The sequence below is a fragment of the Novosphingobium panipatense genome (assembly GCF_900182875.1).
Lineage (GTDB): Bacteria > Pseudomonadota > Alphaproteobacteria > Sphingomonadales > Sphingomonadaceae > Novosphingobium > Novosphingobium panipatense.
This window is the reverse complement of the sequence record NZ_FXUI01000004.1, coordinates 173,015-282,621: the sequence shown is the minus strand read 5'-3', so window position 1 is coordinate 282,621 and position 109,607 is coordinate 173,015. Positions and strand designations below refer to the sequence as shown.

Annotated in this window: 112 protein-coding genes, 1 tRNA gene and 1 pseudogene (2 of these 114 running past the window's edge); 52 read left to right on the top strand and 62 right to left on the bottom strand. The window is 64.9% G+C overall.

Translation table 11 applies throughout. From position 1 onward, the window contains the following. On the top strand, positions 1–114 hold the final stretch of the coding sequence (xth, locus tag QOL62_RS08990; protein ID WP_103729241.1) for an exodeoxyribonuclease III. Its footprint begins 663 nt before the window's first position; the window shows 114 of its 777 coding nt (coding positions 664–777); the start codon falls outside the window, past its left edge; the stop codon is at positions 112–114. Between the two features lie 44 nt (positions 115–158). Here xth and QOL62_RS08985 read toward each other — a convergent pair whose 3' ends face one another. The 10 genes from QOL62_RS08985 to QOL62_RS08940 form a co-directional block, all read right to left on the bottom strand. Further along, on the bottom strand, positions 159–776 hold the full coding sequence (locus tag QOL62_RS08985; RefSeq protein ID WP_283405986.1) for a cell wall hydrolase: 618 nt from the start codon (positions 774–776) through the stop codon (positions 159–161). A gap of 182 nt (positions 777–958) precedes the next feature. Continuing rightward, positions 959–1,300 (bottom strand): DUF1491 family protein, encoded by a 342-nt coding sequence (locus tag QOL62_RS08980; protein ID WP_283405985.1) that lies wholly within the window; start codon positions 1,298–1,300, stop codon positions 959–961. A 10-nt stretch (positions 1,301–1,310) separates the two neighbouring features. Continuing rightward, positions 1,311–1,799, bottom strand: coding sequence for a PaaI family thioesterase (locus QOL62_RS08975; protein ID WP_283405984.1), 489 nt, complete (start codon positions 1,797–1,799; stop codon positions 1,311–1,313). Next, positions 1,789–2,250, bottom strand: a complete 462-nt coding sequence (locus QOL62_RS08970) for a PTS sugar transporter subunit IIA (protein WP_103729237.1) — start codon at positions 2,248–2,250, stop codon at positions 1,789–1,791. Before QOL62_RS08970 ends, QOL62_RS08975 begins: the two co-directional genes overlap by 11 nt. A gap of 110 nt (positions 2,251–2,360) precedes the next feature. After that, positions 2,361–2,933, bottom strand: coding sequence for a ribosome hibernation-promoting factor, HPF/YfiA family (gene hpf / locus QOL62_RS08965; RefSeq protein ID WP_103729236.1), 573 nt, complete (start codon positions 2,931–2,933; stop codon positions 2,361–2,363). A gap of 25 nt (positions 2,934–2,958) precedes the next feature. Beyond that, positions 2,959–3,642 (bottom strand): DNA polymerase III subunit epsilon, encoded by a 684-nt coding sequence (gene dnaQ, locus QOL62_RS08960; RefSeq protein ID WP_103729235.1) that lies wholly within the window; start codon positions 3,640–3,642, stop codon positions 2,959–2,961. 50 nt (positions 3,643–3,692) lie between these two features. Continuing rightward, complete coding sequence (gene coaE / locus QOL62_RS08955; protein WP_283405983.1) at positions 3,693–4,280, bottom strand: dephospho-CoA kinase; 588 nt, start codon at positions 4,278–4,280, stop codon at positions 3,693–3,695. Positions 4,281–4,290: 10 nt separating this feature from the next. Continuing rightward, the gene (gene aroE, locus QOL62_RS08950; protein WP_283405982.1) at positions 4,291–5,148 is read right to left on the bottom strand and encodes a shikimate dehydrogenase; all 858 of its coding nucleotides are present in this window, start codon (positions 5,146–5,148) and stop codon (positions 4,291–4,293) included. Continuing rightward, complete coding sequence (locus QOL62_RS08945) at positions 5,145–5,729, bottom strand: Maf family protein (RefSeq protein ID WP_283405981.1); 585 nt, start codon at positions 5,727–5,729, stop codon at positions 5,145–5,147. Before QOL62_RS08945 ends, aroE begins: the two co-directional genes overlap by 4 nt. 30 nt (positions 5,730–5,759) lie before the next feature. After that, on the bottom strand, positions 5,760–6,605 hold the full coding sequence (locus tag QOL62_RS08940) for a pyruvate, water dikinase regulatory protein (protein ID WP_283405980.1): 846 nt from the start codon (positions 6,603–6,605) through the stop codon (positions 5,760–5,762). A gap of 332 nt (positions 6,606–6,937) precedes the next feature. Between QOL62_RS08940 and hemE the strand changes: the two genes are divergently transcribed. The 4 genes from hemE to QOL62_RS08920 all read left to right on the top strand — a co-directional run bounded on the left by hemE (position 6,938) and on the right by QOL62_RS08920 (position 10,677). Next, positions 6,938–7,963, top strand: coding sequence for a uroporphyrinogen decarboxylase (hemE, locus tag QOL62_RS08935; RefSeq protein WP_103729230.1), 1,026 nt, complete (start codon positions 6,938–6,940; stop codon positions 7,961–7,963). Between the two features lie 31 nt (positions 7,964–7,994). After that, entirely contained in the window at positions 7,995–8,435 is a 441-nt protein-coding gene (locus tag QOL62_RS08930; protein WP_103729229.1) for a CopD family protein, read from the top strand. A gap of 243 nt (positions 8,436–8,678) precedes the next feature. Further along, a complete protein-coding gene (rho, locus tag QOL62_RS08925) occupies positions 8,679–9,935 on the top strand; it encodes a transcription termination factor Rho (protein WP_283405979.1) in 1,257 nt (418 codons plus the stop codon). A gap of 16 nt (positions 9,936–9,951) precedes the next feature. Then, positions 9,952–10,677, top strand: coding sequence for a TerC family protein (locus QOL62_RS08920; protein WP_103729227.1), 726 nt, complete (start codon positions 9,952–9,954; stop codon positions 10,675–10,677). 44 nt (positions 10,678–10,721) lie between these two features. On the opposite strand, the pseudogene QOL62_RS08915 reads toward QOL62_RS08920, so the two are convergent. Continuing rightward, positions 10,722–11,688, bottom strand: a pseudogene (locus tag QOL62_RS08915) (quinone oxidoreductase family protein). 11 nt (positions 11,689–11,699) lie between these two features. Next, on the bottom strand, positions 11,700–12,398 hold the full coding sequence (locus QOL62_RS08910) for a dienelactone hydrolase family protein (RefSeq protein WP_283405978.1): 699 nt from the start codon (positions 12,396–12,398) through the stop codon (positions 11,700–11,702). A gap of 112 nt (positions 12,399–12,510) precedes the next feature. Between QOL62_RS08910 and QOL62_RS08905 the strand changes: the two genes are divergently transcribed. From QOL62_RS08905 to QOL62_RS08880, 6 genes are all read left to right on the top strand, one after another. Next, entirely contained in the window at positions 12,511–12,777 is a 267-nt protein-coding gene (locus QOL62_RS08905; RefSeq protein ID WP_283406041.1) for a DUF6489 family protein, read from the top strand. 35 nt (positions 12,778–12,812) lie between these two features. Then, a complete protein-coding gene (gene mnmE / locus QOL62_RS08900; RefSeq protein WP_283405977.1) occupies positions 12,813–14,090 on the top strand; it encodes a tRNA uridine-5-carboxymethylaminomethyl(34) synthesis GTPase MnmE in 1,278 nt (425 codons plus the stop codon). A gap of 65 nt (positions 14,091–14,155) precedes the next feature. Next, positions 14,156–16,015 (top strand): tRNA uridine-5-carboxymethylaminomethyl(34) synthesis enzyme MnmG, encoded by a 1,860-nt coding sequence (gene mnmG / locus QOL62_RS08895; RefSeq protein ID WP_283405976.1) that lies wholly within the window; start codon positions 14,156–14,158, stop codon positions 16,013–16,015. Then, on the top strand, positions 16,012–16,653 hold the full coding sequence (gene rsmG / locus QOL62_RS08890) for a 16S rRNA (guanine(527)-N(7))-methyltransferase RsmG (RefSeq protein ID WP_283405975.1): 642 nt from the start codon (positions 16,012–16,014) through the stop codon (positions 16,651–16,653). Before mnmG ends, rsmG begins: the two co-directional genes overlap by 4 nt. Beyond that, positions 16,650–17,426 carry a ParA family protein gene (locus QOL62_RS08885; protein ID WP_283405974.1) on the top strand — a complete coding sequence of 259 codons (777 nt, stop codon included), beginning with the start codon at positions 16,650–16,652 and terminating at the stop codon, positions 17,424–17,426. Before rsmG ends, QOL62_RS08885 begins: the two co-directional genes overlap by 4 nt. Further along, positions 17,423–18,391 carry a ParB/RepB/Spo0J family partition protein gene (locus tag QOL62_RS08880; RefSeq protein WP_103729221.1) on the top strand — a complete coding sequence of 323 codons (969 nt, stop codon included), beginning with the start codon at positions 17,423–17,425 and terminating at the stop codon, positions 18,389–18,391. Before QOL62_RS08885 ends, QOL62_RS08880 begins: the two co-directional genes overlap by 4 nt. A 36-nt stretch (positions 18,392–18,427) precedes the next feature. On the opposite strand, the gene QOL62_RS08875 is transcribed toward QOL62_RS08880, so the two are convergent. Then, positions 18,428–18,910 (bottom strand): GAF domain-containing protein, encoded by a 483-nt coding sequence (locus tag QOL62_RS08875; RefSeq protein ID WP_283405973.1) that lies wholly within the window; start codon positions 18,908–18,910, stop codon positions 18,428–18,430. A gap of 60 nt (positions 18,911–18,970) precedes the next feature. Between QOL62_RS08875 and QOL62_RS08870 the strand changes: the two genes are divergently transcribed. After that, on the top strand, positions 18,971–20,455 hold the full coding sequence (locus tag QOL62_RS08870) for a PQQ-dependent sugar dehydrogenase (RefSeq protein WP_283405972.1): 1,485 nt from the start codon (positions 18,971–18,973) through the stop codon (positions 20,453–20,455). Between the two features lie 48 nt (positions 20,456–20,503). On the opposite strand, the gene QOL62_RS08865 is transcribed toward QOL62_RS08870, so the two are convergent. Continuing rightward, complete coding sequence (locus QOL62_RS08865; RefSeq protein WP_283405971.1) at positions 20,504–21,355, bottom strand: DUF815 domain-containing protein; 852 nt, start codon at positions 21,353–21,355, stop codon at positions 20,504–20,506. 45 nt (positions 21,356–21,400) lie between these two features. Between QOL62_RS08865 and QOL62_RS08860 the strand changes: the two genes are divergently transcribed. Then, positions 21,401–22,348: an L-threonylcarbamoyladenylate synthase gene (locus QOL62_RS08860; RefSeq protein WP_283405970.1), complete on the top strand. Its 948-nt coding sequence runs from the start codon at positions 21,401–21,403 to the stop codon at positions 22,346–22,348. A gap of 64 nt (positions 22,349–22,412) precedes the next feature. Here QOL62_RS08860 and QOL62_RS08855 read toward each other — a convergent pair whose 3' ends face one another. From QOL62_RS08855 to QOL62_RS08845, 3 genes are read right to left on the bottom strand one after another with little or no spacing between them, the layout of a single operon-like run. Beyond that, the gene (locus QOL62_RS08855; protein ID WP_103729216.1) at positions 22,413–23,123 is read right to left on the bottom strand and encodes a GIN domain-containing protein; all 711 of its coding nucleotides are present in this window, start codon (positions 23,121–23,123) and stop codon (positions 22,413–22,415) included. A gap of 27 nt (positions 23,124–23,150) precedes the next feature. Further along, on the bottom strand, positions 23,151–23,717 hold the full coding sequence (locus QOL62_RS08850; RefSeq protein WP_103729215.1) for a DUF1700 domain-containing protein: 567 nt from the start codon (positions 23,715–23,717) through the stop codon (positions 23,151–23,153). Further along, the gene (locus tag QOL62_RS08845; protein ID WP_103729214.1) at positions 23,707–24,087 is read right to left on the bottom strand and encodes a PadR family transcriptional regulator; all 381 of its coding nucleotides are present in this window, start codon (positions 24,085–24,087) and stop codon (positions 23,707–23,709) included. Before QOL62_RS08845 ends, QOL62_RS08850 begins: the two co-directional genes overlap by 11 nt. A gap of 151 nt (positions 24,088–24,238) precedes the next feature. Here QOL62_RS08845 and QOL62_RS08840 point away from each other — a divergent pair, with 151 nt between their 5' ends. Then, a complete protein-coding gene (locus QOL62_RS08840; RefSeq protein WP_103729213.1) occupies positions 24,239–24,472 on the top strand; it encodes a ribbon-helix-helix domain-containing protein in 234 nt (77 codons plus the stop codon). Between the two features lie 3 nt (positions 24,473–24,475). On the opposite strand, the gene QOL62_RS08835 is transcribed toward QOL62_RS08840, so the two are convergent. The 3 genes from QOL62_RS08835 to murA form a co-directional block, all read right to left on the bottom strand. After that, positions 24,476–24,973, bottom strand: a complete 498-nt coding sequence (locus QOL62_RS08835; RefSeq protein WP_283405969.1) for a metallophosphoesterase family protein — start codon at positions 24,971–24,973, stop codon at positions 24,476–24,478. A 181-nt stretch (positions 24,974–25,154) separates the two neighbouring features. Beyond that, a complete protein-coding gene (locus QOL62_RS08830) occupies positions 25,155–25,361 on the bottom strand; it encodes a hypothetical protein (protein WP_103729211.1) in 207 nt (68 codons plus the stop codon). A gap of 80 nt (positions 25,362–25,441) precedes the next feature. Then, the gene (murA, locus tag QOL62_RS08825) at positions 25,442–26,725 is read right to left on the bottom strand and encodes a UDP-N-acetylglucosamine 1-carboxyvinyltransferase (RefSeq protein ID WP_103729210.1); all 1,284 of its coding nucleotides are present in this window, start codon (positions 26,723–26,725) and stop codon (positions 25,442–25,444) included. Positions 26,726–26,890: 165 nt separating this feature from the next. On the opposite strand from murA, the gene galU reads away from it, so the two are divergent. Next, positions 26,891–27,772, top strand: a complete 882-nt coding sequence (gene galU, locus QOL62_RS08820; protein WP_283406040.1) for a UTP--glucose-1-phosphate uridylyltransferase GalU — start codon at positions 26,891–26,893, stop codon at positions 27,770–27,772. Between the two features lie 61 nt (positions 27,773–27,833). On the opposite strand, the gene QOL62_RS08815 is transcribed toward galU, so the two are convergent. From QOL62_RS08815 to QOL62_RS08800, 4 genes are all read right to left on the bottom strand, one after another. Beyond that, positions 27,834–28,448, bottom strand: coding sequence for a lytic transglycosylase domain-containing protein (locus QOL62_RS08815; protein ID WP_103729208.1), 615 nt, complete (start codon positions 28,446–28,448; stop codon positions 27,834–27,836). Between the two features lie 19 nt (positions 28,449–28,467). Continuing rightward, positions 28,468–29,580 carry a phytase gene (locus QOL62_RS08810; RefSeq protein WP_283405968.1) on the bottom strand — a complete coding sequence of 371 codons (1,113 nt, stop codon included), beginning with the start codon at positions 29,578–29,580 and terminating at the stop codon, positions 28,468–28,470. Then, a complete protein-coding gene (locus tag QOL62_RS08805; RefSeq protein WP_283405967.1) occupies positions 29,580–32,384 on the bottom strand; it encodes a TonB-dependent receptor in 2,805 nt (934 codons plus the stop codon). The genes QOL62_RS08810 and QOL62_RS08805 overlap by 1 nt, the downstream gene beginning before the upstream one ends. 168 nt (positions 32,385–32,552) lie before the next feature. Beyond that, positions 32,553–32,627: transfer RNA gene (locus QOL62_RS08800), tRNA-Thr, on the bottom strand. A 110-nt stretch (positions 32,628–32,737) separates the two neighbouring features. Between QOL62_RS08800 and QOL62_RS08795 the strand changes: the two genes are divergently transcribed. From QOL62_RS08795 to QOL62_RS08755, 9 genes are all read left to right on the top strand, one after another. Continuing rightward, entirely contained in the window at positions 32,738–32,917 is a 180-nt protein-coding gene (locus QOL62_RS08795) for a hypothetical protein (protein ID WP_283405966.1), read from the top strand. A gap of 45 nt (positions 32,918–32,962) precedes the next feature. Beyond that, positions 32,963–33,649, top strand: coding sequence for a 2,3-diphosphoglycerate-dependent phosphoglycerate mutase (gene gpmA, locus QOL62_RS08790; RefSeq protein WP_283405965.1), 687 nt, complete (start codon positions 32,963–32,965; stop codon positions 33,647–33,649). Between the two features lie 2 nt (positions 33,650–33,651). Next, a complete protein-coding gene (gene purE / locus QOL62_RS08785) occupies positions 33,652–34,143 on the top strand; it encodes a 5-(carboxyamino)imidazole ribonucleotide mutase (protein ID WP_103729204.1) in 492 nt (163 codons plus the stop codon). A 103-nt stretch (positions 34,144–34,246) separates the two neighbouring features. Beyond that, positions 34,247–35,305 carry a 5-(carboxyamino)imidazole ribonucleotide synthase gene (locus tag QOL62_RS08780; RefSeq protein ID WP_283405964.1) on the top strand — a complete coding sequence of 353 codons (1,059 nt, stop codon included), beginning with the start codon at positions 34,247–34,249 and terminating at the stop codon, positions 35,303–35,305. Then, the gene (locus QOL62_RS08775; RefSeq protein ID WP_283405963.1) at positions 35,305–35,790 is read left to right on the top strand and encodes a dihydrofolate reductase; all 486 of its coding nucleotides are present in this window, start codon (positions 35,305–35,307) and stop codon (positions 35,788–35,790) included. The genes QOL62_RS08780 and QOL62_RS08775 overlap by 1 nt, the downstream gene beginning before the upstream one ends. A gap of 11 nt (positions 35,791–35,801) precedes the next feature. Continuing rightward, positions 35,802–36,731: a bifunctional riboflavin kinase/FAD synthetase gene (locus tag QOL62_RS08770; protein ID WP_283405962.1), complete on the top strand. Its 930-nt coding sequence runs from the start codon at positions 35,802–35,804 to the stop codon at positions 36,729–36,731. Between the two features lie 53 nt (positions 36,732–36,784). Further along, positions 36,785–39,601 carry an isoleucine--tRNA ligase gene (gene ileS, locus QOL62_RS08765; RefSeq protein WP_283405961.1) on the top strand — a complete coding sequence of 939 codons (2,817 nt, stop codon included), beginning with the start codon at positions 36,785–36,787 and terminating at the stop codon, positions 39,599–39,601. After that, positions 39,598–40,113, top strand: coding sequence for a signal peptidase II (gene lspA, locus QOL62_RS08760; protein ID WP_283405960.1), 516 nt, complete (start codon positions 39,598–39,600; stop codon positions 40,111–40,113). The genes ileS and lspA overlap by 4 nt, the downstream gene beginning before the upstream one ends. 23 nt (positions 40,114–40,136) lie before the next feature. Next, positions 40,137–40,553 carry a DUF3035 domain-containing protein gene (locus QOL62_RS08755; RefSeq protein ID WP_283405959.1) on the top strand — a complete coding sequence of 139 codons (417 nt, stop codon included), beginning with the start codon at positions 40,137–40,139 and terminating at the stop codon, positions 40,551–40,553. Positions 40,554–40,630: 77 nt separating this feature from the next. On the opposite strand, the gene QOL62_RS08750 is transcribed toward QOL62_RS08755, so the two are convergent. Then, entirely contained in the window at positions 40,631–41,968 is a 1,338-nt protein-coding gene (locus tag QOL62_RS08750; RefSeq protein WP_283405958.1) for a hemolysin family protein, read from the bottom strand. Between the two features lie 192 nt (positions 41,969–42,160). On the opposite strand from QOL62_RS08750, the gene QOL62_RS08745 reads away from it, so the two are divergent. Together QOL62_RS08745 and QOL62_RS08740 are read left to right on the top strand one after the other, a co-directional pair. Then, the gene (locus QOL62_RS08745; RefSeq protein WP_103729197.1) at positions 42,161–42,835 is read left to right on the top strand and encodes a YiaD family glycine zipper/OmpA-like lipoprotein; all 675 of its coding nucleotides are present in this window, start codon (positions 42,161–42,163) and stop codon (positions 42,833–42,835) included. Positions 42,836–43,007: 172 nt separating this feature from the next. Then, on the top strand, positions 43,008–44,543 hold the full coding sequence (locus tag QOL62_RS08740) for a hypothetical protein (RefSeq protein WP_283405957.1): 1,536 nt from the start codon (positions 43,008–43,010) through the stop codon (positions 44,541–44,543). An 18-nt stretch (positions 44,544–44,561) separates the two neighbouring features. Here QOL62_RS08740 and QOL62_RS08735 read toward each other — a convergent pair whose 3' ends face one another. Continuing rightward, a complete protein-coding gene (locus tag QOL62_RS08735; protein WP_103729195.1) occupies positions 44,562–45,356 on the bottom strand; it encodes a 3'(2'),5'-bisphosphate nucleotidase CysQ in 795 nt (264 codons plus the stop codon). Positions 45,357–45,541: 185 nt separating this feature from the next. On the opposite strand from QOL62_RS08735, the gene sucC reads away from it, so the two are divergent. The 3 genes from sucC (at position 45,542) to QOL62_RS08720 (ending at position 48,668) form a co-directional block, all read left to right on the top strand. Next, positions 45,542–46,741 carry an ADP-forming succinate--CoA ligase subunit beta gene (gene sucC / locus QOL62_RS08730; protein ID WP_103729194.1) on the top strand — a complete coding sequence of 400 codons (1,200 nt, stop codon included), beginning with the start codon at positions 45,542–45,544 and terminating at the stop codon, positions 46,739–46,741. Between the two features lie 239 nt (positions 46,742–46,980). After that, positions 46,981–47,727 carry an electron transfer flavoprotein subunit beta/FixA family protein gene (locus QOL62_RS08725; RefSeq protein WP_103729193.1) on the top strand — a complete coding sequence of 249 codons (747 nt, stop codon included), beginning with the start codon at positions 46,981–46,983 and terminating at the stop codon, positions 47,725–47,727. Next, a complete protein-coding gene (locus tag QOL62_RS08720; protein ID WP_283405956.1) occupies positions 47,727–48,668 on the top strand; it encodes an electron transfer flavoprotein subunit alpha/FixB family protein in 942 nt (313 codons plus the stop codon). Before QOL62_RS08725 ends, QOL62_RS08720 begins: the two co-directional genes overlap by 1 nt. Before the next feature lie 102 nt (positions 48,669–48,770). Here the strand turns inward: QOL62_RS08720 and QOL62_RS08715 are convergent, their stop codons facing one another. The 5 genes from QOL62_RS08715 to sciP all read right to left on the bottom strand — a co-directional run bounded on the left by QOL62_RS08715 (position 48,771) and on the right by sciP (position 55,843). Further along, positions 48,771–49,313 carry a GNAT family N-acetyltransferase gene (locus QOL62_RS08715; protein WP_283405955.1) on the bottom strand — a complete coding sequence of 181 codons (543 nt, stop codon included), beginning with the start codon at positions 49,311–49,313 and terminating at the stop codon, positions 48,771–48,773. Continuing rightward, positions 49,310–50,518 carry a DUF445 domain-containing protein gene (locus QOL62_RS08710; protein ID WP_283406039.1) on the bottom strand — a complete coding sequence of 403 codons (1,209 nt, stop codon included), beginning with the start codon at positions 50,516–50,518 and terminating at the stop codon, positions 49,310–49,312. The genes QOL62_RS08715 and QOL62_RS08710 overlap by 4 nt, the downstream gene beginning before the upstream one ends. Before the next feature lie 78 nt (positions 50,519–50,596). Next, positions 50,597–54,028 carry an efflux RND transporter permease subunit gene (locus tag QOL62_RS08705; RefSeq protein WP_103729190.1) on the bottom strand — a complete coding sequence of 1,144 codons (3,432 nt, stop codon included), beginning with the start codon at positions 54,026–54,028 and terminating at the stop codon, positions 50,597–50,599. Between the two features lie 15 nt (positions 54,029–54,043). After that, entirely contained in the window at positions 54,044–55,258 is a 1,215-nt protein-coding gene (locus QOL62_RS08700) for an efflux RND transporter periplasmic adaptor subunit (protein WP_283405954.1), read from the bottom strand. 285 nt (positions 55,259–55,543) lie between these two features. Beyond that, on the bottom strand, positions 55,544–55,843 hold the full coding sequence (gene sciP / locus QOL62_RS08695) for a CtrA inhibitor SciP (protein WP_103729188.1): 300 nt from the start codon (positions 55,841–55,843) through the stop codon (positions 55,544–55,546). A 488-nt stretch (positions 55,844–56,331) separates the two neighbouring features. Here sciP and mnmA point away from each other — a divergent pair, with 488 nt between their 5' ends. After that, a complete protein-coding gene (gene mnmA / locus QOL62_RS08690; protein WP_103729322.1) occupies positions 56,332–57,486 on the top strand; it encodes a tRNA 2-thiouridine(34) synthase MnmA in 1,155 nt (384 codons plus the stop codon). A gap of 26 nt (positions 57,487–57,512) precedes the next feature. Here mnmA and QOL62_RS08685 read toward each other — a convergent pair whose 3' ends face one another. Then, entirely contained in the window at positions 57,513–57,911 is a 399-nt protein-coding gene (locus QOL62_RS08685; RefSeq protein WP_283405953.1) for a hypothetical protein, read from the bottom strand. Between the two features lie 31 nt (positions 57,912–57,942). Here QOL62_RS08685 and QOL62_RS08680 point away from each other — a divergent pair, with 31 nt between their 5' ends. Then, positions 57,943–59,085 (top strand): serine hydrolase domain-containing protein, encoded by a 1,143-nt coding sequence (locus QOL62_RS08680; protein WP_283405952.1) that lies wholly within the window; start codon positions 57,943–57,945, stop codon positions 59,083–59,085. Between the two features lie 28 nt (positions 59,086–59,113). Here the strand turns inward: QOL62_RS08680 and QOL62_RS08675 are convergent, their stop codons facing one another. The 8 genes from QOL62_RS08675 to QOL62_RS08640 form a co-directional block, all read right to left on the bottom strand. Next, a complete protein-coding gene (locus QOL62_RS08675; protein WP_103729185.1) occupies positions 59,114–59,479 on the bottom strand; it encodes a HesB/IscA family protein in 366 nt (121 codons plus the stop codon). Between the two features lie 99 nt (positions 59,480–59,578). After that, the gene (locus QOL62_RS08670; protein WP_103729184.1) at positions 59,579–60,058 is read right to left on the bottom strand and encodes an SUF system Fe-S cluster assembly protein; all 480 of its coding nucleotides are present in this window, start codon (positions 60,056–60,058) and stop codon (positions 59,579–59,581) included. Then, positions 60,055–61,254: an aminotransferase class V-fold PLP-dependent enzyme gene (locus tag QOL62_RS08665; protein ID WP_103729183.1), complete on the bottom strand. Its 1,200-nt coding sequence runs from the start codon at positions 61,252–61,254 to the stop codon at positions 60,055–60,057. Before QOL62_RS08665 ends, QOL62_RS08670 begins: the two co-directional genes overlap by 4 nt. Beyond that, complete coding sequence (locus QOL62_RS08660) at positions 61,251–61,988, bottom strand: SufD family Fe-S cluster assembly protein (RefSeq protein ID WP_283405951.1); 738 nt, start codon at positions 61,986–61,988, stop codon at positions 61,251–61,253. Before QOL62_RS08660 ends, QOL62_RS08665 begins: the two co-directional genes overlap by 4 nt. Beyond that, positions 61,985–62,737 carry a Fe-S cluster assembly ATPase SufC gene (sufC, locus tag QOL62_RS08655; RefSeq protein WP_283405950.1) on the bottom strand — a complete coding sequence of 251 codons (753 nt, stop codon included), beginning with the start codon at positions 62,735–62,737 and terminating at the stop codon, positions 61,985–61,987. The genes QOL62_RS08660 and sufC overlap by 4 nt, the downstream gene beginning before the upstream one ends. A gap of 3 nt (positions 62,738–62,740) precedes the next feature. After that, positions 62,741–63,256, bottom strand: a complete 516-nt coding sequence (locus QOL62_RS08650; RefSeq protein ID WP_233203915.1) for an endonuclease domain-containing protein — start codon at positions 63,254–63,256, stop codon at positions 62,741–62,743. A gap of 14 nt (positions 63,257–63,270) precedes the next feature. Continuing rightward, entirely contained in the window at positions 63,271–64,758 is a 1,488-nt protein-coding gene (gene sufB / locus QOL62_RS08645; RefSeq protein WP_103729180.1) for a Fe-S cluster assembly protein SufB, read from the bottom strand. 1 nt (position 64,759) lies between these two features. Beyond that, positions 64,760–65,200, bottom strand: coding sequence for an RrF2 family transcriptional regulator (locus QOL62_RS08640; protein ID WP_103729179.1), 441 nt, complete (start codon positions 65,198–65,200; stop codon positions 64,760–64,762). Between the two features lie 386 nt (positions 65,201–65,586). Between QOL62_RS08640 and QOL62_RS08635 the strand changes: the two genes are divergently transcribed. The 4 genes from QOL62_RS08635 (at position 65,587) to QOL62_RS08620 (ending at position 71,464) form a co-directional block, all read left to right on the top strand. After that, on the top strand, positions 65,587–66,633 hold the full coding sequence (locus tag QOL62_RS08635; protein ID WP_283405949.1) for a quinone-dependent dihydroorotate dehydrogenase: 1,047 nt from the start codon (positions 65,587–65,589) through the stop codon (positions 66,631–66,633). An 11-nt stretch (positions 66,634–66,644) separates the two neighbouring features. Further along, positions 66,645–68,378: a gamma-glutamyltransferase gene (ggt, locus tag QOL62_RS08630; protein WP_283405948.1), complete on the top strand. Its 1,734-nt coding sequence runs from the start codon at positions 66,645–66,647 to the stop codon at positions 68,376–68,378. Between the two features lie 78 nt (positions 68,379–68,456). After that, a complete protein-coding gene (locus tag QOL62_RS08625; RefSeq protein ID WP_283405947.1) occupies positions 68,457–70,286 on the top strand; it encodes an AMP-dependent synthetase/ligase in 1,830 nt (609 codons plus the stop codon). A 59-nt stretch (positions 70,287–70,345) separates the two neighbouring features. After that, positions 70,346–71,464 (top strand): zinc-binding metallopeptidase family protein, encoded by a 1,119-nt coding sequence (locus tag QOL62_RS08620; RefSeq protein ID WP_283405946.1) that lies wholly within the window; start codon positions 70,346–70,348, stop codon positions 71,462–71,464. Here QOL62_RS08620 and QOL62_RS08615 read toward each other — a convergent pair. From QOL62_RS08615 to QOL62_RS08605, 3 genes are read right to left on the bottom strand one after another with little or no spacing between them, the layout of a single operon-like run. Then, complete coding sequence (locus QOL62_RS08615; RefSeq protein ID WP_283405945.1) at positions 71,461–72,243, bottom strand: bifunctional sulfur carrier protein/thiazole synthase protein; 783 nt, start codon at positions 72,241–72,243, stop codon at positions 71,461–71,463. The two genes, QOL62_RS08620 and QOL62_RS08615, sit on opposite strands and share 4 nt — an antisense overlap. Positions 72,244–72,296: 53 nt before the next feature. Further along, complete coding sequence (gene thiS / locus QOL62_RS08610; RefSeq protein WP_283405944.1) at positions 72,297–72,509, bottom strand: sulfur carrier protein ThiS; 213 nt, start codon at positions 72,507–72,509, stop codon at positions 72,297–72,299. Positions 72,510–72,526: 17 nt separating this feature from the next. Next, on the bottom strand, positions 72,527–72,898 hold the full coding sequence (locus QOL62_RS08605; RefSeq protein WP_283405943.1) for a MerC domain-containing protein: 372 nt from the start codon (positions 72,896–72,898) through the stop codon (positions 72,527–72,529). Between QOL62_RS08605 and QOL62_RS08600 the strand changes: the two genes are divergently transcribed. The 5 genes from QOL62_RS08600 (at position 72,897) to rpsI (ending at position 75,548) form a co-directional block, all read left to right on the top strand. Then, complete coding sequence (locus QOL62_RS08600; protein ID WP_283405942.1) at positions 72,897–73,034, top strand: hypothetical protein; 138 nt, start codon at positions 72,897–72,899, stop codon at positions 73,032–73,034. The genes QOL62_RS08605 and QOL62_RS08600 overlap by 2 nt on opposite strands. Next, complete coding sequence (locus QOL62_RS08595; RefSeq protein WP_283405941.1) at positions 73,031–74,101, top strand: COX15/CtaA family protein; 1,071 nt, start codon at positions 73,031–73,033, stop codon at positions 74,099–74,101. The genes QOL62_RS08600 and QOL62_RS08595 overlap by 4 nt, the downstream gene beginning before the upstream one ends. Next, positions 74,098–74,418: a divalent-cation tolerance protein CutA gene (gene cutA, locus QOL62_RS08590; protein ID WP_283405940.1), complete on the top strand. Its 321-nt coding sequence runs from the start codon at positions 74,098–74,100 to the stop codon at positions 74,416–74,418. The genes QOL62_RS08595 and cutA overlap by 4 nt, the downstream gene beginning before the upstream one ends. 132 nt (positions 74,419–74,550) lie before the next feature. Next, positions 74,551–75,030, top strand: coding sequence for a 50S ribosomal protein L13 (rplM, locus tag QOL62_RS08585; RefSeq protein ID WP_103729170.1), 480 nt, complete (start codon positions 74,551–74,553; stop codon positions 75,028–75,030). Continuing rightward, positions 75,030–75,548, top strand: a complete 519-nt coding sequence (gene rpsI / locus QOL62_RS08580; protein ID WP_103729169.1) for a 30S ribosomal protein S9 — start codon at positions 75,030–75,032, stop codon at positions 75,546–75,548. Before rplM ends, rpsI begins: the two co-directional genes overlap by 1 nt. A 126-nt stretch (positions 75,549–75,674) precedes the next feature. Here the strand turns inward: rpsI and phbB are convergent, their stop codons facing one another. Beyond that, positions 75,675–76,397 carry an acetoacetyl-CoA reductase gene (gene phbB, locus QOL62_RS08575; RefSeq protein ID WP_103729168.1) on the bottom strand — a complete coding sequence of 241 codons (723 nt, stop codon included), beginning with the start codon at positions 76,395–76,397 and terminating at the stop codon, positions 75,675–75,677. Between the two features lie 128 nt (positions 76,398–76,525). Further along, positions 76,526–77,251 (bottom strand): hypothetical protein, encoded by a 726-nt coding sequence (locus tag QOL62_RS08570; protein WP_103729167.1) that lies wholly within the window; start codon positions 77,249–77,251, stop codon positions 76,526–76,528. 308 nt (positions 77,252–77,559) lie between these two features. Here QOL62_RS08570 and QOL62_RS08565 point away from each other — a divergent pair, with 308 nt between their 5' ends. The 5 genes from QOL62_RS08565 to QOL62_RS08545 all read left to right on the top strand — a co-directional run bounded on the left by QOL62_RS08565 (position 77,560) and on the right by QOL62_RS08545 (position 83,698). Continuing rightward, entirely contained in the window at positions 77,560–78,039 is a 480-nt protein-coding gene (locus QOL62_RS08565; RefSeq protein WP_283405939.1) for a DUF3576 domain-containing protein, read from the top strand. Between the two features lie 56 nt (positions 78,040–78,095). After that, positions 78,096–80,615, top strand: a complete 2,520-nt coding sequence (leuS, locus tag QOL62_RS08560; protein WP_283405938.1) for a leucine--tRNA ligase — start codon at positions 78,096–78,098, stop codon at positions 80,613–80,615. Then, entirely contained in the window at positions 80,612–81,112 is a 501-nt protein-coding gene (lptE, locus tag QOL62_RS08555) for an LPS assembly lipoprotein LptE (RefSeq protein WP_103729164.1), read from the top strand. The genes leuS and lptE overlap by 4 nt, the downstream gene beginning before the upstream one ends. 6 nt (positions 81,113–81,118) lie before the next feature. Beyond that, positions 81,119–82,153 (top strand): DNA polymerase III subunit delta, encoded by a 1,035-nt coding sequence (gene holA, locus QOL62_RS08550; protein ID WP_283405937.1) that lies wholly within the window; start codon positions 81,119–81,121, stop codon positions 82,151–82,153. Positions 82,154–82,297: 144 nt separating this feature from the next. Then, positions 82,298–83,698, top strand: a complete 1,401-nt coding sequence (locus tag QOL62_RS08545) for a sugar transferase (protein ID WP_283405936.1) — start codon at positions 82,298–82,300, stop codon at positions 83,696–83,698. Positions 83,699–83,725: 27 nt separating this feature from the next. On the opposite strand, the gene QOL62_RS08540 is transcribed toward QOL62_RS08545, so the two are convergent. From QOL62_RS08540 to QOL62_RS08530, 3 genes are read right to left on the bottom strand one after another with little or no spacing between them, the layout of a single operon-like run. Beyond that, positions 83,726–84,250, bottom strand: a complete 525-nt coding sequence (locus QOL62_RS08540) for an LptA/OstA family protein (RefSeq protein ID WP_103729161.1) — start codon at positions 84,248–84,250, stop codon at positions 83,726–83,728. Further along, positions 84,247–84,894 (bottom strand): LPS export ABC transporter periplasmic protein LptC, encoded by a 648-nt coding sequence (gene lptC / locus QOL62_RS08535; protein WP_103729160.1) that lies wholly within the window; start codon positions 84,892–84,894, stop codon positions 84,247–84,249. The genes QOL62_RS08540 and lptC overlap by 4 nt, the downstream gene beginning before the upstream one ends. 29 nt (positions 84,895–84,923) lie before the next feature. Then, positions 84,924–85,547, bottom strand: a complete 624-nt coding sequence (locus tag QOL62_RS08530; protein ID WP_283405935.1) for a ribonuclease D — start codon at positions 85,545–85,547, stop codon at positions 84,924–84,926. An 80-nt stretch (positions 85,548–85,627) separates the two neighbouring features. Here QOL62_RS08530 and ung point away from each other — a divergent pair, with 80 nt between their 5' ends. Further along, the gene (gene ung, locus QOL62_RS08525; RefSeq protein WP_283405934.1) at positions 85,628–86,359 is read left to right on the top strand and encodes a uracil-DNA glycosylase; all 732 of its coding nucleotides are present in this window, start codon (positions 85,628–85,630) and stop codon (positions 86,357–86,359) included. Here ung and QOL62_RS08520 read toward each other — a convergent pair. From QOL62_RS08520 to QOL62_RS08500, 5 genes are all read right to left on the bottom strand, one after another. Then, complete coding sequence (locus QOL62_RS08520) at positions 86,320–86,628, bottom strand: antibiotic biosynthesis monooxygenase family protein (protein ID WP_103729158.1); 309 nt, start codon at positions 86,626–86,628, stop codon at positions 86,320–86,322. The two genes, ung and QOL62_RS08520, sit on opposite strands and share 40 nt — an antisense overlap. Before the next feature lie 159 nt (positions 86,629–86,787). Beyond that, complete coding sequence (locus QOL62_RS08515; protein WP_103729157.1) at positions 86,788–88,221, bottom strand: glutamate synthase subunit beta; 1,434 nt, start codon at positions 88,219–88,221, stop codon at positions 86,788–86,790. Between the two features lie 19 nt (positions 88,222–88,240). Further along, positions 88,241–92,878, bottom strand: coding sequence for a glutamate synthase large subunit (gene gltB / locus QOL62_RS08510; RefSeq protein WP_283405933.1), 4,638 nt, complete (start codon positions 92,876–92,878; stop codon positions 88,241–88,243). Between the two features lie 262 nt (positions 92,879–93,140). Further along, positions 93,141–94,811: a hypothetical protein gene (locus tag QOL62_RS08505; protein WP_283405932.1), complete on the bottom strand. Its 1,671-nt coding sequence runs from the start codon at positions 94,809–94,811 to the stop codon at positions 93,141–93,143. A gap of 35 nt (positions 94,812–94,846) precedes the next feature. After that, entirely contained in the window at positions 94,847–96,082 is a 1,236-nt protein-coding gene (locus QOL62_RS08500) for a TIGR04063 family PEP-CTERM/XrtA system glycosyltransferase (RefSeq protein WP_283405931.1), read from the bottom strand. Positions 96,083–96,149: 67 nt separating this feature from the next. Here QOL62_RS08500 and QOL62_RS08495 point away from each other — a divergent pair, with 67 nt between their 5' ends. From QOL62_RS08495 to ctrA, 3 genes are all read left to right on the top strand, one after another. Beyond that, entirely contained in the window at positions 96,150–96,326 is a 177-nt protein-coding gene (locus tag QOL62_RS08495; RefSeq protein ID WP_283405930.1) for a hypothetical protein, read from the top strand. Next, on the top strand, positions 96,319–97,686 hold the full coding sequence (locus QOL62_RS08490) for a putative O-glycosylation ligase, exosortase A system-associated (RefSeq protein WP_283405929.1): 1,368 nt from the start codon (positions 96,319–96,321) through the stop codon (positions 97,684–97,686). The genes QOL62_RS08495 and QOL62_RS08490 overlap by 8 nt, the downstream gene beginning before the upstream one ends. Before the next feature lie 180 nt (positions 97,687–97,866). Then, positions 97,867–98,562 (top strand): response regulator transcription factor CtrA, encoded by a 696-nt coding sequence (gene ctrA / locus QOL62_RS08485; protein ID WP_007688003.1) that lies wholly within the window; start codon positions 97,867–97,869, stop codon positions 98,560–98,562. A gap of 68 nt (positions 98,563–98,630) precedes the next feature. Here the strand turns inward: ctrA and QOL62_RS08480 are convergent, their stop codons facing one another. Next, a complete protein-coding gene (locus QOL62_RS08480) occupies positions 98,631–99,329 on the bottom strand; it encodes an LrgB family protein (RefSeq protein ID WP_283405928.1) in 699 nt (232 codons plus the stop codon). Continuing rightward, entirely contained in the window at positions 99,326–99,682 is a 357-nt protein-coding gene (locus QOL62_RS08475) for a CidA/LrgA family protein (protein WP_283405927.1), read from the bottom strand. Before QOL62_RS08475 ends, QOL62_RS08480 begins: the two co-directional genes overlap by 4 nt. 128 nt (positions 99,683–99,810) lie before the next feature. Here QOL62_RS08475 and trmB point away from each other — a divergent pair, with 128 nt between their 5' ends. After that, the gene (gene trmB / locus QOL62_RS08470) at positions 99,811–100,527 is read left to right on the top strand and encodes a tRNA (guanine(46)-N(7))-methyltransferase TrmB (protein ID WP_283405926.1); all 717 of its coding nucleotides are present in this window, start codon (positions 99,811–99,813) and stop codon (positions 100,525–100,527) included. A 56-nt stretch (positions 100,528–100,583) separates the two neighbouring features. Here the strand turns inward: trmB and QOL62_RS08465 are convergent, their stop codons facing one another. Continuing rightward, positions 100,584–102,848 (bottom strand): NADP-dependent malic enzyme, encoded by a 2,265-nt coding sequence (locus tag QOL62_RS08465; RefSeq protein WP_283405925.1) that lies wholly within the window; start codon positions 102,846–102,848, stop codon positions 100,584–100,586. A gap of 116 nt (positions 102,849–102,964) precedes the next feature. Here QOL62_RS08465 and mutS point away from each other — a divergent pair, with 116 nt between their 5' ends. After that, on the top strand, positions 102,965–105,568 hold the full coding sequence (gene mutS, locus QOL62_RS08460) for a DNA mismatch repair protein MutS (protein ID WP_283405924.1): 2,604 nt from the start codon (positions 102,965–102,967) through the stop codon (positions 105,566–105,568). A 19-nt stretch (positions 105,569–105,587) separates the two neighbouring features. Here mutS and QOL62_RS08455 read toward each other — a convergent pair whose 3' ends face one another. The 5 genes from QOL62_RS08455 to gluQRS all read right to left on the bottom strand — a co-directional run bounded on the left by QOL62_RS08455 (position 105,588) and on the right by gluQRS (position 108,689). Further along, positions 105,588–105,905, bottom strand: a complete 318-nt coding sequence (locus QOL62_RS08455) for a hypothetical protein (RefSeq protein WP_283405923.1) — start codon at positions 105,903–105,905, stop codon at positions 105,588–105,590. Between the two features lie 88 nt (positions 105,906–105,993). Beyond that, on the bottom strand, positions 105,994–106,863 hold the full coding sequence (locus tag QOL62_RS08450) for a 3-hydroxyacyl-CoA dehydrogenase family protein (RefSeq protein WP_283405922.1): 870 nt from the start codon (positions 106,861–106,863) through the stop codon (positions 105,994–105,996). A 62-nt stretch (positions 106,864–106,925) separates the two neighbouring features. Beyond that, the gene (locus tag QOL62_RS08445; RefSeq protein ID WP_283405921.1) at positions 106,926–107,495 is read right to left on the bottom strand and encodes a cob(I)yrinic acid a,c-diamide adenosyltransferase; all 570 of its coding nucleotides are present in this window, start codon (positions 107,493–107,495) and stop codon (positions 106,926–106,928) included. A gap of 118 nt (positions 107,496–107,613) precedes the next feature. Continuing rightward, positions 107,614–107,847, bottom strand: a complete 234-nt coding sequence (locus QOL62_RS08440; protein WP_283405920.1) for an HIG1 domain-containing protein — start codon at positions 107,845–107,847, stop codon at positions 107,614–107,616. Further along, positions 107,844–108,689, bottom strand: a complete 846-nt coding sequence (gene gluQRS / locus QOL62_RS08435) for a tRNA glutamyl-Q(34) synthetase GluQRS (RefSeq protein WP_283405919.1) — start codon at positions 108,687–108,689, stop codon at positions 107,844–107,846. The genes QOL62_RS08440 and gluQRS overlap by 4 nt, the downstream gene beginning before the upstream one ends. Positions 108,690–108,846: 157 nt before the next feature. On the opposite strand from gluQRS, the gene QOL62_RS08430 reads away from it, so the two are divergent. Then, on the top strand, positions 108,847–109,455 hold the full coding sequence (locus QOL62_RS08430; RefSeq protein ID WP_103729142.1) for an HNH endonuclease: 609 nt from the start codon (positions 108,847–108,849) through the stop codon (positions 109,453–109,455). Positions 109,456–109,473: 18 nt separating this feature from the next. Here QOL62_RS08430 and QOL62_RS08425 read toward each other — a convergent pair whose 3' ends face one another. Beyond that, positions 109,474–109,607: the 3' end of a dicarboxylate/amino acid:cation symporter gene (locus QOL62_RS08425; RefSeq protein WP_283405918.1), read on the bottom strand. Its footprint extends 1,147 nt past the window's final position; the window shows 134 of its 1,281 coding nt (coding positions 1,148–1,281); its start codon lies off the right edge, out of view; its stop codon occupies positions 109,474–109,476.

Genomic DNA, 109,607 nt, shown 5'->3' with positions numbered 1-109,607 from the left:
CTGTCGCCGGAACTGGCCGACCGCCTCGTCGCCTGCGGCGTCGACAAGGTCCATCGTGGCCGCGAGAAGGCGAGCGATCACGCTCCGGTTTGGGTTGAACTGAAGCCTGCCTGAAGCGGCGGCACCCTCCCGCCGAATGCTGGCGGGAGGGTCTTGCCTCAACGATAGAAGATGTGATTGTCGACCTGCGCCAGCTTGGTTAGCCGCCAGTTCGGCGATACGCGCTTGGCATGGAAGAACAGCGCGCCGGGCGCCTCGCTCTTCCAGATTCCTTCGTCGGCGATCTGCGCGATCGCCACGGCCTCCTGCCAGTCCTGCGAGCCTTCCCGCACGGCCGGCATAGAGTGGCCCCGCACGAACGAGAACTGCGAAGGCTGCATCACCACGCCGCAATAGCTTGTGGGAAAGCGGCCCGACTTCGCCCGGTTCACGATAACGTGACCCACGGCCAGCTGGCCTTCGAGCGACTCGCCCCGGGCTTCGAAGTAGATCGCGCCGGCGAGGCAGCGCATGTCCCGCGACATGCCTTCCGGGGTCGCCTGCTGCGACACCAGATCTTTCAGAGAGTCTGCGGTCGAATTTTCCGCGTTCGGGGCCGGAGCGGCGGGGATCGCCTGCACAACCGGCTCGGAGACGAACTGCGGGGTGGGCTTCTCTTCTGTCAGCACCGGAATAAGGTCCGATGCCGCCGCGCCAGAACCCGAGGCGCCTAGGAGAGCGGTAAGAACCGTCGCGGCCAGCGCCGCTGCGCTCGCCCACTCAACTTTTGTTCGCATCTACTCGTGATCAAGTGCGGTGAACCAGTCCGACACAGGGTGGAACGAAACGCCACGTATGGCGTTTACTATCCGTTGAACCTGCCGACGATTCCCCGTCTGCGTGCTAGCCGGACTGCCGGAGTGCTGTCCATGCCGCTTTCGCGCTTGCGAAGGGGGCTTTAGGCTGTGCGTCGGGCAAGTCAACCCGCGTCCGGATCGGCACCGATGAAGCGTTCAGCGCCTGCGGCATCAAGTTCCACCACCCATATATCCGGGTCCTGCCGCTTGCGGCGATCGAGGTATTCCTGAAATTCGTATGGGTTTGCAGGATCTTGGCGGCGGGTGCAGACCCAGGCTCGGGCGCCGTCCAGTTGAGGTATCCGTTCGAAAAGCCGCGTATTCGAGCCGTTGTGCGTCAGGACTGCAAGGATCGTCCCGGCGTCCTGCTCGCCTTTGGAAAGAACGGTGGCGAAGCCGCCTTCGACGTTCACCCGCCGAATCAGGGCGGACACTTCGAGATGAGCAGGGAGGCGCCCGTCCACCGCGTCGCTTTCAGGCGTGGGGGGCGACGTAGCCGGGCAGGCTGGACAGGGCGATACGCGAGCGCATGAACGTCCCTGTCCCGCGGCCGCATTCGTCGCCTTCCTCATCGGTGAGCCAGGACTCGGCCACGAGCACGCGGCGCCGCCCACTCACCCACCGGCCTTCGGCCACGATGCGTCCGCCTTTGATAGGCTTGCTGAGGTGCATATTGAACGAGGTGGTCAGCAGGAAACGGTCAGTCACGTGCGTGTTGGCCGCGTAGAACGCCGCATCGTCCAGCATCTTGAAGTAGATCGTCCCATGCGCCGCCCCGGCGGCATGGAAGCAGCCCGGATCAACCTCGAAGGTGATCCTTGAATGCCCGTCGCCCACGATCTGCAGCCTCGACTCGAAGAGCTGGTTTATAGGTGCCGAGGCATAGAGCCCCTCAAGGGCACGCCAGTGCAGCTGGGCGCCTTCGGGATCGACAGAGCCTTCCGCCACGGCGTCAGGCGGCATCGCGATCGATGACGTTGCTGAGGAGGCTGTAGAGCGCTTCGGGGCTGGGGGCGGCCGTCAGCGCTTCGTGCATGCGTTCGTCGCGCATCATACGCGAGATTGCGGCCAACGCGTGAAGGTGCGTGGCCCCGGCGCCCTCGGGCGATAACAGACCGAACACGAGATCGACCGGCATGCCGTCCGCGGCGTCGAATTCGACAGGGGAGCTGAGCCGCATGAACGCGGCCGCCGGCCGCGTCAGTCCCGCCATACGGGCATGGGGAATCGCGATGCGCCGCCCGAATCCCGTGCTGCCAAGCCGCTCGCGCTCGACGATACGCGCCAGCACGGCCTGCTGGTCAAGGCCGTAGACGGTAGCAAACCGGCCCGCGAGCTGGTCCAGAATGATGTCTTTGCCGTCCGCGTCGGCCATGAATACGGCCTCGGGTAACAGCGTGAAAAGCGCGCTCATCGTGTTTCTAATACTAGACCGATTGCCAAAGTTGCATGCCCCTAAACCCCCGGCGAAAAACCGGGGGTTCTTGTTTTTCGTCTTGTACTAAGACGCGGTGCGCGAAAGCGTCAGTGCGGCTCGACCCAACCGATCGAGCCGTCGTCGCGGCGATAAACCATATTATGCCGGCCGGTACCAGCGTTTTTGAAAAGCAACGCAGTCGTGTTGCGCAGGTCCAGCATCATCACGGCGTCCGAAACCGTGGCTTCCGGAACGTCCACCCGGGTTTCCGCGATGACGACGGGAGCGTCCGTTTCTTCGGCTTCGTCCTGGTTACTTGCCTGCTGTTCCTCGAAGATGGTGTACGCCGCTTCTTCGACCGCACTGGCATAAGCGGTCTGCTCCGAACGATCCTTCAGGCGGCGCTTGTAACGGCGCAACTGCTTGTCGATCTTTTCGGCAGCCTGATCGCAGGCCACGTGAGCGTCCTGCGCGATGCTGCTGCCCTTGAGCACGAGGTTCTGCATGACGTGCATGATGACGTCGCACCGAAAGGCACCCGCCGGCGCGCGGCCGAAGGTGACCTGTGACGACAGCGCCCGGCTGAAATACTTCTCGGCGATCGCCGTGAGCTTCTCGCTGGCGTGAGCCTGCAGGGCCTCGCCAGTTTCAACCTGGTGACCGGAGACGCGGATATCCATGGGCGGTTTCTCCTTGTGCTAGAGTTCAGGCACCCCAGAGCGGGGTATCGACCGATTTGAGAAACTCCGCGTGCGCAGCAAGTTCCCCTGCGGTGGCCACGTGGGGACGTGGCTGACGAAATATACGGGTTCTTTGTGGTAGAACCTTGATTTCCGTCACGATCTCAATGTTTTCTGCAACCAGTTCCAAGCCGATCTGGCGGCCGCCTCGCAATTCCACATAGACGTGAGCCAGCAGTTCCGCGTCAAGCAGCGCCCCGTGCTTCGTGCGGTGGCTACGGTCGATCCCGTAACGGGTGCAGAGCGCATCAAGCGACAGCTTCGCGCCCGGATGACGGACCTTGGCCAGCGCCACGGTATCGACCATCCGGCTCAAACAAACGGGCGGGAAGTTGCACAGTCCCAGTTCGGCATTGATGAAGTTGAAATCGAACGTCGCGTTGTGCGCGATCATCGGGCTGTCGCCGATGAAGTCGAGGAAATCCTGCGCCAGGGCGGAAAAGAGCGGCTTGTCGGCAAGAAAAGCGTCGGACAGGCCATGCACCGCTTCGGCTTCGGCGGGCATGGAGCGCTGCGGGTTGAAGTAGGCATGGAAGCTTCGCCCGGTCATCACCCGGTTGATCATTTCGATGCAGCCGATTTCCACCATGCGATCCCCATTTCTGGGGTCAAAACCAGTCGTTTCCGTATCGAAGATGATCTCTCTCATCTCTCTCCATATCTGCCTCGGCGCGGTGGTGCGCAAGGGGCCGGAGAGGATTATTGCGCTCGTCTCAACGCCTCTACGATCCCGGCCACCTGTTTGCGGGTTTCCTCCAGCGAAGTGCCCGTATCGACGATGTGATCGGCACGCGCCCGTTTCTCGCTATCGGGCACCTGGAGAGCCAGGATCTGCTCGAACTTCTCTTCCGTCATTCCCGGCCGGGCGAGCACGCGCGCGCGCTGGACGGCCGGCGGCGCGGAAACGACGATGACGCAGTCGAGCCCGCGCGTGCCGGTCTTCTCGTAAAGAAGCGGGACATCGAAGACGACGAGGGCAGCCGCGGAATTGTCACGCAGGAAATCGCCGCGCAGCGCCGCCACAGCGGGATGAACGATGGCCTCGAGCATCGAGAGCCTGTCCTTGTTCCCGAACACCGCCGCCCCAAGCTTCTGCCGGTCTACTCCGCCAGGGCCGGTGGTGCCGGGAAAGGCCTGCTCGATGAGAGGCACCAGAGCGCCACGCGGCCCCTGCAGTTCGTGGACTGCGGCGTCGGCGTCGAACACCGGCACATCGAGCTCACGCAGCATGGCCGCAACAGTGGACTTGCCCATGCCGATGGAACCGGTGAGGCCGACAATCTTCATGGGCATCCCTTCAGCCGAGGATCAACTGCCGCAGCGCCTCATCCCGGCCGCGCGGCGGCCGCACGCCGAAGAAGTGCGTGAACGCGAGATCGGCCTGGCCGATCAGCATCGCCAGTCCGTCAATCGTCTCGAAACCCTGGGCACGCGCCCTCTGCAGGAAAGCCGTGTCGACGGGGCTGGTGACGATATCGTAGAACACGCTTCCGGGCGGGGCGTGGCTGATGTCGAAGGCGAGGGGGGGCTGGCCTGCCATCCCCAGCGGGCTGGCGTTGATGACAAGGTCCATGCAGCCTTCGCGATCGTCGAACGCGAAGTCGGTGACGTCTGCGAAATGATCGATGGCGATGGCGTGATGTTCGCCCTTGGGCGCGAGTTCATCAAGCATGGCTCGGGCCTTGCCGGGATCACGGCCGGCGAGGACGATCACAAAATGCTCTTTCGCCAGCGCTGTGACGATTGCCCGGGCGGCGCCGCCCGTGCCCAGTACACGTGCCATGCGGAACAGGTGAGTCTGTGCCAGATCGCCGCGCAGGGGCTCGAGGAATCCGGGAGCGTCGGTGTTGTACCCGGTAAGCGTCCCGTCGCTCTGCCGCACCACGGTGTTCACAGCTCCGATCGCTTCCGCGAGGGGATCGAGGCGGTCCAGCAAGGGCAATATCGCCAGCTTGTGCGGCATCGTGACATTGCACCCGCGCCAGTCGGGATCGGATCGGCGTTCAGCCAGATAACTTTTGAGATCATCGAGACGTACGAGGCAATGCTCGTACCGCCCGTCGAGTCCAAGTTCGTCCAGCCAGAAGCGGTGTATCGCCGGGGATTTCGATTGGGCGATCGGATCACCGATCACCTCGGCATAGGGTATGCTCATCGTGTCAGGACTCCGAGATTGCGCAGCGCCGCCTGCACCATCAGCAACGGCATGCCAAGGATGGTGAAGTAGTCTCCGCTGATCGCCTCGAACAGTTGCACGCCGCGCCCCTCGATGCGGAACACGCCGACACAGGCCGCCACCTCGGGCCATTCCTGGTCAAGGTAGCGCTGGATGAAGGGTTCGGACAGCTGGGCCACCTGAAGGTGCGCGACCGCGGTATCAGCCCACAGGACCTCCTCACCGCGCGTGAGCGCGGCGGCGCTGTGCAGTTCCATGACCTTGCCGGAGAAGTACCGCAGATGCGCGGCCGCCTCGTCCCGGCTGCCCGGCTTATCGAATCGGCGGGCGCCGCAGGAGACGAGGGAGTCGCTACCCAGCACGACAATATCGGGTGTTCCACGTGAAACATGAAGCGCCTTGGCCCTGGCCAGCGTGAGTGCAACCGCCTGCGGCTCGGCACCCTCCATTTCGCGCTCGATTGCCCGCTCGTCGACGGCGGCGGGTTGCGCACGGAAGGGAATGTCCGCGGCTTCAAGCATGGCGCGCCGGGAGGCGCTCTGCGAGGCAAGAATGATCATGACGGCTCGTTCTGTATCTGGCGTGTGGCTTCAGATCGGCTTGGGACCGACGGGTTCGCTGAAACCGGTGGCCTTACGCTCGTTGTAGAGGTTGATGACCGCCGCTGCCGTCTCCTCGATCGAACGCCGCGTAACGTCGATGACCGGCCAGGAATTGTCTGCGAACATGCGGCGAGCGTAGCGCAGTTCACTCTCCACCTTGTCGCTCGCCACATAGTCGGTGTCCGGCGACTGGCTGAGTGACAGCAGGCGATTACGGCGGATCTGGATGAGGCGATCGGGCGCAGTCGTGAGCCCCACCACGAGCGGGTGCTTGAGGCCGAACAGCAAAGGCGGGGGCGGGCTTTCGACGACAATCGGGATGTTCGCGACCTTGTACCCCCTGTTCGCGAGGTAGATCGAGGTCGGCGTCTTGCTGGTGCGCGATACGCCTGCAAGGACGATGTCCGCTTCCTCCCACTCTTCCCACAAGACCCCGTCATCATGCGCGATCGTGAACTGGATCGCATCCACGCGCGCGAAGTAGGCGTCGTCCAGCCGGTGCTGCCGGCCCGGGCGCCCCTTGGCTTCCTGCCCCAGCAGGGCTTCGAGAGCGTCGGTCACCCCATCCAGCACTGCAATCGCAGGCAGGCCGAGCGCCTGGCATCTCTCCTCGAGGCGGTGGCGCGTCTCTTCGTTCACCAGGGTGAAGAAGACCAGTCCCGGGTTCGAGGCGATCTCGCCCATGATACGGTCGAGGTGCTGCTGTGAGCGTACCATCGGCCAGAAGTGCCGCAGCACATCGCTGTCATCGAACTGCGCGAGTGCGGCCTTGGCGATCATCTCCAGCGTTTCGCCGGTGGAATCAGACAGGAGATGCAGGTGAAATCGCGCCATGCCGGCTTCAGGGCCTCCCGGGGAACGGCTGTGGACAGATTGCCGCATAAACCATGGGAGCGTTCCGGTGACAACTCGCATCGCCGTTTTCCTCCCCGTTTCCGGGATTCAACGAGTCATGTTCTGGACAGGAGCGCTGACTCTGCCCACACCCTGTGGACAAGGCGAACAACCTTTCATTGACTCAACTGAGTCCGAGAGTCGCATCTGACTCTTGCACCTGTTCAACCGGGTACAAATCGGGCAATGCCGCGCCGTCCCCGATATCCACAGGGCCAACAGACTCCATCATCCTTTATCCAGAATCTCTTTTTTTGTTGGGACGTGACGCGATGCCCGGAATTCTCCTCGACACACTGCGCGGTACGAACACGAAGCACAGACCGATCTGGCTCATGCGCCAGGCGGGCCGCTACCTGCCCGAGTACCGCGAACTGCGCGCCGAAAAGGGGGGATTCCTCGCGCTCGTCTACGATACGAACGCCGCCGCCGAGATTACGTTGCAACCCCTGCGCCGTTTCGGATTCGACGGTGCGATCCTGTTTTCCGATATCCTCATCGTGCCCTATGCGATGGGACAGGACTTGCAGTTCCTTGCCGGTGAAGGTCCGAAGCTTTCGCCCCGTCTCGTTGACACGGCCTTGAAAGCGCTGACTCCGGTGTCCGAACGACTTTCCCCCATCTACGAAACCGTCCGGAAGGTTCGCAGCCAGCTGGGCCCGGACAAGACGATGCTTGGCTTCGCAGGTTCGCCGTGGACCGTGGCGACCTACATGGTGGCCGGAGAAGGCAGCCGCGACCAGCATGAGACCCGTGCCATGGCATACCGGGATCCGGCTGCTTTCGAGGCGATCATCGACGGGGTGATTCAGGTGACCGTGGAATACCTGTGCGGCCAGATCGAAGCAGGTGCCGAAGCGGTACAGCTTTTTGATTCCTGGGCGGGCAGCCTTTCGCCGGTGCAGTTCGAACGGTGGGTGATCGGTCCCAACGCGAGGATTGTTTCCGCCGTAAAAGCCCGGCACCCCGAGACTCCGATCATCGGCTTCCCGAAGGGGTCAGGGGAAAAGTTGCCGGCCTATGCCCGCGAAACAGGGGTGGACGCTGTCGGCATCGACGAAACGATCGATCCCCTTTGGGCCGCGCGTGAACTGCCGCAGGGGCTTCCCGTTCAGGGCAATCTCGATCCGTTGCTGCTTCTTTCCGGCGGCGATGACCTCGACAGCCAGATCCATGCCGTGCTGGACGCGTTCGCCGACCGTCCGCACGTGTTCAACCTCGGCCACGGCATCGGGCAGCACACGCCGATCGAGAATGTGGAACGGCTGCTTGCCACCGTTCGCGCATGGCAGCGTTGAGACGGCAGCATCGACCCGCTAGGAAGGCGAAATGGAAATCCTGCAGAGTCTCTACCTCTGGCTCAAGGCCGGGCACGTCATCTTTGTCATCTTCTGGATGGCGGGCCTGTTCATGCTGCCGCGCTACTTCGTCTACCATCAGGAATCGGACCCGGGTTCGGCGGAGGAGGCCCGCTGGATCGATCGCGAGGCAAAGCTAAGGAAGATCATCCTCACTCCGGCTCTCGTGCTCACGTGGGTTCTGGGCGTACTTACGGCGCTCGCGATCGGGGCATTCAGCGAAGGCTGGCTCCATGCCAAGCTGCTCTTCGTCCTGGTTCTGTCCGGGTACCACGGGTGGCTTGTCGGCTATTCGAAGAAACTTGCGCGCGGCGAACGGCCATTGACCGGCCGCAAGCTGCGCATGCTCAATGAAGTGCCGGGGCTCGCCGCAGTGGTCATCGTGGTCCTTGTGGTGGTCAAGCCCTTCTGATTTTTCACAAGGCGCAGCGGGCGTGAGGGCCAGGGCGGTCGCAGGTCGGCCGCCCGGAAGCTTCGCTCCGGCGCATTCAGCGCGTCCGGGTCGGATTGACTCGTTGACCGGCGCCCGCTCCCGCAGTATTTCGATGCCGTTCCGGCATTAGGGCACGAGCCCGTTCTCCTGCCTGGATCCGCTTTCCCCAAGCCCTCCGATCCCGCCGGCCGACCTTCAAAAATCCACCTGGAATTCCAGCAAATGCACCTGAGAGAACTTAAGAAGAAATCATCGGCCGAGCTGGTCGAAATGGCTGAGGAACTGGGCGTCGAAGGCGCATCCACCATGCGCCGGCAGGACCTCATGTTCGGCATCCTCAAGGAAGTGGCTGAAGACGGCGAGGAGATCGTCGGACAGGGCACCATCGAGGTGCTCACCGATGGCTTCGGCTTTCTGCGCAGCCCAGAGGCCAACTACCTCGCAGGCCCGGACGATATCTACGTCTCGCCCAACCAGGTCCGCAAATGGGGCCTGCGCACAGGCGACACCGTGGAAGGCGAGATCCGCGCGCCCAAGGACGGCGAGCGCTACTTCGCCATCACCAAGCTGATCAGCGTCAACTTCGACGATCCCGACGTCGTTCGCCACCGCGTGAACTTCGACAACCTGACGCCGCTCTATCCCGACCAGCGCCTCAAGCTCGACAGTCTTGACCCTACGGTCAAGGACAAGTCGGCGCGTGTAATCGATCTCATCTCGCCGCAGGGCAAGGGCCAACGCGCGCTGATCGTCGCGCCGCCGCGCACGGGTAAGACCGTCCTGCTGCAGAACATGGCCAAGGCCATTACTGACAATCATCCGGAGGTCTTCCTGCTGGTGCTGCTCGTCGACGAGCGTCCCGAGGAAGTCACCGACATGCAGCGCAGCGTGAAGGGCGAGGTCATCTCCTCCACCTTCGACGAACCCGCACAGCGCCACGTGCAGGTCGCCGAAATGGTGATCGAGAAGGCCAAGCGCCTCGTCGAGCATAAGCGCGACGTGGTCATCCTGCTGGACTCGATCACTCGCCTTGGCCGCGCCTACAACACCGTCGTGCCCTCGTCCGGCAAGGTGCTCACCGGTGGTGTCGACGCCAACGCCCTGCAGCGCCCCAAGCGCTTCTTCGGTGCGGCCCGCAACATCGAGGAGGGCGGTTCGCTCTCGATCATCGCCACGGCCCTGATCGACACCGGCAGCCGCATGGACGAAGTCATCTTCGAGGAGTTCAAGGGCACGGGTAACTCCGAAATCGTCCTCGACCGCAAGGTGGCGGACAAGCGCATCTTCCCGGCGCTGGACGTGGGCAAGTCGGGCACCCGCAAGGAAGAGCTGCTGGTACCCAAGGACCAGCTGACCAAGATGTGGGTCCTGCGCCGCATCCTCATGCAGATGGGGACGGTGGACGCGATGGAGTTCCTGCTCGACAAGATGAAGGACTCCAAGACCAACGAGGACTTCTTCGCGACGATGAACCAGTAAGGCGGGGGGAACAGTCTTGGACATTCTCACCATCCTTGCCGCTGCGGCTCCGAGCATTCAAAGCCCGGCCGAAATATGGCAGCACATCGTCACTGACTTCTCGAACATCGGCACCCCTGCCGCGCTGTCCGCGTTCATCCAGGTCCTGATGATCGACGTCGTCCTAGCAGGCGACAACGCGATCGTCGTGGGTGCGCTGGCAGCGGGCCTGCCGCCGGAACAGCGCAAGAAGGTCATCGCGATCGGTGTCATCGCGGCGCTCGTCCTGCGTGTCGGTTTCGCGCTGGTCGTCACCTGGCTGCTCGGGATCGTCGGTCTGGTGTTCGCCGGTGGTCTCCTGCTGCTGTGGGTGGCGTGGAAGATGTACCGCGAGCTGCACCACGCGCCGGCGGGCGAGCTTTCGCAAGGATCGCCGGAAATAGAGGGTGACGAACATTCCGGCGTCCGGCCCGCCAAGAGCTTCGCTTCTGCAGCCATCTCGGTGGCCGTCGCAGACGTCTCGATGTCGATCGACAACGTGCTGGGCGTGGCTGGCGCCGCGCGCGACCACCCGGGCATTCTGATCGTCGGTCTCGTCGTCGCCGTCGCGATGATGGGTCTCGCGGCGAACTTCATCGCGCGCTACATCGAACGCTACAGGTGGATCGCCTGGGTCGGCCTGGCCGTGATCGTCTACGTCGCGATCAAGATGATATACGAGGGGTGGACGGATCCCGCGCTCGGGATCGTTTCTCTCTTCTAAGGAAACCAGGAACATCCGGGATCGAAATCCTGGATGTTTTTGTTTCAGGGCAGCAGGACAGTCGACCCCGTGGTCGAGCGGCTCTCCAGCGCCCGGTGAGCCTCGGCAGCGTCCCTTAACGCAAAGGTCTGGCCGATTTTCGGCTTCAGTACGCCCGACGCGATCCGCTCGAACAGCTTGCGGGCGCTGGCCTCCAGTTCCGCCGGAGTCGCGATGTAGTCCGCAAGGGTTGGCCGCGTGACATAGAGCGAGCCGCCCCGCATCAGGTCCAGCAGGGCGATCGGCGGAACTGCCCCGGATGCATTGCCGTAGCTTGCGAGAGTGCCCCGCCTGGGCAGGCAGGCAAGCGATGCATTCCAGCTCGCCGCGCCCACGCCATCATAGACGACGTGGCACATGGCACCCCCCGTGATGTCGCGAACGGCATCCGGGAGATCCTCGAAGCGGCACGAGAGGGTATGATCACCCGGGATCCCGGCGGCTTTTTCCGGACTGCCGGTGTGGGCGATCACCCGCACGCCCTTGTCGAGGAGCCAGGGTACGAGGAGCGACCCGACGCCGCCTGCTGCCGAATGGACGAGCGCGATGTCTCCCGCCCGCGCCGGGAACGTCTCTTCCGCCAGATAACACGCGGTCAGGCCCTTCAGCATCACGGCGGCCGCGGCCTGAGGCGCGACGCCGTCCGGTATCCGCATCGCCTTGGCAGCCGGGATGACGGTGAGTGGCATAGGCGCCCCCATTCTGCGTGGCGCCCACACGATCGCCGAGGGAAAAGCCCTCGACCCCGTCACCGACTGCGATGACCTTACCGACGCTTTCCGAACCAAGGGCGATCGGCAAGGCATCGGGGTACAGGCCCTTGCGGTAGTAGGTATCGATGAAGTTGAGGCCGACCGCCTCGGTCTCGATCACCAGCTGTCCCGGTGCCGGCGAGGGTATCTCGAGATCTTCGCGTTCTATGACGTCCGGTCCGCCATGAGCGCGGACGACCATCCTGTAACTGCTGCTCATGGCGCTCGCCTTCAGCCGATATGCGCAGCGAAGAAGGCCTCGGTCCGGCTGTCCGCCAGTTGGGCACCGGCTTCGTCACGACGTGCGCCGATTTCAGCGGCGAAGCCGTGATCGAGGCCGGGATAGTCGTGGAGGGTGACCTTGGGGTGATCGTCCAGTCCTTCGTGGATGGCCTTCTGGGCGGCCGCATCCACAAAGTGATCTTCGGTCGGGATATGCAGCATGAGCGGCCGGGCGATCGCATGTTTCTCGTTGAGCATCTGGTCGATCATCACGCCGTAATAGCCGACGGACGCATCGATATCCGTGCGCGCTGCCGCCATGTAGGCCACGCGCCCGCCCATGCAGAAACCCACCAGACCGACCTTCTCGACATGCTTCTCGCGACGTATCCAGTGGATCACCGCTTCGATGTCGCGGATGCCGAGATCGAAGTCGTGCTTCATCATGAAGCCGACAGCCTGCTGGAATTCCCCTTCGTCATAGGGACTCAGTTCGATGCCGGGTTGCTGGCGCCAGAAGGTGTCCGGAGCAACCGCGAGGTAGCCTTTGGCCGCCCACTGGTCGGCCTTGCGGCGGATACCTTCATCCACACCGAATATCTCCTGCTGCACAATGATGGCGCCGCGCGGGTTGCCTTCGGGCTCAGCCACATAGGCGGGGATCATGCCGTCGTCGTCGAGAGTCGGGATTTCGGTGTTGGTGGCCATTCGCTCTTCTCCTTTGATCCATGTCACGGCTCGGTTCGAGTAAGACACTTGGAATGGACTTTGCCAAGCGCGTGTGTCAGTCATGCTGCGATAAAGCAGCGGGAGCCGCATGATGAAAGTCCATGTCGAGGTCGAATGCTCCCCGGAAGAGGCGCGCCGTTTTCTCGGCCTTCCAGACGTGACGCGGGCTAACGACGCTTATGTCGATGCCATGACCAGCGCCATGCAGGGCACCAAGAACTTCGACCAGTTGAACGACCTTGCCAAGCAGGTCGCTCCCATGGGGCAGGTGGGGCTGAAGCTGTTCCAGCAGTTCCTGGAAAATGGTGTCGCCATGGCCATGAATCCCCGCACCAAACCGAAGAAGGACGGCGAGTAGCGTTCCTCCCGATGCCCTGCTAGGGGCGGGCGCGCATGAACGACACGATCTTCGCGCTATCCAGCGGCTCGCCGCCTGCCGCCATCGCCATCATACGCATCAGCGGTCCGGCTGCGGGCAGCGCGCTTGCCGCGCTGGCCGGAGGTGTTCCAGCCCCCCGCCACGCCAGCTATCGGGAGCTTCGTGTTCCACGTGGAACACTGCTGGACCGGGCGCTGGTGCTGTGGTTCCCGGGCCCCAACACCGCAAGCGGAGAGGATCTGGCGGAGTTGCACCTCCACGGGGGGCGCGCCGTGGTTCAGGCGGTTCAGGCCGCCCTCGGCGCTCTGCCGGACGTGCGACCGGCCCAGCCGGGCGAATTCACGCGGCGGGCCTTTTCGAACGGGCGGATCGACCTTGCCGAGGCGGAAGGGCTGGCGGACCTTCTTTCCGCCGAAACGGAACTCCAGCGGCGCAGCGCAATCGCCATGGCGGGCGGAGCTCTCTCCCGTCAGGTCGATGCCTGGCGCTTACGCGTTCTGAGTGCCTCCGCCGCTGTTGAAGCCATTCTCGACTTCGCGGACGAGGACGACGTCCAAGGCTTGCCGGCAGCATTTCGTGACGACCTTGCCACTCTTGCTCACGAAGTCGGCGACTGGCTCTCCCGGCCACGCGCCGAAGTCCTGAAGGACGGGTTTCGCGTCGTTCTGGCCGGCCCGCCGAATGCCGGCAAGAGCACGCTGTTCAACGCGCTGGTCGAAGACGAAGCCGCGATCACTGCACCGATCGCGGGCACCACCCGCGACGTCCTGACGCGGGCTGTCTCGCTCGAAGGCGTACCCTTTGTGTTTGCCGATACGGCAGGGCTTCGCGACGGGACAGAGGACACCATCGAGGCGATCGGCATCGAGCGCGCCCGTTCCGCGCTCGAAGGGGCGGACCTCGTACTGTGGCTCGGACCGGAGGGGGAGGGGCCGGTGGGGGCGTGGGACATCGCGGCTCAGGCGGACCGGCCTGGTACGAGCGACAAGATCTCAGCCCGTCACCGGGTATCCGCCGTGAGCGGGATGGGAATGGAGGCGCTCCGCCGTGACCTGATCAACACGGCCGGCGCGACGATGCCAAAGCCCGGGGAGGCTGCTCTCAACGCCCGGCAACGTGGGTTTCTGTCGGAAGCCGAAGCGGCGCTTTGCTCCGCCCGGGGTGAGGAGGACCCCCTTCTCATTGCCGAGTGCCTGCGGCGGGCGCGTGTGTCTTTCGATAGCTTGGTTGGTCGCTCGACCACGGAAGACATGCTGGACGCCCTGTTCGGACGCTTCTGCATCGGAAAGTAACATGTTCCACGTGGAACACAGTGTGCTCCTTTGACGCGATATTCCGAAAACGATAAGGCGCCTTCATGCAATCCTTCGATGTGATCGTGATCGGCGGCGGCCATGCCGGCTGCGAAGCCGCGGCAGTGGCCGCGCGCATGGGTGTGCGGGTGGCTCTGGTCAGCTTCGACCTGGACGCCGTTGGGGCCATGAGCTGCAACCCGGCGATAGGCGGGCTTGGCAAGGGGCACCTCGTGCGGGAGGTGGACGCCTTCGATGGCCTCATCGCACGCGCCGCCGACGCGGCGGCGATCCATTATCGCATGCTCAACCGTTCGAAGGGCAGCGCCGTTCAGGGGCCACGGGTGCAGGCGGACCGCGCACTCTTCAAGGCGGCCATTCACCGGCTGCTGAAAGAGCAGGGGGATCTCACCCTCGTCGCGGGGGAGGCGGCTGCGCTGATCCTGGAGGGCGGTCGTGCAAGGGGTGTCGAGCTTGCCGACGGTTCGCGCCTGACGGCGGCAGCCACTGTGCTTTGCACCGGCACTTTCCTGGGCGGCACTCTTTTCCGGGGCGAGGAACGCCTCGTCGGTGGCCGGATTGGAGAGGCTTCGGCGGTGCGGCTGGCGGCTCAGATGCGCGAAGCCGCGCTGCCCATGGCGCGGCTGAAGACGGGGACGCCTCCACGGCTCGACGGTCGCACCATCGACTGGGCCCGTCTGGATGAACAGCCCTCCGATGGGGAGGACTGGACGATGTCGGCCATGAAGCCCGGGCAGGGCGAAGCGCGGATGGTGCCGCAGGTGTTCTGTGCTATCACCCGCACGAACCCCCGCAGCCACGATGTGATCCGGTCGAACCTTCACCGCTCACCACTGTTCTCGGGCGCGATCGGCGCCTCCGGGCCGCGCTACTGTCCTTCGATCGAGGATAAGATCCACCGATTCGCCGATCGCGACGGGCACCAGATATTCCTCGAGCCCGAAGGACTGAACACGCACCTCGTCTATCCCAACGGAATCAGCACCTCGCTTCCCGCGGACGTGCAGCTGAAGATGCTGCGCACCATGGAGGGGCTGGAACAGGTCGAGATGGTGGTGCCCGGCTATGCCGTGGAATACGACCACATCGATCCGCGGGCGTTGCGCAGCAGCCTTGAACTTCGCGAGATTCCCGGCTTGTATTGTGCCGGTCAGATCAACGGCACTACCGGTTACGAGGAAGCTGCCGCGCAGGGCCTCATCGCGGGCCTTCATGCCGCGTCCGCTGTGCTCGGCCGCGCGGCTTCGGCCCTCGACCGGGCGAACAGCTACATGGCCGTCATGATCGATGACCTTACCCTGCATGGCGTCAGTGAACCCTACCGCATGCTCACCGCGCGGGCCGAGTACCGCCTTCGCCTTCGCGCCAACAACGCTTCCACGCGGCTGACACCTCTCGCCATTGAGGCCGGTGCCGTAGGCCCGGCGCGACTGGACTGGTTCCGCAAGCGGGAAACGGCACGGGAGCGTCTGTCGGAGGCTTTCGACAGGGTCGTGCCGGCGACGGAACTGGCAGCCGCGCACCTGCCTGTCCGTTCTGATGCAGGCCGCTTGCCTGTGCGCGAGTGGCTCCGCTTCGGTGGCGTCGATATAGGTTCGCTGTCGCCGTGGATCGATCCGGCCTTGCGCAACGATACCGATCTTGTGGAAGAGATGGCGGAGGACGCCGCTTATGCGCCTTACCTTGAACGGCAGGAGCGGGAGCTGCGAGAACTGCGGGCAAGCGAGTCGCTGAGGCTTGGCGATCACTTCCCCTACGATCGTATCCCGGGACTGTCGCGCGAGATGGTAGAGCGGCTGACGAAGGCGCAGCCCGCTACGTTGGCTGCCGCAGGCCGAATTCCGGGTATCACGCCGGCCGCCCTGGCGGCGCTGCTTGTTCACGCCCGCAGGGAGGCCGCGTGATTACCACCGAAGACGAAGCGCTCGCCTGGCTACGGAATCTGCCAGAGTGTGATGCGACGGCGATGGAGCGTCTGGAGCTTCTCGTTGCGATGCTGGCAGAGGAGAATGACCGGCAGAATTTGGTGTCTGCCGCCAGCCTCGATCAGGTCTGGCTGCGTCACATTGTCGACAGCGCCCAGTTGCTTCCTCATGTTCCACGTGAAACATCGGGTGTCTGGCTGGATCTTGGCACCGGCGCCGGGTTCCCCGGCCTTGTCATTGCCGCTCTGCGCCCCGGCTGCGAGGTGGTCATGGTGGAGTCGCGCAGCCGCCGGATCGAGTGGTTGAACCGCGCGAGTGAGGCGATGGGCCTCAACAAAGCACGCGTCGAAGGTCGCCGACTGGAACTGGTGGAAACGCAGGCTGTCTCCGTGATTTCCGCGCGAGCGTTCGCACCTCTGGAAAAATTGCTCACCTTATCGGCCCGATTTTCCACAAGTGACACAGTCTTCCTGTTGCCGAAGGGTCGTTCTGCCCGTCAAGAGTTGCACGACCTTCGCACTTGGCGGCACATGTTCCACGTGGAACAATCCATCACGGATCCGCAGGCGGGTATCATTGTCGGCGAACTCGTCGGCGGGAAGGGAATGAGCAGGTGATCCGGATTGCCATTGCCAACCAGAAGGGCGGGGTCGGGAAAACGACAACAGCGATCAACGTCGCCACGGCCCTCGCCGCTACGGGGTGGAAGACGCTGCTGATCGACCTTGATCCGCAAGGTAACGCATCCACAGGTATCGGCGTCAGCGCCGGGGACCGCGAGGCGTCCTCCTATGACGTCCTGGTGGACAAGGTGCCCGTGGGCGAGTGCGTCATGCCCACCCGTATTCCCAACCTCGACCTTCTTGCTGCGACGGTGGACTTGTCGGGCGCGGAAGTCGAACTGGTGAGCGCGGACGACCGGGCGCATCGGCTCCAGCGGACGCTGACGCCGGATCTTGGTTACGATGTCTGCCTGATCGATTGCCCGCCATCGCTGGGCCTGCTGACATTGAACGCGCTGAACGCCGCCGACACGCTTCTCGTGCCTCTGCAGTGCGAATTCTTCGCCTTGGAAGGCCTCAGCCAGCTCCTGCAGACGGTGGAGCGAGTGCAGCAGCGTTTCAATCCTGATCTCGGCATCATCGGTATCGCCCTTACCATGTACGACCGCCGCAATCGTCTCACCGAACAAGTGTCGGACGACGTTCGCTCCGTGCTTGGCAAGCTGGTGTTTGAAACCGTGATCCCGCGCAACGTGCGCCTCTCTGAAGCGCCGAGCCATGGAGTGCCGGCGCTCATCTACGATCATGCCTGTGCCGGCAGCCGCGCTTACATGGCGCTTGCCCGTGAGCTGATCACTCGATTGCCCGAAAAGAGGAAAGCGGCATGACCGACGATTCCATCGTGCGCTTCAGCGTACCCCAGTTGAAGGCGGCGGGACAGAAGTCCAAGGGCCTGGGCCGCGGTCTGGGCGCTCTTCTGGGCGAAACCCGTCGCGAGGAGCCGTTGGCGGCCCCCGGCGACGGTAAGGTGGCCGTGTCGCCTTCGCGCAGCGGCGGCCTTGCGGTTCTGTCCATTGCCGACGTCAAGCCCGACCCCAATCAGCCACGCCGGTACTTCGAGGAATCCGCGCTTGAGGAACTCGCGGCTTCGATCGCTCAGCGCGGTGTCATTCAGCCGATCATCGTCCGGCCGCTGGACAATGGTCGCTATCAGCTGGTCGCCGGTGAACGCCGCTGGCGTGCGGCGCAGAAGGCGCAGCTTCATGAGATTCCCGCGCTTGTGCGCGATCTCTCCGACCGCGAGGTCATGGCCCTTGCCCTGATCGAAAACCTTCAGCGCGAAGATCTGAACCCGATCGAGGAGGCCCGTGCTTACAACCGGCTGGCCGAACTGGAAGGCATGACGCAGGCCGAGATCGCCCGCATGGTCGACAAGAGCCGGAGCCATGTCGCCAACTTCCAGCGTTTGCTGGCGCTGCCCGACGGGGTGATCGGCCTTGTGGAAAAGGGCGATTTGTCCATGGGGCATGCCCGTGCGCTGATCGGCTGCGATGAAGCGGAGGACATAGCGCAGGCGGCTGTCTCCAGGTCGATGTCGGTGCGCGACGTCGAAAAGCTGGTTCGCAAGAAGCAGCGGGGAGACGCGGCGCCGCGCCGTTCAGCGCGCACTGCTCGCAGCGCCTCGCAGGACGCGGATATCGTGGCCGTCCAGAATCATCTGGAGGAATTCCTCGGTCTGCCGGTGAAGATTTCCGCAGATGCCGATCCGTCGACGGGAACCGTGACGATCCGCTACGCAACGCTCGATCAGCTTGATCTCATCTGCCAGAGGCTGACAGGCGGCGCCATCTGAGCGCCGCCGTCTGATTACAGAAGTCTTGCGCGCCGGTCAGATTGCCAGCGATGCGACCTGCGCCACGAGTTGCATGCCGGCGGCGTCTTCCTCGTCAAAGCGGCCGGGAGTGGGGCTGTCGAGATCGATGACGGCAATGACGCGCCCGTCGCGCAGCACCGGCACCACCAGTTCCGAACGGCTGTAGGCGTCACAGGCGATGTGACCGGGGAAGGCGTGAACATCCGGCACGACCTGCGTGGCACCCAGTGATGCGGCGGTGCCGCAGACGCCGCGGCCGAAGGGAATGCGAATGCAGGCCGGCTTGCCGATGAAGGGGCCGAGCACGAGCTCGTCCTCCACCGTCCGGTAGAATCCGGCCCAGTTGAGATCCGGCACGAACTGCCAGATTACTGCTGCAAGATTGGCCATGTTGGCGATCGGATCGGGTTCACCCTGTACAAGCGCATCGGCCGCACGGGCGAGGGCGCTGTAGAGTTCGGGCTTGGGAAGGTTCGCGTCGGCTGCAAAGTCGTACATGACCCGCACCTAGCGCAACTCGCTGTTGTCCACCAGCCGGTGCAGGCGTATCCATCCTCCATGAACCCGATCGTCAAGAAGTCCGCCATCGCCTCTGCCGTTGTTGTCCTGGCCGCCGCCGGGTTCGTGTATTGGGGGCTCCATTCCAACACATCCAATCTTCCGAGTGACGCCACGGCAGGCAAAAACCCGCAACTGGTCGAACCCGATCCGCAGTGGATACCCAGCATCAAACTGGCAAAGCCGGTCGGCTGGGCTGCGGGAGAGGCTCCCAAGGCGGCCGAGGGACTGACAGTTTCCCGGTTTGCCGAAGCTCTCGATCATCCCCGCACGATGCTGACGCTGCCGAACGGCGACGTTCTGGTGGCCGAAACGAACGCGCCTGCCGCGAACAGGCCCGGCGGGCTGACCGGGGTCGTGATGGGCCTCATGTTCAACCGGGTTGGCGCTGGGGAACCGTCGCCCGACCGCATCACGCTGCTGCGGGATGCCGATGGCGACGGCAGGGCCGAGATGAAGGCAACCTTGCGTTCTGCGGACATGCGTTCGCCGTCGGGCATGGCCTATCGGGACGGGAAGCTCTACATCGCGAACCACGATCGCGTGCTGGAGTTTGCCTTCACACCGGGGCAGACCAGCCTTGAAGGCAAGCCGCTGCGGACCATGATGGATCTGCCTGCCGGCGGCAACCACTGGATGCGCAACCTGCTCCTGAGCGAGGACGGCAAGCACCTCTACGTCGCCGTGGGATCGGGCAGCAACATCGCCGAGAACGGCATGGAGGCGGAAACCGGCCGCGCCATGATCTGCGAAATCGATGTGGCGACGGCGCGCCGCCGGCAGTTTGCCGTGGGCATGCGTAACCCGAACGGCATGGGCTGGAATCCGTCCACCGGCGAAATGTGGGCGGTGGTGCAGGAGCGGGACATGCTCGGACCTGATCTCGTTCCCGATTACCTCACGAATGTGCCCGTGGGCGCACAGTACGGTTGGCCGTGGGTCTACTGGAAGGACACCTTCGACGAGCGGGTGGAATGGCCGATGCAGACTTACATGATCGAGTACACGCGCAAGCCCGAGTACGCGATGGGGGCCCATACGGCGGTGCTAGGCATGACGTTTGCCAATGGAAACCGGATGGGGCGCGGCTATGAAAACGGCGTGTTCGTCGCCCGCCATGGCTCCTGGAACCGGCGGCCTGCCGTGGGTTACGATGTGGTGTTCGTCCCCTTTGATGCCAACGGGAATCCGGGGGACGTGAAGCCGCAGCCGGTGCTGACCGGCTTCCTGCGCGACAACGGCGAGGCGCGCGGCCGGCCGACGTGGCTTGCGTGGGACAAGGCGGGCGCCTTGCTCGTCAGTGACGATACGGCCGGGATCATCTGGCGCGTCATCGCACCGGGGGCCCAATCGTCCGCGAAAGTGGCGCCGGTGGTCACCGAACACCTGCAGCCTCGGAAAGACATCAAGGACCCCAACTCGCCAGAGGAAGCAGCACGCCTCCTTGGTGGCTTCCGCGAGGAAGACGATCGGCTGCTGCCCTGATGCCCGGGCAAGCCCGCGCAATGGCGCGGGCTTGCTTGCGCAAAAAGCCTAAAGCGCCTTCCCCGCGCGCCCTGCCAGTTCGTTGACGTACTGCCATGCGACCCGTCCCGAACGAGCGCCCCGGCGGCGGGACCATTCGAGTGCGTCCGAAGCCTCCCAGCGCAGGTCGTATTCGACAGCGTAACCCTCGATAATGGCGAGATAGGCGTCCTGGTCGCAGTTGTGGAAGCCGATGGAAAGGCCGAACCTGTCCGCCAGCGCCAGGCGTTCGTCGACAACATCGCGCGCGTTGATCGGGTCATCCTGCTCTGTCATCGAGCGTCCTACGATGACCCGACGGTTGGAGGTGACCGCCAGACGCACGTTGCGCGGCCGCGCCTCCACCCCGCCTTCGAGCCAGGAGCGCAGGATGCGGGGGCCAGCGCCGTCTCCTTCCTCGAAGCCGAGGTCGTCGATGAAGACGAGGAAGCTGCGCGGAACCCTGCCAAGAACCGCAAAGAGATCGGCCATGCCCGACAGCGCTTCCTGGGCAATCTGGACAAGGGCGATGCGGCCCGGGTGCGCAGTGTCGGCGGCCCGGACGGCCGAGCGCAGGAGCGCCGACTTGCCCATCCCGCGTGAACCCCACAGCAGCATGTCGTGCGCCGCGTGCCCCGCTGCAAGGCGCTCGACGTTGGTGACGACGCGCTCCTTCTGGCTGTCTATTCCCCGAAGCAGCGGCAGCGGCGGAGCATCGAGCCTTTCCACCGCCCGCGCGCAGGAGCCCGTCCACACATAAGCCGGGTGCGCCATCCAGTCGGGCTGCTCGGCGGCTTGCGGCGCGAGGCGCTCGAGCGCCTCGGCTATGCGAGTGAGGAGCGTGGCGGGATCACCGCCAGTGGGCGAAGCGGGCTGGGTCATTGCGGCATCCTTGGCTTTCGGTGCGGCGCGCTATAGCGAGGGGGCATGAACCACGCCAGCCGACCTGCATTATTGGATACCACCCCTGAGAAGGTCGCCGCTGCCGCTGCGCTCCTGCGGGAAGGGGGTCTCGTCGCAGTGCCGACCGAGACCGTCTATGGCCTTGCCGCAAGGGCGGACCGGGACGCATCGGTGGCGGCAATTTACCGGGCGAAAGGGCGGCCGAGCTTCAACCCGCTTATCGTTCACGTGGCGGATCTCGCTTCGGCTGACGCGCTGGCCGTGTTCGACGATCGTGCCACCGCGCTTGCCGAGGCGTTCTGGCCCGGTGCGCTGACGATGGTTTTGCCCTTGCGCGACAAAGCCGGGATCGCGTCGGCTGTTACGGCCGGGTTGCCCACGGTCGCGCTCCGGTGCCCGGCGCACCCGGTGATGCGGGCGGTGATCGCCTCGGCCGGCGTGCCTCTGGCCGCGCCATCAGCAAACCGAAGCGGCGGCGTTAGCCCCACGACGGCGGATCACGTGGTGCGATCCCTTGGTGCGAACGTCGACGCGGTGATCGATGGTGGCGCCTGTGAGGCGGGCGTTGAATCGACCATCATCGCGCTGAGGGGGAAGGGGGAGTGGCAGTTGCTACGTCCCGGTCCGATCGGGGAGAACCAGATCGCCGCCGTACTGGGGCGGGCGAGCCAGCCGGTGACCTCGGCCGGTATCGAAGCGCCGGGCCAACTCGCCAGCCACTACGCCCCCGGGAAGCCCGTACGTCTCGAAGCCGAGAAGGCGGCGGAAGACGAGTTTCACATCGGCTTCGGGACGGTTCACGGGGAAGTGTCGCTTTCCGTCACCGGTGATATGACCGAAGCGGCGTCGCGTCTTTATGCGCTGCTTCATCAGGCAGCTGCGGCCCCAAAGCCACGGATCGCGGTCGCTCCCATTCCTGACTTCGGGATAGGAGCGGCCATTAACGACCGGTTGCGCAGGGCCGCCGCCTGATTCAGCCGAAAACGGCCCGCACCGCCTTGAGGGTACGGGCCCGTGGTGTTCCACGTGGAACGTCTCAGTACGCGTGGTCGACGCTGCCGACACCGTTAATATGGCTGCGCAGTGTCGCCGGCTTGCGCAGGAGCGTCACATTGCCCGCGCCGTTGATCTGGACATCGACGATCCCGCTGGCGCCGATGGTCACGTCACCCACACCGTCGACGCGAATGGTGGCGTCCTGACCCTGAACCTTGCCAAGGTCGATGTCACCAGCGCCGGCTGAGCTGACGAAGATGTGAGGGACCTGTCCGTCAGCTTCGAGATCCATGGCGCCCCGCGCGTTGACGCGGAGTTCGTCCTGACGCAGCCCCCGCAGGTTCACCTCACCCGGAGCGTCGAGGTCGAGGCCCCCGATTTCCGGAGCGGTAATGCGGACCTTGAGACCGCGGCTCAGGCGCGCCGATCCCTTCAGGCTGAGGCGGCCATCCTGCCATACCAGCCGGTCGACCAGCTCGGACGGTCCTTCTACGCGCATCTCCGCCTTGTCACCCCGGTCGAACTCAAGGTCCACCGGCACTTCCATCGCCAGGCGGCTCCCGGATGCTAGGGCGAAGATGCGGGTCTTGCGCGCTCCGGACAGTTCGTCCTCATCGTCGGTGATGAAGGTCCAGCCGCCGTTGTCGAACCCGCGACGGATATCATCGCCTCCGATCGCGAAAGCCAGGCTGAACGCGGCGATCGACAGGATCACGCCGCTGGCGAATACGATGAGCAGCTTTCTAAGCATTTCTACCTCCTCCTATCTTTCGTCGCGTCAGTCTTCGGAATGAATTGCCGGCTCAAGCACCCGGTAGTGCAGGCGGCCGAACCACATGAGGGCATTGACGATCCCGATCCCGAAGATCGTGAGCAGGGCCGCGACGCCGACTGCGGCGCTCATCGTACCCAGACCGAGCAGGATGGCGATCAGTGCACCGCCCGGGAAACCGGAGAAGGGGCCTGCGATAAGGATGAAGCCGCCCGCCACGAACGCGGCCAGCACACCTACGAAAAGGCCGAAAACCACGCCAAGGACCGGGAGCACGATCGGCAAGAGTATGAGGATGTCGATCGTCGCGAGCCCCATGAACGCGATGATCGCCCGCCAGGCGGAGGAGGGGGTGCGTTCGCTCTTCCAGTTGCGAAAGCCGGTCTCGAAGCGGAGTTCGCGGGCCAGCCGGCTCGGGTTGCCAAGAGCTGCGGCCACTTCCTCTTCGCTGCGACCTTCGGCAAGCCCGGCTTCGAAGTGCGCCTGGTAATCGGAAACGATATCGTCGACGGCGTCCTGCGGCATACCGCTCAGGCCCGTCGTGAGGCGCTTGATGAATTCGTTACGCGTCATGGCTTGTTTCCCCTTCCTGCTCAGGCGCGGCGGGCTTGTGCCGGGTGGTGGACGTGCCTTCGATCAAAGTATCGACGGCCTGCGTGAAGCTGCGCCAGTCGGTGACCTGTTCGGCCAGCCGGTTCCGGCCCGCATCTGTAAGGCGGTAGTACTTGCGCGGAGGGCCTGAGGGCGATTCCTCAAGATAAGTCTGTACCAGACCATCGGACTGCATGCGGCGCATCAGGGGGTAGATGGTGCCTTCCCCCATGTCGACTGCGTCGGCCATCCGGCTCGCGATCTCGTAGGCGTAGCTGTCCCCCCGCGAAAGAAGCGCGAGGACACACAGGCCCAGCACCCCTTTCTTTAATTGGATTTCGATTTCGGACATCGAATCATCTCCTGTGGACACAGTCTGTATATAGACAGCTACTGGGCTAAGCAAGGTACTAAATGACACATGGTACATACCAATGGCAGGTACCTTGCGAAGTACAGACCCAAGGCTTGTCTTCATTTGAAGGCTGGGGCAAACGCCGGCGATGGCAACGCCCTATCATCCACCGGTGAAGCGATCCGTAGAGATCGCGGGGCACAAGACCTCGATCAGCCTGGAGCCGGTGTTCTGGGATTTGCTCAAGGAAGCCGCAGCGCGTGAGGGCGTGCCGTTGAACGCGCTCGTTGCGCGCATCGATGCGGAACGTCTGGAGGCGCAGAACCCGCCGGGTCTTGCGGGGGCGGTGCGGGTGTGGCTCGCTACTCGCGTCGGTGGTTGACGGTCAGGCGGCCTGTCTCAAGGCCGCGAAGACCCCACCCTGCCGAACTGCAGCAAGGCTGACCGGGGCCAATTCGCGGTGGCAGGCTGAAACGCTGAGGTAGCCGCTCGTATCGGACCTGACCGGATGACCGCCATGGAGGACCAGCTCTGAACCATCGGGATTGGCATCCAGAGGATCAGCCACGAGCGTGAGGCGCCCTTCCGGTGTGGCAAGGACGTGTCGTTCCGTCACGCTGGCATAGCGGCCGGTATTCAGGCACTGCCACGGAAGCGGGTCGTGCCTGGCGCGGACAAGGTGCTTGATCCCGGGCAGTGTGCCCAGGTGCACTGCGTTACCGACATTTCCAAGGATCCAGACCACATCCTCCGGTGCCACCAGCGCGCGCCAGTTCCGGCAGATGCGGCGGGCGAATTCCGCGCTGTCGTGCGAGCCGTCAGGCAGGGTCGGGCAGCGCTCATCGTCATTGAAGTGAAGGTCCGCGATGAAGTGGATCGCCATTGTCCTCGGTTCCGTTACCGGCGCAGCTTTTCGCCGGTCCGGTACTGGTTTCAACGACTTGGCCGGCCGGATCGTTCCAGCCGGGCGTAGGATGGCGCACGCAAATTCGCTTCGATCGGGCAAAGCATGAAAAAGGGCGGGGAAGTGATGCTTCCCCGCCCTTTTCAATGATGGCGTTATGTCAGTACGTCGCCGGCGGATCGCTGGCGGGGAAGCTCTCATCGATGGCTTCGTCCGTCTTGCTCCAGTTCTTGGGCGGCGTGGTCATGTGCTCGGGACCGGAGTCGCGGATGCCGCCCGCATAGGCGGTATCCTGCTTCTTCTCGGTCGCGTACTTGTACAGCGCGTATCCGACCGCACCGGCGGCGGCCAACTTGATCAGGCCCATTTGAGTCTCCTCTCGGCAGTTCGTCAGGAGCAACGCGCCATGGTCCCCGAAGGTTTCGGCCGGCTGGTCGGAAGCCCTGATCAGTCGCCGCCGACCCGTTCGATCTGTGCGCCGACCAGTGCGAGCTTCTCCTCAAGCCGCTCGTATCCGCGGTCGAGATGGTAGAGGCGGTGGACCTGCGTGCGCCCTTCGGCCGCAAGGCCCGCGATGACGAGGCTCATGGAGGCGCGCAGGTCCGTTGCCATCACGTCGGCGCCGGTGAGGCCGGACACTCCATGGACGATGGCCGTGCGACCCTTGGTCTCGATGCGTGCGCCCATGCGGTTGAGTTCCGGCACGTGCATGTAGCGGTTTTCGAAGATGGTTTCCGTCAGCACGCTCGAACCATCGGCCATGCAGAGGAGGGCCATGAGCTGCGCCTGCATGTCCGTGGCGAAGCCGGGGTAAGGCGCGGTGGAGAGCGTCACGGGACGCAGCTTACCGTCAGCGGCGACGTGGATGCCATCGCCTCGCGCTTCGACGTGGACGCCGGCATCGCGCAGAGCCTGGACGGTTGCTTCCATGTCCTCGATGCGGGCGCCCTTGAGCAGGACCTCGCCGCCCGTGATCGCGGCCGCGCAGGCATAGGAGCCCGCTTCGATGCGATCGGGCATGACCATGTAGGTCGCACCATGGAGCCGATCGACGCCGTGAATGGTGATGTCACTGGTGCCGATACCCTCGATCTGCGCACCCATGGCGACCAGAAGGTTGCACAAGTCAACGATCTCGGGTTCGCGCGCGGCGTTGTGGAGGGTGGACTTGCCCTTGCACAGCACGGCGGCCATCAGCGCGTTCTCCGTCGCGCCGACCGAGACGACCGGGAAGGAATACCTCCCGCCGGGGAGGCCGCCGTCCGGCGCGATCGCCTTGACGTAGCCTGCGGCCATCTCGATCGTGGCGCCCAGGGCTTCAAGGGCCTTGAGGTGGAGATCGATGGGCCGGTTCCCGATGGCGCAACCGCCCGGCAGCGAGACGGTGGCTTCACCCATGCGGGCCAGCATCGGGCCGAGCACCAGGATCGAAGCGCGCATCTTGCGGACCAGATCGTAAGGCGCGACGGAACTCGTGATCCGCGTCGCCTGCAGGGTCATGACCCGGCCGAAATCTTCAGGGCGGCTGCCCGCGATCATCGTGGAGATTCCGAACTGGTTCATCAGGTGCTGGAACCCGTCGATGTCGGCAAGGCGCGGGAGGTTACGCAGCGTCAGCGGCTCCTCGGTAAGGAGGGCGCAGGGCAAAAGCGTAAGAGCAGCGTTCTTGGCGCCGGAGACGGGAATGGTGCCGGCAAGACGCTTGCCGCCTTCGATGATGATCTTATCCATTTCCGTCCTTTAACGCCAAACGCGCCATCGGCAACGGGATGCGCGGCAAATTAGCGCCAAATCGGCACCCCTAATGGATCGGTAAGCACACTTGGGCGTTGTTGCGCTCTGTGCGTTTTGGCGCTTTAACCCCACTGCAACATGAGCGAGGCACTACCCAGCCCCATGAATGATACGAACTTTCGCAAGCCGGTTCGCAAGGCTGTCTTTCCCGTCGCGGGTCTGGGCACCCGCTTCCTTCCCGCCACCAAGGCCATTCCCAAGGAACTGCTTCCGGTGGTGGATCGCCCTCTGATCCAGTATGCGGTCGATGAAGCACGGGAAGCAGGCATCGAGGAGTTCGTCTTCGTCACCGGCCGCGGCAAGACCGCGATCGTCGAACACTTCGACACCGCGTTCGAGCTTGAGGCGACAATGACCGGCCGGGGCAAGTCGCTCGACCCCCTGCATCCCACCCGCATCCAGCCAGGCAACCTTGTGACGGTGCGCCAGCAGGTGCCGCTGGGACTTGGCCACGCGATCTGGTGTGCGCGCTCGGTCATCGGGGACGAACCCTTCGCGATCTTCCTTCCGGACGAACTCATGTACGGGTCGCCGGGCTGCATGGCGCAGATGGTGGAAGCCTACAACGAGGTGGGCGGCAACCTCATTTCGGTTCTGGAGGTGCCTGAGGCCGAAGTGTCGAGCTATGGTGTGATCGCCCCCGGCGAGGTGCGCGGAAACCTTACCGAGGTGAAGGGCCTCGTCGAGAAGCCGAAGGTCGAGGACGCCCCCTCCAACAAGATCGTCTCCGGCCGCTACATCCTCCAGCCGGAGATCATGGGCTTGCTGGAAACGCAGGGCAAAGGCGCGGGTGGCGAGATCCAGCTGACGGACGCGATGGCCAAACTCATCGGCACGCAGCCGTTCCATGCCGTTACGTTCAATGGACAGCGGTTCGACTGCGGTTCGAAGGTCGGCTTCGTAGAGGCGACCCTGGCGGTCGCGCTCGACCGGGAGGACATGGGCGAGGAGATCCGCGCCATGGCAAAGCGGCTGCTGGCCTGATTTCTCGTAAGTTGAAGGAGCGGGCGTTGAAGCCCGTTCCGCATGGCCCCTGGCGCCGTCTTCAGCGCCGGACCGGCCCTGACAGGCGCGCCATGATCGAGGCCACGTAGTTGCGCGTCTCGGTTATCGCAGGGATGCCTCCGGCCCGCACGACGCGGCTAGGACCGGCATTATAGGCTGCCAATGCCTTTTCGACGTCGCCGCCGAAGGTGTCGAGCTGGAGGCGCAGGTAACGCGCGCCGCCCTCCAGGTTCGCCGCCGGGTCGTGCGGGTTCACCCCCATCTGGGCGGCGGTGCCGGGCATGAGCTGGGCAAGGCCGCGCGCGCCTACGGGTGAAACAGCCCGCTCGTTCCAACGGCTCTCCTGCCACACCACCGCTTCCAGCAGCGATGGGCTGAGGTCGTACTTGGCGGCGAGCCGGGCTATGTTTTCGCGCCACCGCGCAGGCCCTGCGGCATCGGCGGCGTGAGTCATGGCGGCCGGCTCGATAGTGCCGCCCTCGTCGAGCACCATGACCTCCGGCTCTCCCGAAGGCGTCGCGATCAGCGACGCAGGACCGCCCGCGATCCATTCAGCCCCGCTCTCGCCGATCTGCAGGACGTCGGCGCACGCCACGCCGGGCAGGGCGGTGCTCCCCGCAAAGAGCAGCAGTGCGAGGGTGGCTCTTGGGATCATTGGACGGTCCTTCGCACCTTTACCTGAGCCCGAGCGCGGTGCGGATGGCCCGCCAGGACACCAGCTTGAAGTTCTGCGCCAACGGCGCGTTGTCGCCGTCCTGCGCCACGAACAGCCCTTCGGGGAACTGCGGGCCAAAGTCGCCGAGCAGGACTTCGACGCCGTCCGTCTCGCTCGTGGCGCCCAGAGACCCGCCACTCACGCGGAAGCGTCCGGCGGACTTGCCGGTCTCTAGGTCGAACAGCGCATAGGCGTTGTCCCCCTGGCTCGAAACTACAAGCCACCCCTTCGATCCCTGCCGCGCGATGGCCAGTCCTTCCACATCGTCGACCAATCCATCGGCTTCACCGACCCGGGCCAGAGCGGAGGCCACCAGCGTGCCCTCGGCCAGCGGAACCTTCCAGATGCCGACATCTTCCTCGGCAACGTAGAGGGTGCCGGTCGCGTCATCCACGACGCAACCTTCCGACTGCGTGGCGAACTTCACCTGCCGCAGCTCTTCGGCGGCGATCCGGCCAGACCTCTCGACCAGGCGGCTCTCGCTGACCGTGCCGTCCTTCAGAACCACATAGGCCCGAGCCACTTCGCCCGTCGCACGCGGCCCACCCATGCAGAAGCCGTACGCTTCGGCGGGCGCATGGCCAGCCGGCAGGAAGGCTATCGGTTCCTGTGCCGAAAGTCTGGCTGTCGCGCCATCGAGCCAGAACAGCGCGATCTTCGGCACGGCTCGGTCGTTCCGATCGCTCGCGGCCACAAGGATACGGGTGGACCCATCCGCCATCCTCACCTCGCGCAGGTCCACGTTGTTCAGGGCGCCGGCCGGCGAAAAGTCCCGGACCCTGCCATCGAGGCCATAGACGTAGAGCCCGGCCTTCTTGTCCGTGCCGAGCACCAGGCTGGCCGCGGGATTGGCGGCATTGCGCCAGATCGCCGGGTCGTCGGCGGCATCGGCCTTGGCCGTGCCGACCGGCGCGGTCTCACCCTCTGCCGCCACGTCCACTGCGGGATAGTGGGGGCGCGGAGCACCGGCAGGGGATCCCGCCGTCGCACAGGCCGACAGCAGCAAGGCGGGCAGGAGGGCGCCAGCCATGGCGCGCCGCGAAGCGACGAAGGGCATGTCGCAGCCGCGCATCAGAAGGACACCCGCGCGCCGAATTTCACCGTCGAGCCGTACTCCTCGTACTGCAGGAGCCGCTCGGCACCGGCGAAGTTCTGGAAGGCGTAGTACTTGGCGTTGTTCACGTTCACCCAATCGGCGAAGATGCGGATGTTCTCCGTCAGCTTGTACTTGGCCGAGAGATCGAGCTGGAAGTGCTGGTTGACGATGCGATCGGTATCGGCCGCGTCGCCAACCTCATCAAGGTACTTGTCGCGGAAGGTCCCAGCAGCGCGCAGGCTGAGCGGGCCCTTCTCGTATCCCAGCACGACGTTGAACGTGTTCTTCGAAGCGTTGGGCAGATCGATGCGCCGGGCCACGCCATCGTCATCGAGGACCGTACCGCGGGCGTAAGTGTACGTGTAGTTCAACTGGGTCAGCAGCCCGTCGAAGGGCGAGGGCAGCATCGAAAACACCTGGCTGTAGCCCAACTCGATACCAGCGATTTCGGCCTTGTCGCCGTTAACGGGAGTACGCAGTTCCGTGTAGGGGACACCGTTGAACACGCCTTCCTCGGTGGAGAACTGCGAGTAGGTGTAATCCTTCACGGACTTGTAGAACAGGCCTGCGGTGACGGCACCGTTGTTGGCAAAGTAGTACTCGAAGCCGGTATCCAGGTTCCAGGCCTGGTACGGCTTGAGCGCGGGGTTGCCAAATTCCGCTTCACCATCCTCGTTGATCGAGTAACGGGGCGCCAGCTGCCCCAGCTTCGGGCGCACCACCGTCTTGTATCCGGCGAAGCGCGCCACAAGGTTCTGCTGCGGGCTATAGCGCACCGTCAGGCTGGGCAGCCAGTTGGTGTAGCTGCGGTCGTAGTTCACGGGGGCGACGTCGATCACCGTCTCATCGTCGGTTTCCGAGACGGCGACGAGGTTGCCGCGCATCTCGTTTTCCGTGTGCTCCATACGCACGCCGGCGATGACGCGCAGCGTCGCCGAATCCCAGCGTCCGAGCAGATAGGCGGCGGTGATGTCCTCCTTGACCCGGTAATCGCTGATCGAGCTGTCGATCAGGCTGTCTTCGGGGTTGAGTTCGAAGCCATCCTCGTTGGCGCGATAAAAGTCAGCAGGGCCGTGCTTGCTGACCACCGGCCCCATGTCCAGCAGGCGGTAGGTCTGCCGGCCCAGCATGTCGGCCAGCGTGAGGTCACCGTCGTAACCGTCGAAGCGGGACATGTTGAAGTCGTACGACTTGGTCCGCCACCTTGCCTTCGCGCCGCCCTGCACGGTGAAGTCACCGTTGTCGCCCGCGAACGTGCGTGCAAGGTCCGCCTTGACCGCCCATTCCTCATCCTGGCTGTCGGATAGGGTGGTGAGTTCGAGGCGATCGAACCCGTAATTCGTGGGATCGTTCAAGACGCTGCCGCCGCTGGCGGCTGCATAGGTCGGGAAGTAGCGGCCGCTGTTGTCGATGGTGACGGCTACGCCCGAGTCGTTCTCGAACTCACCTGTGAAGCGCATCGGGTCGATTGAGAAGGTCTCCTTCTCAGTCGATTTGGCATAGCTGGCCTGCCAGTTGAACTTCCAGGTACCCGTGTCCGTGTCGCTGCCGATCGAGACCGAGCGGATGCGCTGGCGTTCGAAGCGGTCCTTGAGGTCACGCTCGACCGACAGGTTGTCGCCATCGTCGAGGTCGGCGGTGTCGAAGGTGACCCGGTCACCGTCGCTCGCGCTGGCTTCGCCGAAATCCCCGAAATCGAACGTGGTGCGGCGGCGGTATTCGTGGTCCTCGAACTGCGCCCAGTTCCCGCGAATGTAGGCCTTGGTGCTGTCCGATACACGCCAGTCGAACGAGAGCGCGGCGTTGATGCGCGTGCGCTCCACATCGTAATCGCGGTACTCAAGCGTTTCGCCGTAGACGGCGCCGTTGTCGTCCTGCGTCCAGTCGGCCATCTCGACGTTGTCGGTTTCGAACTTGCGCTTGTAGTAGCTGACGGAGCCGGCGACGCCGAAATCCTCCCCGAGCTTCTGCGTGAAGTCGAAGGCGCCCTTCGGAGTGACCTTGCCGGAGTAGTCGTTCCAGCTTCCTTCCACGCTTGCCGAGTAGCGGTTCTTCCTGGTGTCGAACGCGCTGGTGGTTCGGATTTCCACCGAGGCGCCGATGAAGTCGCCGTCCATGTCGGGCGTGAAGCTCTTCTTCACCTCGATCGATTCGATCGTGTCGGAGGAGATCACGTCGAGGGCGACGGAACGCGCCTCCGCTTCCGGGGCAGGCATCCGCACGCCGTTGATGGAGGTGCCGTTGAGATCGGGGTCAAGGCCGCGCACCGAAACGTACCGGCCTTCGCCCTGATCGTTCAGGATGTTGAGGCCGGGGAGACGGCGCAGCGATTCCGCGACGTTCTGGTCGGGGAACTGGCCGACGGCATCGCGGGTGAGGACGGACTGCACGCCATCCGCTTCCCGCTGGCGCGAAAGCGCGCTGGAAAGGTTGGCGACCAGGCCGGTAACGAGGATGTCTCCGCCGCCGATCGCGGCAAGGTTGAAGTCCTGCGTCAGGCTTCCGCTCGCCGGAACGCTGATTGTCTCGCGGGTCACTTCCGCGCCGACGTAGCGCGCTTCCAGCGTATAGGTGCCTGCGGGCACATCGCCGAAGACGTAGCTTCCGGCGCGGTCCGTCTCTGCCTGGCGGTTGAGTTCGACAATGCGCACGCTGGCGGACTGGAGGGAGCGGGTGCCGGTGGCGTCATTGATGTGGCCGGTGACTTCGCCGGCCTGGGCGAGAGTGGCGAACGATGCGGAGGCGAGCAGCCCGGCAACGAGCTGAAGCGAACGAGTCATGGCCGAAGTATTTCCCCTGTTTGAACTTTGATGTTCTCAGGGGCGGCCCCTAGGCGCGCATCATGACGGTCACGTGATGGAGTGGTGACGCTTTGATGACGCCGGTCCACCGCAAGGCACGCGCCTGCGGCATGGGGACTGACCGGTGTACTGGCGATGTCGGGGGAATGGTGCTGCTGGGGAGGATTGAACTCCCGACCTCACCCTTACCAAGGGTGCGCTCTACCACTGAGCTACAGCAGCGCCGTATTGCCTCCGGTCCACCCGGGGCAGGGGCGCGCTATTGTCCGCAGCGGCGGCGGTTGTCAAGCGCTGCTTGCGCTTTCTTTTCACTACCGGCATTGCCAGAAGCCATGAAGAACGACTTGCCGGCGCGCGAAGGCGCGGAAAAGCTGACGCGGGAGGAGCGCCTGGCTGCCAAGCTGCGCGAGAACCTGCGGCGTCGAAAAGCGCAGGCCCGCGCCGTGGCGGGCGAACTTTCCGTCACGGGCGGCGACTCGGGCAGGCTTCCCAAATCGCCCCCGGAAAGCTAGGGGCTGCGGCAAAGACCCATCGGTCCTGACATAGGGAGCTACGCCTTGCCTCGCCTGATCCTTCTTCGCCACGGCCAGAGCCAGTGGAATCTCGAGAACCGCTTCACCGGCTGGTGGGATGTGGACGTGACCGAAAAGGGCGAGGCTGAAGCCCGCGCAGCCGGTGCTCTCCTGAAGGAGAAGGGGCTTCTGCCCGACGTGGCGTTCACCTCGCTGCAGACCCGCGCGATCAAGACACTGCACTTCGCCCTTGAGGCGGCCGGTATCCTGTGGATCCCCGAGACGAAGGACTGGCGCCTCAACGAGCGCCATTACGGCGGCCTCACGGGCCTCGACAAGGCCGAGACGGCGGCCAAGCACGGCGACGATCAGGTGAAGATCTGGCGCCGCAGCTTCGACATCCCGCCGCCGGTCCTCGACAGGGGCGGTGAGTTCGATCTCTCGGCCGACCCGCGCTACGCCGGTATCGATGTCCCGATGACCGAAAGCCTGAAGGACACCATCGCGCGCGTCCTTCCCTATTACGAGGGCTCCATCGTCCCCCATCTCCACGCCGGGTCGACCGTGCTGGTTGCCGCGCACGGCAATTCGCTGCGCGCGCTGGTGAAGCACCTTTCGGGCATCTCCGACGAGGAAATCACCGGGCTCGAGATCCCGACCGGCCAGCCCATCGTCTACGATCTGGCGGACGACCTCGCGGTGCTCGACCGCTACTACCTCTCGGAGCGTTGAGAATGTCCGCGTCCGCCGCGCCCCAGGTCGCCATCGTCATGGGCAGCCAGTCCGACTGGCCGACCATGAGCAAGGCCGCGGAGATGCTCGACAAGCTCGGAGTGACCTACGACGCCCGGATCGTCTCGGCGCATCGCACCCCCGAGCGGCTGGTGGAGTTCGCCAGGGGCGCGGAGAGCGAGGGCTTCAAGGTAATCGTCGCCGGGGCAGGGGGGGCCGCTCACCTGCCCGGCATGGTCGCCGCGATGACGCACCTGCCGGTGCTCGGCGTTCCGGTCCAGTCCAAGGCGCTGTCGGGGCAGGACAGCCTGCTCTCAATCGTGCAGATGCCGGCCGGCATCCCGGTGGGAACGCTGGCGATCGGCGAGGCCGGTGCGGCCAACGCCGGCCTCCTCGCGGCCGCGATCCTCGCCACGTCGGACGAGGCCCTGGCCGATCGTCTGAAGGTGCTGCGGGCGGAGCAGACCGCAGGCGTGGCTGAAAAGCCGGTATAAGTGGTTCGCCGGCCGCTTTCCGGCCGGCGCTGATTTCCGATCTCCCGGTTCGTCCTTTCCGTCACCGGCAAGGGCGAACCACAAGCAGGCAAGCTAGGCGAACATGATCCCTCCAGGCGAAACCATCGGCATCCTCGGCGGCGGCCAGCTTGGGCGCATGATTGCGATGGCCGCGGCGCAGCTTGGCTACCGCTGCCATGTCTACGCCCCCGAGCCGGACTCGATCGCTGCCGAGGTCTGCGCCCGCTTCACCTGTGCCGCGTGGGACGACGCGGAGGCGATGGCCGAGTTCGCCGCCGACTGCGCGGTCGTCACCTACGAGTTTGAAAACGTGCCGGTCGAGCCTCTCAAGGCACTGGGCGCCACGCCTCTGCTGGCGCACGCACGGGCGCTTGAAACGGCGCAGGACCGGTTGAACGAAAAGCAGTTCGTCACGAAACTCGGCGGCCGGCCCGCGCCCTTCGCCCCGGTCGACAACGCGCAGGATCTCGCCGCAGCGATCGACGCGATCGGTGCACCAGGCATCCTCAAGACCCGCCGTGACGGGTATGACGGCAAGGGCCAGTGGCGGATCAGGACGCCTGAAGACGCGGCTGCGCTCGACCTGCCGCAGACCGCCTTGATCTACGAAGGTTTCGTCACCTTCTTCGCCGAATTTTCAGTGATCCTCTGCCGCGGCAGCGATGGCGACGTCCGCTTCTTCGACAGCGCCTGCAACGTGCACGAGGCGGGCATCCTCTCCCTCAGCACGGTGCCTGCACCTGCCGAGGTTCTGGAGCAGGTGCCGGCCGCGCGTGAACTTGCCGGCAAGGTTGCCGAGGCGCTGGACTATGTCGGCGTGCTGACGCTGGAGTTCTTCGCCACCGTCGAAGGACCGGTGTTCAACGAGATGGCGCCGCGCGTCCACAATTCCGGGCACTGGACCATCGAAGGGGCGGTGACCAGCCAGTTCGAAAACCACGTGCGCGCCATCTGCGGGCTCCCTCTGGGCGGCACCAGTCTTGCCGCCAGGAGCATTGAGATGCGCAACCTCATCGGGGACGAGGCGGACGACTGGGCCGCCATCCTCGCCAACCCGGCCAACCACCTCCATCTCTATGGCAAGGGGGCTTCGCGCCCCGGCCGCAAGATGGGCCACGTCACGCGCCTGATTCTGGATTGATGGCGCAGGACATCTTCCTCATTTACGCCAGAGCGTCGAACGGGGTAATCGGCCGCGACGGTGCCTTGCCCTGGCGCCTCCCTGCGGACCTCAGGCGCTTCAAGGCGCTGACCATGGGCAAGCCGATGGTGATGGGACGCAAGACCTTCGAAAGCTTTCCCGCGCCGCTGCCGGGCCGGCGCCATATCGTGCTGACCCGCGCGGCAGGCTGGTCAGCGCCCGGGGCCGAAGTCGCTCACACGCCGCAGGAGGCGCTCGCCCTTGCGGGTGAGGGGGAGGTCGCCGTGATCGGCGGGGCGGAGATCAACGCGCTGTTCCTGACGATGGCCAGCCGGGTCGAACTCACTGAAATCGAGGACGCGTTCGAAGGGGATACCGTCATGCCGGACCTGGGCCCCGAATGGAAAGAGGTCGCGCGTGAGGAACACTCGGCTCGGGGCGACCATCCGGCTCATGCTTTCGTGACTCTCAAGCGCCCTTTATAGCCGCACCGCTCATGATTCGCCTCGACAACCGATTGCCTGTTCCCGATTCGCTGCGGGGTGCCATTCTGGCGCTCGGCAACTTTGACGGGTTTCACCAGGGCCATCAGGCTGTCGTGGGGGAAGCGATCCGCTGGGCGCGGGAGCGGGGGCGGCCAGCCATCGTCGCCACCTTCGATCCCCATCCCGTCCGCCACTTCAGGCCGGACGCCGAGCCCTTCCGCCTCAGCACACTCGACCAGCGGGAGGAGCTGTTCGGCGCCGCGGGTGCCGACGCGATGCTCGTGCTGCACTTCGATGCCGCCATGGCTGCCATGCCGGCCGGTGACTGGGTGGAGGCGATGCTGGTGCGCCACATGGGGGCGGTCGGCGTCGTCACCGGAGAGGATTTCACTTTCGGCCGATCCAAGGGGGGCAATCCGGAACTGCTGCGCGAAGTGGGCGCCGCTCACGGGCTGGAGGGGCGGACGGTCGGCCCGGTCAGCGATGGCGGCCTGCCGGTGTCGTCCAGTCGCATTCGTGCGGCGCTCAAGAAGGGGGATTGTCAAACGGCGGCCCGCCTCCTTACGCGGCCCTTCGCGATCCGGGGACGCGTGCAGCATGGCGATAAGCTTGGCCGAACCATCGGCTATCCCACCGCCAATCTCGATATGGGCAGTTATGTGCGCCCGCTTTACGGCATCTATGCGGTCACGGGCCGCCTGCCCGGCGGACGCATGGTGCAGGGCGCCGCCAACCTCGGTATCCGTCCGACGTTCGATCCTCCCAAGGAACTTCTTGAACCGTACTTCTTCGACTTTTCGGGCGATCTCTACGGTCAGGAGATCGAGGTGGCGTTCCACCATTTCCTCCGCCCCGAAGCCCGCTTTGACACCCTCGATGCGCTTGTCGCGCAGATGGACAGCGATTGCGCCCGGGCAAGGGAACTGCTCGCCCAGGCGTGAGCAAAATCGCCGGACTTCCAACAGTCCCGCAATTGTTATAGTGCCCGCCGATCATGACTGAACAGCGCGACTATCGTAGCACCGTCTTCCTGCCGAAGACCGATTTCCCCATGAAGGCCGGGCTCCCGCAGAAGGAGCCAGGTATTCTGGCGCGCTGGCAGGCGGAAAAGATCTACGAAAAAACGCGTGAGGCGCGCCGCGGCCGTGAGAAGTTCATCCTTCATGACGGTCCTCCCTACGCCAACGGCGACATGCACATCGGCCATGCGCTGAACCACATCCTCAAGGACATGGTGGTCCGCACCCAGACCTTGCTGGGCAAGGACGCGCCCTATGTCCCCGGCTGGGACTGCCACGGCCTGCCTATCGAGTGGAAGGTCGAGGAAGAGTACCGCAAGAAGAAGAAGAACAAGGACGAAGTCCCCGCCGAGGAATTCCGCGCCGAATGCCGCGCCTATGCCCAGAACTGGGTGAACGTGCAGCGCGAGCAGCTCAAGCGCCTCGGCATCAACGGCGATTGGGACAATCCGTACCTGACGATGGACTTCCAGGCGGAGGCCACCATCGTCGGCGAACTGCTGACATTTGCCGAAAACGGCATGCTCTATCGCGGCGCCAAGCCGGTGATGTGGTCGCCGGTGGAAAAGACCGCGCTGGCCGAGGCGGAGGTCGAGTACGAGGACATCACCTCGACCCAGATCGACGTGGCGTTCGAGATCGTTGAGTCGCCGATCGAGGAACTGGTCGGCGCCCATGCGGTGATCTGGACGACGACGCCGTGGACGATCCCGGTGAACCAGGCTTTGGCTTATGGGCCTGAGGTGGAATATCACCATTATCGCGCCCACGACGGACGCCGCTTCATCGTCGCTGTGCCTTTGCTGGAGGCGTTTTTCGCACGCACGGGTCTGGGCCCGGTGGCCGAAAACATGATCGGCGACGCCGACTTCGCGGAATATGCGCTCGGCACCTTCAAGGGCGCGGACCTCGCCGGCACCATCGCGCGCCACCCGATGCACGCGCTGGGCGGCTTCTTCGCGGAGCCGCGTCCGCTGCTGGCGGGCGATTTCGTCACCACCGACAGCGGCACCGGCCTCGTCCACATGGCGCCCGACCACGGCGAGGACGACTTCGAGCTGTGCAAGGCCAATGGCATCAACCCGAAGTTCGTGGTCGAGGCGGACGGCAAGTACCGCGAGGACTGGCTGTGGCTGGCTGGGCAGGGCTCGGTCATCAACCCTAAGTTCAACGCCCCCGACGGCCCGATCTGCTCGGACCTGCGCGAAGCTGGCGCGTTGCTGGCCGCCTCTGCGGACTACAAGCACAGCTACCCGCATTCGTGGCGGTCCAAGGCCAAGGTGATCTACCGCTGCACCCCGCAGTGGTTCGTCCCGATGGACAAGGCCATGGACTACCAGAGCAAGGGCACCTTGCGCGAAGTGGCACTCCAGGCCATCGCCGACACCCGCTTCGTCCCCGACAAGGGCCGCAACCGTATCGGCGCGATGGTCGAGGGGCGCCCTGACTGGGTGCTCTCGCGCCAGCGCGCGTGGGGCGTGCCGATCACGCTGTTTGTTGACCGCAAAACCGGCGAATACCTGGTCGATGAGGCGGTGAACGACCGCATCCGCGCCGCGATCCTTGCGCAGGGCGTCGACGGCTGGTCCGACGAGGCTGCGCAGGACCTGCTTGGCGCAGACTACGATGCCGCGAACTATGAGCGCGTTGCGGACATCCTCGACGTGTGGTTCGATTCGGGCTCGACTCACGCTTTCGTGCTCGAATCGGGCCGTTGGCCGGACCTGCTGCGTCCCGAAGGCTACCAAGGGCCTACAGCCGACCTTTATCTCGAAGGCTCCGACCAGCATCGCGGCTGGTTCCAGTCCTCGCTGCTCGAATCCTGCGCCACGCGCGGCCATGCGCCTTACAAGGCGGTCCTTACCCACGGCTTCACCATGGACGCCAAGGGCATGAAAATGTCGAAGTCGCTGGGCAACACCATCAGCCCGCTCAAGGTCATGGAGACCAACGGCGCTGACATCATCCGCCTCTGGGCGCTTTCGGTCGACTTCACCGAGGACCACCGCATCGGCGACGAGATCCTGAAAGGCGTGGCCGACCAGTACCGCAAGCTGCGCAACACCCTGCGCTACCTTCTGGGCGCGCTGGACGGGTTCAAGGAAGCCGAACGCCTGCCGGTCGAGGAGATGCCAGAACTCGAGCGCTACGTGCTCGCGCTGCTGGGCGATCTGGACAGGACGCTGCGGAGTGCCGTCGACGCCTTTGATTTCAACACCTACGTGCGATCGCTGCTGGACTTCTGCAACGAGGATCTGTCTGCGTTCTTCTTCGATATCCGCAAGGACTGCCTCTACTGCGACGCAGCCACGGATCCGAAGCGACGCGCGTACCGCACCGTTCTGGACATCCTGTTCCATGCCCTGATCCGCTACGCCGCCCCGGTGATCGTGTTCACCGCCGAGGAGACCTGGGGTTCGCGCTACCCGGATGGCGGCAGCGTCCACCTGCTGGAATGGCCCGAAGTCCCGGCGGTCGAGGCCGACGCCGCCAAGTGGGCCGAGCTTCGCGCCCTTCGCGAAAAGGTGACCGAGGCGATCGAGCCGCTGCGCCGCGAGAAGGTCATTGGCTCCAGTCTTGCCGCCGTAGTCACGGTGCCGGACACGGCGCCGGAGGGCGATCTGGCCGAGCTGTTCATCACCGGGAAAGTTACCCGCGACCATGGCTCGGGCGTGAGCGTCACGCCTTCCAACGACCACAAGTGCGGCCGCTGCTGGCGCCATCTCCCGGAAGTTGCCGAGGATGGTGATCTCTGCGCTCGCTGCGAGGACGTGGTGGAGACGACAGCGTGACGGAGTGGCCTAAACGCGGTCTCGGCCTGTTGCTGGCAGTGGTCACCTACGCTGTGGACCAGGGCATCAAGGGATGGGTGGTCGATGATCTGGATCTCGACCGGATCGGACAGGTCTACGTGCTGCCGTTCTTCAACCTGACCTGGACGCAGAATTTCGGCGTGTCGCTTGGCCTGTTCACGGCCGGATCGCCGGAGGGGCGTTGGGCGCTCGTGGCGATGACCGCCGCGATCGCCGCTTTCGTGCTGATCTGGCTGCTGCGGGAGCGCAAGCTGCCGGAAATTGGCGCCCTCGGCTTGGTGCTGGGCGGCGCTGCGGGTAACATCCACGATCGCTTCAACGTGGGCTACGTCATCGACTACGCAGACCTGCATTTCGGTGACTGGCGGCCCTTCCTGATCTTCAATCTGGCCGATGCCGCCATCACCATCGGCGTCCTGATTATCCTTGCCCGATCCCTGTTTTCGCGCGACAAGCCCGATGCAGAGGCGGAACCCGCCCCCCAGGCCTGAATAAAAAACGCGAGTTGATTTTGATGCGCATGAAGAAAACCGGTGCCTTCGTTCTCGTCGCGACCGGCGCGGTCCTGCTCTCGGCCTGCGGCAGCACGGGCCTGTTCAACCGCAGCCGTCCCGACGAATTTGCCGTGCAGCGGCAGACCCCGCTGGTGGTGCCGCCCGATTTCTCGCTGAGCCCCCCCAAGGAAGGGCAGCCGCGCCCCACCAACGACTCTCTCCAGCAGCAGACGCTGGACGCTCTGTTCGGCGGTCCGCAGGCGCGCAGCGAGGTGGAAAAATCGGCGCTGGATCTCGCCGGCACGGCGGCTCCGGGCATCCGCTCGACAGTCGGGGATCCGGGCACTTACACGGTCGCCAAGGGCCAGGTCACCCGCGCCATCCTCGCCGCCCCGCAGGGGGATGGCCGCGACGCGCAGACTTCGGCCGGAAGCTGAAGCTTTGCCGCACACGCTATAAAAAAAGGGGCCGGACAGTGAAGTCCGGCCCTTTTTTTGGCCCGACGGCGACCGGTTCAGCCGTCCCCGGCCACGCCGTCGTCGCTGGCTGCGGGGAGCTCGGCGTTCACAAGCACCTTGTCGATCTTGAGGCCGTCCATGTCGATGACCTCGAAGCGCCAACCCTGCTCTACAAAGTTTTCCCCCTCGCGCGGAACCTTGCGCAGGACGTGAAGCACGTAACCGGCGATCGTCGCGAAGTCGCGGTCTTCCGGGAGAGTCATGCCGAGGCGGTCGGCCAGGGCATCAGCGGGCATCGCGCCAGACACCAGCAGCGAACCGTCATCGCGCGTGACGATCATGGGCTCGTCGCCTTCGTCCTGGTGTGAAACGAAGGTTCCCGCCAGCGCGGAGAGAACGTCCGAGGGCGTCACCACGCCTTCGAGATGGCCGTATTCGTCATGCACCACCGCCATCGACACCTCGGCGGTCTGGAGCTTGCGAAGCGCGTCCATGGCGTCGAGCTGGTCCGGTATGACCTCGGCCTTGCGCATCATGGCCCGCACGTCGACGGTCTCGCCGGCGATGAGCGCGGCAAGCACTTCCTTGACCTTGAGGATGCCGATCACGTTGTCCGGTGCGCCTTCGCCGTCCATCACCGGCAGTAAGGAATGGGGCGACGCCTTTATCTTGGCGCGCAGCTGGTCTTCGTCCGCATCGGCATCGATCCAGTCGATCTGGTTGCGCGGCGTCATGAGCTCGCGGACGGGCCGCTCGGCGAGACGCAGCACGCCTGTCATCATCGCGCGCTCTTCTTCCTCGATCACGCCGGAGCGTGTCGCCTCGGCGAAGATCATGTGCAGTTCCTCCGCCGTCAGCCGTTCGGTATCGCCGCTGCGGATGGAGAACAGGCGCAGGATGACGCCGGAGGAGCGGTCCAGCAGCCACACGAACGGGCCCATGATGCGGGCAAGCAGGCTCATCGGCTGCGCCATGACGAGGGCGACCGGTTCCGCCATGCGCAGCGCCAGCTGCTTGGGCACCAGTTCGCCCACGACCACGCTGAGGTAGGTTGTCGCCACGATGACGAGCGCGAAACCGAGTTCGGCGGCGAAACGCGCCGGCACCCCCACCAGCGCCAGCCGGTCGCCGACCGGTCCGCCGAGGCTGGAGCCGGAATAGGCGCCGGCGATGATGCCGATCAGCGTGATGCCGATCTGTACGGTGGACAGGAACCGGCCCGGCTCCGCCGCCAGATCGAGTGCGGTCTTGGCCGCCCGGCTGCCCTTGTCGGCAGAGACCTTCAGGCGCGCCGACCGCGCGGAGACGATGGCCAGTTCGGACATCGAGAACAGCCCGTTTAGGAATATCAGGCCGATGATGATGAGGACGTCAGTCCAGGGAAAGGGTGTCACAGTGCCTTCATCGCTAGCAGAGAATAGGCCGAACGCGAAGAACCCCCGTGGGGATGCAACGCTTTGTTGCAGGAGCTTGCAGGGAACCGGTCGACCTTCGGGTTGTTGAGGCCCCATAAGCCATTTGCCGTTCATGTTCACTACCGCACAGATGTCTATATGAAGGCACATCCAGAGGAAGGGACAACCCAGATGAAGAAGTCGCGCCTGATCACTTCGGCCGCCGCAGTACTTGCGATGGTCTCCGTTTCCGCCTGTGTCACTGATCCGAACACGGGTGAGCGCAAGGTTTCGCGCACGGCGATCGGTGGCGCCGGCGGCGCCGGGCTCGGCTACCTGCTGGGCAGCGTGATTGGCGGTAAGACCGCGCGTATCGTCGGCGCGGGTATCGGCGGCGTCGCTGGCGGTGTCGTCGGTTACCAGATGGACAAGCAGATCAGGGAGCTGAAGGAGCAGACCGCCGGTTCAGGCATCGACGTCAGCCAGCAGGGCGACGGCATTCTCGTGAATCTGCCGGACGTGACATTCGCCGTCGATTCGACCGTCATCAGCCCGTCGTTCCAGACTTCGCTGGACAAGGTCGCTCAATCGATGGTGCAGTACCCGAACAGCCTCGTAGACGTCTATGGCCACACTGATTCGACCGGGTCCGCCACCTACAACATGGATCTGTCCAAGCGCCGCGCGGACGCGGTGGCCCGCTACCTGATCAGCCGGGGTGTCTCGTCCGCCCGTATCCAGACGCAGGGCATGGGCATGAACTACCCCGTGGCCGACAACAACACGACCGAAGGCCGCGCGCTCAACCGCCGCGTCGAGATCAAGATCACCCCGGTCACCACCGAGGACGCCAACTCGGCCCAGTAATCAGCACTTCCGCGTAAAGCGGGATCGGGGAAGGGGCCGGCGCGGCGACGCACCGGCCCCTTCTTCGTATGGCTGGTCTTGCAGGAATTACAGGCGAAGCGACCATCCGGACGGATCGCTTGAATCGCTTTCAGTTTTCCCTAGTCTGCGCTGATCGGGGTGGGGAAACATCATGAAATTCAAGGCATTCTTGGGGCTGCTGGCGATGACGCTGCCGGTTCAACCGGCGCAGGCAGCCTGGCTGGAAGCTTCCAGCGATCACTTCGTCATCTATGCCAACGATACGACGAAGAACGTCACCCGGTTTGCCGAGCAGCTGGAGCGATACCATGCCGGGGTAGCGCTCGTTTTCAATACGGACACGGCGAAACCAAGTCCGTCCAACCGCGTCACTGTCTACGTGGTGAAGAACGAGCGCGAGGTGCGCAAGCTGCACGGGGGCAAGGACGATCAGGTTGCGGGCTTCTATGTGCCTGCCGCTGGAGGATCGCTGGCGATCGTTCCAGCCGTGGAGGCGGCCAGTGGAGCCGTGACCTGGTCCATGGTCGTCCTGCTGCACGAATACGCTCACCATTTCATGATTTCGTCGAGTGCCATGCCGATGCCGCGCTGGGTTGGTGAAGGCGCGGCTGAATTCTTCGCCTCGGCCAAGTTCGAGATGGACGGCAGTCTGTGGATGGGGCGGCCCGCGGTCCACCGCGCCGGAGGGCTGTTGCTGGGCAAGGACGTGCAGGTCGCGGAACTGCTTGATCCGGAAGCGACGGCGAAGCTGAAGCTCAGTCAAATGGACGGATTTTATGGCAAGAGCTGGCTGCTCTACCACTACCTCACCTTCAACGAGGCTCGTCGCGGGCAGTTCAGCCGCTACCTTGCCTTGCTCGGAGAAGGCAAGAGCCAGACGGTTGCAGCCACGGAAGTCTTCGGGGACTTTGCCGCACTGGAGAAAGAGCTGGACCGCTATCTGGTGCAGCGCAGACTGTCAGCGCTTAAAATCGACGCGGGCAAGCTGAAGATCGGACCGGTGGCCTTGCGCGCGCTCTCTGCCGGCGAGGGGGCCATGATGAACGTCCGCGTGCGGTCGAAGCGCGGTGTTTCTGAAGAGGAGGCCATGGCGGTACTTGCGGAGGCGCGCGCAATAGCGGCGCTGCATCCGGACGATCCGGCCGTCCTCTCGGCGCTGGCGGAGTGCGAGTACGACGCCGGTAATGATGGGGAGGCGGTGACGGCTGCGGATGCGGCTCTCAAGCGCGACCCTCGGCAGGTCAACGCGTACCTGCAGAAAGGCTACGCGCTGCTTCGCATCGCCGCAGACTTGGATGGAGACGCGCGGGAGGCAGCTTACAAGGTGGCGCGCGCGCCCTTCATTGCCCTGAACCGGCTTGAGAACGACCATCCCCTCCCCTTGATCTACTATTATCGCGGGTTCGTGGAGCGGGGGCAAAAGCCGTCGCAGCTGGCCATCGACGGCCTGGTCCGGGCGATGCAGTTGGCCCCCTTCGATCTGGGACTTCGCGCGGAGCTCGGCATGGCCCTCATTGCGCTCGGGCGGCATGGGGATGCCAAAGCGGTCCTCGCGGCGGTGGCGGCCAATCCCCACGGCGGCAGTCTCAGCGACTACGCTCGCAAGGCGATCGAAAGGATGGGCAAGGATCCCGCCTGGCGTGGTGAGCCCATGGACACGAAAGAGGATGGCACGACCGAGGCTTGAGGCAGCCCCGGCGTGCTCTCAGGCCGAGTAGCGCGCCGCTCGGTCTGCGAGGCGCTCCACGGCAGCGGCGTGTATGCCGTTCGAGGACACCAGGAGGCCGAAGGCTCGTGGATCGTGCTTGTTGTAATTGAGCGGTTTTCCAAAGGCGTCGGTTACTGCAGCCCCTGCCTCGCGCGCAATCAGCCCGGCCGCTGCGATATCCCACTCGTACCCCCAGCGCAGCGTCGCCAGCAGGTCAGCGTCCCCGGATGCAACCATCGCCATGCGAAGCGCGATCGAGTTGGGCTGCGGCACGAGGGTCAGATCCGCGTCTTCGGGCGCGAGCTTCTGCGCCGGTACCCGCGATCCGGCCAGCGCCTCGCGGCGGCTGGCGTGAAGGCGCGTGCCGTTCAGCCAGGCGCCTTTTCCAGCTTCGGCTGACCAGAATTCGCCGCCTTCCTCCCGCCGCCGGACGGGGGCATACAAGTAGCCGAGAAGCGGCCGGCGGGTGTTCACCAGGGCCACGGACACGGCCCAGCCGCTGCGGCCCCGGATGTAGTCGCGCGTGCCGTCGATCGGGTCGACCAGCCAGACGAGCTCCCGATCCTGTCGCTCCCGCGTGTCGGCGGTTTCCTCCGACAGCCAGCCGGCGGCGGGGAGCAGTTCGGTCAGTTCCGTCTTCAGGAACGCATCGACCGCAAGGTCGGCCGTGCAGACCGGGCTGCCGGGCGTCTTTTCCCACGATTCAAGTTCGTGGCCGTCACCCGGCCAGCCCGCCAGAGCGATCCGGCCGGCTTCCCGAACGATGGCTTCCAATTTGCTGCGGTCAATCATTCGAACGGGATTCCAGTTATCGATACTGCAAACTGTTAGCAAATGAGCAGGATCAAATTTGCAGACCCCATGCATTTGCGCAGACAGCGGGCCTTTTCAAGGCGGGCCGGATGTGCTTAGGCGGCTAGCGAACATATGGCTACGGCGCCTTCCCCGGGAACCTCCAGCAGAAAGCGATTTGAGCGATGAACATCCACGAATACCAGGCCAAGGAACTCCTCGCGAAGTATGGCGTGGGCATCCCCGCCGGCATCGCCGCCCTCACTGTCGAGGAAGCGGTGGCGGCTGCCAAGCAGCTGCCGGGGCCGCTCTATGTCGTCAAGGCGCAGATCCACGCGGGTGGCCGCGGCAAGGGCAAGTTCAAGGAACTCCCCGCCGACGCCAAGGGCGGCGTGCGTCTCGCCAAGTCGATCGAGGAAGTTGAAGCCTTCGCCAAGGAAATGCTCGGCAACACGCTCGTCACCATCCAGACCGGCGAAGCGGGCAAGCAGGTGAATCGCCTCTATGTGACGGACGGCGTCGACATCGACAAGGAATATTACCTGTCGATGCTCGTGGACCGCAAGACTGGTCGCGTCGCGATGATCGTGTCGACCGAAGGCGGTATGGACATCGAGGAAGTCGCGCACAACACCCCCGAGAAGATCACCACGATCACGATCGATCCGGCGGAAGGCTTCCAGCCTCACCACGGCCGCGCGGTCGCCTTCGCCCTCAAGCTCACCGGTGACCTCAACAAGCAGGCCCAGAAGCTGGCCAAGCAGCTCTACACCGCGTTCATCGCGATGGATTGCGACATGGTCGAGATCAACCCGCTGGTCGAGAGCAAGGACGGCCAGCTGCTCGTCCTCGACACCAAGATGAGCTTCGACTCGAACGCTCTTGCCCGTCATCCCGACATCTTCGCTCTGCGCGACGAGACCGAGGAAGATCCGGCCGAGATCGAGGCATCGAAGTACGACCTCGCCTACATCAAGCTTGATGGCGACATCGGCTGCATGGTGAACGGCGCGGGCCTTGCCATGGCGACGATGGACATCATCAAGCTGAACGGCATGTTCCCGGCCAACTTCCTCGACGTGGGCGGTGGCGCCAACAAGGAGAAGGTAACCGCGGCGTTCAAGATCATCCTCGCGGACCCCGCCGTGAAGGGCATCCTCGTGAACATCTTCGGCGGCATCATGAAGTGCGACATCATCGCCGAGGGCATCGTCGCGGCCGCCAAGGAAGTGAACCTCTCGGTTCCGCTCGTCGTCCGCCTCGAAGGCACCAACGTGCAGCAGGGCAAGGACATCCTGGCGAACTCCGGCTTGGCCATCGTTCCCGCCAACGACCTGGGCGACGCTGCCAAGAAGATCGTCGCTGAGGTCCAGGCTGTCGCCTGAACCCGATGATGCGCCCGGTGCGCTTCATTTACGGCTGAACAGAATGCGGCGGGGGTCCTGTGACCTCCGCCGTTTTTGCATGCCAGGTGGAGCGGGCCGGTGTAGTTCAGCTTTGCCATCCCCAAGGGGTTCCCGCGTGTGCGGGACTTGACGCAAGGGTAAAGGATGGCAATAGCTCCCTCGTGAGAGTTTAATTGCGCGGTTAAATTGCCGTCCCAACAGTGAGAGGACAGATCGCAATGAAGATCATCGTGCCCGTGAAGCGGGTGATCGATTACAACGTTAAGCCGCGGGTCAAGGCCGACGGCACCGGGGTTGACCTGGCCAACGTCAAGATGAGCATGAACCCGTTCGATGAGATCGCGGTCGAAGAAGCCATCCGTCTCAAGGAAGCGGGCAAGGCGGAAGAGATCGTCGCCGTCTCCGTCGGGCCGGCCAAGGCACAGGAAACGCTGCGCACCGCCCTTGCCATGGGTGCGGACCGCGCCATCCTCATCGAAACCGATGCCGAAGTGGAACCGCTCGCCGTGGCGAAGATCCTCAAGGCGATCGTGGCCGAGGAGAATCCGGGCCTCGTGATCCTTGGCAAGCAGGCGATCGACGACGATTCGAACCAGACCGGCCAGATGTTGGCGGCGCTGCTTGGTCGTCCGCAGGGCACGTTTGCCTCCAAGGTCGAAATCGACGGCGATTCGGTGTCTGTAACCCGTGAAGTCGACGGCGGCCTTGAAACGGTGAAGCTGTCGCTCCCCGCCATTGTCACCACCGACCTTCGCCTGAACGAGCCGCGCTACGCTTCGCTGCCCAACATCATGAAGGCGAAGAAGAAGCCGCTCGACGTGAAGAGCCCCGCCGATTTCGGCGTCGACATCGCGCCGCGCCTCAAGACGCTCAAGGTTTCCGAACCGGCCGTGCGCTCGGCCGGCGTCAAGGTCGCCGACGTTGATGCGCTCGTCGCCAAGCTCAAGGAACTGGGAGTCGCCTGATGAAGACGCTTGTTTGGGTCGAACACGACAACGCGTCGGTCAAGGACGCGACGCTTTCCGCCGTTACCGCCGCTGCAAAGCTGGGTGAAGTTGATCTGCTGGTCGCGGGATCGAATTGCCGCGGGGTGGCCGATGCCGCTGCGCAGATCACCGGCGTCGGCAAGGTACTCGTCGCCGACAATGCGGCATACGAGCACGCGCTGGCAGAGAACGTGGCTCCGCTGGTTGCCGAACTGATGGCCAGCCACGACGCCTTCATCACGCCGGCCACGACCACTGGCAAGAACATCGCGCCGCGCGTGGCCGCTCTTCTTGACGTGATGCAGATCTCGGACATCCTTTCGGTTGAAGGCGAGAAGACCTTCACTCGCCCGATCTACGCCGGCAACGCCATTGCGACGGTTGAATCGAGCGATGCGAAGCTCGTCATCACCGTGCGCGGCACGGCCTTCGCCAAGGCCGAAGCCACGGGCGGTTCGGCTGCGGTCGAGGACGTGACGGCGACCAACGGGCAGGGGGGCGATGCCGGCCTGTCAACCTTCGTGGGTGCCGAGCTGGCGAAGTCGGAGCGTCCGGAACTGACCAGCGCGAAGATCATCGTTTCGGGTGGCCGTGCGCTGAAGGACTCCGAGACGTTCGAAGCGACCATCCTGCCGCTTGCCGACAAGCTCGGTGCAGCGGTCGGCGCTTCACGCGCGGCCGTCGACGCGGGTTACGTGCCCAACGACTATCAGGTGGGCCAGACCGGCAAGATCGTGGCGCCGGAAGTGTACATCGCCGTGGGTATCTCGGGCGCGATCCAGCACCTTGCGGGCATGAAGGACTCCAAGACCATCATCGCCATCAACAAGGACGAGGACGCGCCCATCTTCCAGGTCGCGGACGTCGGCCTCGTGGCGGACCTGTTCACGGCCGTGCCGGAGCTGACCGGCAAGCTCTGATCGGCTGCCTCAGCCACAGCAAACAGAAAGCCCCGGTCGGAAACGGCCGGGGCTTTTCGCGTTTGAACATTCCCTGAGGGAGCGCTGGCCTGAGCCGGCGGATCAGGGCTGGCGGTGCAGAAGGTTAACGCGGACCGGCGGAGTTTCGTCGGCAAGGTGGTGGGTCCCGTACCGCTCGAAGCCGAGGTGTCGGGCAACCCTGTCTGACCCGACATTGCCTTCTTCGATCATGCAGGTGATCCGTGTCGGGCCGTGCGCCTCGTCGAACCACGACAGGACGGCGCGCATCACCTCCAGCGCAAGGCCTTGGCGCCACCAGTCACGACGCACGATCCACCCGGCCTCGGGCACATTGTCTATGCGTGCCTCTGCGCCGAAGCCGCGCCAGCTGTGGAATATGCCGCAGCTGGCGATAATTTCGGGCCGGCCGCGCTCCCGGACGGCGAAAAGGCCGTAGCCATACAGTGCCCAGGAGCCGGCGCTGCGCAGCAGACGGTCGAACTGCTGCGGCTCTCCGGCTCGTACGAGGCCGAGAAACCGGCGTGTCTCCTCGTCCTCCAGCAGGCGGCACAGGTCCGGAAGATCGGCCGCCTGTGGCTGCCACAAGTCGAACCGCTCCGTCGAAAGAAAGGATTGTGCGTTCATAGCAGGCTGTCGATCGCATGGATGCAAAGGCCGAACAAGCCACCGACCAGGGTACCGTTGATGCGGATGAACTGCAGGTCGCGCCCCACCGCGGCCTCAAGCCTGTTGCTGATCGTACGCGCGTCCCACCGTCGCACCGTTTCCGACACCAGGCGGACGATCTCGTCCCCGTACCGCGCCGCTACGCCGACGAGCGTACGCCGGGCAAACCGGTTGATCTGGCTCTGCAAACGGGCATCGCCCTGCAGGGCGCTTCCCAACTCCCCCAGCATCGTCGCCAGTTGACCGCCAAGGGCCGCGTCGGGGTCGCGCGCCGCCTCTATGAGCTTGCGGCGCAGCCGCTCCCAGACCGACTGCCACCACTGCCCGACAGCGGGATTGCCGATCAGCTCGCGCTTGGCCTTTTCGACCTTTTCCCGTGTTTCCGGGTCATTCACCAGCCGGTCGGCCAGATCCTCAAGCAGGTGCTCGACCTTCAGCTTGAGGGGATGATCGGGCTGCACGATCATCTCGGCCAGCAGCTTGTAAAGCCCGTCGAGCACCGAATTGGCGATGCGTGAATCCAGACCCGTCAGGCGCAGGAGACTGTGGGCCCTTTCGCGGATCATGGCGCGAACCATGTCCTCGTTCGCTTCCAGGGCCTGTCCTGCCCAGCGCACCGCACCCTCGAGGAGGGGAAGGTGGCGGCGGTCTGCGATCATCACTGACAGCATCTGACCAAGAAGAGGCGCAACTTCGACACGCTCGAGCTGGCGTGCAAGACCCGATCGGACCTGGTCCCCCAGCCGTTCCGGGTCGAGCGATTCGAGGATATCGGCCAGGAGGTTCGCACCGCCCGCCCGGATCCGGTTCTCGCCCCCGCGTGCGGGATCGGAAAGGAACGCGCCAGCGGCGGCCGCGAAGTTGAAGCCGATAACCCGGCGGGCAACGACCTGCGGGGTGAGGAAGTTGTCCCGCAGGAACGTGGCCATCGAATCGGCGATGCGATTCTTGTTCTCTGGGATGATGGCGGTGTGGGGAATGGGAAGGCCGAGCGGGCGCCGGAACAGGGCGGTCACGGCAAACCAATCCGCGAGACCGCCGACCATCGCAGCTTCGGTGAAGGAGATGGCATAGCCCCAAGCCGGGTGCGTGCCCGCGATCCGCCGAAGCACAAGGAAGGCGATGGCCATGGCCATCAGCAGCCCGGTGGCGAAGAGGCGCATGCGTCGGGCCCGATCGGCCTGTATCGTGGACGCTACGTCCGCGTTCCTGCGCGCGCCTTTCAGCAAGGCTTCCCTTTCCTACTCGGCCGGATGCGGATGGAAATCGCCCTCCGCAGTGCCGGACCCGTGCTTCTCCGGATCGTAGGTCAGCAGCGACTTGCGCAGTTTAGGCCCGATCCGCTTCTCGAAACCATCGGCAAGACTGAAGGCTGCAGGCACGATGACCAGGGTCAGCAGGGTGGAGACGATCAGGCCACCGATCACGACAACACCCATCGGCTGACGGAATGCGCCGTCACCCGAGAGCGACAGGGCGGTGGGCACCATGCCCGCGGTCATCGCCACGGTCGTCATCACGATCGGCTGGGCGCGCTTGTGCCCTGCGTCCATGATCGCGGTGAGCTTGTCGACGCCCTTGACCATTTCCTCGATAGCGAAGTCGATCAGCAGGATGGAGTTCTTGGCCACGATGCCGAGCAGCATCAGGATACCAATATAGACCGGCATCGAAATGGGCTGGTTCCACAGGACGAGCGCGAGCAGGCCGCCCAGCGGCGCAAGCAGAAGCGAGGCCATGTTTACCAGCGGCGAGACAAAGCGCTTGTAGAGCAGCACCAGCACCGCGAAGACGAGGAAGATCCCGCTGATGACGGCGGTGACGAAGTTCGAGATCATCTCGGCCTGCCACTTGTCCTCGCCGACCGGGGCGTTGGACACGCCGGCGGGCAGGTTCTTCATGATCGGCAGGTTCTGGATCGCGGCCATGACCGGCCCCTTGACCTGCCCTTCGCCAAGATCGGCGCCGACGAAGACGCGGCGGGACTGGTTGTAGCGCTGGATCTGCGTCGGACCGGCGCCGAAGCGGATTTCCGCAACGCGCTTGAGCGGCACGGTTCCCCCGGAGACGGTCGATACCGGCAGGTTCTCGATGGTGGAGAAGTCTCGGCGGGAACCGCGATCCAGGATCACACGGATCGGCACCTGCCGGTCGTTGAGCGAGAACTTGGCCGCGTTCTGGTCGATTTCGCCCAGAGTGGCGATACGGATGGTCTGGCTGAGCGCGGCGGTCGTTACGCCGAGCTGCGCGGCAAGGTCCACGCGCGGCACGATGATGAGTTCGGGCCTTTGCAGGTCGGCCGCGATCCGGGGCGCGACGACGCCCGGCACCTTGCGCATCTGCTCGACCAGAGTTTGCGCGGTGCGGTTCAGCAGTTCGGAGTCGCTGCCGGACAGCATGATCGAGAGATCGCGTCCGCTGCCGAACCCGCCCGCCTGCGAAGCGAAGCTGACGCGGGCATCCGGGATTTGCTGAAGCTGCGAGGCCAGGCGTCGCTCGAACTCGATGCTGGTCGCATCGCGCTGATCCGCCTTCTTCAGGGCGATGTAGAGATTACCCGAACCCTCACCGGCGAATTCCAGCACCCGTTCCACCTCCGGCTGCTTTTCCAGAAGCCGAGCCACCTGGCCGGTGACCGCCTGCGTCTGCTCCAGCGTGGTTCCGGGCACCATCTCGATCTTCACCTGGCTGGTGTCGTTGTTGGTGCTGGGCTGGAACTGCTGGGGAAGCCCCCCCAGCAGAGCGAACGTCACGACGAGCGCGTAGACCGAGGCGCAGAAGGCGTAGAAGCGGTGGTCGTGCATCCGCGCGATCACGCGGTCTGTGAAGTAGCGATACCAGCGTCCGAACGCCCCCGCGAAGCGGGCGAGGAAACGCAGCAGGCGGCCCAGCAGCCAGATGGCCACCGGTACTCCGATCGGCGCGAGTATCGCGGCCAGCACGAATGCAGCCTTGCTCAGTCCGATCTTGGTGAGCCCTGCCTGCAGCACCTGGAACAGCAGCCCTGCGGCGATCAGGCCGCCTGCGATCAGCAGCAGGAAGGCAAGCACGCCGAGAATGCGGAAGAGCCAGTTGGACGGCTGGCGCACGAGCAGCGCCTTGCGCCTGTGCGCCTCGCTGCTGTCCAGCGTCCAGGCGAGGACTTTCATGTAGCGGTCCATGATCCGGCCACCGCCATGTTCCGCATGCCCGTGGGCCTTGAGGAAGTAGGCCGCCACCATCGGCGTGATGATTCGGGCGACGGCAAGGCTCATCAGCACGGCTACCACGACGGTGAGGCCGAACGCCTTGAAGAACTGGCCCGGGATCCCCGGCATGAGGCCGACGGGGAGGAACACCGCGACGATGGAGAAGGTGGTGGCGACGACCGCCAGTCCGATCTCGTCCGCCGCGTCGATGGACGCCTGATACGCGCTTTTGCCCATGCGCATGTGCCGGACGATGTTCTCGATCTCCACGATCGCGTCGTCGACGAGGACGCCCGCCACGAGGCTGAGTGCCAGCAGCGAGAGGAAGTTCAGCGTGAAGCCGAGCATGTCCATGAACCAGAAGGTCGGGATCGCGGACAGCGGAATGGCGAGCGCCGAGATCATCGTTGCGCGCCAGTCCCGCAGGAACAGGAAGACGATGACGATGGCGAGCACGGCGCCTTCGACCAGCGCCTCCATCGAACTGGTGTACTGCCCCCGGGTATAATCCACCTGCGAGAACAGGCGCGTGATGTGAATGTCGGGGTGGCTCTTCTGGATTGCGTCCAGCTTTTCCATCGCGCTGTCGTAGACGGCGACATCGGATGCGCCGCGGGCACGTTCGAAACCGAATGTCACGACCTCGCGTCCGCTCACGTGGGCGACGTCGGTGCGTTCGGAGTAGGCGTCCGACACAGACGCGATATCCGACAGCTTGACAGAGCGCCCGCCGCCCAGGTTGATCCGCTTTTGCGAAAGGTCGTACGCGGTTTCCGCATTGCCCAGCACGCGCACCGACTGCCTTGACCCGGCGATCTCGGCCTGGCCGCCGGCAGCGTCGACGTTGACCTGCCGCAGGACGTTGTTGAGCGCTTCGGCACTGACGCCGAGGGCCTGCATTCGTTCAGGATCGACAACGACGCGGATCTCGCGCGTCACACCGCCGTCACGATCGACCGCCGCCATGCCCGGCACGCTGAGCAGGGTCTTGGCGATGGTGTCGTCCACGAACCAGCTCAATTGCTCGATGGTCATGTCGTCGGCGCTGACGGAGAAGTAAGCCAGCGAGCCACTGCCGCCTTCGATCTTCTGCACCTGCGGCTCCAGGATGCCATCCGGCAACTGCCCGCGCACCTGGTCGACGGCGTTCTTCACCTGCTGAGTCGCCACGTCGACGTTGCTGCCGACGGAGAAGAAGACAAGCGTCGTCGACTGCCCTTCGGAGGCGGTCGACTGGATTTCCTCGACGCCCGGAATGGACCGCACGGCGCCTTCCACGATCTGCGTGATCTGGGTTTCGATCTCCTTTGGCGCTGCGCCCGGCTGAGAGACGCCGACACGCACGCCAGGGAACTCGATGTCCGGCATGTTGTTCACGTCCATCCGCATGAACGAGACGATCCCGGCGATCATCAGGCCGATGAAGAAGACGATGGGGATGATCGGATTGCGGATCGACCAGGCGGAGATGTTGCGCAGGCCCATGGCTTGTCTCGCCCGTTACTTGGAGGAAGTGGTGAGGCGGGTTTTGACCTTGTCGCCTTCGTTCAGGAAGCCGCCGGCGCGCATCACGACCTTCTCGGTGCCGTCGAGGCCCTCGGTGATCGTGATTCCCTTCGCGGTGACCAGCCCCGTCTTCACGGTGCGGCGTCGAACATGGTCCGTCTGGTCCACGATGTAGACGAACGCGCCCTTGGCGTCGCTCTGGATGGCCGATTCCGGCAGCATGGGGGCGACGAGGGTTCCGCTGCGGATGACGGCGGTGGCGAATCCGCCGGGGCGCAGGGCGCGATCATACGTGAGAGCGACGCGCGCAATGCCCTGACGTGTCTCCTGGTCGATTACCGGCGAAAGCTGCCATACCTGACCAACGAAGGTCTTGCCCGAGCCGGCCGGCGTGACGCTGGCCTGCACACCCACGGAAAGCTTGGCGAGGTCATCCTCGGACATGCGGGCGAGCAGTTCCATCTCGCCGTCCCTGGCAAGCTGAAACAGAACGCCGCTGCCGCCGCTGACGACCTGGCCCAGTTCGACATTGCGCTCAAGCACGAGACCGGACGCGGGCGCGATGATGTTGAGGCGCGCGTTCTGCGCACGAAGCTGGGCGAGGCTGGCGCGGGCAACCTTGACGCGGGCCTCTGCAGCGTCGCGCGTGGCGGTCAGTTGGTCGATGTCGGCCTTTGAAATGAAGCCACGGTCGACGAGCTTCAGGCCGCGATCGAGGTTGGACTGGGCGATGCGGGCATCGGCCGCGGCGACTTCGACCTGGGCAGCCTGACTGGCCGCCGCCTGAACCTGGACGGAGCGATCGACGACGGCAAGAACCTGGCCCTGGCTGACCCAGTCGCCGGCATCGACGCGCACCTCGCGCACTTCGCCGCCTTCGCCCACGGCGCCTACCGGCATGGCTCGTCGCGCGGCGAGCGTGCCGGTGGCCGTGATTTCTCCGGCCACGCTCGCGCGGCCCGGAACCATGACGGAGACGACCGGAATCTGTGTGTTTCCGGCGGCCGCCGCATCATCAGGGCCGCTCTCGTGAAGCACGAACCAGAGCGCTACCGCAAGCAGCGCGACAGCCACGATGACGAGGATGATCACCCGGCGAGAGCGCCGATCCAGTTCATCGTCCGCTACCAGCGGAACATCTACCCCGTCAGGAACGCGGGTTTCCGCGGAAAGCCCGTCGCCAGATACAATCTTGCTGTCGTAATTCATCTTTTCACCGCAAGCATAACACGCGCCCCCCCGGCGGCGTGCTTCTTCCACCGCACGGAAGGCCTTCGCTTGAAGTGACGCGAGCCGCCGATGAGGTTTAAACGGCTGGATTCATATACTGGCGGGAACAAGGTGGCAACGTGAACTCGGCCCCTGTCCCATGTGCATCGACGAACGACTTCATTGCTGATGAAGTCCTGTACTGACCCGCTTTGTTGCAAAAGAATGCAAAAAGCGGCCACAAAAGTATTCAGACCGGCTTTTTACGAAGCCCTGACGGCGTTTTCAGAACTTCTGCTGGCGCTCGTAAAGATCGCGGTAATGCTGAATGCGCGTGACGCGAAGACCTTGCATTCCTGAACGGTCGACGGCGCGCTGCCAGGAGGCGAACTCCTCCAGCGTCAGGTTGTACCGCGAGCATACCTCGTCGATCGTCAGGAGCCCACCGTTCACGGCGGCAACGACTTCCGCCTTGCGCCGAACCACCCAGCGCGTCGTGTCAGGGGGCGGGAGATTGTCGACCGTCAGCGGCTCACCAAGCGGGCCGATCACCTTGTCCGGGCGAATTTTCTGGTTCTCGATCATCTTTACCCTCGCTCGCCGCTACCGTTCACACCGGCGGCAGGGGTATCCGTACCATTCGGGGGCTTGCCATTGCTTGAAACATCAAGGTTAACGCTTCTTAGGCAAGTTTGATAACTATCGAGAGTGGGCACTGCGGCGCCGGCAAAGCTGCCCCGCAGGCGCAGGATGGACGCTGCGGCGTCCTCCCGCGTTTCCGGCTCGCCATAAGCGGCGAAAAGGCGGGATCGAAGCGCGAGCCAGTCAATGCCGTTCGCGTCAAGGGGAAGGGGGGCGCTGGTCTCTGTGCCTCGATGGACTTCGCAGGCGCGGCCCGGCTCACCCCCGCCGAAGAAATTGGTATGGTTACGTGCGGCGTTCATGGGACCGCGTTAGCGCGAAGCGGTCAAGATATCGTAAACGCCGCGTTTACTCTGACCGCAAAAAGCGGCGGTGCCCGGGCCTGCGGGAGGTAGGAATCTGTGCCCCGCATCTGTATGAGCGGCCGGATCATGACCGCTGCCCCTGATCTTCTTTCCGGCCTTGATGCCGCAGCCCTGTTCCAGCTTCCCGAGCCGCTGTCCGAGCGGCGCATCGTGGTCGCCATGTCCGGCGGCGTCGACAGTTCGGTCGTCGCCGCGCTCGCGGCGGCCAGTGGGGCGCACGTCATCGGCGTGACGCTGCAGCTTTACGACTACGGCGCGGCAACCGGCCGGAAGGGCGCCTGCTGTGCGGGCGATGATATCCGCGATGCACGTGCCGTCGCCGATCGCCTCGGCATAGCCCATTACGTGTTCGACCACGAGAGTGCCTTCCGAGAGGAGGTGGTCGAGCGTTTCGCCGACGATTACCTCGCCGGGCGCACCCCGATCCCGTGCATCCGCTGCAATATGGGCCCCAAATTTACGGACCTTCTGGCGATGGCGCGGGAACTGGGCGCGGACTGCCTGGCGACCGGGCACTACGTTCGCCGTGTGGAAGGGCCGGCCGGGTCCGAACTCCACCGCGCGGCAGACCCGGCCCGTGACCAGAGCTATTTCCTCTATGGCACGACGAGCGAGCAGCTCGACTACCTGCGGTTTCCCTTGGGCGGCCTCCCCAAAAGCGAGACGCGGCGGCTGGCCGAAGCGGCGGGCCTGCGTGTGGCTGCAAAGCCCGACAGCCAGGACATCTGCTTCGTACCGGACGGCGACTACGCCAAGATCGTGCGGTCCGTCCGTCCCGAGGGCGAGGCGCCGGGCCAGATCGTCCATGCGGAGACGGGCGAGGTGCTGGGAAGTCATCGCGGCGTCATCCACTACACGGTAGGCCAGCGGCGCGGGCTCGAGATCGGTGGCCAGCCCGAGCCGCTCTATGTCACGGGCATCGAAGCGGAGACTCGCCGGGTGCGGGTGGGACCGCGGCGGCTGCTCGCAACGGCATCGGCGCAGCTGGTCGAGACCAACCGGATCGGGCCGCTGCCTGAGGTGCCGCTTACCGCCAAGGTGCGCTCGCTCGCCAAGCCGGTACCGGTGCGGCTTGAAGGGCCCCTGGGCGATGGCGCTCCTGCGACCATCCGTTTCGCGGAGCCGGAATACGGCGTCGCGCCCGGACAGGCGGCGGTGATCTATGCCGGTGAACGCGTGGTCGGCGGCGGCTGGATCGACTCGACCCAGAGCGCCGCCTGAAACAACCGGACGGCGGGTGAGGCCGGTCAGTCCTGCCAGGGTTCCAGACGGCAGCCGCGGCTGGCCTCGAAATCCGCAGACTGGCTGGCGAGCAGCGGGACGGAGGCCTTGATGGTCCGGGAAGGTGCATCTTCCGCCAGCGACACCCACCGGCCCGCACCCTGAAGCCCGGCCACCTTGAGATCACCCTCGCAACTTTCCAGCGGGCGTTGCGAGACGAAGCGACACACGCAGCCCAGGCGCGCTCCAAGAGCGGTTCCGACGCGTGCCTCCTCGCGCAGGCCACGCCACGTCCAGGCCAGCCAGAGTCCCAGGACAAGCAGCAGTAGTAGAAGGAGATTGCGCTTCCAGCGCGGCGGCTGCCTCAGGGGGTATGACGCACCCGCAGCCTTGTCCCCTGCTCCGGAATGCCCGGATGTTGCCATTCTCAAAAGCCTCGCACATGACCGGCGCGCCATGTCGGTGCGCCGCCCCCCCCTTATCCTCGCCATGCTCGCGCTGCCAGCCCTCTGGGGCTGCGGAGAACGTGCGGCGGACGGTCCGCCCCCGCCCAGCGCCGAAGCCTTGGCCGCGATCGCGGATGCGGGCGGGGCTCCGCGCGAATCGCTCGGCCGGTCGATCGATCGGCTGTTCGATGAGGAGAGGGTGGGCAAGACCGACGCGCTGCTCATCGTTAAGCGAGGCACGCTGATCGTGGAGCGCTACGGCGACGGCATCGAGGCGGACACGCGGCTGCCGGGCTGGAGCGCCGGGCAATGCATCACCGCGCTGATGATCGGCCAGCTGGTGAGTGACGGCCGCTTGCGAATCGCCGAATCGGCGCCTGTTCCGGAATGGCAGCGTCCTGGCGATCCGCGCGGCGTCATCACCTTGCGGCAGCTGCTGCAGATGCGCTCCGGCCTGCGCCACGTCGAGACAGCGCCAGTCGGCACGGGCAGGATATCCGGCGAATCGGATCGCACGCGCATGCTGTTCCTCGACGGCAGGGACGACATGGCCTCGTATGCGGAGGCGCAGCCGCTGGAGGCGCCGGCAGGGAAGGTGTTCGAGCATTCGTCCGCGAGCGCGGTCATTCTCTCCGACCTTGCCGCGCGCGTACTTTCGTCCGACCGCAATCCGGATCGCCGCCGACACGCGGTGGGGGAATACCTGCGCCATCGCGTGCTGGCGCCCATCGGCATGAACTCCACGCTGGTTGCCTATGATCGCGCAGGCACCATGATCGGCTCGGGAATGATCGCCGCCACGGCGCGGGACTGGAGCAAGCTGGGCGAATTCCTGCGCCACAGCGGTTCGGTCAAGGGAGCGCAGATACTGCCTCGCCGCTGGGTGCAGTTCATGCTGGAGCCCAGCCCGCGTGAGCCGGCTTATGGAGCCGGCGTGTGGCTGAACCGGGGCGAAGCCGGCGACGGCGCGCGTCTCTGGCCGGCCACAGCTCCGCGCAGTGTGTTCGCGTGTCTGGGAGAATATGGCCAATACGTCATCGGCTCACCCGATCAGCTGCTCACCGTCGTTCGCATCGGCCACAGCAACCCCGAGCAGGAGCGGGAAGTCCGGGACGAACTCGGCGCCCTGCTGGCTCTGTTCCCGAAGAACTGAAAGGGGTGCCTCGCAAGGCACCCGGCGATCAGACGGTAAAGCTTTCGCCGCAGCCGCAGGCCCCCTTGGCGTTGGGATTGTTGAACACGAAGCCAGCGGTGAAATCATCTTCCACCCAGTCCATCGTACTGCCGACGAGATAGAGCACAGAAGCGCCATCGATGTAGAACAAGCCGCCGGGCGTCTCGATCTTCTCGTCGAACTTCGCTTCCTCGGTCACGTAGTCGACCGAGTAGGCCAGGCCCGAGCAACCCCGACGCGGGGTGGATAGCTTCACGCCGATCGCGCCTTCGGGCGCCTGGCTCATCAGCTTGGCGATACGCGCCTCCGCGCTCGGCGTCAGAACGACGGCGGCGGGTCGGGTAGGGCGGGTCTTTGTCGTGGTGTCGGTCATGTCAGCCTCTTCTGCCAGACCACGGGGCCCAGCTCAGCGTGAAGGAGGCGTCGCGCGCGAACTGTCCCAAGCCCGGGTTCCGCACGCGATGCTCTCCGGTCACAGCATTCCAAGCTCCAGCTTGGCTTCGTCGGACATCTTGGCCATGTCCCAGGGTGGATCCCAAACCAAGTTCACGTCACAATCGCGCACGCCCGGCACGGCCGACACGCGCAGTTCCACTTCGCCGGGCATTGATTCGGCCACGGGGCAATGCGGCGTGGTCAGCGTCATCGTCACCGCCACGGAGGCTTCGGGCGAAACCTCGACGCCGTAGATGAGACCAAGATCGTAGATGTTCACAGGGATCTCGGGGTCGAAGATCTCCTTCAGCGCATCGATGACGCCGTCGTAGATCGCACCGCCCGGCGCTGCCGGATCAAGATCCTGCGGCTTCTCGGCAAGGAAACCCTCAAGGTAATCACGCCGCCGTTCGGCCGGAGCGTCGCTCGGCGCCGGGACGTCCTCAACGCGGGCGCGGGGCGGCGGCGGCGCGGCTTCGACTTCCTCGACAATGAAATTCGGCTTCTCGTCGCTCATCCGAAAATTCTCCTGGTGCGCTCGATGCCCTTCAGGAGCGCCTCGATATCCTGTTCGTCGCTGTAGAGCCCGAAGCTTGCGCGGGCGGTGGCCGGAACCCCGAGGTGCTCCATCAGCGGCTGTGCGCAGTGATGCCCGGCGCGGATCGCAACGCCTTCCTCGTCCAATATGGTGCCGAGGTCGTGCGGATGCACCCCCTCGAGAGCGAAACTGACGATGCCGAGCGAGTCGTCCGGTCCGAACAGCGTGACGTCGTTGCGCTTGCGCAGTTCGGCGCGAAGCAGGCCGGCAAGATCGCGCTCGTGCTTCTCCGCACGATCGAGCCCGATGTCCGACAGCCAGTCCATCGCCGCCGCCATGCCGACGGCTTCGACGATATTGGGGGTGCCGGCCTCGAAGCGCTGAGGTGCGGGGGCATACGTGGTCTCTGCGAAGGTAACCTTGTCGATCATCGACCCGCCCCCCTGCCACGGCGGCATCTGGTCCAGCAGAGCCTTGCGCGCCCAGAGCACGCCGATGCCGGTCGGGCCATAGAGCTTGTGCGCCGAGAAGGCGTAGAAGTCGCAGTCGAAGGCCTGCACGTCGAGCGCCAGACGCGGCGCGGCCTGGCAACCATCGATCAGCAGCTTGGCGCCGACCGCATGGGCGAGCCTTGCGGCATGTTCCACGTGAAGCACCGAGCCAAGGACATTGGACACGTGTGCGAAAGCAACGAGCTTGTGAGCGGGCGTGAGCATGCGCTCGGCCGCCTCAAGGTCAATGGTGCCCTCAGGAGTGAGCGGGCATACGTCGATTTCGACGCCATTCCTCAGCAGTTGCCAGGGAACGATGTTGGAATGATGCTCCAGCGTCGACAGCAGGATGCGGTCGCCCGCCTTCAGGTTGGTGGCAGCCCAGCTCTGCGCGACGAGGTTGATCGATTCGGTCGCGCCGCGCGTGAAGACGATCTCGTCCTCCTGCGCGTTCATGAAAGCGGCCACGCGGCGGCGGGCGGCCTCGAAGGCGAGGGTCATGTCGGCCGATCGGGCGTAGACCCCGCGGTGCACCGTCGCGTACTTTTCACCCATCGCAGCCACGGTGGCATCGATCACCACCTGCGGCTTCTGGGATGTGGCGGCCGTGTCCAGATAGTGCCAGTTGCCCGCGAGGCCGGGGAACTGGTCCTTCAGCACGAGTTCTGAAGTTTCGGACGTCACAGGATCGCCTCCAGTCGGGCAAGCGCGGCGCTGCTGAGCTCCTCCTCGCCGGGAGCGCCAGTGAAGGCTTCGGCGATGAACGCCTGCAGCATCAGCCGCTTCGCCTGCGGAGGCGTGAGGCCGCGGCTCATCAGGTAGAACAGGCCCTGCGCGTCGAGTTCGCCCACGGCGCAGCCATGTGCGGCCTTGACGTCGTCGGCGTAGATTTCAAGTTCCGGGCGAGCGTTAGCGGTCGCCGTGCGCTCCAGCAGCATGGCGCGAACCGATTGCTCGGCGTCCGTGCCATCGGCCCCGCGTTCCACCCCGATACGGCCCAGGTACGTTCCCACGGACTTGCCGGCGAGCACCGTGCGCACGATCTGCTGCGACGTGGCATTGAGACCGGCATGCGTCACTTCGGTGACGATCTCGACCGTCTCCTCGCCGGTCGCCAGCTGTGCGGCGCCCAGCGTGAAGTCCGCGCCTTGCGCCAGCGTAGCGTCCACCGCGATGCGGCCATAGCCCGGCCCGGCCGTGAGAACGCGCAGGTCAAATTTTGCGCCCTTTCCCAGCGTGACCGCCACGTGCCGTGCTACCGCGCCGCCGCCGGTCTCCACGATCTGGAGCGTCTGCTCCGCGCCGTCCGGCACGACGATCTCTTCCGTGACGATCGGCCAGACAGTGCGCAGGGCCTCTAGGTCGGAGTAGCGGAAATCCTCGTCCTTGCGGGTGGGGAGGGCGAGTTCGACGTTCATGCCGCCTCCTGCACCACCGCCTCGTAGCCCTCTTCCTCAAGGCGCAGGGCGAGGTCGGGACCGCCTGACTTGACGATGCGCCCGTTGGCCAGGACGTGAACGAAGTCCGGCTTCACGTAGTCCAGCAGCCGCTGGTAGTGGGTGATGAGCAGCACGGCTTTGTCAGCGCTGCGCATTATTGCGTTGATGCCTTCGCCGCAGATGCGCAGCGCGTCGATGTCGAGGCCGGAGTCCGTCTCGTCGAGAATCGCCAGCTTGGGGTTCAGGATGCCCATCTGCACCATCTCGGCGCGCTTCTTTTCGCCGCCGGAGAAACCGACGTTCACCGGGCGCTTGAGCATGTCCATATCCATGCGCAGCAGGCCGGCTTTCTCGCGTGCGAGCTTCAGGAACTCGCCGCCCGAAAGCGGTTCTTCGCCGCGCCCCTTGCGCTGGGCATTGGCCGCCTCGCGCAGGAACTGGACGAAGGAGACGCCGGGGATCTCGACCGGGTACTGGAAGCCCAGGAACAGGCCGGCGGCGGCGCGCTCGTGCGGTTCGAGTTCGAGCAGGTCCTGTCCGTCGAAATCGACGGAGCCGCCGGTCACTTCATAGCCGGGACGACCGCCCAGCGTGTAGCCCAGCGTCGACTTGCCCGCGCCGTTCGGCCCCATGATGGCGTGGATCTCGCCAGGGTTGATGGTGAGCGACAGGCCCTTGAGGATCGGCTTGTCGGCGACGTTCGCGGTCAGGTTTTCGATCTTGAGCATGGGTTATCCTTCATCGCTCACGAAGGCCGTGGCTGGGCGCTGACCCGCCTTCTTGCGCGCGGAGCGTTTGTCGAACGGCACGTTGAGTTCGGTGTTGATCTCGCGGATCACGGTCTCGACGTTGCCGAGAACTTCCTCTTCGGAGAAGCGCAGGACGCGGATGCCGACCTCGATGAGCTTGCGGTCCTGCAGTTCGTTGACGTCGGCGTTGCCGTCCGCAGCGCTGATCTGCACCACGATCCAGCGGGAGGGGCAGGCGAAATCGACGATCGTGGAGCCCACGACCGATTGGCGAATGAACTTCACGCCGCCCAGCTTGGAGCCGGATAGCTGCGCCCACAGCGCCTTCTGCGCATCGGTGGGATGGCGGCGCTGCTCGCGAGCGCGTTCCTTCAGCGTTTCAAGCCGCGCACCGGTGAGGGCGAAGCTGGCCTTTGCGTCCTTGGGTGCGCTGTCGGCGCGGCTGATGCCCAGGGTCTTGCGGGCGGCGGTCATGGTTTCCTGTCCTTCGTTATTCATGGCGGAGGAGGACATCAGCCCACGCTCCCCTCAAGCGAAATGCCCAGCAGCTTCTGCGCTTCCACGGCAAATTCCATCGGCAGCTGCTGCAGCACGTCCTTGGCAAAGCCGTTGACGATCAGCGCGACCGCCTGTTCGGTATCGAGCCCGCGCTGCATGGCGTAGAACAGCTGGTCATCGCTGATCTTGCTGGTGGTGGCCTCGTGCTCGATCTGTGCGCTGGGGTTGCGCACTTCGATGTACGGCACCGTATGCGCGCCGCATTCCTTGCCGAGCAGCAGCGAATCGCACTGGGTGAAGTTGCGCACGCCCTCGGCGTTGGCGGCCACGCGGACGAGACCGCGATAGGTGTTGTTGCTCCTGCCGGCCGAAATGCCTTTGGAGATGATCGTCGAGCGGCTTCCCTTGCCGTTGTGGATCATCTTGGTGCCGGTATCGGCCTGCTGGTAGTTGTTGGTGACCGCAACCGAGTAGAACTCGCCCACCGAATCCTCGCCGTTAAGGACGCAGCTGGGGTACTTCCAGGTCACGGCGGAGCCGGTTTCCACCTGTGTCCAGCTGATCTTCGAGCGGGCGCCCTGGCACAGGCCGCGCTTGGTGACGAAGTTGTAGATGCCGCCCTTGCCCTCGGCGTCGCCGGGATACCAGTTCTGGACGGTCGAGTACTTGATCTCCGCGTCTTCCAGGGCGACGAGCTCGACGACGGCGGCGTGAAGCTGGTTCTCGTCACGCTGCGGGGCAGTGCAGCCTTCGAGGTAGGAGACGTAGCTGCCCTTGTCGGCAACGATCAGCGTGCGTTCGAACTGGCCCGTATTCTCCGCATTTATGCGGAAGTAGGTGCTCAACTCCATCGGGCAGCGCACGCCCTCGGGAATGTAGACGAAGGTGCCATCCGAGAACACGGCGCAGTTCAGGGCGGCGAAGTAGTTGTCCTGGACCGGTACGACCTTGCCCAGCCACTTCTTCACCAGGTCCGGGAATTCGCGAATCGCTTCGGAGATCGAGCGGAAGATGACGCCCGCCTGTTCGAGCTCCTTGCGGAACGTAGTGGCGACGGAGACCGAATCGAACACCGCGTCGACGGCAACCTTGCGTGCGCCCTCTACGCCGGCGAGTACTTTCTGCTCCTCAAGCGGGATGCCGAGCTTTTCGTAGACGCGCAGGATCTCGGGATCGACTTCGTCGAGGCTTGCCGGGCCGTCCTTCTTCTTGGGCGCGGCCCAGTAGTAGGCTTCCTGGTAGTCGATCGGCGGAACGTCGAGCTTGGCCCAATCCGGCGGCGTCATCTCCAGCCACTTGGCATAAGCCTTCAACCGCCAGTCGAGCATCCATTCCGGCTCTTCCTTCTTGGCCGAAATGAAGCGGATCGTGTCCTCGGAAAGGCCCTTGGGGCCATATTCCTGCTCGATGTCGGCAACCCAGCCGTGCTCGTATTCCGCCACACGTGCAGCGGCTTCACGCGCAGCCTGGTCGCGCTCCACGGGGATGGTTTCCTCGGTCATCTCAAACTTCCTCGACGAACTGGGTCAGCGCCACTTGGGCGAGTGCCCCGCGCACGGCCGCGTTGACTTGCGGCCAGTGGGATCTCGTGGTGCAGGCACCCTCCAGCGTGCAGTCGCTCTTCACGCGGTCGATGCAGGCCGTGAGGGCGATGGGCCCTTCTACCGCCTCGACGATGTCCGCAAGCGAAATCGTTGCAGGTGGACGGGCGAGTCGCAAACCGCCGCCGGCCCCGCGGGACGAACGCATGAGGCCGGCCGCCGAAAGCTTGCTCACCAGCTTCTGCACGGTAGGAGCGGGAAGGCCCGTCTCCTCCGCCAGCTGCGCAGCGGAGACGCGCCCCCGCTTGCCGCCGGCCTGCTCGATGAGCGAGCAGGTGCCGCAATGCCGCGCCGCAGCGGACATGATGACGACAGCGTAATCGGCCATGCTGGACAGGCGCATGCGGGCTTTCGGGTCCTGCGATTAAATCGGATCAAATCTTTCCGATTTCACCTAGTGCACTGCAACGCAAGTTTCAATGCCGAGTTGACCGGAAAAGCGGCAGGGCCGGTTCACAGCCGGAACGGCGATGATCCTCCGCTCCGCGCCTCACACGAAAAAAAGGCGGCTCCCGCCGATGCGGGAGCCGCCCTTGAGGTGTAAAGAACTCGAACGCATCCCGCGACGAGCCCTTCGGGTCGCGGCGCCCATTTATGCTACGGGAAAGGCGATTTATTGTATAATCGCGACATGTCGCAGCCGGCCGTAAAGCTGCTGCTGCGATTTTCCTGCAGGGGGCTGCAATAAGAAGCGTTTGAGCAACACCTCTCCCGGCGTTATGCGGCAGCGTGCTCTATTCCTTTTTCCGTCCCGCCCTGTTCCGCATCGATGCCGAGAAGGCCCACGGGCTTGCCGTGAAGGCCCTGAAGCTCGGGTCCAATCCCGATGCACAAAAGGCCGATCCTGCGCTTGCCACCGAGGTTGCCGGTATCGCTTTTCCCAACCCGGTGGGAATGGCGGCCGGGTTCGACAAGGACGGAGAAGTGCCCGATGCCCTGCTGGGACTGGGCTTCGGTTTTGCCGAAGTGGGCTCGATCACCCCTTTGCCGCAGGCCGGCAACCCCAAGCCGCGCCTGTTCCGCCTGGAAGAGGATAAGGCGGTCATAAACCGCATGGGCTTCAACAACGGCGGCGCGCAAGCGGCGGTCTACCGGCTTGAAGCGCGACTCGGGCGCCCGGGCGTCGTCGGCATCAACATCGGGGCGAACAAGGATTCGAACGATCGCGTGGCCGACTATGCCATCATGGCCCGCCTGATGGCGCCGCTGGCGAGCTACCTGGCCGTGAACATCTCCAGCCCGAACACCCCCGGCCTGCGGGCGCTGCAGGACGAATCGGCATTGGTCGGCCTGCTCGACGCCGTCATCGAGGCTCGGGACGCCGCCTGCTCGGAAGCGGTCCGCCCTCCCGTGTTCCTCAAGGTGGCGCCGGATCTCGAGCCTGCGGACATCGATGCGATCGCACGGATCGCAATCGAAAAAGGGCTGGGCGCGCTGATCGTCTCCAACACCACGATCTCACGGCCGGCTCTGGCTTCGGTCCACAGGGATGAAACCGGCGGGCTCTCCGGGGCTCCGCTGCGCGACCTCGCGCAGCAGCGGCTCCGTGACTTCCGGCAGGCGACCGGCGGCGCCGTGCCGTTGATCGGGGTTGGCGGCATCGCTACGGCCGACGATGCCTGGGCGCGGATCAGGGCGGGGGCGAGCCTCGTTCAGCTGTACAGCGCGATGGTCTACGAAGGGCCGCGGATTGCCAGATCGATCGGCAAAGGCCTGCGCGAGCTCATGCGCCGTGATGGTTTCGCCTCGATTGCAGAGGCGGTGGGAAGCGAATAAGCCTGCCCCTGATGTCCGGAAAGCTGATCCTGGGGCTCGCCGCCTCGCTCGTCCTGTCTGGTTGCGCCGGCCTGGTGGCAACCACCTCCCCCACGACCCGTCCCGAAGCGGCGACACCGGCTGCGCCTGCCGTGTTCGATGCCGGGATGGTCAGCGCCGCCGATCCGCGCGCCGCAGAGGCCGGCGCAACGATCCTGGGCCGGGGCGGGAGCGCGACCGATGCGGCCATAGCGACCATGCTGGCTCTCACGGTGGTCGAGCCGCAAAGCTCGGGTATCGGGGGAGGCGGATTCCTTCTTCTGGCGGACGCAGCGGGCGCCGTTCAGTCCCTCGACGGGCGTGAAACGGCACCGCAGGCGGCTACGGCGGACCGCTTTCTCGATGAAACGGGAAAGCCCCTGCCATTTCGCAGTGCCGTCGTCGGTGGCCGCAGCGTGGGCGTGCCCGGCAACATCGCCCTCGCCGCAAAGGCGCATGCCGCGAAAGGCCGCCTGCCCTGGGCGGATCTGTTCCAGCCCGCCATCCAGCTTGCCCGTGACGGGTTCACGCTGACGCCTCGCGGATACCGTTCCTTGTCGAGGCAACCCGATGCGGGGGCTCACGACGAAGAGGCCCGGGCGATTTACTACGGAGCGGACGGAAAGCCGCTCCCGCTCGGCACGACGATCCGCAACCCCGCGCTTGCCCGCACGCTGGAGGAGCTTGCGCGCAACGGCCCGGACGGTTTCTACAAAGGCGAACTGGCGCAGCGGATCGTGGCCGAGGTTGCGGCGGAGACGCCGTCGGACGGAAAGATGACCGAGGCCGACCTGGCGGCGTTCACCGCGCCGGAACGCCCGGCTGTCTGCGGTACTTACCGCGTCTACCGGATATGCGGCATGGGGCCGCCGTCTTCCGGAGCCACGACCGTGCTCGCGGCGCTGATCCAGCTGGAAGGCTTCGATCTTGCTGCCCTCGGGCCGGATTCGCCGGTTGCCTGGCATCTGATCGCGGAGTCCCAGCGGCTGGCCTACGCCGATCGCGACCTGTTCCTGGCCGATCCTGATTTCGTCGACGTGCCGGTAGCGCAATTGCTGGACCGCACGTATCTGCGCCGCCGCGGCGCGCTCATCCAGCCTGACCGGACGATGGAGACAGTGACGGCCGGTCTTCCGACCAGGACCCTCGCGCGCGGAGCGGGATACGAAGAACGCGGCACCACCCATTTCGTCGTGATCGACCGGCAAGGCGAAGTCGCCTCGTGGACGTCGACGATCGAGAGCGCGTTCGGCTCGGGCATCATGGTCGGGGGATTCTATCTCAACAATGAGCTGACGGACTTCAGCTTCGTGCCGCATCGGGACGGTCGCGAGGTGGCGAACCGGGTCGGGGGCGGCAAGCGGCCGCGCAGTTCGATGTCGCCCACCGTCGTCTACGGACCCGATGGCAAGCTGCTCCTCGTCGTCGGCGCCGCTGGCGGCGCGACGATCCCCGTGCAGGTGATCCGTGCGCTGGTGGGCGTGCTCGACTGGAAGCTGCCGGTCGATCGCGCTCTCGCCCTGCCGGTGCTGTTCGCCCCGGGCGACACCGTCACCGTCGAACAGGGGTCGAAGCTGGAGACGATGATCCCGGCGCTCCGGGCGCTGGGCCATGGTTCTGTCCGCGCGGCGGAGATGCCGCTCAAGACCAACGCGGTCCAGGTCATCGACGGGCGCCTCGCCGGGGCCGGGGATCCGCGCTCCGAAGGCGTGGCCATCGCGCAGTAACTTCGCGGCAACCTGCCGCCGCACACAGACGTTCGAAAAGATCAGCCAAAAAGACAGCCGAGAGGATACCGGGCCACTATGGAAATCGCCGACTTCGATCGGAGCCCCAATGTCGTGTCGTTGTTCTTCGCCCGTGCGGATGCACTGGGCGAGGTTCCCATGCTGTGGTCCAAGCAGGGTGGCCAGTGGCGCTGCATCACCTGGGCCGAGGCGGCTCGCCGCGTCAGCCTGATCGCGGCCTCCCTGCGCCGGAACGGCCTGAACGATGGAGACCGCGTGCTCATCGTGGCGGAGAACCGCCCGGAATGGTGCCTGGCCGACATCGGGATCATGGCTGCAGGTTGCGTGACGGTTCCGACCTACACCACCAACACGATGCGCGATCATACCCATATTCTCGAAAATTCGGGTGCTCGCGCGGCCATCGTTTCCACCGAGAAGCTGGCACGTACCCTGCTTCCGGCCGTGGTCCAGACCGACCTGTGCCAGCTGGTGGTGGGCATGGAGACGCTGCCGGCCATGCAGGGCGGTGCCTACGAGACGCTCGCCTGGGAGGATCTGCTGCAGGGAGACGCGGCCGCCGCGCGGGCGGAAGTGGACCAACGGATCGCCGGGATCGGGCGTGGGGACCTGGCATGCGTCATCTACACCAGCGGCACGGGCGGGGCGCCGCGTGGCGTGCGCCAGCATCACGGTATGCTTTTGTGCAATGTCGCGGGCGCGGCCGAGGTGATCGCCGACGATTTCGGCTGGGATCAAGGCGGCCGCTCGGGCCAGGGGCAGCGAGAGATCTTCCTCTCCTTCCTGCCTCTTAGCCATGCCTACGAGCATACCGGCGGGCAGTGGCTGCCGATCGGCCTCGGTGGCGAGATCTACTACTCCGAAGGACTGGAGAAGCTGGCGGCCAATATCGAAGAGGTTCGCCCTACGGTCATGGTGGTGGTGCCGCGCCTGTTCGAGGTGCTGCGTACGCGGATCATGAAGCAGATCGAGAAGCAGGGCGCCGTGGCCAGCCGGCTGATGGACTGGGCCATCGCGGGGGGCGTGCGCAGCCAGTCGGGCAAGCCCGGTCTGCTTGATCGCCCGCTGGATATCCTGCTCGAACGCACGCTGCGGCCCAAGGTGCGGGCACGCTTCGGCGGCCGGATCAAGGCGCTCGTGTCGGGAGGAGCGCCGCTGAACCCGGAAATTGGCGTGTTCTTCGAAGCGATGGGGCTGACGTTGCTGCAGGGGTACGGACAGACCGAAGCCGGCCCGATCATCAGCTGCAACCGGCCGGCGGCGGGCGTGAAGTTCAGCACGGTCGGCCCGCCGCTGCGGGGGGTGGAGCTGAGGATCGCCGACGATGGCGAGATCCTCGTCCGGGGCGAGCTCATCATGTCCGGCTACTGGCAGAACGAGGCGGCGAGCGCGAACGTCCTCAAGGACGGCTGGCTGCACACAGGAGACATCGGCTTTATCGACGAGCGTGGCCGCATCGCCATTACGGATCGCAAGAAGGACATGATCGTCAACGACAAGGGAGACAACGTCTCCCCGCAGAAGGTGGAGTCGATGCTCACGCTCCAGCCAGAGATCGCGCAGGCCATGGTTTCGGGTGATCGCCGCCCGTACATCGTGGGACTGATCGTACCGGACGCGGATTGGGCCTTTCAATGGTCCCGGGAGAATGGGGAGACGTTCGATTTCCGCAGGCTGCAGGATCTTCCCGCTTTCCGCGCCGCCATCCGCGGTGCGATCGACCGGGTGAACGCCGAACTCTCCGTCATCGAGAAGGTGCGCCAGTTCACCTTCGCCGATGAACCGTTCTCCATCGAGAACGAGGAGATGACACCCAGCCTGAAGATCCGGCGGCACAAGCTGAAAGACCGGTATGGCGCTCGTGTGGACGCACTGTACCGGGCTTGAGGAAACGGTCGCGCGGCTGCTGCGTTGACGGGCCGAACGTCAACGATAGCGAGTGCGCGATGCGTGCCTTCCCGTGCCCTAACTGCAGCCGCCTCAACCACTTCGAGGTGCGGGTCTGTCCCGGCTGCGCGGCGACGCTGGGCTATGATCCGGCCATCGACGGTTTTCGCTTCCTGGCGGACGAGGCGACCGTGTGGAAGGATGAAGCCGGAAGCGTCGCGTCGGTCGTCGTGTGTGCCAACAACAACGACTACCAGATCTGCAACTGGCTGGTGGGCACCAACGACTGGACGCCCATGTGCCGCGCCTGTCGGCACAACCGCACCATACCGGACCTTACCCAACCTTCAGTCCCGCCGCGCTGGAGCAAGATCGAGGCTGCGAAGCGACGGCTCTTCCACACCCTGATGAAGCTCGGGCTTCCGCTGGACACCAAGGCGCAGGAGGCCGCCGGGACGGCATCCGGGGTACAGGGCCTCGCCTTCGACTTCCTTTACGACGCGGCGGCGGAACGGGCGGGGAGCCACCGGATCTTCACCGGCCATGACGGGGGCGTGATTACCCTGAACCTGATCGAAGCCGATGATTCGCAGCGCGAGCGCATGCGCAGCGCGATGGGGGAACCGTACCGCACACTGCTGGGGCACTTCCGGCATGAAGTGGGGCACCACTTCTGGTCGCGCCTTGTCGAGACCGACGAGGCCGAGCTGGACGCGTTCCGCTCGCTCTTCGGCGATGAGCGCATCGATTACCAGCAGGCGCTAAAAGCGCATTATGGCGAACAGGAAGCGAAGGTCTGGTCGAACGACTATGTCAGCTACTACGCGACCGCGCACCCCTGGGAGGATTTTGCGGAAACGTTTGCGCACTACCTCCACATCGTCGACGTCCTGGCTACCGCAAAAGGCTTCGATCTGACCTTTGCGCCCTTTCCCAACGCGCCAGGCGACAGCGGGCTGCAGCTGGATATGGATCCCTATACGGCAGACGCCCGCACTCTCGTGCGGGCGATGAAGCCGCTGTCCTTTGCCATGAACGCCATGAACCGTTCGATGGGCCAGCCGGACCTCTATCCCTTCCACCTGTCGGACACGGTCGTCGGCAAGGTGGACTACGTCCGCAAGCTGGCCTGCAAGGCCCGGGCCGTTCCGGGCCGGGCCCTGATGGCGAACGGTTAGATCAGGCCGGCGAGAGGGCTGGAGGGATCGGCGTAGCGGCGCTGTCCCATGCGGCCGGCGAGATAGGCATGACGGCCCGCCTCCACCGCAAGCCTCATTGCTTGGGCCATGCGGACCGGGTCTTTCGCTTCCGCGATGGCGGTGTTCATCAGCACGCCGTCGCAGCCAAGCTCCATCGCCACGGCTGCTTCGGACGCCGTTCCCACGCCCGCGTCCACAAGCACCGGCACCTTCGCGCCTTCGACGATCAGGCGCACGGTTACCTTGTTCTGGATGCCCAGTCCGGAGCCGATCGGTGCGCCCAGCGGCATCACGGCGACCGCTCCGGCGTCCTCAAGCTGCCGGGCGGCGATCGGATCGTCCACGCAGTAGACCATCGGAAGGAAGCCTTCCTTGGCGAGAATCTCCGTGGCCTTCAGCGTCTCGCGCATGTCGGGATAAAGCGTGCGCGCCTCGCCCAGGACTTCCAGCTTCACGAGATCCCAACCGCCCGCCTCGCGCGCGAGCCGCAGGGTGCGGATGGCGTCCTCGGCGGTGAAGCAACCTGCCGTATTGGGCAGGTAAGTGATCTTCTTTGGGTCGATGAAGTCCGTCAGCATCGGCGCCTTTGGATCGGACACGTTCACCCGGCGTACCGCCACCGTGACGATTTCCGCGCCGGATGCTTCCACTGCGGCGGCGTTCTGCGCGAAATCCTTGTACTTGCCTGTGCCCACGATCAGGCGCGAGGTGAAGGTTCGTCCTGCAACGGTCCAGGTGTCGGCGGAAGTATCAGTCACGAAGCGCGTCCTTTCGGGAAGCGGAAGATCAGGAAGGGCGAAGAGGGGAAGGCTCAGCCGCCACCGACGAAGTGAACGATCTCCAGCACGTCGCCGTCGGTGAGCGTCACGTCGCCGAGCGTGGAGCGCGGGGCGATCTCGCCGTTGCGCTCGACCGCAACTTTCTTCGGATCGAGCCCGATGGCGGCGACAAGGTCGGCGACGCTGGAGCCGGCAGGAACGCGACGGGAGTCGCCGTTGACGGTAAGCAGGAGTTCGTCAGCCATGTGCGGCGAAATAGCGTTCAGCCGCCGCGGTGCAAGTTCCGAATGTGCGCGTAAGCCACCAGGGACACGCCGATGATCGTCAGCACGGTTTCCGCAGGGCCATGGCCAACCGCCAGAGCAAGCCCCATCAGGCCAAGACCTGCGCCGCCGATGACCAGGGGCGCGAGCTTGCCATGGCGCGCCACCCCGAATCCCAGCGAAACAAGGCCGACGACCAGCGCCAGCCCTAAGCCGATTCGGTGAATTTCCGGTGCCAGCAGCACCTCGCCGCCAAGTCCAAGTATGCCGACGAGCAGCACGCCAAGAATGCAGTGGACCGCACAAAGGCCGCTGAGGATGATTCCGGCGCGGTCGAGGCGGTCACGAAGTGCAAGGATGGCTGTGCGCATGAAGGCCATGTATGTGATGTTGTATCATTATTCAAGCCCGGACTCAGCAGGGGCACATCCGGTCGACGCAGCCCTTGCGCTCTTCGTCGCGAAACCGCAGGGGAGGGGTGTGCCGGAAAAAGAAGCGGAAACATGAGAGTGAATGACGGGCGCCCGATCATCGGGACCAGTGACGACATAATCGCAATGGTACGTTGGCTGCTCTTCGTGGCGGTGCTCGTCATCCTCATTGTGGCGGTGGGGGGCATAACGCGCCTCACCGAATCGGGACTGTCCATCACAGAGTGGAAACCGATAACGGGTGCGATCCCGCCCCTCACGGAGGTCCAGTGGGAGGCGGAATTCGCGCGCTACAAGCAGATCCCGCAGTACGTCGATGTAAACGGCCCGGCGGGAATGACGCTCGCGCAGTACAAGTTCATCTACTTCTGGGAGTGGGTCCACCGCCTGCTGGCGCGCGTGATCGGGTTAGCCTTCGCAATTCCCCTGGCGTGGTTCTGGTATCGGCGCACGATCCCTGGCGGATACAAGCCGCGCCTTGTCGCCCTGCTGGCGCTTGGCGGCCTGCAGGGGGTGGTGGGATGGTGGATGGTGTCCTCCGGCCTCAGTCCGGAGGCGCTGGATCGGGTCAGCCACTTCCGCCTCGCCGCACACCTGCTGGTGGCGCTGTTTACTCTTGCCGGGCTGGTCTGGACCGCGCTTGACCTCAGGGGCTTGAAGCGGGGCGAACCGCGCGCCCGACTGACCGCCTTCGGTGCGCTGGCGCTGGGCGTGCTGGCGCTGCAGCTCTTCATGGGAGCGATGGTGGCGGGGCTGCGCTCCGGCTATGTAGCCGGTGCCGGATGGTGGAACTGGGACGCCTGGCCGCTGATGCAGGGCAGCTTCTTCCCCGAAGGTGTCGAATGGGCACGTGGCGCGCTGTCGGCACTGGTCAACGATCCTTACCTCACGCATTTCGTCCACCGCTGGTGGGCCTGGGTGGTCGTGCTCATCCTCGTCGTGATGGGCCGCAAGCTGCGGGCACGGCGGCAGCGATTGGTCTCCGTCGCGGTGCACAGCGCGTTCGGCCTGCAGGTCCTGCTCGGCATCTTCACAGTCTGGTCGGGCCTGACGCTCTGGATCGCCGTCGCGCACCAGCTGTGCGGTGCGCTACTGGTGGCCGCAACCGTTTGGGGGGCTCACGCCCTGGGCCGCCGAGTGTGAAGGGTGCGCTCATCTGGTGTCCGTTCCCGGATGAGACGGCGGCGCTGGCGGCCGTGGACACGTTGCTCCACGAAGGGCTGGTCGCCTGCGGCAATCTCGTTCCTGGCATGACCAGCGTCTTTATCTGGAATGGCGAGCGGTGCACCGCCCGTGAGGTCGGTGCGCTGTTCAAGACCACGGACGACCGGCTTGAGGAGGCGATCACCCGTCTCGGACAAGTGCATCCCTACGACGAACCGGCCGTTTTCGGCTGGGTGTGCGATGGGACCGCTCCCGCAACGCTGTCCTGGCTCGCCGGAGCGGTGGCAAAGGCGTAAGGTATTATTTTACCTCCCAGGAGAGCCGCGGATTGCTTGACTTGGCGCCCTGTTTCGACGATTTGGCCGCCTTCCGCGCCTTCAGGGATTCGATTCCGTGGCTGGCGCTCGAATTATAGGGATAGACCAGCCATGAAGGCGCTCACGAAGGTCACCCGGTCGATCAAGCCGGCCGAGGTGGAAAAGAAGTGGCATCTGATCGATGCCGAAAATCTGGTCGTCGGCCGTCTCGCCGTCGTCATCGCGGACCTGCTGCGCGGCAAGCACAAGCCGAGCTTCACCCCGCACGTCGACTGCGGCGATCACGTCGTCGTGATCAACGCGGAGAAGGTTCGCTTCACCGGCAACAAGCTCAAGCAGCAGACCTACTACAAGCACACCGGTTATGCCGGCGGCATCAAGGAAGTCACCGCGGACAAGGTTCTTGCCGGTCGCTTCCCCGAGCGCGTGCTCGAGAAGGCTGTCGAGCGCATGATCCCGCGCGGCCCGCTCGGCCGTGACCAGATGCGCGCACTGCACATCTATGCCGGCACCGAGCACCCGCACGGTGGCACTCAGCCCGAAGCGCTCGACGTCGCTTCCATGAACCGCAAGAACAAGGTGGGCGCATAATGTCCGACAACGAAACCGTGCAGAGCCTGTCCGACCTCAAGGACATCGCCGGCAACGTCACCGTTGCTGACGAGACTGTCACCGCCGCTCCCGTCTCGAACGCTCCGCTGCGCGAGCAGCAGATCGACGCGCAGGGCCGCGCCTACGCAACCGGCCGCCGCAAGGACGCCGTTGCCCGCGTGTGGATCAAGCCCGGCTCGGGCAAGATCATCGTCAACGGCCGTGACCAGGAAGTCTACTTCGCGCGTCCGACCCTGCGCCTCGTGATCAACCAGACCTTCCAGGTCGCTGGCCGCGAAGAGCAGTACGACGTGATCGCCACCGTCAAGGGCGGCGGTCTCTCGGGTCAGGCCGGCGCCGTAAAGCATGGCATCGCACAGGCTCTCGCCAAGTACGAGCCGGCCCTGCGTGCCGCCGTCAAGGCCGCCGGCTTCCTCACCCGCGACCCGCGCGTTGTCGAGCGTAAGAAGTACGGCCGCGCCAAGGCACGTCGCAGCTTCCAGTTCTCGAAGCGCTGATCGCTTCAAGGGCTTCGGCTTGCAAAAAAGGGGTCGCGGGAAACCGCGGCCCCTTTTTTCATGCCGGCGCAGCCCTGGTCGACAAAGGCCGGCTCCGGAGAGCCGGCGAAGAAGCCGGACCCGGCCTCAGTACATGTGCTGGCCGCCGTTGATGCTCAGCGTGGAGCCGGTCACGAAGGCTGCATTCTCGGAGCAGAGGAAAGCGCAGCCGCGAGCGATTTCGTAGGCGCTGCCCAGCCGGCCGACCGGTATTTTGGCGACGATCTTCTCCAGCACCGGTGCGGGCACGGCTGCGACCATGTCCGTGTCGATGTAGCCGGGGGCGATGGCGTTCACCGTGATGCCGTACTTCGCACCCTCTTGGGCAAGAGCCTTGGTGAATCCGTGGATGCCGCTCTTGGCTGCGGCATAGTTTACCTGGCCGTACTGTCCGGCCTGGCCGTTGATCGATCCAATGTTCACGATGCGGCCCCAACCGCGGTCTCGCATCCCGGGAAACGTCGCCTTGGCGGTGTTGAAGCACCCGCCCAGATTGATGCGCATGACGTCATTCCAGTCGTCGAAGCTCATCTTGTGGAGAACGCCGTCGCGGGTGATGCCGGCGTTGTTTATGACGATGTCGATCGCGCCCACGTCCGCTGCGATGCGAGCGCAGCTCTCCTGCGTCGCATCGAAGTCGCCCACATCGAACTTGTAGGCCGGGATGCCGGTCCTCTCGGTGAAAGCCCGCGCCTTTTCATCGTTGCCGGCGTAGTTCGCCACCACCGTGTGTCCACGCTCCTTCAGAGCAAGGGAGATGGCCTCGCCTATACCCCTCGTGCCACCCGTGACGATTGCAACGCGCGCCATTCGTAACCCTTCCGTGTCTGAAGATCGACCGAGAGCACAAGGCTATGGAAGGATTATGACGGCGGCAAGACCATCACTTGATCAATTTCCCACGAACGTCATTGCATGTCCTGCAACCGGTGGCCTGCTCAGAACTTGAACTGAGTTCCTACATAGACCGCCTGGCTGTCCTGCTTGCCATCGGTCAGCGGGACGAGCCGCTCGCGGTCCTGGGAGTAGCGTACGCCTGCAGTGACATCGAGATTCTCTGTCACGCGGTAAGCGCCGCCGAAGTCGACCTCGCCGCCATCGACGGCGAAAGTTCGCGGCGCGCGCCCTGCAGCCTTCTTCTCATCGATCGAGATCCGGGGCGAGAAACGCGATTCGTCCTTGCGGCTGCTGCCGGGCGAGAGGCTGAAGCGCTTGAGATCGGGCAGCTGCGCCAGGGGGCGGGCAGGCGCCTGAGGGACCAGGTTCTGCGCGAAGTTCTGATACCCGCGCGAGACGCCGAGATTGAACGCGGTGGGCGCCATGTGGAGGCGATCAGCCGGTGCCGGGGACGACGAGGAGGGCGCGCGTCCCCTGACGATGATCGCCTGTGCCGCCTCGGGATCGACGCGGACCGCGACCGTCACCGCGCGGTCCGGCCGGTTGGGAGTTCCGGCGGGCGTGAAGGGAAAAAGCTGTCCCTTGGCAAGCGAGCGCATCGATATGGCGCGGGAGAGATTCTCCTGCGTCGTCTCACTCGCCAGCGGATCGATTTCCCCGCCACTCCGCGCGGAGGTGCCCTGCGTGAAATCGGCGGAGAACGCGAGCACCGCGCTCGGCAGGGCCAGAAGGCATACACAACCGGCCAGCAGCAGGCTGCCCTTCATGCCACCTCGTGTCGCTGCCGCTCGTTCGCTGTTCATTTCCAGACCTGCCGCCTCTCACCGGCCGCCCATCCCCGGTGCGACCATGAGCTCCCGTTCAACACCGAGCGATGTTAACACGGGCTGATCGCCTCGAAAAGCCGGGTTCAACCCTCGCCGCGGACGTTCAGCGACGGCTAAGCCGCCCGGTGCTTGATCGTGCTGCGGCAAGCCGCTCTTGCCGCTGGGCCAACGGCGGTTATAGAGGCGTCTTGACGACAGGTTCGGTATGGCCGTGCCTGCAGCCTCTGACAGCGGATTTGGGAACGAACATGACAGGCAGCACCGACAAGGGCCTCTTCACCGCGCGCACGCTGGCTTCCAGGGGCACTGCCCTCGGCTTCGGCGCTGTGGCTGCACTGGCGCTCGCCGGATGCGGCGGCGGGGAGAAGCGCGAAGTGGCCGCGCTGGCGCCCTCGCAGGTGACGACGATCGGGGTGAACAGCTACCTCTGGCGCGCGAGCCTCGATTCGGTGTCCTTCATGCCGCTCCTCCAGTCCGACAGCGCGGGCGGCGTCATCATCACCGACTGGTACGTGAATCCGAAGGCCCCGACGGAGCGGGTGAAGGTGTCGATCGCTATCCTGGACCAGGATCTGCGCGCCGATGCGCTGCGGGTGACGGCGGTGCGCGAAGTGCAGCAGGGCGGCAGCTGGGTACCTGCGCCGGTGCAGGCCGCGACGGTCCAGAAGCTTGAGGACATCATCCTTACCCGAGCCCGTGACCTTCGCCGCGATTCGATCGGCGGCTGATCCTTAGACTCTAGACCAAAGATGCGGGCCGCGTGCGCGCAGGAGATCATACTGAAATGACCGAGCGGTTCGATCCCGCACAGGCGGACACGCGCTGGCAGGCTGCGTGGGACGAAGCGCAGAGCTTCCGCGCCGATGATACCTCGACCAAACCTCGCAGCTACGTCCTTGAGATGTTCCCGTATCCTTCGGGCCGCATCCATATCGGCCACGTGCGCAACTACACGATGGGCGACGTGCTGGCGCGCTACAAGCGGATGAAGGGCTTCGAAGTCCTCCACCCGATGGGCTGGGACGCCTTCGGCATGCCGGCAGAGAATGCAGCGATGGAAAAGGGCGTCCACCCCGGCGGCTGGACGCGTGAGAACATCGCCAACATGAAGGCGCAGTTGAAGCGCCTCGGCTTCGCGCTCGACTGGAGCCGCGAGATCGCAACGTGCGAGCCCGAATACTATGGGCAGGAACAGTCGCTGTTCCTTGATCTTTACGAACACGGCCTGGTCTATCGCAAGGAATCGGCGGTCAACTGGGATCCGGTCGACCAGACGGTGCTCGCCAACGAACAGGTGATCGACGGGCGTGGATGGCGTTCGGGCGCGCTGGTGGAGAAGCGCAAGCTCTCCCAGTGGTTCCTCAAGATCACCGACTTTGCAGAGGAACTGCTCGAAGGCCTCTCCACACTGGATAAGTGGCCCGAGAAGGTCCGTACGATGCAGGAGAACTGGATCGGCAAGTCGCAGGGCCTGCAGTTCAGCTTCGATCTTTCGACGGGCGGCAAGGTCGAAGTCTACTCGACCCGGCCCGACACGATCTTCGGCGCAAGCTTCGTCGCCGTCGCCGCCGATCACCCGATCGCCCAAGGCGCGGCTGTCGGTCGCCCCGAGGTCGAGGAATTCATCGCGCTGTGCAAGCAGGGCGGCACCACCGCGGCAGAGTTGGAAACCGCGGAGAAGCTGGGCTTCGACACCGGCATCACCGCGAAGCACCCCTTCACTGGTGCCGCGCTTCCGGTCTTCATCGCGAACTTCGTGCTGATGGAGTACGGCACGGGCGCGGTCATGGCGGTTCCCGGCCACGACCAGCGCGATTTTGAATTTGCGACCAAGTACGCCCTCCCGATCGTGCGCGTCGTCGCACCGAGCGCTGAGGAAGCCGACAAGCCCTTCGCGGGCGAGGCCGAGACGGGCGACGGCGTTCTCGTCAATTCCGATTTCCTCAACGGCATGTCCGTAGCCGATGCCAAGGCCGCCGTGATCGGGCGCGCCGAAAGCGAAGGCTGGGGCTCGGGCCAGACGGTGTGGCGCCTGCGCGACTGGGGCGTCTCGCGCCAGCGTTACTGGGGCACGCCGATCCCGTTCATCCACTGTGAAGTCTGCGGCGTGGTGCCGGTGCCGAAGAAGCACCTGCCGGTGACCCTCCCCGAGGACGTCGATTTCCAGACGCCCGGCAACCCGCTGGTGCGCCACCCTACCTGGAAGCACGTGGACTGCCCGCAGTGCGGCCATGCGGCCCGCCGCGAAACCGACACGCTCGACACCTTCGTCGACAGCTCGTGGTACTTCCTGCGCTTCGCCAGCCAGCCTGACGACCGCCCGTTCGACCCCGCAAGAATCGCCGAGTGGCTACCGGTAGAACAGTACATCGGCGGCATTGAGCACGCGATCCTGCACCTGCTCTATGCCCGCTTCTGGACCCGGGCGCTTGCGCGCATAGGCAAGATCGAGGTCAAGGAACCGTTCGGCAGCCTGTTCACGCAGGGCATGGTCACGCACGAGACCTACAGCCGCATCAACGATGCGAACGGCCAGCCGGTGTTCTTCTCGCCCGGCGAAATCGACCGCACCGGCGAAGGCGCGACGCTCAAGGCCGATGGGGCGCCCGTCGACGTGGGTCGCGTCATCAAGATGTCGAAGTCGAAGAAGAACGTGGTCGATCCCGACGAGATCGTCGCCACCTACGGCGCCGACGCGATCCGCTGGTTCATGCTCTCCGACAGCCCGCCGGAACGCGACTTGCCCTGGTCGGAAGCGGGCATCGAAGGATGCGGCCGCTTCGTGCAGCGCTTGTGGCGCCTTTTCGGCCAGTATGATGCGGGTGCGACGGGCGAGGACAAGGCGCTTGACCGCAAAGTTCACCAGACGGTCGATGCCGCCGCCCGCGACATCGAATCGCTCGGCTTCAACAAGGCCGTGGCGCGCATCTACGAACTCACCGGGGCTATTGAAAAGGCAACCCCTTCGGCTAGCCGATCCAGCGCGATCCGCACGCTGCTGCTGCTTGTCTCGCCGATGATGCCGCACCTTGCGGAAGAAGCCTGGGCAGGCATCGGAGAGGGCCTGATCGCTGACGCCGCCTGGCCGGAAGTTGACCCGGCACTGCTGGTGGACGATGAGGTCACCGTGGCGGTTCAGGTCAAAGGCAAGCTGCGCGATACTCTTACCGTTGCCAAGGGCACTTCCAGGGAGGACCTCGAGGCGCTTGCCCTGGCGAGCGAGAAGGTGCAGCGTGCGCTGGATGGTGCGGAAGTGCGCAAGGTGATCGTTGTGCCTGATCGATTGGTGAATCTCGTCGCGTGAAGGCTCTCGTCGCTCTCACCGGTGCCGTGCTCCTGGCGGGTTGCGGGCTTCAGCCGATGTATGCCGGCGGGGGCAGCGGTGTCGTTGCCCGTGGACTGGCCGACGTGCAGGTTTCCGCGATTGAGGGGCGTGCGGGATGGCTCGTGCGCAACGCCCTTGTCGATGAACTCGGCGTTGGCGCGGGCAACGGCAGTGCCGCGCGCTACCGCCTCGATGTGCGTCTCGACGATCGGCTGGAAAGCTTTGCGCTGCTGTCGGACGACACCGTCGGCCGGGAGCGGCGCACCCTGCGAGCCCGCTACCAGTTGGTCGAGGTCGGCAGCGGGGAGATCGTGCTGGACCAGACGGCAGGATCCGATGCCGGCATCGATGTCGTGTCGTCGGACTACGCGACTATCGCCGCGGAACAGACCGCTCTGGAAAACATGGCAAAAGAGGTGGCGAACCGTATCGTCACCAATGTTGCGCTGCGTCTGCGCGGCGACACCAGCCAGTAAGCCGCGGTGAAGGCCACCCAAAAGGATTTTGCGAGCCTTGCGCAGCGGGCGGCCCGCGATGGGCGGGTGTTCTTCTTCTGCGGCCCCGACGAGGCCGGTGCCGCCGATGCGGCGGAAAAGATCGCTGCCCTGCTGCCCGACGCGGGCGAGCGCATCGAGATGGCAGGTGCGGAACTGCGCCGGGATCCGGTCAGGCTGGGAGACGAGGCGCGCTCCACCTCCCTGTTCGGCGGTGCCCGCCACATCTGGGTGCGTGCGCAGGGCGACGAAGCTCACGACGCCGTACAGGTGCTGTTCGAGAACGAGGTCGAGGGATGCCCGGTCCTGATCGTGGCCACCGGCGCTACGGACAAATCGCGTACAGCCAAGCTTCTAGCGGCGCGGCCGGATGGTCTGGTGGCGATGTTCTACCCACCCGATCTGAACTCGGCCACCGCCTCGGTGCGCGCAATGGCAAACGGGGCGGGCCTGAAGCTGGGCAGCGAAATAGCCGAGCGTATCGCGCGCGGAGCCGGTCTCGACACCCGGCTGGCCCGATCGGAAGTGTCCAAGCTCGCCCTCTACCTGGATGCGTCGCCCGAAACGCCGCGCCCGGTGACGAGTGCCGACCTCGATGCGATCGGCGCTTCCACGGAGGATGACGGCTTTGGATCCCTGGTCGACGCCGTCCTCTCCGGACGCCGCGAGGCCGTCGGTCCCGAATTCAGGCGGATGCGCGAGCAAGGCATGAACCCGGTCGGGCTGCTGCTCGCCTTTGAGCGCCGGGTCGCTCAACTGGCGGCGCTCAATGCCCGGATGGGGGGCAGTCGCGATGTGTCCGGCTTCCTCAAGGCTGAAGCGGCCGCGCGGCGCATCTTCTGGAAGGACCAGCCGGCGCTGGGGGCTCAGCTCCAGCTCTGGAGAGGCCCGCGCCTGGAGAGGCTCGTGGCCCGGCTGGTTGCTCTCCACCAGAATCTCCTGGCCAATAGCCAGGATGGAGAGCTTCTATTGTCCAAAGGCCTGCTTACAATCGCGCGGTCGGCTCGTCCCAAAACCCGTTGAGAGTGGGGGGGCGCGGCCTGATGCACGCGCCTCTGTACTGACCGTCTTTGCAGCAATGCTGGAAGGCCAGGGCTTGGACGGCGCGTAGCGGCAGCCTGCTTCAGGAGACGCTAACGTGAGTTCGCCAATCGCGGTGCCGCCGTCATGAATGCGCCCTTCGAACCGCGCGTGCTCGCGAATTCCGGAGTGATCGCCGATGACCTGATCGTCGCACCTTCACGGCAGCGACGACGCCTCCAGTGTTACGCCACCCTGGTCGCGGGCGATATCGTGGCCATCTTCGCCGCGTTTCTCGCCGTCGGCTACCTCCTGACGGGATTGCCCGGCCTGCGCGAGGGTGCGATTCATGGTCAGCTGATTCTCCCGATCTACCTTGCGCTCGCGCTTTACAACGGGGCGTACTCCGCCGCGGCGCTTCAGGAGCCATGGAAGGGGATCTGGCGCGCATTCGTGGCAATCATGATCGGCGTCGTCGCGCTGGTCTTCATTCAATTCCTGATCCGACCGCAGACGGACCTGTCCCGCTCGGCGTTCAACGGAGGCGCCATCGCGGCGATGGTGTTCACGGCGTCGATGCGGCTGCAATTGCGGGCTTTCATCCGCTGGCGTTGCGGGATGAGCATCCTCAACGAACTCATCATCGATGATGGCGGCCCTCAGGTGCACATCCGTGGTGCCATCCGGATTTCAGCCGCGGCCATGGGGCTCCGGCCCAACCTCAACGACCCTCACGCACTGGACCGCATCGGCCTCGTCCTTCGCAACATCGATCGCGTGATCGTCAGCTGCCCCGTTGGTCGCCGGGTGGAGTGGGCAAGGATGCTCAAGGGGGCCAACATCGACGGGGAGGTGCTGGACAACGAAGTCGCCCGCCTCGGGGCGCAGGGTGCGCGGGTGGTCGGCAAGCACGGACTTCTGATGGTTTCCGCCGGTCCTCTGGGGCTTCGCGACAGGGCGATAAAGCGGCTGTTCGACGTGGCTTTTGCCGGTACGGCCATACTGATCCTGTCCCCGCTTCTCTTCGTCGTCTCGATGGCCGTGAAGCTGCAGGACGGTGGCCCGGTGTTCTTCAGGCAGCGCCGGATGGGGAGGGGTAATCGCTTCTTCACCATGTACAAGTTCCGGTCGATGACGACAGGCTTGTGCGACCTCAACGGCAACGTCTCCGCGTCGCGCGACGATCGGCGCGTCACCCGGGTGGGAGGCTTCATCCGCCGCACCAGCATCGACGAGCTTCCGCAGCTGTTCAACGTGCTGCTGGGGGACATGAGCCTTGTCGGCCCCCGCCCCCATGCAACGGGTTCGCTGGCGGGCGACAAGCTGTTCTGGGAAGTCGATCTGCGGTACTGGCAACGCCACGGCCTGAAGCCCGGACTATCCGGACTGGCGCAGGTTCGCGGTTTCCGGGGTGCCACCGATCACGAAGAGGATCTGGTGAATCGGCTACAGGCTGATCTGGAGTATCTGGAGGGGTGGACGATCATGCGCGATCTGCAGATCGTCTTCCTCACCCTTCGCGTGCTGGTTCACGACAAGGCGTTCTGAGCCAACAGGGCCTGCCGGGCAGGATCGTCAGTTGCCGCCTTGCTTGGGGACGGAGAACGTACCCGAAACGCGGCCGCCCGGTCCCGCCGAAGCTGTGGATACGCCGCTGTTCAGATCGACGACGAGGCGACCCCCGCGCAGGACATCGCCGTTGCTGCGCTTGATCGTGGCATTCCCCGTCATCGTGATGATCTTCTGGTTGAAGTCGTAAATGCCGACATCGCCTGTTGCGGTTTCGTTGGGACGCGAAACGGTCACGCCGCCGCTCGCGGTGATCCGCTGGATCTGCATCGACCCTTGATTCGTGAAGTTCACCACGGTCCGAGCCGCACGCAGGCGCAGGTCGGCCTGCTTGACATCCACATTGCCGGACAGGATGACCCGGTCCTGCCTGTCTTGCAGTTCGATGCGATCCGCGGCGTAATCCACCGGCGCGTTGGAGTTGTGGCCCGAGAAAACCTGCGCCCCCAGCTGCTGCGATCCTGCCAGGGCGGCAAGGGCGAGCGCAGGAAGCGCAATCGCGATGCGGGGCAGCGTCTTTGAGGCGGTCATCGGGGTATCCTGAGTTTTCCGGGAGTCATGTGCAGGCGCGCATTCCCCTCCAGCGTCACGGTGCGGTTTTCGAGATCGGCCTTCATGGAGTCGGCACGAAACGTGCCGGTCGGCACCGTACCGTTAACCCCGCCGGACGCTATCGCAATCTGCTTGTTCACGTCCACGGCGACATTGCTCGTGGTCATGCTGTAGCCGTCGGGAGCGGCGAACTTCACCGGTCCTTCAACGGCGAGCTGTTCGCGTTCGTAGTTGTACGCGCCGCGCGGAGCGACGATCCGGGCCGGTCCGTCGTTGAGGTTGAGCAGTGCCTGCAGTTCCAGCATCTCGACGATCGGAGTGGCGGCGGATTTCTGCACCGCACTGCCGGACTTCACCACGAAATCGCGGTTCTTGTTGTCCTTTCCGCGATAGGCTGCCGCATCGGCCCGCAACCGCTCGTTGGTGACGGCGACCTTGTTGCGGTCCAGCAGGAAGCTGATTTCGCCCCGGGGAGAAAGGGGCACGAGGATCATCACCGCCGCGATCAGGCCGATGCCCGCAGGCAGGATCTTGGCCAAAAGCGCCACCAGCCGGTCATGCGAACCGCCCGGCGCGGCGAATTGCCGGCGACGATTACGGATCTGAACGGCTTCGACGGACATGACGGATCACACAACTCCCGAAAGGGCGATCAGGCTGCTTCGTGGCTGAAGATGTCGTGCTCGGGCCAGCCGGCAAGGTCCAGACGCGCGCGCGCCGGGAGGAAATCGAAACAGGCCTGGGCGAGTTCCGTCCGGTTTTCCCGGGCGAGCCGGGTCACGAGGATTTCGTGCATGGCATGCAGGTGCCGCACGTCGGACGCGGCGTATTCCTTCTGCGCATCGGTCAGTTCCGCAGCGCCCCAGTCGCTCGACTGCTGCTGCTTGGACACTTCCTTGCCAAGGAGTTCGCGCACGAGATCCTTGAGGCCGTGGCGGTCGGTGTAGGTGCGCACGAGCTTGCTGGCGATCTTCGTGCAGAAGACGGGCGCGGCCGTGACGCCGAGGTAATGCTCGATCGCGGCCAGGTCGAACCGCGCGAAGTGGTAGAGCTTCAGGCGCTGCGGGTCGGCCAGCACGGCCTTGAGGTTTGGGGCATCGTACGTGCTGTCGACGCCGAAGCGGACAAGATGCTCGTCCCCTCGGCCATCGGAGATTTGCACGACACACAACCGGTCACGAGCCGTGATGAGGCCCATGGTTTCGGTGTCGATTGCGACGGTACCCGGCGCCAGGACGCCTTCGGGGAGATCTTCTTCGTGGAGATAGACAGCCATGATCCGGAAATGCTTAGGGACTGGCCGGGGCTTTCGCAATGGCGCGGCTCGCTCCGGGATGGTTTTTCCAGGAGGTCGGCATGACGGCAACACAGAACAGGCAGAGCGTTCCCGCCAGTTGGGCAGCGGCGCTGCGCCCTGTGCTCGACGCGCCGGAGGCCCGCAGCTTGAGTGAATGGCTCGAGGCGGAGGAAGCAGCGGGCAAGCGGATTCACCCAGCACGGGACTTGCGGCTTCGCGCGCTCGAACTGACGCCCCTTGATGCCGTGCGCGTCGTGATCCTGGGGCAGGACCCCTACCACGGACCGGGACAGGCGCATGGCCTGTCGTTCTCAGTGCAGCACGGCGTTCGTACACCGCCCTCGCTGAAGAACATCTACAAGGAACTGGCCGCCGACTGCAGCGTGCAGCCTCCCGCGCACGGCAATCTGGAGCACTGGGCGCGACAGGGCGTGCTGTTGCTGAACAACGCCCTCACCGTCGAGGAGGGCCGCGCCGGATCGCATCAGAAGCGTGGCTGGGAAGCCATCACCGATGCGGCTGTGGCGGCTGTGGCTGCGAAGCCGGAGCCCTGCGTCTTCCTGCTCTGGGGCAATCACGCTCAGAAGAAGGCCCTCAGCGTTCCGGGACTGGCGGATAGCCACCACCTGGTGCTGACCGCACCTCACCCAAGCCCGCTGTCCGCGCACGCCGGCTTCTTCGGATGCCGCCATTTCAGCAAGGCCAACGCATTCCTGAAGGCGCACGGGCGCGGAACGATCGATTGGCAGGATCAGGCGGCCGGTCCCGGCACGGCATCGTCCATAACGTAGTGATTCATAGACCCTGCGGTCGTCAAATCCCCGAAACAGGCGCGGAACTTGCCAAAGGCTTCGAGGTCGCGAGCTGCCTCGTGCGCTTCCAGCGAGGTCCAGATGACGTTGAAGGTGAAGCGGGAAGAGTTCTCGACGCCGCGGCCGAACCGTACGGAGACGACGCCGTCACAGGCGGCGAGGTGTGCGATGCCGGCGCTCCGCATGGCGGCGGCGAACTCATCCTCGGAGCCCGTACGAACTTCGATCTCCGCGATTTCAAGCAGCATTGATGTCTCCCTTGCCAGGACGAAGAAGCCGTGAGCTCTGCTGCGGGTCAAGGCGCGCACGCAAGTGATCGCCGGTGCGGCCGTTTCTCCGTATCCTGAACGGACAACAGAAAAGGGCGCGCCGCGTGGCACGCCCTTTTCCCTGCCGATGTGACTGCGTCAGCGGGGGAGGACGCTGGCGCCCATGAGCGCTTCGTCCACCGCGCGGGCGCACTGGCGGCCCTCGCGGATCGCCCACACGACCAGCGACTGGCCGCGGCGCATGTCGCCGCAGGACCAGATCTTCTCGTCACTGGTGCGGTACTCGAAGACGTTGGCCTTCACGTTTCCACGCGGGTCAAGTTCGACACCGGACTGGTCAAGCATGCCGGCCTTGCGCGGGCCGACGAAGCCCATGGCCAGCAGGATGAGGTCGGCCTGGAGCGTGAACTCGCTGCCCGGGATCTCCTGCATCCTGCCGCCCTGCCATTCGACACGGACACATTCCAGCCCCTTGACGTCATTATCGCCGATGACACGCTTGGTGAGCACGGCCCAGTCGCGGGTGGCGCCTTCCTCGTGGCTCGACGAGGTGCGCAGCTTCAGGGGCCAGAAGGGCCAGGAGAGCGCCTTGTCCTCCTTTTCGGGCGGACGCGGCATGATCTCGAGCTGGGTCACCGAAGCGGCGCCCTGGCGATTGGAGGTGCCTACGCAGTCCGACCCGGTGTCGCCGCCGCCGATGACAATGACGTGCTTGCCGGTGGCGACGAGCGACCCCCGCGGAGCCGCGCGCACTTCGTCGTCACCGGCGTTACGCTTGTTCTGCTGGGTCAGGAACTCCATGGCGTAGCGCACGCCCGGAAGTTCGAAGCCCGGGATCGCCAGCGGACGCGGATCCTCCGCGCCGCCCGCGAAGACCACCGCATCGAAGTTTTCCTTCAGCGAGGCGACCGAGACGGTAACGCCGACCTCGACGGAGGTTTTGAACTCCACGCCCTCGGCCATCATCTGCACCATGCGGCGATTGATGAGGTGCTTCTCCAGCTTGAAGTCAGGGATGCCGTACCGCATCAGCCCGCCCACGCGGTCGCTCTTCTCGAACACGGTGACGGAGTGGCCGGCGCGGGCGAGCTGCTGCGCACAGGCCATGCCTGCCGGGCCGGAGCCGACGACAGCCACGGACTTGCCGGTGCGCTTTTCCGGCACCTGCGGCGTGATCCAGCCTTCCTGCCACCCCTTGTCGACGATCGCGCATTCCACCGACTTGATGGTGACGGGTTCGTCGATGATGTTCAGCGTGCAGGCCGCTTCGCACGGGGCGGGGCAGATGCGACCGGTGAATTCGGGGAAGTTGTTGGTCGAGTGAAGGACTTCCAGGGCGGTCCGGAAGTCATCCTCGTAGACCAGGTGGTTCCAGTCCGGGATCATGTTGTTTACCGGACAGCCGGTGTGGCAGTGCGGCACGCCGCAGTTCATGCAACGCGATGCCTGCCCCTTCAGCGCCTCCGGCGCCAGGGGTACGACGAACTCGTTGTAGTTCTTCAGGCGATCCTCGACCGGACCGTACGTACGGTCCTGACGGTCGAGTTCGAGGAAGCCGGTTTCCTTGCCCATCTTCTTGTGTTCCTAAATCTTATTCTGCTGCGACCAAGGTGGCTTCGCGGCGCTCGGCCTCCTGCTGGCGCAGTGCCCTCGCATAGTCGCGCGGCATCACCTTCACGAACTTGCCCAGCGTGTTCGACCAGTCGTCGAGCAGCGCACGGGCCCGCTTCGAGCCGGTGTGCAGATGGTGGCGTTCAAGCAGGATGCGCAGGCGCTCCGCGTCGTGGCGCAGCGGGTCGCCCATCCCCAGATCAGTGACCGAGGCGGTGCGCTGCTGGGGACGACCGGTGCCTTCATCCTCGTCGGCTTCGGGCGAGATCCTGAGCAGGTCGACCATGGCAGGGTTGACGAGCTTCTCGAACTCGCCGTCCTCGTCGTAAACGTAGGCGATGCCGCCCGACATGCCGGCGGCGAAGTTGCGGCCGGTCTTGCCCAGCACCGCCACGACACCACCCGTCATGTATTCGCACCCGTGATCACCGCAGCCTTCGACAACGGCGATCGCGCCGGAGTTACGGACGGCGAAACGCTCGCCACCGACACCGTTGAAGAACGCTTCGCCGGAGATGGCACCGTAAAGAACGGTGTTGCCGACGATGATGTTCTTGGTCGGATCGCGATCGACGTGCGCGGGCTGGCGCACGATCACGCGGCCGCCGGAAAGACCCTTGCCGACATAGTCGTTGGCATCTCCGGTCAGGTCGAGCGTCACACCGTGGGCAAGCCAGCCGGCGAAGCTCTGGCCGGCGACGCCGGTGAGCTTCACGTTGATCGTGTTGTCGGGAAGCCCTGCATGGCCATAGCGACGGGCGACCTCGCCCGACAGCATGGCGCCGACGGTGCGGTTGACGTTGATGACGTTCTTCTCGATGCGCACGGCCTGGCGGTTTTCCAGCGCGTCGGCCGCGGCTTCGATCAGTGCATTGTCGAGTGCGTTCTCAAGGCCGTGATCCTGCACTTCGCTCCAGCCGAGGGACGGGCTGTCTCCCTGCGGTGCCTGGTAGAGCACCTTGGAGAGGTCGACGCCCTTCGCCTTCCAGTGGCTGATGGCCTTCTTCATGTCGAGCTTGTCGACACGGCCCACCATCTCCGCGATGGTGCGGAAGCCGAGTTCGGCCATGATCGCGCGCAGTTCCTCGGCGACGAAGAAGAAGTAGTTGATCACGTGCTCGGGCTGGCCGGTGAAGCGCGCGCGCAGCACCGGGTCCTGCGTGGCGACGCCGACCGGGCAGGTGTTGAGGTGGCACTTGCGCATCATGATGCAGCCCGCCGCGATCAGCGGCGCTGTGGCGAAACCGAACTCCTCGGCACCCAGCAGGGCGGCCACGGCAACGTCGCGGCCGGTGCGCAGGCCGCCATCGGCCTGCACCACTACGCGGCTGCGCAGGTTGTTGAGCAGCAGCGTCTGCTGGGTTTCGGCAAGGCCGATCTCCCAGGGCGAGCCGGCATGAGTCAGCGACGTCAGCGGCGAAGCGCCGGTGCCGCCTTCGTAGCCGGCGATCGTGATGTGATCCGCGCGGGCCTTGGAAACCCCTGCGGCAACGGTGCCCACACCCACTTCGGACACCAGCTTGACCGACACGCGGGACGTCGGATTCACGTTCTTGAGATCGTGAATGAGCTGCGCGATGTCCTCGATCGAGTAGATGTCGTGGTGCGGCGGGGGCGAGATCAGGCCGACACCGGGCGTGGAGTGACGGGTGGCGCCGATCGTGCGGTCCACCTTGTCACCGGGCAGCTGACCGCCTTCACCCGGTTTCGCGCCCTGCGCCATCTTGATCTGGATGTCATCGGCGTTGACGAGGTACTCGGTGGTGACGCCGAAGCGGCCGGACGCGACCTGCTTGATCGACGACCGCATGGTGTCGCCGTTGGCCAGGGGCTTGAAGCGCGTGGGATCCTCGCCGCCTTCGCCGGTGTTCGATTTGCCGCCGATGCGGTTCATCGCCAGCGCCAGCGTGGTGTGCGCCTCCCAGCTGATCGAGCCGTAGCTCATGGCGCCGGTTGCGAAGCGCTTCACGATTTCGCTGGCGGGCTCCACGTCATCGATGTGGATCGACTGGCCGGGCACGAATTCCATCAGACCACGGATCGTGAGCATGCGCTCCGACTGATCGTTGATGGTCTGCGCGAATTCCTTATATTTTTCAGGGACGTTGCCGCGCACGGCGTGCTGCAGCAGGCCGATGTTGGTGCTGGTCCAGGCGTGTTCCTCGCCGCGGATGCGCGCGCCGTAGATGCCGCCCACGTCCAGCATGTTCTTGTAGATCGGGTTGTCGCCGTAGGCCGCCGCGTGACGGCGCACGGTCTCTTCCGCGATCTCGGCCAGACCTGCGCCCTCGATCGAGGTCGCGGTGCCGGTGAAGTACTTGTCGACGAAAGCCGTCGAAAGGCCGACGGCATCGAAGATCTGCGCGCCGCAATAGGACTGGTAGGTCGAGATGCCCATCTTGGACATGACCTTCCGAATGCCCTTGCCGATGGCGTAGACATAGTTCTTCGCCGCCTGCTCGGCCGAAACCGGCAGGTTCTTACGGATGCGGATGTCCTCGATCGTCTCAAGCGCGAGGTAGGGGTTGATCGCTTCCGCGCCATACCCGGCCAGAGCGCAGAAGTGATGCACTTCGCGCGCTTCACCGGTTTCCACGACAAGGCCGGTCTGCATGCGCAGGCCTTGGCGGACGAGGTGGTGGTGGACGGCGGCCGTCGCCAGCAGTGCGGGCATCGGTATGCGGTTAGGGCCTTGCGCACGGTCGGACAGGATCAGGATGTTCTTGTCCGCCAGCACCGCTTCGGTCGCGGCCCAGCACATTTCCTTGATAGCGAGTTCGAGGCCCTCGGCGCCGGTGCGAGCGTCCCAGGTCATGTCGATGGTGTCGGTGCGGAACGCGCCGTCAAGCGCCGCCTCGACCGAACGGATCTTGGCAAGGCCCAGGTTCGTGAGGATCGGCTGGCTGACTTCGAGGCGCTTGTGCGTACCGGCATCGTGGCCGAGCAGGTTGGGGCGCGGACCGATCATGGTGACGAGGCTCATCACCAGTTCCTCGCGGATCGGGTCGATCGGCGGGTTGGTGACCTGCGCGAAGTTCTGCTTGAAGTAGTCGTAAAGCAGGCGGGACTTGTTCGATAGCACCGGGATCGGCGTGTCGGTGCCCATCGAGCCAAGCGGGTCGTCCGCCATCAGCGCCATCGGCTCGAGGAACCGCGACACGTCTTCCTGCGTGTAGCCGAAGGCCTGCTGGCGATCGAGAAGGGTGCCGGTCGGCTTGGGCAGCTCGGCCAGTTCCGGTTCGATCACGTCGAGGTCAGCGAGCTTGTACTGCGCCTGTTCCAGCCACTTTTCGTAAGGTTCGGCCTCGGAGAGCTTGGCCTTGATTTCCTCATCCTCGATGATGCGACCTTCTTCGAAGTCGATCAGGAGCATGCGGCCGGGCTGCAGGCGCCACTTGCGCACGATGTTCTCTTCCTTGATCGGAAGAACGCCGCTTTCCGAGGCCATCACGCACAGGTCGTCGTCGGTCACGAGGAAGCGGGCCGGACGCAGGCCGTTGCGGTCGAGCGTCGCGCCGATCTGGCGCCCGTCGGTGAACGCAACGGCGGCAGGGCCGTCCCATGGCTCCATCAGGGCGGCATGGTATTCGTAGAAGGCGCGGCGTTCCGGCGTCATCAGCGGGTTGCCCGCCCAGGCTTCCGGTATCAGCATCATCATCGCGTGGACGAGGCTGTAGCCACCGGCGAGCAGCAGTTCGAGCGCGTTGTCCAGGCACGCGGTGTCCGACTGACCGTGGGGGATCAGCGGCCACATCTTGTCGAGGTCGGCGCCCAGCAGCTCCGATTCCATGGTGCGGCGACGTGCGTTCATCCAGTTCACGTTGCCGCGAACGGTGTTGATCTCGCCGTTATGAGCCATGAAGCGGAAGGGGTGCGCCAGCTTCCAGCTGGGGAAGGTGTTCGTCGAGAAGCGCTGGTGCACGAGGCCGAGCGCCGAGACGAACTCCGGATTGCGCAGGTCGTCGTAGAAGGAGCCGACCTGGGTCGCCAGGAGCAGGCCCTTGTAGACGATCGTGCGGCTGGAGAAGCTCGGCATGTAAAGCTCGGTCAGCCCCGGCATGTCGTGCTTTTCGGCCAGAGCCTTGAGCGGATTCTGCGTCTGCTTGCGGATCGCCAGGATCTTGCGCTCGAACGCATCCTGGTCCGCGCAATTGTCTCCACGGCCCACGAAGCACTGACGGATGACCGGCATCGATTCCAGAACGGTCTTGCCCAGACCGTCGAGTGTCACGGGCACGTCGCGCCAGCCCAGCAGGGTCTGGCCTTCCTTCTTGATGAACTTCTCGAAGATCGCGACGATCATCTCGCGGGCGGCATCGTCCTGCGGGAGAAAGCACATGGCCACGGCGTAATCGCCGGCCTTCGGCAGTTCGACGCCTTCGGCCTGGGCCCAGGTGCGGAACAGGGCATCGGGAATCTGCGTCAGAATGCCCGCGCCGTCACCCAGCAGGGGATCCGCACCCACCGCACCGCGATGGTCGATGTTTTTCAGAATCTCCAATGCCTGGGTAATGATTGCGTGATTTTTCTGGCCCTTGATATGGGCGACAAAGCCCACGCCACAGGCGTCGTGTTCATTGCGCGAATCATAAAGGCCCTGGGGCTTAGGAAATCCCATCGATAAAACCCATCCTGTCATTTTCTGCGAGGCTCACCGGGTATGCCTGCGGATTCGCACGACTCGTGCGAGCGACCCCACGCGGCATAGTGACCCCACGGTCCCCATGACGATTACGGCACCATTTTGCAATGCCGAAGAGCCAGTGTTGCGCATTAAGGTGACGCAGAAAGGTTAGTTGCTGGCATTTTATTATCAAAAAACCCGCAAGGATTGCTCCTTGCGGGTTTATCGAAGCTTCGTGGTGCTTCTAACCACTGGGTCAGCCAACCCCGCTCATGCGCTGCAGCGTGGCCAGTGCATCGCGCAGCGCCTTCTCTGTCGCCTCGGTCTTTCCAGATCCGGGAGCGTCGAAGGGACGACCGGCGGAGGGTTGCGTTGGATCACTCCCGAAGGGCTGGGCCGCAGCGTCTGCGGGGTCATCGTCGCCCTGCTGCCCATCTTCATCCCACTGCGCCGGCGTGGAGTGAGCCATCTCGTCGCCGGCATCATCCGGATCGCCGAACTGGAGAACGGGCTTGCGGATCGCCGCCTGCCGCGAAAGGCTGAGCAACGAGGAATAGCCCTGCTGCAGGACCACCTCGTCGCCATCCCCCTCGGGCTGGACATCAGGCGTGATCCGGTTCGCGGGGAACGGGACAACGCCGAGGCCGCCATCGGCCGAGCCGCCATATGCGTGTTCGCTGCCAGCACCGTAGGTGTCCCGAGATGTCTCCGCGTCCTCCCGGGGATCGGCGGGACGCGCCGACCGGGGGTCGATGAGCGACGGCAGGGGAGCCGCTTCGCTGCCCGTAGCGATCGTATCGACGTTAGGGCCTCCGACAGGAAACGCTCCGGTGGCCGCGCTGGCGAGTGCTGCGCTCGACGCCTCACGAGCCGCCTTGCGGATGCTGTCGCGGCGGCGCTCCATGGCGATGGCAAGACGCTCGACGAGTTCGACCTGCGAAAGGGTGGCCAAGTCGGCACCCGCAATACGCTCGGCACGCTCGGCGCTGCTCGCGTCCAGCGTGGAGGCGGTCGGGTGAGCCTCTGCCGTCAAGGGCGGCAGTGCATCGACGGGTTCGGCATGACCGGCGTCGGCGGCATCAGCCTCACGAGAAGGCGCGAACAGGCTGAAGCCGGGTCCTTCAGCCGCCCCGCGTGTCGGCGCACCTTCGCTGGCATACACATCGAACGGGTCCGGGCGCGCTTCGGTCAGCCTTTGCGCTCCTGTGTCAGCCGGATACTGAGGCGCGGCTCTGAAGATCTGGGCGCCGGGCGGCGGCGATGCCTCCGGCTGGCCGGTGCTTTCCCCGGCTTCGGCAGAGCGCTCCGCGTGCGCCTCCAGCCAGACGGGGAAGTTCTCGGGCTCGGGCAGCGGCGCCTGTTCGAAGGGCGGGGCCCGCCGGAAAGGTGCTGCCTCGAACGCCTCATCGAAGTGTGCGATCTCGAAGTCGGCGACGTTGAGGATGGGAGTCTCGGTGGCCGGAGAGGGGGAAGCGTCCGCCACGATCGTGTCGGACGGCGCGGCAACGTCTTCGTCGACGACGGGTGCGGCCTCCGGCTCGATCGTGCGGGCGCGACGCCGGCGGGTGCCGACCTGAGGCAGCGCATCGGCGGCATGTTCGTTGCCACCCGCAAGAAGAGGGCTCTGTTCCAGCGCGGGGCCGGGGCGCACCAGACGGCGGGTCGCCAGAGCGCCAACCAAGGCTCCCGCAACGGTGACCGAGAGCGCGAAGAGGATGCGCATCGTCGCCCCGAGCGGGGGGGCAGCCATGGGCAGGACCTTGTCGATCCCCAGCAGCAGCACCAGTCCCTCGATGGTCGAGGAACTGACCGCCAGGCTGCAAAGTCCGGCGATCGCACCGCACCAGAGCGCCACGATAGCGGGAAACAGAGGATGGCGGGTGATCGGCTGCTCTGCGCCTGTGGAGCTGCGCTTGGTCTCGGCCACTGAACTTACCCCGTGTGTTGAACTGGTACCGGCCGTCAGGCAGCGAGTCCGGCGTGATTGGTTCGTGCTGCCAGCATTTGGTAAATGACTGAATAATGGCGGGCGTTCCGGGCCCAGTCATGCCCGATTTCGACGTGTTCGCGGGCGGAGCGGCGGTATACGTCCCAATCGGCCCGGGCGTCCAGCAGACGCGCCAGCGAATCGGCGCAGGCCTGCACGTCGTCCGGCCTGAAGAGAATTCCGGTCCGGTTATCGGCGATCAGCTCCCGATGCCCGCCCACGTCGCTGGCGGCCACCAGCTTGCCCTGCGCCATTGCTTCCAGCGGCTTGAGCGGCGTCACCAGGTCCGTCAGCCGGCTCGTCTTGCGGGGGTAGGCCATGATGTCGCACAAGGCGTAGTAGCGGTCGACGTCCTCATGCGGCACCCGTCCGACGAAGCGGATCGCTCCGGCCGCCGGAGAGGCGCAGGCCTGCGCGCGCAACGCCTCCTCGCGCGGGCCGCCGCCGACGAGCAGCAGTCTCGCCTCGGGCTGGCGCGCGATCAGGGCGGGCATGGCGTCAATGAGGATATCAAGGCCCTCGTAGTCGTAGAAGCTGCCGATGAATCCGATCACCGGGCATGGCCCGTTCGGCCCCTCGAACCCGAGAGAGCGGGCGAGTCCGGGATCGCGCGGCAGAGGGGTGCCGAACAACTTGAGGTCGACGCCATTGGGCATGACGCTGATCCTGTCCTGTGCAATGCCGCGACCGATGAGATCGGCGCGAAGCCCCTGGCAGATCGTGACCACGGCATCGGCCCGGCTCACGACATGCGTTTCCAGGGCGCGTGTCAGGCGATACTTGAACGAGCCCTGCGCGCCGGTGCCATTGCCCACGGCGGCATCTTCCCAGAACGCGCGGATCTCGTAGACGAGGGGAAGACCATGGCGGCGCGCCACCCGCAGGGCGGCCTGTCCGCACAGAACCGGCGAATGCGCATGGATGACGTCCGGGCGCCACTCGGCCACGACCCGCTCGATCGCTTGTGCGAAAAGGGCGATCTCATGCCATTCGCGCAGGATCGGCACGCCTCTGGGCTTGCCCGCTGCACGGTGGAAGAGCAACCCGTCGTGTTCCTCCACCAGGGTGTCGCCATCGTTGTACCGGGGTCCGGTGACGCCGCGAACCTCCAGCCCCATGCTCTGCTGCGCCTTCAGGATTGCGCGCGTGCGAAACGTGTAGCCGCTGTGGATCGGCAGCGAATGGTCGAGGACGTGGAGGATGCGGGTCATGGCTTTGCAGGAGTAGACACGATGGCTTAACGCGGCGTCAACTCGCGGCTGCTAACCGGACCTCCTCATGGTCGATATCCTCGCTCTCGCCATCTCGCACGGCCTGCTTCTGCTTGCCGCATGGCGCTTGCTGTGGCGTCCGGATCTCGATGAGGAAAAGGGCCGGTCCGACGAGCCGCCTTCGCGCAAGGGCATACGCACGATGAAGGTCCGCCGTGACGGACCGGGGGGCAGCGATGCTTAACCTCGCCCTGACCGGGTTTTTCGCCGTCATGCTGCTGATGGGATTCCGGCGCCCGTTCCTCTGGGTGCTCTGTTACCTCTACGTCGATATCGTGGCGCCCCAGATCATTTCCTGGGGTTTTCTCAGCCGCCTGCCGATTTCGTTAATGGCGTTCGCCGCGGCTTTTCTCGGCTGGCTGGTTTTCGACGATAAGCGCGATTCGCGATTCACCTGGCGGCAAGGCCTCATGGGCCTGCTGCTGGCGTACTGCGCGTTGACGACGCTGACGGCCGACTATCCCCAGGAGGCGCTCACGAAGTGGTCGTGGGTCTGGAAGGCTCTGGTCTTCGCCATGTTCCTGCCGCTTACTCTTCGCACCCGGTTGCGGATCGAAGCGGTCGCGCTGGCGATGGTGCTTTCCGCCAGTGCGCTCATCATCGATGGCGGCCTCAAGACGGCCATGGGCGGGGGTGGCTATGGCGCGCTGGTCATCTTCGTGGAGAACAACACCGGCCTCTACGAAGGCTCGATCCTCTCGTGCGTCGCCATCGCTATCATTCCGCTGGCGATCTGGCTTGCGCGCTACGGCACGATCTTTCCGCCGGACTGGCGGGTATGGCTCTTCGCCGGTGCGCTCGTTTTCGCCTGTTCGCTGATTCCGGTGGGCACGCAGGCCCGCACCGGCCTCGTTTGCCTCGCGATCCTTTGTGTTCTCTACCTGCGTACCGCCAGGCACCGGGTGCTGATCGCCGCCGGGATGGGCCTTGCCCTCCTGATCGCCGTCCCGTTCCTGCCGCAGTCCTACCTCGAGCGCATGAACACGATCGAGAATCACCAGTCCGATCAATCCGCCAGCACCCGCATCGGGGTGTGGAAGTGGACCTGGCACTACGCGAAGAATAATCCGCTTGGCGGCGGCTTCGAGGTCTACCTCTCCAGCAAGGCCTCCTACGAGACGGTCACGACCCAGACGTCCGGCAGCAGCGTGAGCATCACGCGCACGCCGATCGTGGAAACCGGGCGCGCTTTTCATTCGAGCTACTTCGAAATGCTGGGCGAACAGGGCTTCCCCGGCCTTGTGCTATGGCTGCTGCTGCAGATCTCGGGTCTGGTGCAGATGGAGCTGATCCGCCGGCGCTGGAAAAACCGCAGGGAAGCTCAAGAGGCCTGGGCGGCGCCGCTTGCGGTGGCGCTGCAACTGGCGCAGATCGTCTATCTGTTCGGTTCTCTCTTCGTGGGCATCGCGTTCCAGCCCTTCATCCTCATGCTGGTCGGCCTGCAATGCGGGTTGTGGAGCTACCTGCGGCGGATCGATCAGCCCGATGCTCCCGTGAGGCCAGCGCGCCGCATCATGCAGGCGCCCATGGCTCCGACAGGTTGACAATCTGGCGGCCAGAGATGCGGCCAGTCCGGCTTTTAGGTTCTGGTGCACCATCTTAAGGACAAATGCGGTGTTTACTGCGAATTAACCTTTAACCTTCATTGGTCATATGGTTAATAGAACGCAATGTCCGTAAAGGCTGCGTAAGCTGCGGGCATCGGGGCAAGAAGGGACTGACCCATGCGAGTGCTGCTGATCGAGGATGAACCGACTACGGCCCGTGCGATCGAGCTGATGCTCACCGCAGAAGGGTTCAACGTCTACTCTACAGACCTTGGCGAGGAAGGCCTCGATCTGGGCAAGTTGTATGATTACGATATCATCCTGCTCGACCTGAACCTGCCCGATATGCACGGCTATGATGTGCTCAAGAAGCTGCGCGTGGCCAAGGTGCAGACCCCGGTCCTCATCCTTTCCGGCATCTCCGAAATGGACAGCAAGGTTCGCTCCTTCGGTTTCGGCGCGGACGACTACGTGACCAAGCCTTTCCACCGTGAGGAACTGATCGCCCGGATCCACGCCGTGGTGCGCCGTTCCAAGGGCCATTCGCAGTCAGTGATCCGCACCGGCAAGCTCGTCGTGAACCTCGATGCCAAGACGGTCGAGGTCGACGGCGCACGCGTGCACCTGACCGGCAAGGAATACGCGATGCTCGAGCTGCTGTCGCTGCGCAAGGGTACAACGCTGACCAAGGAAATGTTCCTGAACCACCTCTACGGCGGGATGGACGAACCGGAACTGAAGATCATCGACGTGTTCATCTGCAAGCTGCGCAAGAAGCTTGCGCATGCCTGCGGGGGCGCCAACTACATCGAAACCGTCTGGGGCCGCGGCTACGTTCTGCGCGACCCGGATGAGGCTGCCGAGGCGGCCTGACGGACGTACTCCTGCACCCTTGCAGGACTCATGACGGCCCGCCCTCACACGGGGTGGGCCGTTTGCCTTCAGGCCAGCAGGGCGATCATCGACAGCAGCGCCGCCGTGGCGATAGCGTTGAGAGCCATGCCAAGGCTGGCAAGAGCGCCGGCCGTGGCGTCCACCTGAAACGCCCGCGCCGCACCGATTCCATGAGAGGCGATGCCGAGGGCGAAGCCTCTCGCACGGTAATCCCGCACCTTGATAGCGTTGAGAAGCGGCGTCGCCACCATGGCGCCGAGCACACCCGCGAACAGCACTATGATGGCGGCGAGAGCCGGAATGCCGCCGAGCTGCCCGGCCACCGCCATAGCCACCGGGGTGGTCGTAGCCCGGGGCGCGATCGAGGCGAGTAACGCGGTAGGCGCGCCGAACAGGGCCAGCACGCCCACCGCGCTTACGATCGACGTCAGCGCTCCCGCCATCAGGGACAGGAGGATCGGCAGGGCGAGGCGGCGGATGCGCTGCCGTTCGGCCCAGATCGGAACCGCCAGACCAACCACGGCCGGACCGAGCAGGAAGCTCAGCGGGAATGTGGCCTGGCGATATGTGTCATAGGACGTGCCCGTGACGAGCAGCGCGCCGATCAGGACCGGCGTCGACCAGAGCACGGGATGCAACAGGGGATGCCGGTTGCAGCGCTTCGAGATGCGGTCGAACAGCTCAAACACGCCGAGCGTTCCCGTCAGCCACAGCAACGGCATCGCCAACAGGGCACCTTCGCTCATCGTCCGCTCTCCGGTGCGTAGCGCTGCAGCGCCCACCGGAAGACCAGCGCCGTCACCACCAGCGTCAGCACGGTCGACAAGGTCGTCGCCACGATGAGCCCGGCGCCGTAGCGGGAAAGCACCGGGCCTTCCTCTACGAGGCCGACCGCCGCGGGCACGAACATGACCGCCAGGTGAGCGGTCAGCCACGCGGTCACCGCCGAAAGCGCGGGCCGTTCGCGGGGAACAAGAGCCAGCCAGGCCACAAGCGACACCATGCCGATGACCGTGCCCGGAAGCGGAAGGCCCGTGAGCCTGTGAAGCGCTTCGCCCGCCAGCTGGCAGGCAAGAAGGAGAAATATGGCGCGCAGCATGCCGGCCATAAAGCAGGGCCACCTGCAGGCGGCAATCCGCTTTTCCGCGATACAAGTTGCGCCGCGCAACTCCCGGCCGGGCGCGAGTCCATTGACCCGAACGCCGCGCAGTGTCACTGGCGCGCGCCATGACCGCTTACAAATCCGGCGATCCGACTACGCTGAACCGTCTCTATGGCCGCGCCAAGGGCAAACCGCTGCGCGCGGGCCAGCAGAACCTGGTGAACGATCTGCTCCCGCGCATTGCCGTGCCCGATGAAGGCCCGGTCACCGCCGCGCGTCTGTTCGGCCAAGACTGTCCGCTGCACTTCGAAATCGGCTTCGGTGGGGGTGAGCACATGGCCAGTCGCGCGGACATGCTGCCTGACCACGGCTTCATCGGAGCCGAGCCTTTCCTCAACGGTGTGGCGCAGGCCCTGCTGCACGTCAGCGGCGACAACGGCGCGCATCCGCCCATCGGCAATGTGCGCATTCATCACGGCGATGCGCTGGAAGTTCTTGCCCGCATTCCGGACGAGTCGCTCTCGTTCCTGTACCTGCTGCACCCGGATCCATGGCCAAAGGCCCGTCACGCGAAGCGCCGGATGATGAATGATGGCCCGGTGAACATGTTTGCGGCGAAGCTTAAACCGGGCGGCGAATTCCGGTTCGGCACCGATCACGCGGTGTACCTGCGCCATGCCCTCATGGTCATGCAGCGCCACAGGCACCAGTTCGATTGGCTATGCGAGAAGCCTGGCGATTTTCAGGTGCGCCCAAGCGGTTGGCCGGAGACGCGGTACGAAAACAAGGCCCGAACCGTCTACGGCCACGAGGTCTGGTACTTCCGCTATCGCCGCAAATAAAAAGAGAGGCCGAAGCCATCGCTTCGGCCTCTCTTTTTCTTGATCCTTTGAAAGGCTCAGCCGGTGATACCGGCAGCCGCCAGCGCGGCGAGCGTCAGGACGTCGGGTGCGATCGCGGTCATCGGAGCCACCTGCACCGGCTTTTCCATGCCCAGCAGCATCGGCCCGATCGAGGTGGTGCCGCCGATCTCCTTCAGCAGCTTGGCCGAGATGTTGGCGGACTGCAGGCCCGGCATGATAAGCACGTTCGCCGGCGCGGTGAGGCGCGAGAACGGATAAAGCTCCATGATCTTGGGATTGAGGGCAGCGTCCGGCGCCATCTCGCCTTCGTACTCGAAATCGACCTGCTGTTCGTCGAGCAGGCGGATTGCTTCGCGCGTGGTCTCCAGCCAACGCCCCGAAGGGTTGCCGAAGGTGGAGTAGCTCAGGAATGCGACGCGCGGCTCATGCCCGAGCTTGCGGGCGACCGTCGCCGTCTCTTGGGCGATGACGGCGAGTTCTTCGGCGGAGGGACGCTCGTTGATCGTGGTGTCCGCCATGAAGACGGTGTGATTCTTGCCGACGAGCATGTGGATGCCGAAAGGCAGCTTGCCCGATGCGGGGTCGAGAACGCGGCGCACTTCCTTCATCGACTGGGCGAAGGGGCGCGTCATGCCGGTAACCATGGCGTCGCCTACGCCAAGCTTCAGCAGTCCGGCCGCGAAGATGTTGCGGTCGGTGTTGCACATGCGCTGCACGTCGCGCTTGAGGAAGCCGCGGCGCTGGAGACGCTCGTAAAGCATCTCAACCATCGGTTCGACGTGGGTCGAGATCATCGAGTTCTCGATGTGGAAGCTCTCGGGATTGGACACGCCGAGTTCGATCATCTTGTCATGAATGACCTGGGTACGTCCCACCAGGATCGGTTCGCCATAACCGAAGTCGCGATACTGGATCGCGGCGCGCAGGACGACCTCGTTGTCAGCCTCGGCGAAGATCACCCGCTTGGGGTTGGCCTTGACCTGTTCGTAGACGCGGGTGAGCACCGAGGTGGTCGGGTTGAGCCGCGCCTTGAGCTGGTCGCGGTATGCCTCGAAATCCTCGATCGGCTTCTGCGCCACGCCCGAATCCATCGCCGCCCTGGCGACGGCCATCGGCACCACCTCCATCAGGCGTGGATCGAACGGCGCTGGGATGATGTAGTCGCGGCCGAACTGCTGCGTCGCGCCGCCGTAGGCGGCCGCCACGTCCTCGTGAACCTGTTCGCGCGCCAGTTCGGCAATGGCCGTCGCCGCCGCGATCTTCATCTCCTCATTGATAGCGGTCGCCCGCACGTCGAGCGCGCCGCGGAAGATGAAGGGGAAGCCGAGCACGTTGTTTACCTGGTTCGGATAGTCCGAACGGCCCGTGGCAACGATCGCGTCGGGACGCACTGCCTTGGCCTCGGGTGGCGTGATTTCGGGATCGGGGTTGGCCATCGCGAAGATGATCGGTTCGGGCGCCATGTTGCGCACCATCTCGGGCGTGATCGCGCCCTTGGCGGAAAGGCCGAGCACGACGTCCGCGCCTTCGAGCGCTTCGGTCAGCGTACGCTTGTCAGTGGCGACGGCATGGGTGGACTTGAACTGGTCCACGCGTTCGCGGCCCGGATAGATCACGCCGCGCGTGTCGCAGACGAGGACGTTCTCATGCCGAACGCCCATCGACTTGATGAGCGAGGTGCAGGCCAGTGCCGATGCGCCCGCGCCGTTCACCACGACCTTGATCTCGTCCAGCTTGCGGCCCGTGATGAGACAGGCGTTGATGAGGCCCGCCGCCGCGATGATCGCGGTGCCGTGCTGGTCATCGTGCATGACGGGGATGTTCATCCGCTCGCGCAGGGCCTGCTCGATGATGAAGCATTCGGGTGCCTTGATGTCTTCAAGGTTGATGCCGCCGAAGCTCGGCTCCATCATCGCGATCGCCTCGATCAGTGCTTCGGTGTCTTCGCTGGCGAGTTCGATGTCGATCGAGTCGACGTCGGCAAAGCGCTTGAAGAGCACCGCCTTGCCTTCCATCACCGGCTTGGAGGCCAGCGCGCCCAGATTGCCCATGCCCAGGATCGCCGTGCCGTTCGAGACCACTGCCACGAGGTTGCCCTTGGCCGTGTAGTCGTAGGCCGTGGATGGATCGTCAGCGATGGCCTGCACGGGCACCGCCACGCCGGGCGAGTAGGCAAGGCTCAGGTCACGCTGGGTGGCCATGGGTTTGGAGGCGATGATCTCGATCTTACCCGGGCGCTGCGTCTGATGGTAGAACAGCGCCTCGCGATCAGTGAACTGCACCTTGGACTTTTCGGACAAGTGTGGTCTCCCCGGTTTCGGGAAGGGGCACTAACGGATGTTACCGCCACGCGATAGGGGAAAGGCGGCAGCTTCGTGCTTCCCAAGACAACGCCCGCACCGCTAACGCCGGAGGCATGACTTCCGGCGCAACTCCGATGATGGCCCAGTACCTCGCGCTTCGCGAAGAGGCCGGCGACTGCCTGCTGTTCTATCGCATGGGCGACTTCTTCGAACTGTTCTTCGAAGACGCGAAGACCGCCAGCCAGGTGCTTGACATCGCGCTGACCACGCGAGGCGAGCACCTGGGGCAGCCGATCCCGATGTGCGGGGTGCCGGTCCATGCGGCGGAAGGATACCTCGCCCGACTCATCAAGGCGGGCTGCCGGGTCGCCATCGCCGAGCAGACGGAGACACCCGCCGAAGCCAAGAAACGCGGCGGCTCGAAGGCTCTCGTTGCGCGTGGAATCGTTCGGTTCGTCACCGCCGGAACGCTGACGGAAGAGGCTTTGCTGGAGCCGCGTCGGGCCAATGTCCTGGCTGCTGCCTGCGAGGTGCGCGGCACCGTCGGCATTGCCGCCTGCGACATTTCGACCGGGCGCATGGAGCTTGAGGAGTGCCCCGCAGACCGGCTGGCGGCCGCGCTTGCCCGGCTCGGCGCAAGCGAACTTGTCGTGCCTGACGGGTGGGACGAGGCGCCGGAAGCCGCCATTCGCCGGTCTGCGCACGAGTTTTCCTCCGACGGGGGCGAAGGCAGGCTGAAGCTGGTGCACGGCGTCGCCACGCTGGACGGCTTTGGGGCGTTCACCCGGCCGATGCTGGCGGCGGCGGGCGGTCTTATCGCGTACCTCGACCATGTCGGGCGTGGCTCCCTGCCGTTGCTGCTGCCACCCGAAGCGCGCGCGGCGGATGCGGCCCTGGCGATGGACGAGGCGACCCGTGCCAGCCTCGAAATCCTCGAATCCTCTCAAGGCGGCCGCAAGGGAAGTCTGATCGACGCGATCGATCGCTGCGTCACGGGCGCAGGTTCGCGGCAGCTGGCGGACGACCTTTCGGCGCCGCTGACGAGCCGACTGGCTATTGCGGAGCGGCTTGAACTGGTCGAATGGCTCCACGACGACGCTTTGCTGCGCGAGGATCTGCGTGCCGCCTTGCGAGCACTGCCCGATGTGGGCCGCGCCCTGGGCCGTGTGGTTGCAGGCCGCGGATCGCCGCGCGACCTGGGGCAACTTCGCGACGGGCTTTCCGGCGCCCACCGCATCGGCGAGCGGCTGGCCCAGAGGAACGACGTGCCGGTGCTGCTTGAGCGCTTGCTGCCGGAACTGGGCGGTCACGGCGCGCTGGTGGACCATTTCGCCCGCGCCCTGGTGGAAACGCCGCCGACCGAGCGCGGGCAGGGCGGTTACATCGCCAGCGGGTACGACGCCTCACTCGACGAACTGCGCGTGATGTCGGGCAACGCTCGCCGTGCCATCGCCGCTCTGGAAGCGAAGTACCGCGAGGACACCGGCGTCGCTTCCCTCAAGATCAAGCACAACAACGTGCTCGGCTACTTCATCGAAGTGCCACAGCGCCATGCCGACAGGCTGATGGAGCCGGAAAGCGGATTTTCCCACCGGCAGACGATGGCAGGCGCCATGCGGTTCAACGCGCTGGCCCTTCATGAGGAAGCGGCCCGGATCACCGAAGCGGGGGGACGCGCCCTCGCCGCCGAGGACGCACATTTCGAAGCGCTGGTGGGCGAAGCCGTTGCCGCGCGTTGCGGAATCGCCCGCACCGCCGCTGCCTTGGCGCGGATCGACGTGGCCGCCGGGCAGGCCGAGCGCGCCGCCGAGGGCAACTGGGCACGTCCGCAGGTGACCGAGGGGCTTGCGCTGGAGATCGAGGGCGGCCGCCATCCCGTCGTTGAAGCCGCACTCAAGGCGCAGGGGGAGCGCTTCGTCGCCAACGACTGCCGCCTTGCCAGTCACGACCGTCTCTGGCTGATCGGCGGCCCCAATATGGGCGGCAAGTCGACTTTCCTGCGCCAGAATGCGCTGATCGTCCTGCTGGCACAGGCCGGAGGCTTCGTGCCCGCGAAGTCGGCGCGGATCGGCATGGTGGATCGCCTGTTCAGCCGTGTGGGCGCTTCCGATAACCTGGCGCGGGGTCGGTCCACGTTCATGGTGGAGATGGTGGAGACCGCCGCCATCCTCGCTCAGGCGACCGAGCGGAGCTTCGTGATCCTCGATGAGGTCGGCCGCGGAACCTCGACGTACGACGGGCTTGCACTTGCCTGGGCTGTGGCGGAGGCGGTCCACGAGACGAACCGCTGCCGCTGCCTTTTCGCCACCCATTATCACGAACTGGCACGGCTTGCGGAATCCTGCGAAGCGCTGTCGCTTCACCACGTCCGCGCGCGCGAGTGGAAGGGGGATCTGGTCCTTCTTCACGAACTGGCGGACGGACCAGCGGATCGCAGTTACGGCTTGGCGGTGGCGCGGCTGGCCGGCGTGCCTCCCAAGGTCATCAGCCGGGCCAAGTCCGTGCTCGAGAAGCTGGAGAAGGGCCGCGCGGAGACCGGCGGGCTGGCGGCGGGGCTTGGCGATCTGCCTCTGTTCGCAGCGGCGCTGGATGCTCGGGAAGAGGTCTGCGACACCGTGCGGGACAAGCTGCGGAACATGGACGTGGACGCGCTCTCACCGCGCGACGCGCTCGAGATCCTCTACGATCTCAAGCGCGAGGCGGGATCCGGGGACTGAGGATCAGTCGCCGCCGCGATCAGGAATCGTCGGCGGAAAAGTCTGGATCGGCGGCGTTGCGCTGGCCGTAGCGGTTCTCCAGATCATCCATCGCGTCCTCGCCATCATAGGCGGACATGTCGATGTTCCCGCTGGTGTCCATCTGGTTCATGTGGTCGACGATGTCTTCCACGTCGTCTTCATCCAGAACGCCGCCCTTGACCTTTTCCGTGTCGCTCAGGCCCTGTGCGGCGCTGTTGCGGCCCATGGCCTCATCGGTGACGGTCTGGGCCTGGGAGTCTTCTTCCATCTGGTCTTCGAGGGCTTCGGGCGGAACGTCATCGGCGCGATCAATCATCGAAAATCTCCTTTGCCGGTACAACGGACCGGCAGAGGAGGGGGTTCCAAAGCGAAGGAGGCGGTGCCGCCTCCCTCACGTGGATTGCTCAGCGCGTTGGAATCGGGACTTCGCCTGAGTAGTCGTAGAAGCCTTTTCCGGTCTTGCGACCGTACCAGCCCGCCTCCACGTACTTCTGGAGGAGGGGGGCCGGGCGGTACTTCGGATCGCCGGTGGTTGAGTGAAACACCTTCATGATCTCGTAGAGGGTATCGAGCCCGACGAAGTCAGCCAGGGTCAGCGGTCCCATGGGGTGGTTGAGGCCGATCTTGCAGCCGGCGTCGATATCCTCGACCGAACCGATGCCCGCGCCCAGCACGAAGATCGCTTCGTTGAGCATGGGGCACAGGATGCGGTTGACGACGAAGCCCGGCTCATCGCCCGCCAGGACGACCGTCTTGCCCAGCTTCTCGCCGAATGCCTTCATGCGGTCAATCGTGTCCTGCGAGGTTGCAAGGCCGGGGATGACCTCGACCAGGCCCATGAGCGGCACCGGGTTGAAGAAGTGCAGGCCGCAGAAACGCGCTGCGTCCGGTGTCCCCGCCGCCATCCGGGTGATCGGGATCGAACTGGTGTTCGATGCCATGATTGCGTTGGGGCCAAGGACCTTGCCGGCGGCCTCGAAGATCTTGGCCTTGATGTCCTCCCGCTCGGTGGCGGCTTCGATGATGAGATCGCAGCCGGACAGGGCGGCGTAGTCTCCGGCCGGGGTGATACGATCAAGCAGCGCGTCGGCATCCGCCTGCGTCAGCTTTTCCTTCGCGACGAGCTTCGCAAGGCCCTTGGCGATGCCAGCCTTTCCCTTTTCGGCCAGTTCCAGGCTGACGTCCGTGAGAACCACGTCCATGCCCTTGCTCGCCACGGTCTGGGCGATGCCCGAACCCATGATGCCTGCGCCGATTATGCCGACTGACCGCACTGCCTAACTCCCTCTCAAGTTGATGCAGCGGCTGGGTAGCCGCTGCACGCGCGGGAGGGAACCTAGCGATTTTGTCCGGGGACCCAAAGAACGTCGTCTGCGCCGTCGCGATTGACTGCACGGGCGAGCACGAAAAGATAGTCGCTGAGCCGGTTGAGGTAGGCAAGCGCGGCCGGATTGACGGGATCGCTCGCTGCGAGTGCGGTCGCCCTGCGCTCGGCGGCGCGGACAGAGGCGCGCGCGATGTGGATACGCGCGGCGGCTTCGCTTCCGCCGGGAAGGATGAAGCTTTTCAGCGGCGCAAGCCGTTCGTTCACTGCATCGATCGCCGTCTCCAGCCACTCCGGCTGCGCGGAAACGATGCGCAGGGTCATCTCGCCGGGTGTGAAATCGTCCCCGGGCGTGGCGAGGTCGGCGCCAAGGTCGAACAGGTCGTTCTGGATGCGCGTCAAGGTGGCTGCGTGATCGCTGTCCCCAACAGCGCAGACGGCGAGGCCGATCGCGCTGTTGGCCTCGTCCACGGCGCCGATTGCCTCCATCCGCGCCGCATGCTTGGGAAGGCGCGAGCCATCGACCAGGCCGGTGGTGCCATCATCGCCGGTGCGGGTGTAGATCTTGTTGAGGCGGACCAAGTTCGTTCCTTTCAAGGGAGGACGCCGGGCGCGTCGTGGCCATCGCGTGAAGGCAGGTGCCCGTGCCAGGCGGACAGCCTTCCGCCGCCACATACCGGCCGGATGAGGGCCTGCGCGTTCAGCGCGCCATTGCGAGCAGGAGGGCGCAGACCAGCACGGCCGCCATCTGGTACTTGATGCGGTTGAACATCATCCTGTTCTGCAGGATCTGGTTGGGCGACGGCCCGACGGCGTTCGGGTCGCGGTTCAGATCTTCCTTCGTGCTGTTCATGAAGGCGATGATGCCGCGCACGAGGCTGACGATGACCATGATCACCAGCACGATGATGATGGGAACAAGGATGTAGTTCATGGCGTCTGGTGTACGCCCCGGGACAAGGAAATACCAGCCGGGAAGCGCCCTTCGCGCAGTGCCTGGGCGATGGTGCGTCCATCCTCGCCGGCCCGCCGCCGGTCTCCCAGTGAGGGTGAGCCTCGCCGCTTCGCCAGCTTGCGACCGTCCGGCTCCACCAGCAACGGGTGGTGAAGCCATGTGGGCACCGGCAGCTCGAGAAGCGCCTGGAGAAGGCGGTGTATGTGCGTTGCGTTGAACAGATCCATCCCGCGTGTCACAAGGCTGATGCCGTCAGCCGCATCGTCGAGCGTGGCGGCAAGGTGGTAGCTTGCGGGCAGGTCCTTGCGCAGAAGTACAATGTCGCCGAACATCATGGGGGTGGCCGTCTGCCGGCCCGCGACCTCGTCCGTCCATGACAGCGGTCCGGTCATGGTGAGGGACCGTTCCACATCAAGCCTCCAGGCGGCAGCGGCCGCAGGATCGACCCGCCGGTCGCGGCACGTACCGGGGTAAACGGGCCCGTCGGGTCCGAACGTGGTCGCGGCAGCGGCTATCTCGGCGCGGGTGCAGGTGCACGGGTAAAGAAGGCCCATCGCTTTCAGCCGCTCTCCCGCGGCGGCGTAGCTTTCGAGCCGCTGCGACTGGAACACCGGTTTGCCATCCCAGGGCAGGCCCAGCCATCCCAGATCCAGCAGGGTTTCCTCGACGAAGGCGGGGCGGCTTCGTTCCCCGTCTATGTCCTCGATGCGCAGGATGAACGCGCCGCCGCGCGCACGTGCCGTGTCGTGGGCGACAAGGGCTGCATAGGCATGCCCGAGGTGAAGCGGGCCATTGGGGCTGGGGGCGAAACGCGTGCGCATCGCTGCGGGTCGTAGCGTGCGTGGCGGCGCAGGCAAGCCGTGCTGTGGATCGGCGGGGGCTCCGGTCATGCGGCATCTTGACGTACTCGCACGCAAGTGCTCGAAATAGCCGCATGGAGTGCCATGAAACCGCAATCCGGGCCTGCGACAGGAGGCCATGCTCAAGTCGGAGCTGATCGAGCGCGCGGCCCGGTTCCGCAGCGCGGAGGGGGACTCCTCCCGAAGTCTTTCAGACTGCCCTGCTCTTGTTCTCAACGCGGATTACACGCCGCTTTCCTATTACCCCCTCAGCCTGTGGCCCTGGCAGACCGCGATCAAAGCCGTGGTGCTGGAGCGGGTGGATATCGTCTCCAGTTACGAGCGTGCCGTCCACAGCCCGAACTGGACGATGCAGATCCCGTCCGTGATCGCGCTGCGCCAGTATGTGAAACCCAGTGAGTTTCCCGCCTTCACCCGGTTCAACGTCTTCCTGCGGGACCGCTTTTCCTGCCAGTACTGCGGCAGTCCGCACAACCTGACCTTCGATCACGTGGTGCCGCGCCGGCTGGGCGGCCGCACAAGCTGGGAAAACATCCTGACCGCCTGTTCGGCCTGCAACCTGCGCAAGGGCGGGCGAACACCGAAACAGGCCAAGATGCCGCCGCTCGTTCCGCCGATCCGCCCCACAAGCTGGCAACTGCAGGAGCGGGGGCGCGGATTCCCGCCAAACTACCTGCACGAAACCTGGCGTGACTGGCTCTACTGGGACATCGAACTGGAGGAGTAGCGGGCAGGCTGCTTCCGCTCAGTGAAGAGTCTCCTCGGGCGCTTCCTCCGTCTTCATCCCGGCATCGACGGCCGTCGATACCGCCACGTCCATGGTGACGTTGCCCAGCGTCCGCATAAGATCGGGCACCACTTCGACCGCCACCAGTACGC

What these genes read in the sequence shown, in the direction of transcription:
- QOL62_RS08985 (WP_283405986.1), bottom strand. Translation starts at nt 776, where the DNA reads ATGCGAACAAAAGTTGAGTGGGCGAGCGCAGCGGCGCTGGCCGCGACG.
- QOL62_RS08975 (WP_283405984.1), bottom strand. Translation starts at nt 1,799, where the DNA reads ATGCCGCCTGACGCCGTGGCGGAAGGCTCTGTCGATCCCGAAGGCGCC.
- QOL62_RS08970 (WP_103729237.1), bottom strand. Translation starts at nt 2,250, where the DNA reads ATGAGCGCGCTTTTCACGCTGTTACCCGAGGCCGTATTCATGGCCGAC.
- hpf (WP_103729236.1), bottom strand. Translation starts at nt 2,933, where the DNA reads ATGGATATCCGCGTCTCCGGTCACCAGGTTGAAACTGGCGAGGCCCTG.
- dnaQ (WP_103729235.1), bottom strand. Translation starts at nt 3,642, where the DNA reads ATGAGAGAGATCATCTTCGATACGGAAACGACTGGTTTTGACCCCAGA.
- coaE (WP_283405983.1), bottom strand. Translation starts at nt 4,280, where the DNA reads ATGAAGATTGTCGGCCTCACCGGTTCCATCGGCATGGGCAAGTCCACT.
- aroE (WP_283405982.1), bottom strand. Translation starts at nt 5,148, where the DNA reads ATGAGCATACCCTATGCCGAGGTGATCGGTGATCCGATCGCCCAATCG.
- QOL62_RS08945 (WP_283405981.1), bottom strand. Translation starts at nt 5,729, where the DNA reads ATGATCATTCTTGCCTCGCAGAGCGCCTCCCGGCGCGCCATGCTTGAA.
- QOL62_RS08940 (WP_283405980.1), bottom strand. Translation starts at nt 6,605, where the DNA reads ATGGCGCGATTTCACCTGCATCTCCTGTCTGATTCCACCGGCGAAACG.
- hemE (WP_103729230.1), top strand. Translation starts at nt 6,938, where the DNA reads ATGCCCGGAATTCTCCTCGACACACTGCGCGGTACGAACACGAAGCAC.
- QOL62_RS08930 (WP_103729229.1), top strand. Translation starts at nt 7,995, where the DNA reads ATGGAAATCCTGCAGAGTCTCTACCTCTGGCTCAAGGCCGGGCACGTC.
- rho (WP_283405979.1), top strand. Translation starts at nt 8,679, where the DNA reads ATGCACCTGAGAGAACTTAAGAAGAAATCATCGGCCGAGCTGGTCGAA.
- QOL62_RS08910 (WP_283405978.1), bottom strand. Translation starts at nt 12,398, where the DNA reads ATGGCCACCAACACCGAAATCCCGACTCTCGACGACGACGGCATGATC.
- QOL62_RS08905 (WP_283406041.1), top strand. Translation starts at nt 12,511, where the DNA reads ATGAAAGTCCATGTCGAGGTCGAATGCTCCCCGGAAGAGGCGCGCCGT.
- mnmE (WP_283405977.1), top strand. Translation starts at nt 12,813, where the DNA reads ATGAACGACACGATCTTCGCGCTATCCAGCGGCTCGCCGCCTGCCGCC.
- mnmG (WP_283405976.1), top strand. Translation starts at nt 14,156, where the DNA reads ATGCAATCCTTCGATGTGATCGTGATCGGCGGCGGCCATGCCGGCTGC.
- QOL62_RS08880 (WP_103729221.1), top strand. Translation starts at nt 17,423, where the DNA reads ATGACCGACGATTCCATCGTGCGCTTCAGCGTACCCCAGTTGAAGGCG.
- QOL62_RS08875 (WP_283405973.1), bottom strand. Translation starts at nt 18,910, where the DNA reads ATGTACGACTTTGCAGCCGACGCGAACCTTCCCAAGCCCGAACTCTAC.
- QOL62_RS08870 (WP_283405972.1), top strand. Translation starts at nt 18,971, where the DNA reads ATGAACCCGATCGTCAAGAAGTCCGCCATCGCCTCTGCCGTTGTTGTC.
- QOL62_RS08865 (WP_283405971.1), bottom strand. Translation starts at nt 21,355, where the DNA reads ATGACCCAGCCCGCTTCGCCCACTGGCGGTGATCCCGCCACGCTCCTC.
- QOL62_RS08860 (WP_283405970.1), top strand. Translation starts at nt 21,401, where the DNA reads ATGAACCACGCCAGCCGACCTGCATTATTGGATACCACCCCTGAGAAG.
- QOL62_RS08855 (WP_103729216.1), bottom strand. Translation starts at nt 23,123, where the DNA reads ATGCTTAGAAAGCTGCTCATCGTATTCGCCAGCGGCGTGATCCTGTCG.
- QOL62_RS08850 (WP_103729215.1), bottom strand. Translation starts at nt 23,717, where the DNA reads ATGACGCGTAACGAATTCATCAAGCGCCTCACGACGGGCCTGAGCGGT.
- QOL62_RS08845 (WP_103729214.1), bottom strand. Translation starts at nt 24,087, where the DNA reads ATGTCCGAAATCGAAATCCAATTAAAGAAAGGGGTGCTGGGCCTGTGT.
- QOL62_RS08840 (WP_103729213.1), top strand. Translation starts at nt 24,239, where the DNA reads ATGGCAACGCCCTATCATCCACCGGTGAAGCGATCCGTAGAGATCGCG.
- QOL62_RS08835 (WP_283405969.1), bottom strand. Translation starts at nt 24,973, where the DNA reads ATGGCGATCCACTTCATCGCGGACCTTCACTTCAATGACGATGAGCGC.
- QOL62_RS08830 (WP_103729211.1), bottom strand. Translation starts at nt 25,361, where the DNA reads ATGGGCCTGATCAAGTTGGCCGCCGCCGGTGCGGTCGGATACGCGCTG.
- murA (WP_103729210.1), bottom strand. Translation starts at nt 26,725, where the DNA reads ATGGATAAGATCATCATCGAAGGCGGCAAGCGTCTTGCCGGCACCATT.
- galU (WP_283406040.1), top strand. Translation starts at nt 26,891, where the DNA reads ATGAATGATACGAACTTTCGCAAGCCGGTTCGCAAGGCTGTCTTTCCC.
- QOL62_RS08815 (WP_103729208.1), bottom strand. Translation starts at nt 28,448, where the DNA reads ATGATCCCAAGAGCCACCCTCGCACTGCTGCTCTTTGCGGGGAGCACC.
- QOL62_RS08810 (WP_283405968.1), bottom strand. Translation starts at nt 29,580, where the DNA reads ATGCGCGGCTGCGACATGCCCTTCGTCGCTTCGCGGCGCGCCATGGCT.
- QOL62_RS08805 (WP_283405967.1), bottom strand. Translation starts at nt 32,384, where the DNA reads ATGACTCGTTCGCTTCAGCTCGTTGCCGGGCTGCTCGCCTCCGCATCG.
- QOL62_RS08795 (WP_283405966.1), top strand. Translation starts at nt 32,738, where the DNA reads ATGAAGAACGACTTGCCGGCGCGCGAAGGCGCGGAAAAGCTGACGCGG.
- purE (WP_103729204.1), top strand. Translation starts at nt 33,652, where the DNA reads ATGTCCGCGTCCGCCGCGCCCCAGGTCGCCATCGTCATGGGCAGCCAG.
- QOL62_RS08780 (WP_283405964.1), top strand. Translation starts at nt 34,247, where the DNA reads ATGATCCCTCCAGGCGAAACCATCGGCATCCTCGGCGGCGGCCAGCTT.
- QOL62_RS08775 (WP_283405963.1), top strand. Translation starts at nt 35,305, where the DNA reads ATGGCGCAGGACATCTTCCTCATTTACGCCAGAGCGTCGAACGGGGTA.
- QOL62_RS08770 (WP_283405962.1), top strand. Translation starts at nt 35,802, where the DNA reads ATGATTCGCCTCGACAACCGATTGCCTGTTCCCGATTCGCTGCGGGGT.
- ileS (WP_283405961.1), top strand. Translation starts at nt 36,785, where the DNA reads ATGACTGAACAGCGCGACTATCGTAGCACCGTCTTCCTGCCGAAGACC.
- QOL62_RS08755 (WP_283405959.1), top strand. Translation starts at nt 40,137, where the DNA reads ATGCGCATGAAGAAAACCGGTGCCTTCGTTCTCGTCGCGACCGGCGCG.
- QOL62_RS08745 (WP_103729197.1), top strand. Translation starts at nt 42,161, where the DNA reads ATGAAGAAGTCGCGCCTGATCACTTCGGCCGCCGCAGTACTTGCGATG.
- QOL62_RS08740 (WP_283405957.1), top strand. Translation starts at nt 43,008, where the DNA reads ATGAAATTCAAGGCATTCTTGGGGCTGCTGGCGATGACGCTGCCGGTT.
- QOL62_RS08735 (WP_103729195.1), bottom strand. Translation starts at nt 45,356, where the DNA reads ATGATTGACCGCAGCAAATTGGAAGCCATCGTTCGGGAAGCCGGCCGG.
- sucC (WP_103729194.1), top strand. Translation starts at nt 45,542, where the DNA reads ATGAACATCCACGAATACCAGGCCAAGGAACTCCTCGCGAAGTATGGC.
- QOL62_RS08725 (WP_103729193.1), top strand. Translation starts at nt 46,981, where the DNA reads ATGAAGATCATCGTGCCCGTGAAGCGGGTGATCGATTACAACGTTAAG.
- QOL62_RS08720 (WP_283405956.1), top strand. Translation starts at nt 47,727, where the DNA reads ATGAAGACGCTTGTTTGGGTCGAACACGACAACGCGTCGGTCAAGGAC.
- QOL62_RS08715 (WP_283405955.1), bottom strand. Translation starts at nt 49,313, where the DNA reads ATGAACGCACAATCCTTTCTTTCGACGGAGCGGTTCGACTTGTGGCAG.
- QOL62_RS08710 (WP_283406039.1), bottom strand. Translation starts at nt 50,518, where the DNA reads ATGCGCCTCTTCGCCACCGGGCTGCTGATGGCCATGGCCATCGCCTTC.
- QOL62_RS08705 (WP_103729190.1), bottom strand. Translation starts at nt 54,028, where the DNA reads ATGGGCCTGCGCAACATCTCCGCCTGGTCGATCCGCAATCCGATCATC.
- QOL62_RS08700 (WP_283405954.1), bottom strand. Translation starts at nt 55,258, where the DNA reads ATGAATTACGACAGCAAGATTGTATCTGGCGACGGGCTTTCCGCGGAA.
- sciP (WP_103729188.1), bottom strand. Translation starts at nt 55,843, where the DNA reads ATGATCGAGAACCAGAAAATTCGCCCGGACAAGGTGATCGGCCCGCTT.
- mnmA (WP_103729322.1), top strand. Translation starts at nt 56,332, where the DNA reads ATGACCGCTGCCCCTGATCTTCTTTCCGGCCTTGATGCCGCAGCCCTG.
- QOL62_RS08685 (WP_283405953.1), bottom strand. Translation starts at nt 57,911, where the DNA reads ATGGCAACATCCGGGCATTCCGGAGCAGGGGACAAGGCTGCGGGTGCG.
- QOL62_RS08680 (WP_283405952.1), top strand. Translation starts at nt 57,943, where the DNA reads ATGTCGGTGCGCCGCCCCCCCCTTATCCTCGCCATGCTCGCGCTGCCA.
- QOL62_RS08675 (WP_103729185.1), bottom strand. Translation starts at nt 59,479, where the DNA reads ATGACCGACACCACGACAAAGACCCGCCCTACCCGACCCGCCGCCGTC.
- QOL62_RS08670 (WP_103729184.1), bottom strand. Translation starts at nt 60,058, where the DNA reads ATGAGCGACGAGAAGCCGAATTTCATTGTCGAGGAAGTCGAAGCCGCG.
- QOL62_RS08660 (WP_283405951.1), bottom strand. Translation starts at nt 61,988, where the DNA reads ATGAACGTCGAACTCGCCCTCCCCACCCGCAAGGACGAGGATTTCCGC.
- sufC (WP_283405950.1), bottom strand. Translation starts at nt 62,737, where the DNA reads ATGCTCAAGATCGAAAACCTGACCGCGAACGTCGCCGACAAGCCGATC.
- QOL62_RS08650 (WP_233203915.1), bottom strand. Translation starts at nt 63,256, where the DNA reads ATGAATAACGAAGGACAGGAAACCATGACCGCCGCCCGCAAGACCCTG.
- sufB (WP_103729180.1), bottom strand. Translation starts at nt 64,758, where the DNA reads ATGACCGAGGAAACCATCCCCGTGGAGCGCGACCAGGCTGCGCGTGAA.
- QOL62_RS08640 (WP_103729179.1), bottom strand. Translation starts at nt 65,200, where the DNA reads ATGCGCCTGTCCAGCATGGCCGATTACGCTGTCGTCATCATGTCCGCT.
- ggt (WP_283405948.1), top strand. Translation starts at nt 66,645, where the DNA reads ATGTCCGGAAAGCTGATCCTGGGGCTCGCCGCCTCGCTCGTCCTGTCT.
- QOL62_RS08625 (WP_283405947.1), top strand. Translation starts at nt 68,457, where the DNA reads ATGGAAATCGCCGACTTCGATCGGAGCCCCAATGTCGTGTCGTTGTTC.
- QOL62_RS08620 (WP_283405946.1), top strand. Translation starts at nt 70,346, where the DNA reads ATGCGTGCCTTCCCGTGCCCTAACTGCAGCCGCCTCAACCACTTCGAG.
- thiS (WP_283405944.1), bottom strand. Translation starts at nt 72,509, where the DNA reads ATGGCTGACGAACTCCTGCTTACCGTCAACGGCGACTCCCGTCGCGTT.
- QOL62_RS08600 (WP_283405942.1), top strand. Translation starts at nt 72,897, where the DNA reads ATGAAGGCCATGTATGTGATGTTGTATCATTATTCAAGCCCGGACTCA.
- QOL62_RS08605 (WP_283405943.1), bottom strand. Translation starts at nt 72,898, where the DNA reads ATGCGCACAGCCATCCTTGCACTTCGTGACCGCCTCGACCGCGCCGGA.
- QOL62_RS08595 (WP_283405941.1), top strand. Translation starts at nt 73,031, where the DNA reads ATGAGAGTGAATGACGGGCGCCCGATCATCGGGACCAGTGACGACATA.
- rplM (WP_103729170.1), top strand. Translation starts at nt 74,551, where the DNA reads ATGAAGGCGCTCACGAAGGTCACCCGGTCGATCAAGCCGGCCGAGGTG.
- rpsI (WP_103729169.1), top strand. Translation starts at nt 75,030, where the DNA reads ATGTCCGACAACGAAACCGTGCAGAGCCTGTCCGACCTCAAGGACATC.
- phbB (WP_103729168.1), bottom strand. Translation starts at nt 76,397, where the DNA reads ATGGCGCGCGTTGCAATCGTCACGGGTGGCACGAGGGGTATAGGCGAG.
- QOL62_RS08570 (WP_103729167.1), bottom strand. Translation starts at nt 77,251, where the DNA reads ATGAAGGGCAGCCTGCTGCTGGCCGGTTGTGTATGCCTTCTGGCCCTG.
- QOL62_RS08565 (WP_283405939.1), top strand. Translation starts at nt 77,560, where the DNA reads ATGACAGGCAGCACCGACAAGGGCCTCTTCACCGCGCGCACGCTGGCT.
- leuS (WP_283405938.1), top strand. Translation starts at nt 78,096, where the DNA reads ATGACCGAGCGGTTCGATCCCGCACAGGCGGACACGCGCTGGCAGGCT.
- QOL62_RS08545 (WP_283405936.1), top strand. Translation starts at nt 82,298, where the DNA reads ATGAATGCGCCCTTCGAACCGCGCGTGCTCGCGAATTCCGGAGTGATC.
- QOL62_RS08540 (WP_103729161.1), bottom strand. Translation starts at nt 84,250, where the DNA reads ATGACCGCCTCAAAGACGCTGCCCCGCATCGCGATTGCGCTTCCTGCG.
- lptC (WP_103729160.1), bottom strand. Translation starts at nt 84,894, where the DNA reads ATGTCCGTCGAAGCCGTTCAGATCCGTAATCGTCGCCGGCAATTCGCC.
- QOL62_RS08530 (WP_283405935.1), bottom strand. Translation starts at nt 85,547, where the DNA reads ATGGCTGTCTATCTCCACGAAGAAGATCTCCCCGAAGGCGTCCTGGCG.
- ung (WP_283405934.1), top strand. Translation starts at nt 85,628, where the DNA reads ATGACGGCAACACAGAACAGGCAGAGCGTTCCCGCCAGTTGGGCAGCG.
- QOL62_RS08520 (WP_103729158.1), bottom strand. Translation starts at nt 86,628, where the DNA reads ATGCTGCTTGAAATCGCGGAGATCGAAGTTCGTACGGGCTCCGAGGAT.
- QOL62_RS08515 (WP_103729157.1), bottom strand. Translation starts at nt 88,221, where the DNA reads ATGGGCAAGGAAACCGGCTTCCTCGAACTCGACCGTCAGGACCGTACG.
- gltB (WP_283405933.1), bottom strand. Translation starts at nt 92,878, where the DNA reads ATGGGATTTCCTAAGCCCCAGGGCCTTTATGATTCGCGCAATGAACAC.
- QOL62_RS08500 (WP_283405931.1), bottom strand. Translation starts at nt 96,082, where the DNA reads ATGACCCGCATCCTCCACGTCCTCGACCATTCGCTGCCGATCCACAGC.
- QOL62_RS08495 (WP_283405930.1), top strand. Translation starts at nt 96,150, where the DNA reads ATGGTCGATATCCTCGCTCTCGCCATCTCGCACGGCCTGCTTCTGCTT.
- QOL62_RS08490 (WP_283405929.1), top strand. Translation starts at nt 96,319, where the DNA reads ATGCTTAACCTCGCCCTGACCGGGTTTTTCGCCGTCATGCTGCTGATG.
- ctrA (WP_007688003.1), top strand. Translation starts at nt 97,867, where the DNA reads ATGCGAGTGCTGCTGATCGAGGATGAACCGACTACGGCCCGTGCGATC.
- QOL62_RS08480 (WP_283405928.1), bottom strand. Translation starts at nt 99,329, where the DNA reads ATGAGCGAAGGTGCCCTGTTGGCGATGCCGTTGCTGTGGCTGACGGGA.
- QOL62_RS08475 (WP_283405927.1), bottom strand. Translation starts at nt 99,682, where the DNA reads ATGCTGCGCGCCATATTTCTCCTTCTTGCCTGCCAGCTGGCGGGCGAA.
- trmB (WP_283405926.1), top strand. Translation starts at nt 99,811, where the DNA reads ATGACCGCTTACAAATCCGGCGATCCGACTACGCTGAACCGTCTCTAT.
- mutS (WP_283405924.1), top strand. Translation starts at nt 102,965, where the DNA reads ATGACTTCCGGCGCAACTCCGATGATGGCCCAGTACCTCGCGCTTCGC.
- QOL62_RS08455 (WP_283405923.1), bottom strand. Translation starts at nt 105,905, where the DNA reads ATGATTGATCGCGCCGATGACGTTCCGCCCGAAGCCCTCGAAGACCAG.
- QOL62_RS08440 (WP_283405920.1), bottom strand. Translation starts at nt 107,847, where the DNA reads ATGAACTACATCCTTGTTCCCATCATCATCGTGCTGGTGATCATGGTC.
- gluQRS (WP_283405919.1), bottom strand. Translation starts at nt 108,689, where the DNA reads ATGCGCACGCGTTTCGCCCCCAGCCCCAATGGCCCGCTTCACCTCGGG.
- QOL62_RS08430 (WP_103729142.1), top strand. Translation starts at nt 108,847, where the DNA reads ATGCTCAAGTCGGAGCTGATCGAGCGCGCGGCCCGGTTCCGCAGCGCG.